The organism is Pedobacter mendelii (genome assembly GCF_014635725.1).
GTDB classification, from domain to species: Bacteria; Bacteroidota; Bacteroidia; order Sphingobacteriales; family Sphingobacteriaceae; genus Pedobacter; species Pedobacter mendelii.
The window spans coordinates 57,672-173,014 of the sequence record NZ_BMDJ01000010.1 but is presented as its reverse complement, the minus strand read 5'-3'; the positions used below and the strand labels follow the sequence as shown (position 1 = coordinate 173,014).

The window sequence follows — 115,343 nt, the reverse complement described above, 5'->3', positions numbered from 1 at the left end:
CTGATCAAGCCGTGCAATTTTGTGCGATAAATCATTTACAATTCTAAGTCTGTCATTTGGTGCAGAAATTTCTTCAACTGTATTCAGCATTCGCGTAAAGGCAAACTTACTTATACCCCAGGCTAAAAGCAGCGCAAAACAGGCAAATAAAAATCCTATTATCACTTTACTTTTTATCGCCCTGAAGAAACGTTTCTGAATTACGGCCGCCATTAATTGTAGATTTTGTCTGCTTATTTAACGAACTTTTCGCTAAAAAGACATAATATGGCTAATAGAACAAATAACATACCAAGCATAGTATTTAATTATAACCACACAAACCCTTTCAATTATTATTCCAATGCCCCACTGTGCAAAACTCTAAATTGAAAACCAATGAAAATTCTATAATTTTAACAAAACCAACAAACATGAATCGCATCGATCGCCTTTTCGGGATTTTGACCTTGCTGCAATCAAGAAAATACATCACGGCAGATAAAATTTCTGATCGATTTAACATCAGCGTGCGTACGGTTTATCGCGATATTAAAGCTTTGCAAGAACAAGGAATTCCTGTTAGCTTCGATCAACCAAAAGGTTACTTTCTGGTTCAGGGATATTTTTTGCCTCCCATTTCATTTAATATGGATGAAGCAAATGCATTACTTTTGGTAGAGAGTTTGGTTAACGGTTTTGCTGATAATTCAATCCGAACCCATTACACTGCTGCCCTTACAAAAGTAAAGGCAGTTTTAAAAACCAGCCAGAAAGAAAAGCTGGAAAATATGAACCAGCACATTAGATTACAGATTCCTGAACGCTTAAGATTCAATTACGAGTATCTTTCGCTTATTCAAAATGCCATAACAGAGAAGAATATAATAGAACTGGAATATAAAAATGCCAAGGAGGAAACCAGTAAAAGAGAGGTTGAACCAATTGGATTAATATTCTATGCCTTCAGCTGGCATTTGATTGCTTGGTGCCATTATCGAAATCAATACCGCGATTTTAACTTAACAAGAATTGTTTGTCTAAAGAACCACCAAAAGCCCTTTTTAAAAACCGAACATATGCCTCTTAGCAATTACATGAGCATGTTACCCGTAAATTTTTAAATTGTAGTATCAATCAAGGTTGAAATTCTATATCGATACCAAAATTTAAATAATTGCTGCTTCTATTTTCACACTGCCATAGGGTTGTCAGTCTGCTGTATTTTCTTTGTTGAAACAAAATCCAAAACCATGATTATAACCGACCTACTATTAATGGAAATCAATACAATGGAAAAATCTAAACAACAAAACATGGACATTATCAAAGCATTATTAAAAGAATTCGAAGCAGAATTTAACACTACAAAAAAATTTATCGCACTTGTTCCTGCCGATAAGTTTGATTGGGCGCCTCATGAAAAAAGCATGAAAATGAAATCATTGGCAAGCCACATTGCAGAGTTACCAGAGTGGGTAAGTATGGCTTTCACAGCCGATGGCTTGGATTTCGCAACTGCTCCTTATGAAGAGAAACACATTGAAAACAGTGATGATTTAATCAGGCTTCTGGAAACCAGTTATCAAAGTGGAAAAGCTGAACTGGAAAAAGCGCAACCCAACACCTTTGATGAACAATGGATTTTAAGAAATGGAGATCAGATTTTAGGTGATTTAACCCGATACGAAATGATGCGAATAGCTTTTAGCCAGACTATTCACCATAGAGCACAGTTAGGCGTTTATTTGAGGCTATTGAACATCCCAATTCCAGGCAGCTATGGGCCAAGTGCAGACGACCAAAGTTTTTAATTATTTTTACCTACAAAGAAAACTTAGAATATAGGTTTCTAAATTTGCCACAGAAACACAGAGGTTTCAGAAGAAAAAAGAATAAATTTCTGTGTTCATCTGTGCTTCCGTGGCAATATATTTTAAATCCATTTAACCACACGTCTTTGGTTAATTAAGCAATTATTTCCGTAAAATTGCAGCATGAATAATAACTCTGCAACTCGTTTAAATAAATTTATCAGCGAAAGCGGATTATGCTCCCGTCGCGAGGCAGATAGATTTATCGAGAAAGGTACAGTTTTTATAAACGGTAAGCGAGCCAAAATTGGCGATCAGGTTTTTCCAAAAGATAAAGTGATGGTTAACGGCCACAACATCGAACCAAAGGAAGAATCGAATTTCATTCTATTGGCTTTTAATAAACCTGTTGGCATAACCAGTACCACAGAATCAAATATTAAAGATAACATTGTTGATTATGTAAACCATAGCGAACGTATTTTTCCTATCGGGCGTTTGGATAAAGATTCTTCTGGCTTGATATTCTTAACCAACAATGGCGATATTGTAAACAAAATTTTAAGAGCAGGTAACAAACACGAAAAAGAATATTTGGTTACCGTTAACAAACCAATTACCGAAGATTTTATTTTCGAAATGAGTAACGGCGTACCCATTTTAGGTGTAAATACACGCAAATGTAAGGTTCGGCAAATTGGCCCATTTGTATTCAATATTATTTTAATTCAAGGTTTAAATAGGCAAATCCGTAGAATGTGTGAACATTTTGGCTATGAAGTGACCAAGCTGGAACGTACCCGGATTATGAATATCAATCTGAAAGGCATCCCGACTGGAGAATTTAGGGAACTTACAGAAGAAGAAATGAATGGCATTATGAAAAGTGTCGAAAAATCATCTTCTGAAGCTGCTTCAAAACCAAAAAACACTAAGAAAAAAACAAACTCATGGGAAGAAATTCCGGAAACAAAGAATGAACACCCAAAAAAGCCGTTTAAACCAGCTCAAAAATCAGCAGGAAAAAAAACGACTGGTCATTCTTCTACCAAGCCAGCCAGTAAAAGTGGTTCATCAGGTAGAAATACACGACCTCCAAAAGGTAAATCAGTAGCAAAATCTAGTAGCAGGCAAAGAGGAAGATAAACCAATAAATTGTAAATTTCTGAATTTCAATCGGTTGCTTTAAGCTAATATCTTTCAGCTTAAAAGCTTTTTAGTACCTTTGTATAAATTGTTTGGCAGCGAATAACGATAAATATGGAAGCATTAATTATATACCCCGAAACTAAAGAGCAAATGGCTGCTTTAAAAGCCGTTGCTAAAGCTTTGAAGGTAGCTTTTAAAAAACAACCTAAAGCTGAATTAACCGAGCGTGAGAAAACCATCAATCTTTACGGAATTGAAATGGTTGAGATGATTGAAAAAGCCGAAGAATCTATAAAAAAAGGCAATGTTAAAACTTTGGATCCATCAAAATCCTTATGGGAGAATATTCAATAGTTTTAGAAAAAATAGCCGAAAAACAGATTAAACTCCATTTCAAATCGGGAGACAAAGCATCTATAAAAAGAATAAATCAAATATTTGAAGAACTTAAATCAAATCCATATTCTGGAATTGGAAACCCTGAAACTTTAAAATATGGCCTATCGAATTTTGGTCTAGAAGAATAAACCAAAAAGACAGATTGATTTATAGAGTTGATGAAGACATTGTTACAGTTTTCATTATTGCAGCTATGGGTCATTATAGTGATAAATAAAATGTTAGAGAAAACAGCAAAAAAAACCGATATCCGCTCATTAGATTTGCAACAGTTGCAACAGCAATTGACTGCAATGAAGCAACCTGCTTTCAGAAGCAAGCAAATCTATCAATGGTTATGGGAAAAATCGGCAACCAGTTTTGATGAAATGAGCAATCTTTCTAAAGATTTACGCAAATCATTAGATGAAAATTTTGCCATTAATGCTGTTCAGGTAAATAATTCTCAATTTAGTAACGATCATACCATTAAAAACACTTTCCGCCTTGCAGATGGAAATATTGTTGAAGGTGTTTTAATTCCTTTGGAAGACCGAATGACGGCCTGCGTAAGTTCGCAAGTTGGCTGTAGTTTAACATGCAAATTTTGCGCAACAGGTTATATGGATCGTAAGCGCAACTTAAATGCCGATGAAATTTATGATCAGGTTGTTTTAATTGATAAACAAGCGAAACAGAATTATAATAACCCATTAACCAATATCGTGTATATGGGCATGGGTGAGCCGCTTCTAAACTATGCAAATGTTATGAAATCTATCGAGCGCATCACTGCTCCAGATGGTTTAAACATGAGTTATAAACGAATTACAGTTTCTACTGCAGGTATTGCAAAAATGATTAAAAAATTGGGTGATGATGGTGCCAAATTCAATCTTGCACTATCGCTTCACGCAGCAGATGATAAAAAGCGTAATGAAATTATGCCCATTAACGAAGCAAATACTTTAAAAGCTTTGGCTGATGCGCTTAAATACTATTTTGCCAAAACCAAAAACCCGGTTACTTACGAATACATTGTTTTCAATCATTTCAATGATGAAATTTCTGATGCAATGGATTTAGCAAAATTCTGCAAACACATTCCTTGTAAGGTTAATCTTATTGAATACAACCCAATTTCTTTTGCAGATTTTACCAATGCAGAAGGCGATAAAATCGATGCGTTCTCCAACTATCTTAAATCTCAGGGTATAAACACAAACATTCGCCGTAGCCGCGGTAAAGATATTGATGCCGCTTGTGGACAATTAGCCGTTAAAGAAAAAGCTAAAGCCTAGTTTTTAATCTGCCTGGCAAATACAAAATCTTCATCCCAAAAAGCTTAAATTTTGAAAATCCTGATAAAGACACTATATTTATTTAGATAAATTTTCAGCATGGCCATTAATTCAAAACCTCTGGCCGAAAGTTATTATTCGATATATTTAATACTTTATCATCATGGAAATCCTCAAATCCAAAAAATCCTGGCTACAGCAATGGGCTTCTGATTTAATCGGATTATTATTTCCAAACCTTTGCAATGCATGCGGAACGCCCATATTTCAAAACGAAAATTTAATCTGTACAAAATGCCAGTATGATTTACCTTTTACTGATTATCATGTTCATGATGAAAATCGGGTTGCAAAACAGTTTTGGGGCCGATTGCCTTTAAATGCTGCAATGGCAATGTTGTATTTCAGAAAAGGAGCCAAAGTTCAAAATCTGATACACAGTTTAAAGTATAATAACAAAACAGATGTTGGTGTAATGCTTGGACACATGCTTGGCGAAAGATTAAAAAATAGTCCACTTTACCAAAATATAGATTTAATTATGCCAGTTCCTTTGCACCAAAAAAAACTACGCTTAAGAGGTTATAATCAAAGTACATTTATAGTTGAAGGTGTTTCTAAAAAAATGGAAATAGATTTTTATGATAATATTTTAATCAGACCTGTTCCTACAGAAAGCCAAACAAAAAAGAGCAGGTACAATCGTTATGAAAACATGAAATCAGTTTTCAAAATACAGAATCCAGAAAAAATTGCAGGTAAGCATATTTTGCTCATAGACGATGTAATTACAACAGGTGCCACACTCGAAGCTTGTGCAAATGTTTTACTCGAAAACGGAGCATCAAAAGTTAGCATTGCAGCTTTGGCTTTCGCAGAATAATTTTCTCATATTTGATTTATGCGCCACTTATTAATCTTTCAGATTATTCTATTTGCTTTTTTCTGCTCAGCTTGCCGAAAAGATGAGCGCATTACAACTGATGCCAATACAAAACTTAGCTTCTCAAAAGACAGTATTTTATTTGATACCATTTTTACCTCTGTTGGTTCTGCAACAAGGAAGATTAAGGTTTTAAATAACAATAATGTTGCATTGAATATATCTGAAATTAAACTTTCAGGAGGAGATTCGTCTCCATTTGGCATTAACATTAACGGGCAAAATTTATCTGTTAAAAACAATCTGGTTTTAAATGGTCAGGATTCTTTAAATATTTTTATTAAAGTAACCATCAATCCTGATGCTAAAAACACTCCTTTTTTAGTCCAAGATTCTATAATTATTACATCAAATGGAAATAGAAAAGCGATTCTGCTTTCAGCTTATGGCCAGAATGCTATTTTCATAAATAATCAGAACATAGCTTCAAACACAACATGGACAAAGAATTTTCCATACATTATTAACGGATTCGTTAACATAAAAAATAGCGCTACACTGTCTATTCAGCCGGGTACAAAAGTTTATTTTCATAAAGATGCAGTTATGAATGTGGAAGGAATTTTAAATGCTTACGGCACACTTACAGCACCTATCCAATTTTGCAGCGACAGACTGGAAACTATTTACAGCGATGAACCTGGCCAGTGGAAGGGGATTTATATAAAAAAAACAGGCAATGGAATTATAAAAAACGCCATTATTAAAAATGCTTCCGTTGCAATAACTTCTGATTCTTTGTCTGTTAATGCAAATCCAAAGCTTATTCTTAGCAATACTGTAATTAAAAACATGCAGGTTGCGGCCTATATTGGCTATCACTCTGAATTGATAGCCTTTAATAACTTGATGTATAATTGTGGTAATTACATCATTTATGCAATTGGAGGTGGCAACTACAACCTAAAACAGAATACTTTTGCCGGCTTCAATCCAAACTTGCCTCGTAAAACTGCAGCATTAACTTTTTCCGATTATTTAGCCGCAAACGTTTATAACAAACTTCAACTCGATTTAACAAACAACATAATCTGGGGGAGCTTGATGAATGAAATAGATATCCAAAAGAAAACTAACGCAGTGGTTCAGCTTAACTTTTTTAGCAATTTAATCAAAACAACAAGTACAGCTTATAACACCAACGGAAACATCATTAATTCCGATCCGATATTTGCTTCTCCCAATTCGGGTAACTTTTTTATACTAAGTACAAGTCCTGCGCTTAAAAAAGGGATTAACTTAACTACAGACGCATATTTTAGTGTTTATTTAAATGAAGACATAACAGGCAAAACAAGAATTTTTCCCTCATCCTTAGGTTGTTATGAAAATTATTAACTTTTTTTTATTTCCGTAAAACATTTCTTAAATGATTGCGTTTATATAATCGAGAGCGTTAATTTAGATGGTAAGGGTCGGTATTTCTTCAAAAGAATATCGGCCCTTTACTTTTTGAACAGGATTTTTAGGATTTAGGGATTTTAAGATGATAGTTTAAGAAAGCGCAAAGATGCTGGAAGTAAAAATCCTAATGCAATAAGCTATAAAACAAAAAGCGCCTTACAAATAATTGCAAGGCGCTCTGTAATTGTTAAAAATTAGAATTATTTGTATAACGGAAATGCACTTACCAGATTAATAACTTCTGCTTTAACAGCATTTAAATTTGCTTCATCTTCTGGGTTAGTTAAAACCTTATCAATTAAATCAACAATTTTAGCCATTTCAGCTTCTTTTAAGCCGCGTGTTGTAATTGCAGCGGTACCAACCCTAATTCCTGAAGTTACAAATGGAGATTTATCATCAAACGGAACCATATTTTTGTTCACTGTAATTTCTGCTTTCTCTAATGCATTTTCGGCAACCTTACCAGTAATGTTTTTATTGCGCAAATCAATCAGCATTAAGTGATTATCTGTTCCGCCTGAAATAATGCCATAACCTTTGGCCATAAAAGCTTTTGCCATTGCTTGTGCATTTGCGGCAACTTGTTTAATGTAAACACCATACTCATCACTTAACGCCTCACCAAAGGCGATTGCTTTAGCTGCAATAATATGTTCAAGTGGGCCGCCCTGAGTACCAGGAAAAACTGCCATGTCCAACAAGTTGCTCATCATCCTAGGTTCTCCTTTTGGGGTTTTTAATCCCCACGGATTTTCAAAATCTTTCCCCATCATAATCATACCACCACGCGGACCACGTAAAGTTTTATGTGTTGTGGTAGTTACAATATGACAATGCGGAAGCGGGTTTGCCAATAATCCTTTTGCAATCAAACCTGCCGGGTGAGAAATATCAGCCAAAACCAATGCACCAATTTTATTAGCTACTGAACGGATAAACGCATAATCCCATTCACGCGAGTAAGCAGATGCACCGCAAATAATTAATTTTGGTTTCTCTGCAAGTGCAACTTCTTCTAGTTTTTTATAATCAATTAAACCTGTCTCTCTATCAACACCGTAAAAGAATGGCTGATACAATTTACCTGAAAAGTTTACTGGAGAACCATGCGTTAAATGCCCGCCATGAGATAGGTCGAAACCTAAAATTTTATCGCCAGGCTGGATAACAGCAAGCATAACTGCAGCATTTGCTTGTGCACCTGAGTGAGGTTGTACATTTACCCATGCTGCACCAAATAATTGTTTAGCCCTATCAATCGCAATTTGCTCCACTACATCTACCACCTGGCAGCCACCGTAATAGCGTTTACCAGGCAAGCCTTCAGCATATTTATTGGTTAATACCGAGCCTGCAGCTTCCATAACCTGCTTGCTTACAAAGTTTTCTGATGCAATAAGCTCTAAACCATGCTCTTGGCGGTCTAATTCCTTATCAATAAGTTCAAAAATTTGGTTATCGCGTTTCATCCTTATATAGGTTTGTTATTTTTTGTGGCAAAAGTAAGAAAATTGAAGCTAATTAAGGCCCTATTAAGCCATTGCTTTTACATTAAAGTTATTAAAGCCGCTTCCAATGGTTATCTCCACAATTTGTTGTTGAAGCATTTCTAAAATCGCCAAAAAATTGTAAACGAAATGGACTTTATTTTCGGAGTTTTTCATCACCAAACCAAAATCAATCTGCTCATTAATGTTTAACAAATTGGCAATAAAATGCTTCTGCTGTTCGATGGTGTAAGGATATTGAATAACCGTATGCTTTACTTCCTGAGTACGGATTTCGTATTTCTGTATGGTTTTTTGATAAACCATCAATAGCTTATATAAATCCAGCGATAACAATTCATCCTGATGGGTAGAAGATTCTGCGGCTAAAGATAAATCATATTCAATATTCCCTCTTCGCTCTTGCTGCATTCTCAACTCTTCAAAAAACTTAAGTTCTTCGGCAACAGATTTAAATTGTTTGTAGGCAAGCAATCGGGCAATTAAATCTTGTTCAGGATTTACTTCATTCCCTGCCTCATCCACCTCTATCCTTGGCAAAAGCATTTTCGATTTAATGCGCATTAAGGTAGCTGCAACCAAAATAAACTCGCTTGCAACCTCTACATTTAAGGCCAATAGCTGATGTATGTACGCCAGAAAATCATTTGTAATCTTGGAGATTTCAATGTCCTGAATATTCAATTCATCACGCTCAATAAAAAATAGCAACAAATCGAACGGACCTTCAAAAACCGGGAGTTTGATTTCAAAATTTTCTTCTTGCATCGCTACAGCAAACATAATAAAAAATGAATATCTGTTTTTGCAAATATGATTAAAAGCTTAAAATCATTTAGAAAATTAACGTTTTTAGCTTTTGGCGGTCTGTAGCCCTGCTTTACGTTTCAAGTCCGCACTCGTACCTCGCTTGCGGGCTTTACACTGTAATCAGGTTTACTAACATAGGCTTTTGCATCATGCAAACCATTAAAATGGAACACATCTTTTGCAATATAGCCCCGGTTGAAGCGAACACGTAGCAACAGCCATTTCGGCTGTTAGCGATTAAAGCGTAAAACGGGAGCAAATTTAGTTTCTTGCACCATCCTTGCGCTTCTGAATAAAATATCACCATCGTTTAAGATGACTAGCGATTTGAAAATGCTATTTGAAGGTTGTTGTTATTACAGGTTTACTAACAAAGGTTTTGTGCACCATGCAAACCATTAAAATGGAACACATCTTTTGCAATATAGCCCCGGTTGAAGCGAACACGTAGCAACAGCCATTTCGGCTGTTAGCGATTAAAGCGTAAAACGAAAACAAATTTAGTTTCCTGCACTAACCTTGCGCTTCTGAATAAAAATATAACATTCAGTTAAGATAACCGACGATTTCAAAATGCTATTTAGAGATTGTTGTTATTCAATGTTTTTTTCTTAAATATTAGCACAAAATTACCTTTCTTTGTATCTTGTTTCTTTTCCAAAATACCGAATGCAAGTAAAAGCTGGCCCCCTATTATCAAAAATAAACTATCCTGCTGATTTAAAGCAATATAGTGAAGCTGACCTAGAGCAAATAAGCCAGGAATTGCGTCAATACATTATCGATGTTGTGAGTGTTAATGGTGGTCACTTCGGCGCCAGCTTAGGCGTTGTTGAATTAACTGTGGCTTTACATTATGCCCTTAACACACCTTACGATAAATTGGTTTGGGATGTTGGTCATCAAGCTTACGGTCATAAAATTTTAACTGGCCGCCGCGAACTTTTCCATACAAACCGTATTTATAAAGGTATAAGTGGCTTCCCAAAGATTAGCGAGAGTGAATATGATACCTTCGGTGTTGGCCATTCATCTACATCTATTTCGGCAGCATTAGGAATGGCGGTAGCTTCTCAGATTAAAGGCGAAACAGACAGACAACATGTTGCTGTAATTGGCGATGGCGCAATGACTGCGGGTTTAGCTTTTGAAGGCTTAAATCATGCGGGAATCGAAAACAGTAATGTTCTAGTTATTTTGAACGATAACTGCATGTCTATCGACCCAAATGTTGGTGCTTTAAAAGAGTATTTAACAAACATTACAACTTCAAAATCTTATAATCGCTTTCGCGATGATATTTCTAATGTACTTGCCGGTCTTTCAAAACTTGGTCCTAACGCACACAAGTATGTTAAAAAGATTGAGAAAAGTATAAAGGGAACATTGCTTAAACAGAGTAATCTGTTCGAATCTTTAAATTTCAGGTATTTCGGTCCTGTTGATGGTCATGATGTGAAGCGTTTGGCAGCAATAATTAAAGATTTAAAAGATATTCCCGGTCCAAAATTATTGCATTGTGTTACCGTAAAAGGTAAAGGCTTTGCGCTGGCCGAAAAAGACCAAACCAAATGGCATGCACCAGGTTTGTTTGATAAAATAACCGGAGAAATTAAAAAAAGTGTTCAGGATAAACCGCAGGCACCAAAATACCAGGATGTTTTTGGACACACTATGGTTGAACTTGCTGAGGCCAATGATAAAATTGTAGGTATAACACCAGCAATGCCATCAGGTTCATCATTAAATATTATGATGAAAGCAATGCCAACCCGTGCTTTTGATGTGGGCATTGCAGAGCAACATGCTGTAACGTTTTCTGCCGGATTAGCCGCACAAGGTTTAGTGCCATTTTGCAACATCTACTCTAGCTTTATGCAAAGGGCTTATGATCAGGTGATTCATGATGTTGCCATCCAAAAATTAAACGTTGTTTTTTGTTTAGATAGGGCAGGTTTAGCTGGTGCTGATGGCGCAACGCATCACGGTGCTTATGATATTGCTTTTATGCGGTGCATTCCGAATTTAGTGGTTTCATCACCAATGAATGAAGAAGAACTCCGAAACCTCATGTTTACGGCTCAACAAGAAAACGTAGGACCTTTTGTTATTCGTTACCCTCGTGGAAACGGTGTTATGCCCGATTGGAAAAGACCATTTAAAGCTTTAGAAATAGGAAAAGGCCGCAAAATTTGCGATGGCGAGGAGGTTGCGCTATTAACCATTGGTCATGTTGGTAATTTCGCTGTAGAAGCCAGAGCCGAATTAAATAGCGAAGGCATTTACCCAGCGCATTACGATTTACGTTTTGTTAAACCTTTGGATGAGCAAATGCTTCACGAGGTTTGCTCAAAGTATAAGCACATTGTTACCGTTGAAGATGGTACTTTACAAGGTGGTGTGGGCTCGGCAATTTTAGAATTTATGGCCGATAATGGCTACCATGCAAACGTAATTCGCCTGGGCATTCCCGATCAGTTTATTGATCATGGAGAACAAGCAGAGCTTTGGGCAGAATGCGGTTATGATAAAGCTTCGATAATTGAAGCCGTAAGAAAAGTAGCGGTAAAGCGTACGACCAATACAATGGTGGGCTAAGAAAAATATTTTTGCTTCCGGAAATGTAGGCTTTCAGTCTGAACCTGTCGAAAGCTCCCTATAATAATAACCAACTCAATAAATGTTGCTCCGACTCAGAAACTTAATTCCCCTCTTTTAGAGGGGTGCCCGCAGGGCGGGGTGTTACTTTTCTTTTCCTGTAAGCGTAATTATTCAACAATAAAAATGGGTAAGTGTTGTTTAACATTTACCCATTTTTATTAATATGTTATGTTTTAATGCTTATCTATTTACCCTTACCAGCTACCATAACCTTAACTGTATCAAAAATAACAGAAACGTCGGTTCTGAGCTTTAACTTACCTAAATAAACCAAATCGTGTGACATGCGCTCAACCATTTGATCAACATTTTCAGCATAACCATATTTAACTTGTCCTATTGAGGTGATTCCTGGTTTAATAGAGAGTAAATTACTATACTGAGGCGCACGTTCTATTATCTGTTCAATAAAGTGCTGACGTTCAGGTCTCGGGCCAACAACAGACATATCGCCTCTAAATACGTTATAAAATTGAGGCAATTCGTCTAATCTGGTTTTGCGCATAATCCTACCCCATTTCGTTATCCTCGGATCATTATCTTTAGAAAGCTGTGGCCCCATTTTTTCAGCATCTATATACATGCTTCTGAATTTGTAAATATAAAAAGGCTTCCCGTTTCTACCTATCCTTTGTTGTTTATAAAAGATAGGCCCTTTCGATGTGCATTTAGTAATCGCTACAATAAGCATAAAAACAGGCATACCGCAAAACATTACTGAACTTGCAAAACCTAAATCGAAACCCCTTTTTAATAATCTAATCTTTAAGCTTTGAACCGCATGGGGCAGTAACCTGAAAACAGGCAACTCATTATAATTCAAATATTCAGCTTTTTGAACATCAAACTGCATATCAGAAACAACTTTGATTATAGTCTTATTTTGAAGAAAAAAATCCATTATACCATTTGTATCTGATGACAAATCCAAATTACATACATAAAGCTCATCTACCCGTCTGTTAACCACTGCAGTATTTAATTGTGCTGCCGTAAAATTCTTTAAACTTTCATCAGATATGTAGCCAACAATATCATAACCATATTCCGGATGGCGCTTAAATGACTGTTTTAATCGGATTGCAATATTTTTTTTACCGATAATCAAAACACGGCGATGGTTGTATCCTTTTTTTCTGATATAGTCCAGTAAAAAGAACATTGATGATCGCTGAATGATAATAAGAGCAAAGAAAATTACTAAGTGTGAAAGGAGAACAAACTTAGATATGTCAAAAATTTCGGATATATATAGTAAACAAAAAACTAATGCTATATGATAAACAAGTGTTAAAGTAAAGTTATTTATGTTATTGGATAGAACCAAAGGCCTGTGAACTACAAAGTTTTTACGAAAAAAAGAAAGAAATCCCCAGCTTATATTTGATACCAATAAAAGAAAAACAGACTCTTTATTTGACCAAAATGAATCACCTAGATAAAAATGGCTAACTAAAACTATCGATAAATTCAATACAATTAAATCCGTTAGGTAGACAATTAGAGAAAGATGTTTAGAGTAGCGGTGTGACATAGGCGTTTGTTTACCAGAGAGAGATAAAATATTTTATTACAATTAAGCAAAAGTAATGCCTAATGGTTAAGTTGCAATTATTTTCTTGTAAAACTATGAAAAAAAATATGGAAATCAGAAAGTATAATTAAGCTAAATAAAAATGGAATACAAAATCGCTATAAATAAAAAGAATTTCTGAATCTTAAATATTAAACTACGGAATTCTAGTCACTTTACATAATTCTAAATTAACTATTTCTATTTGTTCACAAATTTGACTTCTATAATAACTACACCTTAGGTAAAAAAAGAAATCTACTTACCCGAAAAATCAGCTTTAGTGTTTAGTTGGTTAATAAGCCAAATTCCGTAAACAGTTAGAATAGAATTTATTATCATTAGTCACAATCATTGCCTTTCCAATTACCTTGGCTGTAAGGTATAGACTGCAAGGCATAATTTTTCACATAATTCTAAATACAAAATTTCATACTGTTGTGATAAGCTGTCCTGAGCATTCAAATCTGATTTAGTTTAGCTTTGCTTTAAGCGTAACAAGGGGTAGAAAATATCTATTCCAGAGCATCATTACTGGAACTAGGGTCAATATTGTCACGCCAGCAACGAAAATATTAAAGTATAAGTTCGTTTCATAGATTGACATTGGATATTTAAGTATATAGTAGGTAAAAGCCTTAATAAAAGTAAATCCAAAAGCATGAAATGCAAGTATTATAATAGTATTCTTGGCAAGATATTCTATAACAAAGAGTTTCCCAAACGCTTCGCTTAATAAATACGATACTAATAAAAAAAGTATCACACCCACTAGTGCATTCAATATAAATAACGAATAATTATTGTATGCCAATGCCAACATATCCACTCTACCATTTATAGTCGACATGTATATAAATATTGAAAAAAGAATTAGTGTTAAGATAGCCAAGCTAAGTTTTGGCATATTTAGTAAGTTAATAATATTTGTTTTAAATAAATTAGCTAATCCGTAAAAAAAAATTCCAGTTAGAGCAGTATCTATACCCCATGGCAAATTAATTCTTATCAGCTTATAATCCAGAAAGCCTGCAAATAGGAAACAACAAAGCATTAATACAGATAGGGTTTTTGTCTTATTTCTGAAGAGAATAAAATAAAGAATCTCTACTATAAAAAGGCAAGGTAAAAACCATAATACAGTATCGTGAATTAAAAATTTGTTATTACCATTACCGTAAAAAATACCTATTATAGGCTTATAAAGTTTTATGTCTTCCGCAGAATCAACACCAAACTTTCGACCTACAAATAGCCAAAATATGTAGGTGATGACATTGAATATCAGGTAAGGAACGATAAGTTGCTTACATCTTTTGGTGATAAACTCCTTTGCTGATATATCTTTTTTAAAGGAAAACAAGTAACCAGATATTGCAAAAAAGAGGGGCATATGGAACGAATATATAGAATTTTTAATTTCTGCCGGCAATTCTAAATGTCCATATACCATTAGAAAGATCCCAATAAATTTCGCATAATCTAAAAAATATACTCTTTGTCTACTCATGGTGGAAACCATTATATTTGATGTTATTACTTAAAAATGTTTATGCCACCACTAAGATTCGTAAAAACTGCAAGCCATCACATACATTTAGGTGAACGGTTATTTGAGTGCAAAAATTGGCCAGTGTAATCAATATAAATTGTTTACCTTTTATCAAAGTCCATTACTTAAATGAATAGGGCTCAACCTCGATCACTAATTTATATAACAGGTCAACAAATATAATAATTTGGAAACTGTCAATTTAAATTTATAAGCCAGTATTATTCAATTCATAAATTAAATAATTTTCTCCTACCCCTGCTTTTTTTCCTGCTTCTATATCGGTATTACTATCTCCAATTAAAACAGAGTTTGGAAGAGCCAAGTCAAACTCAGCCTGTGCACTCAAAATCATACCAGGCATTGGCTTTCGACAACTACAATCTCCATCAAAATCAGGATGGTGAGGACAATGATAAACTTTCGTAATTTCAATACCTTGATCAAGAAATTTTTTTATCATCCATTGAGTCAATTGGTTAAAATCAGATTCTGTATAATAGCCTCGTGCAATACCAGACTGGTTAGTAACCACAATGATCAAAAAACCCTGATCATGGTAATGTTTTGCAATTTTAAATATCTTTTCTGTGAAAAAAAAGTCTTCAATTTTATATACATAGCCATGATCAATGTTTATAACTCCATCTCTATCTAAAAAAAGTGCCTTATTCATTCTTTGCATTTATTCTTGCAATCAATTTCGTTGAGCTATAGCCATCAACAAATTCGATTGTCTGCACCTTACCACCATCTGCAAGAACTTCATTACTGCCAACAATCGCAGCAATTGAGTAATCTGCCCCCTTAACGAGAATATTAGGCTTAACTCGTTTTATAAGTTCTAAAGGTGTTTCCTCGCTAAAGACTACTACACCACTAACATAAAACAAGGAAGCTAACATTAGTAATCGACTATATTCTGCATTGACAGGTCTGCTTTCTCCTTTAAGTTTCTTAACTGAAGCATCAGAGTTAACACCAATAATTAATTTGGTGCCTAACGAAGCTGCTTTCATTAAATAACTTAGATGGCCAATATGCAATAAATCAAAAACACCATTGGTAAATACAATTTTTTGCCCTTCAGATTTCCAGACCTTTGCTTTTGTCCCAATTTCATCAAATGAAAATACCTTCTCTTTTGCTAATAACTCCAGTGTATCTATCATTAGTTAATCAAAATTATTATCAACAGCAGTGCAAATCATATGGCCAATTAAAATGTGAACTTCCTGAACTCTTGCCGTTACATCAGAGGGAACTACAATATTTAAATCTGAAAGATCATTCATTGCACCGCCGTCTCTGCCTGATAAACCAATAATATGACATCCTTTTTTTCTGCCTGTTTCGAATGCTTTTAAAACGTTAACGCTATTTCCGCTAGTGGATATACCAATTAGCACATCACCATCACTCGCTAAGCCCTCTACTTGACGCTCGAAAACCCGATCATAACCATAGTCATTCCCTATAGCTGTAAGTGCCGAAGTATCCGTTGTTAGAGCTATTGCTGGTAATGACTGTCGTTCTTTTAAAAACCTACCTGTAAATTCTGCCGCAATATGTTGGGCATCACCTGCACTTCCACCATTACCAAAAAGCAGTATCTTGTTACCTTTCTTAATTTGATTAATTATTAGTTCACTCGCTTGTTGTATTTTTTCCGTCAATTCTGCCGCAGAACGGTCAATAACATCCTTGTGTTCTGCAAATATTGATTTAATAATCTCTTCCATTAGTAATAAATATCATTAATTAAATAATTTTTAACGTAATCGTAAACGCCACTTTCGAGGGTATAAAAATCCTCGTTATAGCCTGCAGAATGTAGCTTGTTCATATTAGCTTCAGTAAAATATTGATATTTATCTCGTATATCAATTGGCATATCGATAAATTCAATTTTCGGTTCAATCTCAAGCCCTTTAAATGTAGCTTTAACCAAATCTTCAAATGATCTGGCTTTACCAGTTCCTAAGTTATAAAGTCCGTTATTGTCAATAGACCAATTTTCAGCTAACATTTCGTTGGTCATCCATAGAATAACTTTGAGCAAATCTTTAACATAAACGAAATCTCTTAATTGCTCTCCATCTGCATATCCTTCTTTATGACTTTTGAATAGTTTAACGAGTCCGGAATCATTTATCTGATTAAAAGAATGCCAGATAACACTTGCCATTCTCCCTTTATGATACTCATTAGGCCCATATATATTAAAAAACTTTAAACCTGTCCAAAAAGTGGGGCTCGAAGGCTGCTTTAGTGCCCACTTATCAAATTCATTCTTACTAATTCCATATGGATTAAGCGGTTTTAACTCTTCTACCACTTCATGATCATCATTATATCCAAGTTCACCATCGCCGTATGTGGCTGCTGAAGATGCGTAAATCAAAGGAATTTGTTTTTCAGCGCAAAAATTCCAAATAAACTTCGAGTAATCTACATTTAATTCCTGATGAATACTGTAGTCAAACTCCGTAGTGTCCGTTCTTGCACCTAAATGGATAATTAAGTCTACACTCAATGTTGCTTGTGCTAGAAAATCTTTGAGTTCTTTACGATCAATGCAGGCTACCCTTTCTTTATTTTCCCAATTCTTACGCTTACTTTCATGCCCAAAATCATCTACCAAAATAAGATTTTTATATCCATTGTCATTCAGATGTTGTGCCATACAAGAGCCAATGAAACCAGCTGCTCCTGTAAGTATAATTGTATTGTCTTCCTTCATTTTTATGATTTTAAGGTAGTTTCTTTATTCATAATTTCTTCCAAAGTGGCCGTTGCGCTACCAACTTTATTGACAACAACAGCCGCTGCATGATTTGCGAATACACAAGCGTCGTGCAACGAATTATTGTTTGCTAATGCAATACCTAAAGATGCTAATACTGTATCACCGGCTCCTGTAACATCTACAACATCAATAGCAACAGTTGGGATTATATTGAGAATATCATGTGAAAAATAAGCAATTCCTTCCTCTGAAAGCGTAATAATCACATGATCACAGTCGGTAATTTCTTGTAACTTTTGACATGCAAGTTTTAAGCTTTCTTGATCTTTTATATTGATGCCGGTAGCCATGATCGCCTCTTTCTTATTCGGCTTTATGATGCTTACCCCTCTATATTTAGAAAAATCTAATCCTTTCGGATCTAATATAGTAACCTTACCATGTTTTTTGCACTTTTCAAAAATCTGACTTAACAAGTCTTTTGTCAACAATCCTTTATTGTAATCGGATATTAAGACGATATCAAAAAGCGGAATTTTACTATCCAAAAGTGGAAGAAATTTTTCAACTTCGGCAGATGATATCAGTTCAGTGTTTTCTTTATCTAACCTAATTAACTGATGCTTAGCAGCTAGGACTCTCGATTTTATTGTCGTACATCTTGCCTTACTCCTTACTAGGCCATTTCCCAATAAACCATTATTAACCAGTTCACTTTGAATAAAATCAGCTTCCTGATCATCGCCAACGATCGAAACTATATCTGCGTAACAGCCCATAGCCTGCAAATTCTGTAATACGTTTCCCGCACCCCCTAACGTCTGCTCTTCCCTTTGCACTTCAACCACTGGTACTGGTGCTTCAGGAGAGATTCTATTGCAATCTCCGTAGATATAATGGTCGATCATTAAATCACCAATCACTAAAACTTTTTTATTATTAATTTCCATGTTTTTATTCAAAGAACTCATTTACCCAATTATTAACGTAATATTTTTCAAAAGCTGCAGATTTACCTCTTATTGATTCAACATCTTGTACCGCTTTTTCTGAAATTCCAGTAATAGATTTTTCATCTGTTAAATCTTGTAGAATAAGAATGTTATCAGCATTGTAGAAGTCGGCTTGTTCAATACAAGGGTTAGTTGTTATCAAAACAGCACCTGACGCGAGCACTTCGAAAGTACGCATCGTTAGTCCGGTTTGACCAAAACGTTGTATATCCAAAACACTTCTTGAGGCTTTAAAAATCGTTGCCACCTCAGCCCTGCTAATCTTATTGAAACTTACATCTGATATTGATATAGGCTTAAATTCCTTCTTAGTAAGTTTTTCTAAATAGAAAAACCACCTAGCCGGCATATAATAAAATACGAAAGTTTTTTTGAAATAACTGAAAAGCTTTTTCATTACAGAAAACCTGTTTGAATGCAAGGTACCCACAAATGAGACATCATATTTCTTTTGTGGGATTTCGCCTTCGATCAAAAATTCATCGGTAAAAAAAAGGTGCTTCTGCTTCAGAATAGGAAACTTCTTCACATCTTCAAAATCAAAACTAAAGCACTTATCGAAATGTTGGAGTATAAAAATCGAATTTTTGTTATTATTATTAATAGAGTCGTAGGTATAATAAATTAGTTTCGCATTTGGGTTTTTCTCCTTAAAATTTTCGATAAAACTAATAGGCACAACTTCGCCCTTTATGATGAAAAGATAGTCATACTTTTTGTGAGCTAACTTCTCTTCCACCGATTTATAATAACTACTGATCTGCTTATTTAAAAGATCTTTCTTTATTCGAAAAATAGCTTTCGAAAATGAATTATTAGATGGTCGTTCATCGATATAATCCACCGAATAGCCATTAAACTCTAAAGCTTTAGTAATTGCAATTTCATATCCAAAAAACGCTGGACAAATAAATAAAACAGAACCTTTAAACATATTATTTGAATAGCCCTTTTTCTTTCATCTCTGTAATTGAGTTCTCATATTTATCAGCATTTACTTCCTGTGTGTTTACCCACATTGCAAAGTTCTTTATGCCATCCTTAAAAGATACCTTCGGCTCAAAACCCAAAGTATTTTTTATCTTAGTTAAATCTGCAAAATTATGTCGTATATCACCGAGACGATAATTTCCAGAAATTTTAACTGATACTTCTTTTCCGTAGTTTGCTAATAACTCAGAGACAACAGTATTCACTTCTGTTGGAACACCAGTCCCAACATTAAAAACATGGCCATTTGCAGCATCATTTTCTATTCCTAGAATAGTCGCATCAACTACGTCATCGATATATACAAAATCACGGGTTTCTTTACCATCCTCAAAAACATTTATCGCCTTATTATTTTTTATCAGCGTAGAAAATATAGATAAAATACCGGTATATGGATTAGATAAGGACTGGCCAGGACCGTACACATTTTGATATCTAAACGCCACAGGTGCGATGCCTATTGTTGGACACACGGTCATAATCATCTGTTCTTGATTTTGTTTGGTAATACCGTAAACAGATGATGGATGTATTTTCGAATCTTCATCCGTAGCAACGAGTTTCAAAGGCTGCGAAACACCTGGGTATCTAACTTCGAAATCGCCGCTCTTCATATCCGAATCTTCACGGTGTTTAGGATAAACATCTCCAAATTCTTCCGAATAATATTTTCCTTCGCCATATATTGATCTCGATGAAGCGATTACAATCTTTTTAACGTTATTGTCTTTGTTTGCAAGTAAATCTAACAATATCGCGGTACCCCCAATATTTACGTTAGCGTATTGTTCAATCTGATACATAGACTGGCCTGTTCCTGTTTCGGCAGCATAATGAACAATAACATCTTGGCCGATAATTGCCGCTTCGACATCTGCCCTAGAGGTAACTGTTCCTTCGATAAATTTAACCTTTCCAATTATGCTTTGATATAGCGGACTGGTATGAATTGGATCCTCGCCATGTATCTGTTTAGATAAGTTATCCAAAATAGTTATATTATAACCTTTATCAATTAATTTAAGTGCTAAGTTAGAGCCTATAAAGCCAGCACCACCTGTTATTAAAATATTTTTCATTTTATATTTTTTGATTTTATTCTTTATAATTTAAAAATTGTCCGTCACTATCTGTTCTTTGCCATAATTTAGAATCGTGATTATATCTTTTTACTATTCTTGCAGGTGAACCTACTATAACGCAATAATCTGGAAAAACTCCTCTAACAACAGCATTAGAGCCAACAATGCAATGTTTACCTAAAATAGTACCTGCCTGTATTACAACCCCGTAACCCAAAAATGAATTTTCACCTATTTTAGTGGTTTTAACTAAATACTTCTGTTTAAGTATATGTATATTTAATTCTGAATACTCATGATCCACATTTGTAACGAATACATTAGCGGAAAAAGTTGTGTTCTTTCCAATTACGAGCTTTTCATGTGAACTAACAATGTGAAGATTTTGTCCAATTGAAATATTGTCTTCAAAAATTATTTCACCTTTAAAATGAGTTTCCAATCTTGCTTGAGGAAAAATTCTTACTCTATTTCCAATAAAAATTCTTTTTGCGCCAAATAAAAATACAGGGTCACTAAAATAGCTAAGTATCCCTATCTTTCCGACAATCAATCGCCAAAACATAGTCTTAATAAACCATATTATTTTAAATCCCATACCTTATAATTTCCACCCGATTAAATCCATTGAAGTATTATAAACTTCATCTACCTGTATTTTTTTTATGCAGTCTCGATGTCCATATTTACAAAAACTTTGAAAGCAAGGTTTACATATTAATTTATGTGAAATTACTCTTATATGTAATGCCTCTTTTGAAATGATATATTTAGGATCAACATTCCCAAATATAACTACAGTTGGAACTCCAAATGCCCCAGCAATATGAGCCGCTCCACTATCATTACAAACAACCAAATTACATAAACTCAAAATATCTATATATTCAATGAGATTTTTCTTTACAATAAGAAAATCTACATTTTTATCCTTTAGATCGGCAATAACCTTTCCTACAGTTTCATTTTCATCTGGTCCTTCGAATATAAAAAATTTTATATTGTTTGTTTTTGCTAATCTTAAAACAAGCTCAGCATATTTACATTCCTCCCACTTTTTCACTTCTTGACTCGATCCCGGATGTATGCCAACAACAAATTTCCCTTCTGAATTAAATTCTGAGCTTATACTTTGTAAATATGTTGATGATTTTGAAGAGAGTTGAAGCTTGGGAACACGATCATTAATCTCAACATTCATCCCAAGCTGTTCTAGTAGGTATAATGATTCTTCAGTAAAGTTATCTATTCCATCAATAGGTTTGACTACGTCGGTAAGCATATACTCTCCGCCGGTAAAATTAAAACTTGCTTTTCGTTTTGAATTAATAAAATTTAGATAAAAGATATTCCGCCAATCTCCTCTAAAATCTATTGCAAGATCATATTCAACGCCATTAATTATATGTAATGTGGATTTAAATTTTAAAAGATTTTGAAGAGAATAGTTTGTCTTAACAATCCAAGGGCAATCGATAATTACAAAATTATCTACTAATTTTTGATCTTTTAATATAATTTCCGTTACTTTTTCACAAACAATTGTAATTCCTGCATTTGGAAAATTTTTTCGGATTGTTTTAAAAGCAGGAATATACATAATCGTATCTCCAATCAAAAGAAATGCTAATACAACAATTTCTTTTACCTCTATATCCGATAACAAAGGATATATTTTATTATTCTTTGGCTTAAGGTAAATCTTTCTAAAAACAGAATCAATTTTACTAAGTTTATCTGTTTTCTCTTTGTTAAAAGTAGGCATATTAATTTCCTTTGCATTTAATTTTTAAAAATAATGTTTTTCATCTAGTTAAAGGAAGTCTTTTAGGGTTAGTCTTTTTTATAAAGTAATTAACCATAGCATAAAAAACAAATCCTGGGAGAAAATATATACTTAGCGTATAAAATGATGTAAAGACAATCCCAATATTTAAATATAAAAATACAAGCCAATAAAATATTAAATAACCATTTGCGTCTGCTGGTAACTTATTAACAATAGATTTTATTTTTTTTGTAATATAGCCTATTAAAAAAGCTGAAAAGAAAGGAACCACAATTACACCAAGCCAACCAAAACTAACATACCCCCACAAAGAAACTGGAAGTCTTAAACCTCCAGATGCAATTTCAGAAATATCATCGGTATCGTTTACGACCAAAAGGGTCCAAACAGAAGGATTCCATTTAAAGTTAAACGGAATTAGGCCGCCAACAAAGGTTAGTCCATAAGTAAAATCAATATGATTTGAATTAAATGCCTCAAGAAAACTAAGTTGGTCTGGGATATCAGGAGCGCCCGAAGCTATGGCATAGCCAATACTTAAGTTATCAATTTCATGGACATAACCTGCTTTAGGAAAATAAACTGATGCAATAATCCAAAAACTACTCCCTAATGAATATACAAAAATTAAAGATAATAGATAATATATAAATACCTTTTTGCTCTTCTTTAATGCAATTATTATTGAAAAAATTAGAATTAAGCCAGTAACCGCTTCAGACCGGCTTAGTGAAACAGCAATTAATATTACCCCAATAACAATTAATAATAAGATATTCTTGCTTTTTTTATCAAAAAAGCTTATTATTAAGAAAGGCATTAACAATTGAATGAGTTGCTTTGATGTTCGATAAAAGAATGCAACATCGTGGTATCGAATATTGTAAATCCCTTTAAACTGCTTTGCAGAATAAGGGTCTGCAGCAAACATTGGCAAAAATCCCATATATAAAAAACATAGCGCCATAATGACCAGGCAAATCGTATAAATCACCTTCGAAGCTTTTACGACCCTTATCCCAAACTTTGGATTTACAATACCATCTGTTGCAGTAGAAAACTTCATAACGGTATCTACTAAAATCAGGCTTTTCCACCGAACTCCAATTAAAAGCCCCACAATAAAAGTTAGCGCTCCAAGAATATTTATTATGGCGTATTGATTTATAGTGTTGTCTGTTGCAAAATCTTTTAAATCAAAAACGAAGAGCGGTATTATGTAGGCTACAAAACACAAACCTATGCCTAAATGATTTAATACATTTTTTCTATCAAACCATATAAAATACGTGCCTATCGTAAAAACGCACATTGAAAAACAAATTAAAATCTTGGTAAAAAGCATATCAATAATTATATATTTTTCATATTAAAGCCGTCTTTAATTGCTTTAACCAATTGATTGCGCTCTGGCAATTTATATTTTAGTAGTCGTATAGCTCTTGTAGCTAATGTATAAAATAATGAAATTTGCCTAGCTGGGAATTTAAGATTTTTTAAAATGAAGAAAATACGGTTTCTATTCAGGTAGTAAATGGAAAATAATGTTTCCCCACCTCCAGTACTGCTACTAACTTTGTGGAAAACTTCTAGCTTAGGTAAGTAGTATACTTTATATCCTTTCTTGTGTGCACGAAATAGGAAGTCTGTGTCATCATAATAAACAAAATAATCCTCATCCATTAACCCTACAGCATCAAATATAGTGCGGTTAATTAGCATAAAACAGGTTGGCGCATAGTTAAAATACAAACTTTGATCATACTGACCTATATCGATCTCATCAACACCGACGTGACTGCTTATAGCTTTAAATTCTGATATGGAGCCACCAGCCATCCATATGGTTCGGCTATCGTAGTAGAATATTTTAGGTATTATAATGTCCTGATCCTCTAAAACTGCACATGAATACATATCTCCGAAGAGGTTTTCTTGTGGGAATTCAATATCATTATTTAACAACAAGATATAATCACAACCATCTTCAAGTGCCAATTTAATTCCTTGATTATTGCCTTTAGCAACTCCATTATTATTTTCATTCCTAATATGAGAAACCCCACATATTGGAAATTTAGAGATCAACTCTACCAGCAAACTGTCAGTAGTTTCTGACGATGAGTTATCTATTATATATAAATGATAATCAGAGAATATCTGTTTCGAAAGACTTTCAAAAAAACCATAAAGAACCTCATCACTTTTATACAACACGGTTACTAAGCCAAGTTTTGCCATCTAATTGTTTTTGTTAACTTTTTCCCAAATTCCCATTTCGGTATTAAATCTCTTGATCACTTTTGCTGGGCTTCCCACCGCTACGCAAAAGTCTGGAATATCTTTAGTTACAACTGAATTTGCTCCAATTACGCAATTTTTTCCAACGTTTGCACCGATTATACAAACGTTTTCGCCAATCCATGAGCCATCCCCAATTAGAACATTTTTTAATTGTTTAACCGACTGATCCAATATGGCTATGTTGACATCTTCATATCTATGTAAATTATCACTGATATAAACCTTATCAGCTATTAAAACATTTTCGCCAATTGTTATTTTTCCTACACAATATATATGTGCAAAATTACCGATATAAGTTCTATTACCAATTATTAAGTTACAATCCGTTTGACCAGTCAAAGGGTTAGCTGCCAACCAGCTATTAACTCCAATATTAACATCATCGCCTATAAATATATGCTCAGGACATTCCAATCGGAGAAGTTTTTGAATTCTTGTATTCTTTCCAATCTTTGCAAATACTAAAATATAGTACCAATGCAAACTTAAATAGTACCATAAAACCTTAAACTTACTAATATATTTATGCATAGCCTTACTTAATAACCTTTTTTTTAATTGGCAATATCCATTTGCCTGCTTTTTTTAAGTAGCTAAAAATTAAATAAGTGTAATATAAAGTAAAAAACCGAAATAATAACAGATACCGCGGGTTGTAAAATTTTATTATGCGAGAAAATGGTGAGTTGCTTTTAAATCGGTATTTATCAGGATCAACTGCCGCCATTACCAAATATTTGCGCAGAAAAATCAACAATAACTTTGAGGTCAATTTTTTGTAGGTAGTAGTTGAAATTTGATTTTTCTCCACATACTCATTTAAAATAAAGCTATGATTATCTAGAAAAATGGTGATTAAATCATAGCCCCCTTTATGTTTAATTTTTGAATCTTGAGATAGAAAAATCATTTCATTATTTACATAAATTCTTCCTTTATTAGAAATTAACCTATATAATACGTCCGTTTGTGTTAGTAATAGCTTTGCATATCTGCTAAACTCTTTCATCTTATCAAAATCTTCTTTCCAGATGCCGAATGAGCCAATCCAACCCCCAAAGTACGCTGCCTTGTTTATAAACTCATCTAAATTATTGCACAATATCGATTTAGATTTATCTAAGCCCTGATTTAAATAAAATAGTTCATTTCTTGACTCAATATTTGCATATACGTCTTGCAAAATACAATTTAGCGTATTGGATGTGTGAGTTAATGTGTCGTTATTCAACTTTAAATACAAACCTCTACCTCTTGAAAGCACGAGTTCAAAGTTTTTATCAGCCAGATTCTCCTCATTCTTAAAATAAACTATCTTATTGCCAAAATCCTTTATATATTTCCTCGCAATCTCTTCAGTGTGATCTGAAGAACAGTTGTCTGAGATAACTATTTCTATGTCGTTTGATTTAGTAAATACTGATTGACAGGTAATGGTTTCAAGTGTTAAATCTAAATATTCTGCCCTATTGTATGTGGGAATACAAATTGATAATTTAATATTTTCCATTTTTTAAATTGCCTTTTTGAACCTTATCATCAACGGGAGATGTATTAATGAAGTCTTTAAGTATTTCAATGCGATGCAAATTGTTTTTCTTGTCAATAGTTTCGTCAGTTATTTGATGCTGACTTTCGTAAATTTTGATATTTTTTACAATATCATAAAATATAGTTAACTCAGCTAAGGACAATGCTGCAAATCCTGTTTTATAGCCTTTCTCAAAGAAATAATTTTTTACTAAGTTTTTAATTATTAAATAGAAAAAATAGAAAATTGAGGTTTTTGATTTTAAGTTACTATGTACTAGTTGTTCACTATCTGTATATCTATTTATTTTCGAAAGATGAGAGTCAAGCGTGCAATCAATGAAATGATGAATAAAGTATTGAGGTGGTAGATTATAAATTCTATCATCACTAACAGTTTGCTTTCCCATCCCATGGATATAGTTATCTGTGAAATCGTAAGCCCAAGTCTTAAACAGTCGGTTATTTGAAGATTTGTATGAATCATTACAAAAATCACCGTAGAAATAGTTTTTACGATAAATTTTAATTGCATCAAATTTGTTATTTATAACAACATCTATAAGTTTTTCTAATGTTACTTTATTCATGTGTTCATCCGCATAGCCGAGAAACACCCACTCAGTTGTAAGTATTTTATATAAAGCATCCATCACAGTCCCATTTTCTACGAAGGCATGGCTTGTTTCGGGCCTGATAAAAACTTCACAATCATTATTTCTAGCAATTTCGTGAGTTTTATCAGTACTACCGCCATCAGCCAATAAAACTTTACCATATTGCTGATAATTACGAATTACATTTTCAATTCTTCTTTCCTCATTGTATGTGAAAATCACAAAAGTTATCATAAAATAAGTTTTTTATTTTCTGTATAAATAATATAAGCTAAATACCCTGTGATTACTAATTGAGTCAAAATTATAGGAATACCTATTGTGAAAACATTAACATTACCAGTAGCATAAAGTGCTGCAAAAGATATTAAAAAAACAAATAGACCAGTTAAAGTAGATTTCATTGTTGCATAAGTTAAGTTTTTAATTGTGAGATATACTGTTAAACCACCGATCAAAAAATTGCCAGCTTCGGATACAACTCCAAACAAAATAATTGCTGAATACTTAACAAATTTTTGACTTGTGAGTATTGAAACAATCAAATCTGACAAAAAATAGCTTACCACTAATACTCCAAAAATTGAAAGCAGAGCATATAAAATATATGTTTTAAGGTATTTTCCTTGAGTTTTGTATAAATTAGGTATAAATAATTGTGAATATATGGTTGAAAAAGCATTCATTCCATTAGTGCCCACATTAGAAACAGTACCATATATACCAACAACTTCCACTAGCCCAAAAGGAACTAAAATCATTCTATAACCTTGTAACTGAATCCAGTTTACCACAGCACTTAATGAAATTGGATAAGAGAACTTTAAAATCTCAGATCTACTAAAACTTTGAACCTTCCTATTTTTAAAATCTTCCAATCGTGATATTAGATAATAAAGTAATGCAAACGAAATTAATGAAGATGATAGTATTGAACAAAGAATAACTTTTGAAGATGATTTAAAAAAATACATATAAAGATAATAGAAGCCAACTTTTAGTATACTTTCAAAAAGTAACGAATAAATTGCTACCCTTCTATTTTCAAGGTTATTGATAAGACCACGTGTTAAATTTACCAAATACGTACTTGTGGCTAATAAAACGATTACAATTAATGTGGTAATATACTCAATATTTAACAGCAATAATATAACAACACCAATGCAGAGTATTAAAAATATTAGCTTTAAGACCCAAATATTTACACCAATAAAAGATCTTAAAGAGTTACCATTTTCCTTGAGTGTATATATTTTCGATTGTTGAAAATAATCAAGAGGTACTAATACAAAAGCATTTAATGAATACGAAAGAGTAAACAAAAAGTAATATACTCCAAGTTCATATAAGGTGGTATTATTACTATATGCTTTTAAAAAGAACAATTGTAATATTACCACCAAAATTCGAACAATCCCAACTTCAAATATTATGGATTTTTTCAATTATAAATGTCGTTAAAGGACTATATATTATGAATTTATATATTCTCTAATTACATCAGCGATATAATCATAATGGCTCTCATTCAACCCTGGCCAAACGCCTAACCAAAAAGATTGATTCATGATGATATCTGTATTCGTTAAATCACCAACTACACGATGTTCAACATTGGCATAAGCAGGCTGTCTTAATAAATTACCCGCAAATAATAACCTTGTTCCAATTTTTTTCTCTTCTAAATGCTGTACCAACATGTGTCGATCACTAGAATCTCCATCTCTCAGGGTCATTAAAAAACCAAACCAAGACGGATCTGACTCTGGAGTAGCTTCCGGCAAAATGAAAATTTCTTCAAATTCTTTCATTCTAGCATACAGCGAGGCAAAGTTTTCGCGACGACGTTGTATAAAATGATCTAACTTTTTCAATTGCCCAATACCAAATGCTGCTTGCATATCAGTAACTTTCAAATTAAAACCAATATGAGAATAAGTATATTTATGATCATAACCATAAGGTAATGAACCTAATTGCTGGCCAAAGCGGCAACCACAAGTATCATCTTTTCCTGGTAAACAATAACAATCTCTTCCCCAATCCCTGAAACTCTCCGCCGATTTTGCTAATTCAGGATTGTTAATGAGCACCGCGCCCCCTTCACCCATAGTAATATGGTGTGCGGGATAAAATGAAAAGGTAGAAATATCTCCAAATGTACCCGTCTTTTTGCCCTTATAGGTTGCGCCCAATGAGTCGCAGTCATCTTCCACTACCCAAAGGTTATATTTTTTTGCAACTCTCATTACTTCATCCAAATCAAATGGATTACCTAAAGAATGGGCAATCATGATGGCTTTGGTTTTAGGTGAAACGGCCGCTTCAATCATTTCCGCTTTCACATTATGAGTGGCAACATCTACATCAATGAATACAGGTATCGCACCAAACTGCACAATAGGGTTTACTGTGGTCGGGAAGCCAGCAGCAACTGTAATCACTTCATCCCCAGGCTTAATAGCCCTATCACCCAGCTTCGGAGAAGTTAAGGAATAGAAAGCTACTAGATTGGCAGATGATCCTGAATTGACCAACAATGCTTTTGTTGCTCCAAAATATTGTGCAAATTCATGTTCAAACTGACTTGCAAATCTACCGGCAGTTAACCAGCCATCTAAGGTGGCATCAACACCTAACATGATATCATCCTCATCTAAAACTTTTCCAGTAACAGGAATGTAGTTTTGACCTGGAATGATGGTCTGAGTTGTTTTCTGCTTTGCGATTACACGTAATGCAGCTTCTAAATTTGAGTCTGTAATATTTTTTAACATAATGTTCTGATAAAATCTTAATTATCTATTTCTAAGTTCCTTCCATTTCTATAGGTTTTGAAAATGGTTCCATTTCGGTAATGGGTTTTCCAAAAGCTATTTTTGGGTAAGTATTTGTATGTGGATCAACCATTACTTGAAGTAACTGTGGTTTATCTTTATTTTCGTCGTTCCATAGCCAAGATACTCCATCTTGCAGGTCTGCTGGATCTTCAATAGTTATGGCATCAATTCCATAGGCTATGGCTACTTTAGTAAAATCAGGTGCACTATAACCCCAATAGGTTGATTGATACCTAGATTCAAAATAGCTATCTTGAAATTGTCTAATCATTCCTAAAGTTCTATTATTCATGACAATAATTTTAACCTTGAGTTTATTTCTAACAATAGTCTGTAATTCTTGAATATTGATTTGCATACATCCGTCGCCTATTAACACCACAACTGGCTGATTGTTTAACGCAATGCAAGCGCCGATACCTGCGGGAAGTGAAAAACCCATTGCTCCCATTCCTCCGGAAGTAAGGAAGTGTTGCCCTTTATGGATTTCCAATGATTGTGCCGACCACATTTGATGACTTCCTACATCAGCCAGGTATACTTTTGCATCTGTACTACCTTGCGAAAGCGCATGCATAAATTTATTCGGATTGATACCTATTGGATCAAGTTCATTTGTATCAGGCCATAAGCTTTTTAACTCATTTACATGTAAAAGCCAATCCGTTGGAGTGATAAATTGCTCATCAATTGTTTGTTGCTCGAATTGCAAGAAAAAATCTTTTAGATCTGCAACAATAGGTATACATCCCATTACTCGATTATTGATTTCCCCATTTTCACAATCGATATGGTAAATGGTACGATTTTCGATAAACTTGGTATCTGCACCTGTCTGACGAATATCAAGCCTACTTCCCAGTACGATCAATAAGTCGCATTCTCCAAAGGCTATATTTGCCCAACGGTTACCGTAACTGCCAATGAACCCAACTCTCAACTCATCATCGAAAGCAATGGTATCAAGGCCTAACAAGGTAGTTATCACTGGCACTTGGGTATGCGCAACAAATTGATCAAATTGTACTTGTGCATTGGCGGCTTTAATTCCTCGTCCAGCCAAAATCAATGGACGTTTAGCTTTTTGAATATCTACTTTTAAAGCAGCTAATTTATCAGATGAAATTTGTGCGGGCTGAGGTGTAAAGCTAAAATCTTCACTAATTTCAATTTGAGCACGCTGAACATTCATTGGAATATCAATAAGCACTGGTCCTGGCCTGCCTTCGCATGCTAGGGCGAAAGCTTGTTCAAAAACAGATTCAAGCTCATTTGGATCATTTACTAAAAAGCAGGCCTTTGTAATTGGCTTTGCCATGGCTACAATATCCGTTTCTTGAAAACCTAATTGTCTGATGTCTCTTTTGCCTTTTTGCTCGTGTGTATTCACCTGTCCGGTGATAAATATAGCTGGGGTCGAATCAAAATAACAACTTCCTATCCCTGTTAAGAGATTGGTTGCTCCTGGCCCGCTGGTTGCCATTGCAACCCCAGGTAATCCAGTAACTCTACCATAGCCTTCGGCCGCAAATGCAGCGGCCTGCTCGTGGTGCATGGTAATAATTTTAATGTCGGTAGTTTGATTTAGAGAATCAAGAATATGAGTGATCATTCCACCCGAAAGCTCAAAAACACTTTCAATACCTTTTTTACTCAAAAATTGGGCAATAAAATCTGATGCTTTCATTTGATATTAATTAGAGGTGTAATATTTTAATGTATTAGACAAAGCTACATTAAAATCAGTAAATTTAATCGGGCCAATTTCATTAATAAGTTTGCTGATATCGCCTTCCATGTGCATAGATTGATTATTCCGATAAGGAATTGCTCCAAAATTTAGCTTGAAATTAGGATTAACTTTATTTCTAATGGTTTCAATCAACCACTTCAAATCTTTTACTTCATTTGATGAGATATTGTATATGCCTGGATTCATTTTTTTCTGCAGGAGTGTGACGAGGATTTGAGCGAAATCCTTTGTGTATAAGTAAGCATATTTTTGTTTTCCTTCAGTAAAATCCATTTCTGTTTTTTGTTGCATAGATTTAATCATAGAAGGAATTAGCCATGATTCGTTTTCTCTTTCGCCAAATACGGAGAAAATTCGCAACCAAAGCCACTCGATGTGATGTTGGGTGGCATAGGTTCTTAAAATTTCAAAGCAAGCGAGTTTGATACTTGCATAAGCATTGGTGGGATGAACTTCAGAAAGCTCATTTATTTTACCTTCGAAAGCTCCATACTCGGCTTGCGAACCTAAAAAAACAAACTTTTCGATGGATAGGGAATTACTCAAGTCGAGCAGATCGATCAATAATTGAATATTTTTAGCTTGTTCTGTCCAATTGTCTCTGTCTTTAGCTTCTACTCCGATCCACGCAGTGTGAATTATACAGGTAGGGGCTTTTTGAACCAGCTCTTTTTTCCAGTCGTTTACACCATCAATATCTAGCCACTCAATTTTATTTTCAAAATCCTTACACCTCCAAGTATCTGAAGTTGCTCTTTTAAGTCCAATTACGGATATGCCTTGTAGGCAGAGCGCTTCAGCAATATGTGAGCCCAAGAACCCAGTTATCCCTGTGATTAAAACTTTATGCATCCAAATAACTTAATATTTGCGCTTGTGTAAAAGAATCTATTGAAGATTCATCCTGCGCAAAAGATTTGTACCAGTCTATTGTCATTTGTACAGCAATCTGTGCGTTAAATTTTGGATGCCAACCGAGTTCTTTAATGGCCTTACTTATATCTAACTTTAAAAGCCCTGCTTCATGAGGTTGGTCTGAAATTTTCTCGATTCGATAGGTTCCACCACCCCAACTTTTAAGCGCTAAATTGAGCATTTCCACAACTGGAAGTGCGTCTGTCGCATATGGACCAAAATTGTAAGCTTGATTGTATTTTAAGGGGTCTTTTTTTAGGTAAGTTCCTAATAACAAATACGCTACAACAGGTTCAAGTACATGTTGCCAAGGTCTAACAGATCCTGGATTTCTGATAATGATTTCTTCATCTTTAGAAAGCGCTTTCGCAATATCTGGTATTAATCTATCTTTAGACCAATCTCCACCTCCAATTACATTTCCGGCTCTACCTACTGCAATTCCCTTTTTATGTTTTTCGAAAGCTTTAGTATTAAAAAAAGAATTTCGGTAAGAATCGATTACCAACTCGGTACAGGCTTTGCTTGCACTGTAAGGATCATATCCTCCTAATTTATCGTTTTCTCTGTACGGATATTCCCATTCATTGTTGTGATATACCTTATCTGTTGTGATTAATACAACTGAACAAGGTTTCTCTAGTAATCTAACTCCATCAAGCAAATTAGCCGTACCGATGGCATTTACTTCGAAAGTTTCTGAAGGAATTTCATAAGATAACCTGACTAAAGGTTGTGCTGCTAAATGAAAGATAAAATCTGGTTGAAAATCTATAACAGCTTTTTTCAAGGCCTCCCGATCCCTTAAATCTGCAATTACTGAATCACAAATCTGATCTCCATTAATTAAGTAATAAAGATCGCTTTCGGTCTGAGGAGCTAATGCATAGCCTTTTACCTCTGCGCCTAAAAGCTGAAGTGTTTTGAGCATCCATGATCCTTTGAAACCTGTATGTCCAGTTAAGAAAACTTTCCTACCTGCGTATGTCCTTTCTAGTGCCTCTAACATATTACCAGATTTTCCATTTTGCCTGACCTGTTGACCAAAGCTGCTCTAATTCAATACGATCGCGGAGAGCGTCCATCGGCTTCCAGAACCCTGAATGCTTAAATGCTGCCAATTGCCCATCATTAGCAATCTCTTTCAATGGTACATTTTCCCATTGAACATCATCCATTTCGCCTTCAAGATACTTAAATATCCCTGGTTCAAGCACAAAGAAACCGCCGTTTATCCACATGCCGTCTCCTTGCGGTTTTTCCACAAAATGATTAACGGTTCCATCTTCTTCCATCTCTATGTTACCAAAACGACCAGGTGTCTGAATACTTGTCAGAGTAGCGAGTTTTCCACTGCTTTTATGAAAAGCGACAAGATCAGTAATATTTATATCCGCTACACCATCGCCATAGGTTAACATAAAAGTTTCATCTTTAACATACTTTTGAATTTTTTTGATTCGTCCAGCAGTATTTGTCGTCAAACCAGTGTCTACTAAGGTCACTTTGAATGATTCGGAATTAGAAAAATGAACATCTACCTTATTCTTCTCAATATCTATAGAGACATCAGAATTATAAAGATAATAGTTTAAAAAATACTCTTTGATGCTTTGGGCTTTATAGCCTAAGCATAGTACAAAATCATTATAGCCATATACCTCATAAATTTTCATTATGTGCCAAAGTATTGGCTTACCTCCGATTTCAACCATCGGTTTTGGTCTTGCTTCAGTTTCCTCCATTAACCTCGTCCCTAGACCACCTGCTAATATTACTACTTTCATGCTTTAAACTATAATTCTATGTAAACGTTTTCTGTTAGTGGATGTGAACAGCACAGTAAAAATTCTCCTTCGCTTAAGTCATTGCGTTCTTTACTTAAACCAATCATTTTTACTTCGCCAGCCAAAACTTTTGCTTTGCAAGTACTACAATTACCTGTTTGGCAAGAATAGGGCAGCTCAATGTTACTTTCCAACGCAGCTTCTAAAATACTTCTACCCTTAGCAACCTCTAAGTCAAAATGCATGCCATTAAAACTTATAGCTAAATTTTGTGTTTTAATATCTTTAAAATCTTCAGGATTTTTCACCAATTCGAAATCTTCAGAATAAAAATTTTCTAGCTCAACTCCTTTTGCGATTAGAGCATTCTTAACAGACTCCTTTAAGCCTGCAGGCCCGCAAACATAATGAGCGGAATTCTGAATATCTTCATCTTCAGATAGAATACGTGATGCTTTTTGAAAATCTATTCTTCCTTGGATAACAGAAGGATTTGTCCTGTCAATTACAAATTTGGTATGAAAATGTCGAACTGTTAATTTAGTAGGGTAATTAATTTGAAAATCAGAAATCAAATCAGCAAATATTGTACTTTCATGGCTTCTGTTCCCATAAATTAAATTAACAACTATACTGTTACTAGTTGTTAAAATAAATTTCATGATGGATATTAATGGGGTTATACCACTACCAACACCCCATAAATATATATTCTTTGAATCACCTGATTCATAAATAAAATCTCCCATTGGTGGCAAAACCTCAATACTATCCCCTTCTTTAACAGCATCGTTAATATGATTTGAAACGACACCATTTAACATGCGTTTGACTGTTATCTCTAAAAATTCATCAACTCCTGGACAAGAAGAGAAAGAGTAAGGCCTAATATACCGCCTACCATTTATTCGGAATATAAGGGTTAGATATTGTCCGGGAAGATACTTTATTTTTTTTAAACCTGGTTGCTTGAAACACAGCGTAATCGTGTCGCTGGTTTCCTTCTTTACTTTGACAACTTTTAATGTGTAATTCATAACCAATCTAACCGCGCATATTCTTTATAATTCTTTTCCACAGATTATTTGGAGCTTCTTCACCATAGTTTCCATACCCATACCCATAACCATAATGTTTGCTAACGATATCATTAACGACAATACCCAAATTTTTGATTTTACCTGTTCGATACAAATCATTTACAATGGATAATTGCGCTCTTTCAGTTACACCCTGTCTCACCAAATATAAGGTAACATCTGCATATTCAACCAAAACTTGAGCATCGGCAATTATACCAACAGGAGGTGAATCCATAATAATATAATCAAATTGAGTTCTTAACTCATTTATCAAGCCAGGCATATGTTCAGACATTAAAGTTTCAGCTGGGTTTGGGGGAAGTGGCCCAGAAGAAATAATAAACATGTTTTTATTTATAGGTAATTCCTTGATGATATCTGCTGCTTTTATTTTAGGACTTATAGTGTAATTGCTAAAGCCAATTTTATTATCGATTCCTAATTTTAAAGACAAACCTGGTTTTCGTAAATCCAATTCCATTAAAAGAACTTTTTTACCTGATAAGGCTAAAATATTTGCAAGGTTGATAGCAGTGAATGATTTTCCTTCGCCTGACATACTGGAGGTCAGCAGGATAATTTTATCTTTTTCTGTTTTTAAGTAAAAAGAAAGATTTGTTCTTAATGCCCTGAATTGTTCTGATATCGCAGAACGTCCTTGATTAGCAACAATAAGATTGTCTACAGTAAGGTTATGACTAATTTCACCAATAACAGGAACAACAGTATTAGTTGTGATATCCTCTTTAGTTAATATTGTTGTATTGAAAAAATTAGAAGCTAAGATATACACAAGAGGTAAAAGTAGTCCAATCAACAACCCTATAATATAAATAACATTTCTTTTAGGACTTATTGGTGCAACTTGTGATTTCGGTGGATCTATTACTTTTGCTACAGAGATATTTGAGGTTTTAGAAATAGCCGTTTCTTCAGCTTTCTGCATAAGAAATATATATAATTCTTGCTTAATATCCTTGTTTCTCGCAAGCTTAAGATAATTTTTTTCAATTTCAGGAACATCTTTTATTTGTCCTTCAGCTTGACCTAACTGACTTCTAAGTTTATTTCTGGTTATAACATATGAATTTTTGCTATTCTGAATACTGGAAAGAATACCTCTCCTTAAACCGGCAATTTGCTCATCAATATTTTTAACAAATGGACTTTCTTCGGTAAGACTCAGCAATTGCTGATCTCTCTCAATCAACAAAGCATTATATTGAGTCATTAATCCGGAAAATACCATATCTTGCGGTAGTAAGGATGAAGGAAAAACCCGTTTATTTTTACTCTCATCTTTTAAGTAATTCTCCAAATCTGTCAGTATCGAAACTTGAGTTTCGACTTTTGCCAGTTCCATAGAAAATTCACCTGTATTTTGTACTAACAACTTACCTTGCTCACTCATATCAGTCAATTTATTTTGCTGCTTGTAGCTAGTTGCTTTATCCTCTACCTGACCTAATTCATCGGAAATTACAGCCAGGCGTTCTCTTATAAATTTACCAGTGCTGTCTGCAATTGCATTTTTATCACTTAAATTTCCTTCTATATACTTTTTAATTAATACGTTCAGAATATCCTCTCCCTTTTTCGGAATAGCATAAGACAAAGACAAATCAACAACTGTAACCTGCTTATTGGCTGCTCCAACTATAAGTTGACTCATAAGATTTGCAACCCTTTCATCTATTGAAGTTACGGAAATAAAATAGTCGTGACTCGAGATCAAATTACCTGCTCCAGGAACAAGCTGTAGTATTCCCAAGCCCTTTATCTCGAAACGTTGATTCCAACTTACATCTTTTTCAAAATCTTTGGAACTTACTCTTAGTTTATCACTTGCAAGCTTTTTTACTTGAATAAGAGTTGGACTGATTGTATCAACAGAAGATAAGATATTCAATTTAAATGGTGCTTCATATAGTTCTCTGTTTACAAGATTTGCTTTATGATAATAAACAATATTAAGCTGCATTTGCCGTACAACTTGCTCCATCAGAAACCTAGTCCTCAGAATCTCTATTTCATTTTCAACTGAATTCTGACCTCCCATTATTCCACCTAAATCCATTAAGGCGCCCGCTTGTTTATTCAGCCCCCCTCCCTTTTGATCATCATTAACCAAGACTTTAGCGGCGATACGGTAAACTGGCGGGGTGTATCTGGAATAAAGGAAAGCAATAATCAAACAAACTACAGCACTTATCAAAAACCAATGCCACTTAAGCAGTAAATTTCCAAATATTTTTTTAATATCAATCCCTTCTTCTTCTTCACTAAGAGATTGCACGTTTAACTCAGGCATGTATATATAAGATAAATTATTTGAAACTTGAAATTGCGAGAACTATAACCGATATTACTGATGCGATAACGCCAATAGTTTGAATTTGAGCGGAGTTAGATGCAGAAACCTTTCTTTTATTGGGTTCTACGTATACTACATCATTTTGTTTTAAGTAATAAAACGGACTGTTGAAAATGTCTGAGGAATTTAGATTCAACCTTGCAAATTCTTTTTTACCATTATTATCCCTAACAACCAAAACATTTTCTCTTTTACCATAAATTGTTAAATCACCGGCTAAACTTAATGCGTCTAGAATGGAAACCTTTTCATTGGGTAAGGTGTAAGCGCTTGGTGCATTTACTTCTCCTAAAACACTTACCTTAAAGTTTACGAAGCGTAACTGAACATTAGGAACTTTGTAAACATCACTTGCCTTTTCCCTTATGAGCTCTCTGGCCTCAAAAGTGGTAAGTCCGGCAACTTTAACTTTACCGATGAGCGAAAGTTCAACTTCTCCGTTCCTATCTACCAAAAAACCTGTAACTTGTTGTGCCGCAACAGCAGTGGTAGCGCCTCCTCCTAATACCGTATTGGATGCTGCTTGATTGATTATCGCTCCACTTTCTCGATTTAGTGTAAAAATATTAATGCTTAAAATATCATCCGGCTGTATAACAGGCTCAGTAAAGGTTGCTGCGTTTTCAAGTTTTGCTTGATTTACAGTTTGAATGTCCTGGAAATAAGCAATATTCTTATTACTTACACAAGAGGAGAAACCCAATACAAACAACAGTAAAGTAATACCATTGATGCTCGTAAATTTAATTTTATTCATAGATATATAAACTATATCGCAGTTACTAAAGGAAATTTTAATTCTCAAAATTTTCGTAATGATAAAAAATAGAAAATCATTAACACCTTATTAAGCAAATGTCGATAAGAACGCAAACTTAATCATTTAATCGCAATTTAAAAAAATGAAATAAGTGTATTGATTAACAGAAAAAACTCAGACAAATAATTTAATTATTATTTGAAATTATATAAAACACCTACTTTTGCGTGGAGATTATTCACGTCTATCTTGTTCCAATTCCAATAATCACCAGGAGGGGTACTATCCTGCCATTGATATTGGTAATTGAGTGATCGAATATAAGTAAGCTGGGCATTTAATGAAAATTGCTTATAAGTCCATGAAAAATTTTCCCCAAACGCTAAATCTACCCAGTGCCTGTTAATGTATTGTCGTCGGTCTGCAGAAGCGTATGCAAAATTATAAAACAGATCATTATTGTTTACGGTACGTTCAAATTGAAAACCGATTCGCTTTAATCCCTTTACCCAGCTCACATTTAAAGATTGCATATTGCTTCCCGGCCCGATGCCAGCACCCAATACCTGGCCTTTATTGGTGTAGCCATCTAAAACCTGACCATGAACATACCAGGTTGGATAATCTCTGGTTTCTGCTGTTGTACTTCTCTGCAGTTGCGTAAACTCAACACCCAATTGAATAAATTCATCTGGTTTTGTGAGTTGTATCAACTTTCTGAACCCAACAATGTAGGCCCTGGTATGCTCAGGCTCCACCAATGCATCTCTTAAATCATATGAATGGTCATTTCTTCCATACTCAAAATAAATTTCTGCTTTACTTTCTGGTAAAACGTACCTGGTGAAAAATGCGATATACTGGTCTCGTTCTGCAGCATCTTCACTATATATTCCCTCAGAAGTAACATAGCCCACTTTTTCTACTTTTGAGAAAATCGGAAAATAATCGCCAAAACTATTACCCATCTTTGAGCGGTTTACGATAAAAGTCCTGTCAAAACCCAAGTATAAATCGGGCACCCATTTAGGCTGATAAGTCAATACCATCCCTGAAATATAACGCCACTCATAAGGCTTCTGAACAAGTTCATTTCTTATGGCTAAAGGAACGGTTAAATCTTCGTTTAAATTGACGCCCGATTGCTCTAAACGCCCGCCAATAATTTGCGTTTCAAATGAACCGATATAGGTTTTAATTGGTCTGGTGGTGTTTAATGTTAAATGGCGAAAACCAGAAGCATTATTACTCATCAACAAAGAATTTCGCACGCCGGGACCCCACCATAAATTTTCATTGGAAAAGCCCGCAGACACAGGGCCAAAATTCAATCGAACACTGCTCTGGCCTAAACTTAATTTACTATATGATGTATTGCCAATTCTATCAGGAAGATCAATTCGGTTAATAAAACTACCTGTAACCGGGCTATTCCAGTAAACCCCATTTGGTGCATCAACTAGTCTTTGAAAACCTTTGTTTTCTGCATATACATATTCCGGTCTCAATTGAATACTTAGAGGGCCTATTTTAGCATAGATCCCAGCAGAAATTTGTGTCTGATAACCTTTGGCCTGTACCATCGAACCATCATTCATTCCATAAGGGTGATGCGAATTAAACTGTTGTTGCCAAACAACCGGCAAAGCATAGATTTCGGTTTTTAACTTAGGGTTTGAATACAGCAATTTCCTAAAACTGTTTACTGAAAAAGCAGAATCCAACTGTAAATTATTCTTGTCCGACATAAACATTGGCCGAATCATGTAAGAACTATTCGAACTATCTTTACCCAAGAGCTGTTGCCTTCTATAGGCATCTTCCACATTTTCCAGCAAACCTACAGGCAGGGTTTGCGCAAAAGAACTTTTACTGAAAACCAGAAGGATTAAAAAAATATAAAGATTCCTCATAGAATAGATTAATGTTTGATGATTAACGTTAAAATGTGTGCAAAGGTATATAAAGTTTTTAAAGGGATGAAGCTTTTCCTGATTATAGGAAACAGATTTATGCCTAATATACGTTAATCCATAGAAACCAGGGTTTTTATGAGCAAGTTATTCAAACAAATTTGGTTTAACAGTTCAATAAAAAATAAGAAAATAGTATTGGTTATTTTCCTTGATAAAAAAACATCCGAATTCGAGGTTTTAAACGATATATTATGTTTATTTGGCATTTAATAGATAAAGGTTAGATTGACTCCGAAGAAATTGAATATTCCAATTGTAATGTTACACCATGTAGCTAATCAGCCTCATCCGAGTTTGAAAAAATGGTGCATTAGTCATAATAAATTTCTTGAACTTTTAGATGGCATCGAACAAAATGGCTTAGCAACCACAACTTTTCAGGAGATTTGGGAATCGAATTTTAATGAAATACAATTAAAAAATAAAGTGATCATTACTTTCGATGATTGTGCGGCAGCTTTGTTTGACTTTGCCATTCCCGAATTGTTGCGAAGAAAAATGAAGGCAGTATTTTACATGCCTTCCGAGCATATTGATGGTTTAAACATTTGGGACATTGAAGAACACTCCATGATTAGCGTGAAATTGATGAATGCAGTTCAATTGCAGCATTTGGTTTCACTGGGTATGGAGATTGGAAGCCACGGCGAGAAACACATTAAGTTGGATACCGTAAGCAAAAACCTGGCCTATACTGACATGCTAAATTCAAAGAAAACTTTAGAGGGATTGTTGAACACTAAAGTATACTCTTTCGCTTTTCCTTATGGTAAAATTCCTGTTCAGCATCAACAAATGTTAATTAAGGCTGGTTATAAGTTTGGTTTATCCATTTATAGCCCTTATGAAAAAAATTATGCCTTGCGCCGATTTGCCATTAACGAAACGGATGATAAACAAACCATAAACATGAAGCTGAATAGCAGATATCGTTTGATGCGTATCTTTTATGACCCGATACTTTTATTAAAAAACAAGCTTTTTAAGGCTTAAATATACATATTCTCCATTTTTGGCCTTTTTCATTGGTCACTTCCTCCCAATCTAAAAAATTATATTTTTCTGAAAATCTTTTCCAAAGCTGGGCATGCTCTGCATAATAAAACATGGAAATAATTACATAGCCATCAGTTTTCAACGTTTTATCCAGGTAAGCACTAAGTTGCTCAACAGGCTTTTTGAAATAATACACACACTCGTTGAAAATAACAAAATCGAATTTTTCATTCGGTGTATCAGCATTGAAATCCATTTGCTCAAACCGATATGGCGGAAAAGTTTGTCTTGCCTGTTCTACAGCATTTTCTGAAATATCAAAACCCAGGTAATCAGCAGGACTGTTAATATCCGCTTTTAGGTAATGGAATAATACCCCTTGTCCGCAGCCCGCATCCAACACGCTACCACCTCCATATTGTTTGTAAAACTTTACGATACTTTTGTAATGTAAAGATTCCGTTTCTGAATAAAGATAATCCCAGGCTCCATTTTTAAATTGCTCTTCCCATACATTTTTACCAACCGGGCTTCCAATTCCAAATCGATACAAAAACTTTCTGATGAACTTTTGTCTGATATAGTAATAAATTTTTTCTGCGGTAACCATATTTGTTTAAATAATTGATTGGATTAAAAACGGTTTAAAATAGACGCTGATTTAAAAATCCTGATATAAATTCCTGAAAGTACTACGGATACCAATGGTAACCAACGCTGTATTTTGGATGGCAGCAGCAGAAGATTCTCTTCTGTAAACACCGCCCAACTCGGCACGCAAATTATATTTTGGATTAATTAGATAAGAAACTTTTGCTTCAGTAAAGAATAAGTTCGTCTTTATGCCCTGACCAATGAAGTTTCCGTAATCCTGAACCCTCGTTTCATAACTAAGGAAAATATTTTTACCATAATTCAATCCGGCTGGGTCTGCGCCATAATTGGCATAAATCATTTGTCCCTGTAAATCGAAGCGCTTGTAACTATAATTAAGCAAGCCCACAAATTCTCTAAAATTAGCCCCAAAAGGATGAGCCAGCGGTTGGTTCATTGCACCATAATTAGAAACCCGGTCGAAATGTGCATAAGTATAAGGTTTTGCCGTATTAAATTCGGCAAGGTAATTCAGGTTTTGAACCTTGAATAAATCCGAACCCCTGAATCCAATTTGCATAGCAAACTTATTAGCCCAGTAACCCCTGTTTGAAAAAACCTCTTTGGCCGTAAATTCATCAAACATGAACTGTCCGTAAAGCGTGGTTTTATCTAAAACTTCGTATTTTAAGTTAAACCCTAACCGCATTTTATCAGGAGAAGTGGTATTTGCACCTTCAACAGAGCGTAGAAAAATGAAAGGATGTACATAATTAAAATCAAAGCCTCTCTTGCCCTCAACTTCTGCATCAGCCCAGGTAACGGCCTGGAAAAAACCGGCAGAGAACCGTTTGGTAATATTCCAATCCAGATAGTGTGCAGCCATCCATTTACCCCTGTCACCTAAACGCCTGTCGGTGGTTAATTTTTCAGCCCCCGGATCAAGCATATAAGCAAAAATAGTTTGGTATTGAACATTACCTAGTGTCGCCCTCATGCGTAAAAAAGAATAGTTGGCAGCTACATCTGATAACAGCATCGATCGGTAACCATCACCGATAAAATTTTTATCGTATCCTAAGGCAAGATTTAAATGTTTATTTGGAGTGAAAGATAGCAAAGCTGTTGCATACGACCAATCTTTAGTAACCTCCCCCAATTTACCAGTCATTTCACTGGGTACAACCTGGTTGGTATTTATAAAATTTGTTAGGTAATTTGCAAAAACGCCTTGATTCTCATAAGCATTTGCATAAAAAGAGAACTTTTCACCCACATTGCCACCAACCTGAAAACCTCTGGTGTTTTTCCAGGTGGTTTTACTTTCATCAAATTCACGGCCTATCTGAAAATCGGGCAAAAAGTCGGCATAAACCACAAAATCATCTCCGGTAAAGTTAATTAAATGTTCATCGGTTAGCTTACGTCTAACCCAGCTTCTTTTATTTAAGGTATCAACACCGAGCTGCATTAAGCTTTTGAACTGGTTGTTTAACGTACTATCATCACCATAATAGCCTTTTATAGAGCTATGAAAGCGTGAATTCACATCATAAACAGACTTGTTTAGCTTTTGGTAAAATTGAAAGGAGTACGGAATATTTTGATTTGGAGTTTGTGCCTGCGTTAAATGCGAGCTTAAAATAACAAAAAGGGCCAGGGAGAAAACAAATTTAACGGCAGGTTTAATTTGTTTCATCGGCATGGTCGAGTTCTTCATAAATAGAATTATTGCTTTTATATTCCTGTACCAGTTCTTTCATCATCACCACAACTTGTCGGTTTTCATTTAACCTGGCACAATCAATTAATTTGTATATGTGTTTTTCAACATCGTTAAATACATATTCACGCACTTTACCAATCATAATTTTATGGTGATGCGTTGGCATAGTATTTTCATTATCATTAAGCAGTTCCTCAAACAGTTTTTCACCAGGCCTCAATCCGGTATATTGTATTTTGATATCCTGGTTAGGAATTAATCCGGCTAACCGAATCATTTTTTTGGCTAATTCTACAATTTTTACAGATTTACCCATATCAAAAATAAAAATCTCACCACCGGCACCCATGTTTCCGGCTTCCAGTACCAGGCGGCAGGCTTCGGGTATGGTCATAAAATACCGTGTAATTTCAGGATGGGTAACCGTAAGCGGACCACCTTTCTCAATTTGCTGTTTAAACCTGGGTATCACGGAGCCGCTGGAGCCCAGAACATTTCCAAAACGTGTGGTAATAAATTTGGTAATTGGCTTTACTTCAAGCCCATTAATATAGCTTAAACCATTACTAAAAATATGACTATGATTGCTAAGAGTATTATTTAGGGATTGAACATAGATTTCAGCGATGCGCTTGGAGGCACCCATAATATTAGTTGGATTAACTGCTTTATCCGTAGAAATCATTACAAATTTGCGAACACCATACTTGATTGATAGGTCAGCTACAATCTTAGTACCCGATACATTTGTTTTTATGGCCTCACATGGATTATCTTCCATTAATGGGACATGTTTGTAGGCCGCAGCATGGTATACATATTGTGGCTTGAAAGTTTTAAAAAGATGCTCCATCCGTTTCGTATCCCTTACATCGCCTACAAAAGCATGAAAGTTATAATTATGGTTATACTCTTCCAACTCCAGGTAAAGTTCGTGTAAAGCAGTTTCCGATTGATCGTTCAGGATAATCAAACTAGGCTCAAATTTGAGTAATTGGCGCACAATTTCACTACCGATGGAACCTGCAGCGCCGGTAATCAAAACCCGCTTATTCTTTAATTGACTTTTTATACCTTCAACGTCGATTTCAATGCTTTTACGGTTTAAAAGATCTTCAATATTAATATTTTGTATCTGAGAGGTCTGTAATTTACCATCAATCCAAACATTAGAAGGCGGAATATTAAGAACGGTTACATCATTTTCCAAACAAGCATCTACAATTTCATTTTTACGATCAACCGGAATGCTGTACGAAGCAAAAATTACTTCATCAACTTCATGCTCTGCAATTAGTTTTTCGAGGTTTTTAGCTTCCAAAATTCGAATTCCATCTATAGTTTTACCCACTTTCCGCTCATCATCATCAACAAAAGCAACAATATTTTTATTTACGCGATTATCATGATCAAAGGTACGTTTGGTAGCAACCCCGGCCTCTCCTGCGCCATATATAATAACCCTTAGCTTATCCAGATGGAGATTTTTGATGTAAATAAAAAAGTATTTGGCTAAAATTCGATAAGTGATGAGCAATACAAAACTAACAAGCCCATTCACCACAATAATAATATTGGAAATAAGTGGCTGTGGCAAAAAAGCATTCATCAGCAAATTAGCCCCAAAAAGGACAAAATTACTTATCAATACTGCAAAAAGAATTCGAAAGGTATCCTGCGCACTCGTATAACGTATTATGCCGGAGTAAGATTTAACATTAAGAAATACACCGATATTAATAATAACGGTAATTAAAACATTCCTGCCAAAAGCGGCTAATTCAAGTCCTGATAAATCGAAATTATATTTAATAAAGTAAGCTATTCCTAATGAAATCAGACATATTACCAAATCGATGATAAATATGAGCCAGCGGGGTACGATATTGATTTTGCTAAACAAAATATTCCTTTAATTGTTATTCGACATCAGCATTTTTGATTAACCTTTGGAAACCTTCAAAAACAAACCGCAATATAACAATAAACATGCCCATTATAAACAAAATAACTAGGAGACTTGTTAAAGAGCTGATCGGGAACGCTATTAAACAAAAATTTACTGCAATTTGAGCAAGACCGTAGACGGCCGCGACCATTAAATGAGGCATTTTTTTCTCATTAGCTAAAAATTGGTAAAAATGCGTTCGGTGTGCCTCAAAAATATTTTCCTTCCTGATTAACCTGAAGAATATCGTACTTACTACATCTAAGCCGTATACCAGCAGCAAAAGAATATAGTTTATATTCTGAGTTTTAATTAATAGCTGAAGCAGAAAAAAAACCAAAATAAAAGCTAAACTAACGCTGCCAACATCGCCTGCAAAGCATTTGGCCTTTGTCCTGAAATTAAAAAAATTGAATATAAGTAGTCCAATGATTACAGTCAGGATTATATTAGAATCGATAAAGTTTACGGTAGAATTTATGTACAACAATGAAATCAAGGTTATTAATCCGTAACTTCCGGTTATACCATTAATACCATCCATAAAATTTATGGCGTTGATGGTTCCTATTACAAAGAAAAAGGCTAATGCGATTAAATACCATGGAGATTCAAATAACTGAAGCTGGTAAAATAGCATGGCGACAGCTAGCAAATGAATAAATAATCTAATGCTATTGCTCACAGGCTTTACATCATCAATAAAACTAATTAAACTTATCAGCAATAAACCTGCAACAAACCAAGAATAATTAAATCCAAATACCGGAAATTGCAACAGAATAGTGATTGGAAAAATGATACCACCCCCACGAATAATAGGAGCTGTATGAGAACTTCTTAAATTTGGCTTATCAATAATATTAAACTGTGCTGCTAACCTGAGGTAAATTAACATCAGAAAAAATAATACTGCAAGAAAAATTAAAGCAATAAGGTAATTCATATTTTAAAACAGGTAATAACAGATGTTGGGTTCCAGCCTAAAATTTTTCTTGCCCGTTCATCTGAGAAGGTAAGATCTTTGGTAATCTTAATCAGCTTTTTACTATTTATTGGTGCTTTCGAACCAATTAAGTCACCTGCAAATGCAATTAATTTTGCTAGCCAAAATGGAATATTTAAAGGCTTCGATTTGTTTAGCTGATTTGCTATGGAACCTGATAACTGCGCAAAAGATGGGTGATAGCCATCGGTAAGGTTATAAATCCCTCCTTGCTCTGCCGATTTTAACAGCACTGCAGCCACATCTTCACGCATAACCATACTCTTTTTTGCTTTGCCGCCCGAAACATTAAAATAGTAGCCTTTTTTGATACCCTTTATCATTGCACCAAGATTTCCTGGCGGATTTGAGCCTGCCAATAAAGGTAAACGTAAAACAGCACAATTAATATGATGCGCCCTGCACCAGTCAATTATTAATTGCTCAGCCTCAATTTTACTTTTCCCATAAGCATCTTTTGCAGATAGGGCTGTATTTTCGTCAATCAAAAGCCCTTCTTCTGCACCATAAACAGCAACGGAACTTATAAAAACAAAAGCTTTTGGCAATTCTGCAGATTGCTCCAAGGCCTTAAGTAAATTTTTAGTTCCCTGAACATTAACCGTAAAAAATTCTTCTTCCTCAAATTTATTTTTAGGTACAACATGTGCCTTACCCGCCGCGTGGATAACTAAATCAGCTAGGGGCAATGCAGGTATAGCCTTTTCGAGGTGAGCAATGATGTTACAATAATTTCGGCCAATGGTAATTAACTGTTCTTTAGCAAATTGCTTACGAATTGCTGTACCCAAAAAGCCCGTACCGCCGGTTAAAATAATCCTCATTTAATAAACTGCGTTAACCGTTTATAAATTCTTTTTGGCATAAGCAAAAGTGGTGCTTTTAACTTATTGATTTGCCAGGCGCTAAGAATTTCTCTATTGCCATTTATTATATTTTTTAAACTGCCGTTTGTTGCACCACCAAGTCTCATCTTAACAAATAACCTGTTTATATATTTACTTTTGAAAGTATGCAATTTAAACAGGCGAAGCATAAATTCATAATCTGCCGCTAACCGCATGGTCTGATTAAACCTTCCAACCTGATCATAAACCTTTTTCCTGATAAATAAAGATGGATGTGGCGGCACATGTCCATCCTCAAAAAAATTATCATAATAATTTTCTGATTTCCAGACGCGAACAATTTGATTTAAGTCGTTGTTTTTTACATATACTAAATCTCCGTAAACCATATCGACAGATTGTTCATGAAATTCTTTCATAACATCACTCAGAACATTTTCATCAGCATAAACATCATCAGAATTTAATATCCCAATCACTTCTCCCGTTGCCAATTCAATGCCCTTGTTCATGGCATCATAAATACCAGCATCAGGTTCTGAAATAATTTTAGCTATGAATGATGAATATTTAGTGATGATTTGCAGCGTTCCATCAGTTGACTTCCCATCAATAACAATATACTCAATGTCCTTGTAAGTTTGGCTTAATACCGAATCGATAGCCGTAGATATAGTGGCTTCATTATTAAACACAACTGTTACAATCGATATCTTCATTACCCTAAACTTTGATAAACAGCTTTTGTTTCAAGATAACATTTTTCCCAGGAAAATTTTTCTGCCTGCAAAAAGCCTTTTTTTATCAATTCTGTTCTGTTTCGTTCCACCTCATTAATAGCATACGAAAACTGATGAATATCCAGCTCATCCACTAAAACCCCGGCATTACCTGCAACTTCTGGAATAGATGACTTATTTAAAGCAATAAATGGAACACCAGCCTTCATTGCTTCAAGTAAAGGTATTCCAAATCCTTCATAAGATGATGGATACAACAAAGAGAAGGCATTGTTGTAAAGCTCATTAAGCTTTATGTTATCTATCCCTGAAAACAACTTCCATTGACCAGGCAATTTTTTGTTTAATTCTATTATTTCCTTTTTTGTTAATGTACTACCAACAATATACAAGTCGAATTCTTTATGTTTCCGAACTACATCAATGGCAAGATTAAAGTTTTTATAATATGCTCGCGAACCAATAAATAGTAAATATGGCTTCTCTATTTCATTTTTGGCAAGCGGATAAAAATCACTTGATACGCCATTATAAATTACGGACACATCGTTTTCAGATAAATAGGGATGATAATTTAAAAGATCTTTTTTTGTGTTTTCTGATACCGTTATAATTCTTGAGGAAGCTTTTATTGATTTATTCTTTTGATGCAGGTGTAAATACCTTCGAATTCCACTATAAAATTTTTCATGCACAAAATCATGAATAGTTATAACCTGTTTAGCAAATGGATTATTGGTAACGCGATTATAACTGGAGTGAAAAATAAATGGTGCTTTAAAAGGTAAAGAAAGGCGTTCAAAACGACTGATTACAGTTTGCTTGTTTTTAGGATGAGAAATACTGACATCAAGAATAGGAAGCGTAACTCTGGCTAAATTTTGATTTACAGATTCCGTAAATGTAATATCCTCATTATCTCTTAGCAACCTCCAGGTTAATTCAGACCAATATGTAGAAATTCCTCCTGCATGCTGCAAGCTATAAATTAGGTTATCGTAATGTATCTTCATTTTCCTGAAGAATTATAAATAGCATCGGCAACTTTTTTGCGATAAAGATATAAGGTATAAATGTAGAATACATTTTTTCCGAAACCAATTTTAAATATCCCAAATTTAATAAGGATTTTTAGCAATTTGAAGAAACCGGCTTTGTATCCGGTTAAAAAACTGAATACCAATTGCTTATTTTTATCTACTAGTTTATCAGAATAACGTTCATAGAATGATTTAACAAGTGCATAATTTTGAGTTAGTGGTTTCAACATAACCGATGAATTTGCAAAATAGCGTTTAAACCTGCTGGAAAAACTCATATTATCTACATTCCCGCTAACATTATTTTGGTGTTGGCGATATAGAACCAAATCTTGATTGATCAAGGATATTTTACCAAAAGCACTCACTACTAATGCAATATAATAATCGTGATTCACAGATTCTGGCGGAATATTTTTTATCAGGTTTATAGCAGTATGATTCAAAATCATAGTACATCCCCATGCGTAATTTTCAGTCAATAAAACTTGCAAAGTTAATTTCGAGGGCAACTTTAGTCGTTTATCAATAACCTTACCAGCTTCATCTATAAATTTAAAATTACTGTATTTAGCTAAAGGTATATCGAATCCATAATGTTTTTCTTCCTTTTCAATTTCTATTATAGACTGCTCAATTTTATTTGGCAACCAGACATCATCCTGATCTGCAAAAAGAACATATTGTTTCTGCTCCTGATAGGCCCAATCGAATAATTGTGAAAAGTTACGGCATGCCGTGCCATGTAAATCACCAAATTGTAATTGCTGTATTCGCTTATCTTTACTTAAATATTCGGTAATAATTTTTTGAGTAGTATCTGTAGAATTATCATCTCTTATTATCAATTCCCAATTTTGATAGCTTTGAGCCAAAATACTTTCCAATTGAGCAATAAGATATTTATCACCATTATATGTTGCCATTAAAATTGTTAACAATGGTGGCTCATTCATATTATTTTATTGCAATACGATTTACGATGAAGAAAAAAGCCACAAAGAACATGTGAAAGAAATTGGTAAAGGCACACATAAAAATACAGAAAATAAACAGCGACCATTCCACAATATAATATTCACCGTTTTTCGACAGATAATTCTTAAAAGAGTTCATGGAGAATAACCCATAAAGAAAGTTTAACCCAATTACGCCAAACCACCTGAAATCCAAATAAGGATCAATCATATAGGTTCCTATTTTTGTATAAGAACTATACAACAGCGGGTAAACTGCGTTTTTGTCTACCGGCAAAAATGTTATTACAGGCCTTGCAGCGTAGGCACCATAGCTTACATAATCATCACGAATTGCATCATGAACAATAGCATCTCCAGCCGAAAAATTAACGCCGCCATATAGCGAAAGGTAGGTTTCGAGTATATTAGTTGGCTTTGTAATGTCTCCATAATCTCTGAGAAAATCATTAACTGATATTGAATTAGCATTTTCATCAGAACTACTTCTAAGTTGCCCTAAAACGATAAATAACACCACACAAACCGCACCAATTGAAAACAATTTTAAAATTGGAATTCGCTTATAATAACTGTATGCCATTAATAATGAGAAGAAGAATAGAACAATGATTTGTCTGCTGAAAAAATTCAGAATTATAAATCCGCAAACGAATGTTAGCAACAGAAACTGCCAGAAACGTATGGTTCCCTTTTTATAAGTTATATAGAACATTGCCGGCAATACCGAGTTCAAAACGATGAAATTGTGTAATGGTGTAACTTCATTCTCATTAATATCTTCATAAACTGCTGCATTTGCAAGGTTAAATACCGGCAAATAACCCAATTGGCCAACCTCTAAAATAAACACACCAATTCCGGCGACAAATAAGAACAACAAAAAGAATAAGCTAATCCTTTGACTTAACGGCGGTAATATGCTTTCAAAATTGAATGCAAAAACCTTCATAGCAACCAAACTTCCGATAATAAAAGAAGCGATGCTGAGCGTAATGATTAAGATGAAATTTAAATCGTAGCCAACCTGCCTGTCAGATATCACAAGGAATGAAAAGCCAGCTATGTAAATAAAGAAACTGTATATAGTAAAAGGATTAATAAACTGCTTAAACTTAACTACAGAGAAAACGGCCAAAAATTCAGCAAGTAATAAGAAAAAAGCATACGGTATGAGTTCTTCCAGTGTACAACCCCATGATGCATACCTGCTTATAAGTAAAACATCGACCGCTAAAAGAATGCCGATTATAAGGATTAATACACCAGGCTTATTTCCCATTAAGATATTACACTTTTATAAACTCTTACACCTAATTTAAATAGTGCCTTTGTAAATAATTTGAATTCACCAGAAGGATTTTTCACAAAACTACTTAAAATATATTTCATGCCTGCTGAAACATTTGAAGAACGAATCTGGTGCAGGGCAAGCAGATCTAAATTAAGCTTCGCTAATGCTATTTTGTCTTTCGCTAAATTATTTTCTTCAAGTATTTGGTTTATGATATTTCGCACAATTACTTCGCCCTGAAACATTTTAGCTTTATTATTAACTGCGCTAACATCATGGAGCCTAATGTATGTAACAGAATGTTCATTATGGTCAAAAACAAATTTCTCAAGTTTTAAAGCCGCGTTGAACCAAAAAAGCCAATCTTCATTGTTTCTTAAGGATACTACAAAATGATTTTGTTTGATAAACTCGGCCGATACTAAGGGAGAACTAATTGTCAGGATATTATTAGTGATAATTTTTTTCATGAGTTGATAGCCTTCTATGCTTTCTTCAATCAAGAACCCTTTTGGCCATTTTTGAAATGGCAACCTTAAACTATCATTTGAATTAAAATAAACACTTTTACTAAAAACCAAAGAACAATTTATATCCAATAATAATTTAACTTGTATCGCTAATTTTTCAGGACTGATCAAATCATCTGCATCTAAAAATTGAATGTATTTCCCGGCAGCTAATGATATTCCTGTATTTTTTGCAACCGATGTTCCTTCATTAACCTTTTTGATGTAGATGAAAGAGTAAGTTGAATGATGTTTAATAAAATCCTCAATTACCTCTTCTGTATTATCTGTCGACCCGTCATCAATAACTATACATTCCCAATTATCATAAGTTTGATTTAAAACGCTTTCAAGGGTTTCGGTTATTAGATGGGCGTAATTGTATGTTGGAATGATAATACTAACCAATGGTTTAATCATAAAACCTCCTCAATTTTCAATTTCATGATTTCCCATCTGTTTTGCCATTGGTGATTGGCTAAAACTTGTTCATAATTTTTTTCGATAAGTGGTAAATAACCTTCATAATTTTCTAAAATATCCAGAAGTTGTTGACTTTGGTTTTCCATATCAATTTCAACAATTGGATTATACCCAAATATTTCTTCCATATCTGACGGCAATAAACCCACAACTAAACACTTCGAAGCCATTGCCTGCAAATACCTTAAAGTCATAGATGAAATAAATTCAGAACGCTCGGGGTTGGTTATATTTGATGGTACGCAAATCACTATTTTTGATGACGCCAATGCCATGGTAAAAGCTTGCTTATCTGCAAAAAGAAAATATTTATCAGGTGTTCTAAACACATGTTTTTTTTTATGCAAAGCTAAAGGTTCTTTTATCAATTCATGATATTCATCATACATTCTACCGAACTCCAAAACATCAATATTCCTATCATGATAATCTTTATAACTGTAATCTCCCGAGGTAAGCGCCTCCGGAATCCATTGTGCTTTACATTTTATATGAATGTATTTCTGATTATATATTTCTAAAACCTGTTTAGAAGAAAAAAATACATATTTGACTCCGAAAAAATCAAGTAGCGGAAATATCCAGGCATGAAATCTTGGCCAAACATCATACATGTAAATAAAATTCATTGATGATGAAAATGCATACGGTATTAGTAATCTAAAATCGCCACTAATCATGGATGCAAAATTTACAACTCTTTGGTTTTTTATTTGTGGACGAAACTTAAATAATACGGGAAAAAGAATAAGTTTTCGAATCAGGAAAGATTTAAAGCGGGAATGCTTGATAAGAATACGCTCGCTATCGAATTCAGTTTTATCGTCCTCTATCGTACGATAAAGCTCATCAATACAATCAAGAAAATATTCATCATCGTTAGATTGCAACAAGCGCATTTTTATTCCCATAGATTACAAATGTGCAATTTTTATAAACTTTAATCAACCTTTATATTATACCCAAACTTATTTATGTATGGAATCCAAAATGCAAGGTTATATTTCCACCAGGCATGGCATCCAAATGGAAGTTCATGATGATTCATTTCAAACAAAACATCCGGATTAACCTCAAAACTAAACTTCATGGCATCTTTAACTGTTGGTACCTTAAAATCATGGAAATTAGACGGAATAACTTCTGCCCAGAATAAATCTTCATTAATAATAGGTTGAAACGGATAACCGGAATAGATATAAATAAGCTGATGCTTAATGTAGCGATAAAAGTTAATATGAAAAGGCCGATTGGAATCTTCAAATGTTCTTTTGAACTTTAACTTTTTAAACTGCTTTACTATATCATAGCAATGGCGAACATTTCTTAAACAAAAGCCCCCGTTACCTTGCCCAACTATCGGACTATTTGATTTCGCATCAATAAGCCCTTCAAATAATGGAGCACCAATGGTATCATTGCCTTTATCACACCAATAATGGAGTTCATCCTTAAATACAAATGCATCGAGTTGATGAATAAGCATAAATCCATAATCAAGAAAAGCCTTATAAAAACCTGTAAATTTTAACAGGCGGTTATATGCCATAATATCAACAAAAAAATCATCATCAAATGTTTTATAATTGGCCTTGCCTTCTCTTATATATTCATGAGATTTAATGGAAGTTTCTAGCCTTTTAGGAATAACAAAGTATATTGGATAGTTACCTAATACTTTGAAACACTGATGCATCGATATCTGTTCAAATTCGCTGATGTCGAGTCGATATATAGGAATAACTATGCACACCTTATAATCATCAATCATATCTGCTGAAGAAATTTTAACGGGCCAAAACCTGATAGCATATCCAATACATTTTTATTTCTCCAGATAAATAACTGTGCAGATAGGTAAAAAATTGCAGACAGTACAACGGTAAATACAATAACCAGGATTGGTACTATTGTCAACTTTAAAATTAAAAACTTTATTAAAAAAAATACTGCACAGGTAAATATTGATTGAATAGCCTGTAACAGTGGGAATTTAAATTTAAAAAGTTTAAATGCATAAATAAACAAAACTATAGTTACACAGAACTCGGTTGCAAGCGAACTTATTGCTGCACCATCTTGTTTTAATAAAGGGATCAAAGTAAAATTTAAGGTTAAACTTACTACAACACCGAACAAAGAAGCATAGAGTATTTTCTTTTCCTGATGTAGAGGAAGCAATATTTGGTGACTGAATATTTGAGCTATACCTACAAAAATTACAATGAAGCATAATATTTGTAAGGAACTTATTGCAGGAAGGTAATTGCTACCGGCAAAAAGCACAATGATCTCTTCTGATAAACAATATGTTCCTAGCGCTATAGGTACACTCAGGAATATTACAAAATTCATGGATTTACTAAGCAATGATTTAGCTTCTGCTAAATCATTGTTCTGGAATGCAATTGTTAAACGGGGTAATAAAACTGCAGAAAGAACACCAATTATCGCTAACGAAAGCTTACTGATTCGCATGGAAGCAGAATAATAACCAACATTTTCATCTTTGGTTAAAAATCCTAAAATTATTGTGTCAAAAACTAGATAAATAGTAGTAACGATACTGTTAGAAAATATGATAAAAAGTGGTTTAAGGTGCTTTTTTAAGGCGAGGTTTATAAAGGAAATTTTAACCATCTTACTTACTGCATACATATTCATAATTGCTGCCAAAATTGTAGCGAGAAGATTTAATGCGTAATAGGTATTTCTGTCTTCAACGGAGTGAACCAGTATAAATAACAATACAACGGTTATCATTCGAATAGCAACAGTTCTCAAAGCGATGTATTTAAACTTTTCAATTCCTTGAAAAAACCACTCAGCTATAAAAACATTCCCTAAAAGAACAGCCATACCAATTTGATATAATTCAAAATTAGTTCTTAGCTTATTTGTAAAATAACTAATTATAAATAAGATTACAATTGCTACAATAGAAGTGAGTAGGTGAATGAAGATCAGTTCAGAAAATACTTTTCCTAAAATAGCTCTGTCATTTTTTACTTTCGCAATTTCTCGGATTCCATACAGTGGAATACCTAAAGCTGAAAAAATTAAGAAGTAGGTTGTGAAATTATCAGCAAAGCTAACAGCCCCTATTGCTGTTGGTCCTAAAATCCTTGATGCGTAAGGAAATGTAATTAAAGGAAAAAGAATTTGGGAAATCGATAATAAAGTGTTAAACGCGATATTCCTTTTTAAAATCGACATAGCTTTTAGCTAATTATAGACTTTAAACCTCTTCTGGTAATTAAAAATCCTGCCATTAAAAAAATAAAAATAAACCCGCCAATAACCATACCTTTTATTTTTGTAGTTACCACTTTTTGCAATGGAAGTATGGGTGCATCAATCATTTGTATCAAAGGCATTTCTTTACGCTGTGAAACTTTAGACATTTCGAGATTTTTTACCAACTCCGTTAAAATGGCTGTATTTGCCTGTGCATCAACCTGCCTCTTTTGCGATGGAACACGTAATACGAGCCGCGATGGGTTTGGATTCGGATTTACATCCGTTAATGCTGCAACGCTGGATAGAGCGCCATTCAATGCCCTCTTTACAGAATCGGTTTGATGCTGTAAAATGGAAACATTCTGAACTGATTTTTTTGTTTTGGTACTTACATAAAATTCATTCACATTTTTAACAATTTGATCGTTAAAAGCTTTGGAAAATAACTCATCCTTAGACGTTACCTGTACTTTAAGTATACTAAGTTTTTTATCAGGCTTAGTTACAACTAAATTGTTTTTACCAACCTCTTTTACAACCTCACCTAAAATACTATCCTGTGCTCTTGAAAGTTTAGGATCATTTGTGGGTTCAAAATTTAGATTTTTTAAAATTGGGTTGTTAGACCATTGTGCTTTCAGATTATTAAATTCTACGTATCTGTTAATCAACGATTGTTTTTTTCCATTGAATATATTTTCAGCAAGCAAAGCTTCCTGAATCATTTTTCTCGATTTATAAAGTTCGATTAAGTTATCACCCTGAAAAACACCTCCATTTCCACCTCCACCAAGCTCTACCCCAATCATTGAGGCAAGGCCTGCATACTGACCTAGCGCACCACCCCCATTAGAATCTTCTAATGCAAATGTACTTACCGCTACATAAGTAGGTTTTTTATATGCAGAATAAAAATACCCTAGAACAACACCAACAATGCCTGCGAGTATCAAAAGCAACCATTTAGATCTTAAATATACGAACCATTCGTGCACTTTAAGCACCAACTCTCTTACGGTTATTTCTTTGCTATTATTTTCAGTCATGGTGTTAGCGTAATAAAGAAACAATGATTGCTGCAATTGAAGCTACAGCCGTAGAAATACCGACTAAGCCAGCAATACCAATTTTTTCTCGCTCTGCTCTTTTAGGTACAAAAATTTCCGAACCAGGCTTAACCTGCGGAAAATTATTAAAGAATAAAAACTTCCTGTTAGCTGCAACCGAACCATTCGAATACACAATAAATGCTCCTTTTTTATAAGCATTATAACTGAAGCCCCCAGAACCGCTGATGTAGCCCTGAAAGCTTTTCCCTTGCGTATAAACAATACTATTTGGCTTTAAAACTTCACCGGTAACCCTAACTGTTTGCAATTCTTTAGGCACCCTAATAACATCTCCATCTTCAACAATTAAATCATATCTTGATGATGGTTTAAACATAATCTTTTTTAAATCAATACCTACCAAATCACTCCTTAAAATTTGCAGATCTTTATCTAAACTTGTTGTATCTCGTGCACCCGATTGTTTTAAACGCTGTAAATTTAAAAGTTTTTCTCTCTCTTCTCTTTGAATTTCAACCGCATCCATCGATTTAGAATCAGTTCCACCTTTTCTCCTTAAAGATGCACCTTCTACATAAGCAAGCGGACTTAATCCTCCGGCTCGCTTAATAATATCAGACACCCTTTCATCCTTTTTTGTAATCGTGTAAACACCTGGATAAAGAACCTCACCTTCTATTTTTATCTGGCGCTGTATATGATAGCTTTCCGAGCTACGAATAGAAACAATATCGAAAGGTTTTAGCGTAAAACCCTGATCTTGTATTTTCAAATCAGGATCTACATTAACCGTAAAAACCTCAGCAGTTTGTGCTGATGCCGAAGTTGCATCACTATTTTTTATTCTTCTTGAGATTTCGATTCTGTTTGGAGTGCCTCCTTCTTTAAATCCTCCAGACATCTGTATTAGTGATTCTAAACTCATATTATCAGCATAAACAAATGTTCCTGGGTCTCTAACTTCGCCTTGAATAGTTACCTTATATTCTTCGCGTAAATCAAAAATTGAATTAATAGTTACCCTATCTTCCCTTTGTAGTTTGATATCAGAACTAGAACCATCCAAAAGTTTTGCTACATCGAAGGATAAAAGACTTTGACTGTTATCAGCATTTAACCTCGAAATATAAGCCCGGTTTAAAAACGCATCTTCTTTAACACCATCTGCTTTTTTAATCAAAGATTTTAAAGTTAAACCATTTTCAAGCTCGTACTGCCCCGGACGAAAAACAGCTCCGTTAATTTCAACACGATTCTCAAAACGATCTAAAATTTTTTCAACAACATAAGTATCACCATTTTTAGGCTTGTAGGTTGAAAATGATAATTCTGCTACATCAATAATTTTCCTTTCCTTGCTTGTATTTTGTAAAACCTTAATTTGCGCGGTATATGCCTTGTTAGAAAAGCCGCCAGCAAAACGAATTGCATCAGCAAGTGTTTCGTTAGGCATCATCTCATATAATGCAGGTCTTTTAATTTCACCAGACATTTCTACCCTTGTATTATATACTGGGATATTAATCACATCCTGATCCTGAAGACGCACATTTCCTTTTTGAGTGCCATTAATCAACAAATCATAAACATCAATCGTTGAAATAACTTTGTTATTTCTGATAACTTGAATATTACGAAATGAGCCATTAATGTTTGGACCGCCAGATTGATATAATACATTAAAAACAGGTGATAATGAAGAAATTGTATAAGTGCCAGACTTTACCACTTCACCGGTAACGGTTACCTGTATACTGCGGATATTACCTAAATTAACAGCAACACTTGTTCTACCGCTTTTAATTCCTGGATAAGTACCTCCTAACTTTGTACGGATTTTGGAAATAGCTTGTTCAATTGAAAGCCCACCAACTGCAACTAAGCCTGCGTATTGAATCCTAATTGTACCATCAGGGCTTACTTTTAGTTTATAATTTGCTTCATTATCTCCGGTTATATCAATTAGCAATTCATCATCAGGTCCAATAATATAATTTTTCGGCGTTGCAATTCTCAAATTTGGTTCAAATGTTTGGTTTACATTGAAAAATAAATCTGACCCGAAAATTTTAGTACTCTCGCCTCCAAAAGACTCTTTAAGCTTTTGCCTTTCCTGCTGTAACAACGAATTACCATCTTGATTGGAAACTTTCTTTAGGCTATCAAGTAAAGTTTTTTGAGTAGAAGTGCGACTTCTATTCATATCTGATGCAGTTTTTGAATTACCATCCGTACCGTTCGTCGTACTACTTACACCATCTGCTTTTCTTATCTTTTCAACTCTTGTTCTTAATTTCTCAATCTCAGTAGACGGCATACCTTGTGCTGCTGCAAGCTGTTCTAACTGCGCATCACTGTAACCTATGGATTCTGCTCGCTGCATTAATTCCCTAATCTTCGCATCAGATAACTCATCTACTTTTACATCTGCATAATTAGTTTGAGAAAATGCACTTTGAGAAATGATTATAGCACAAAAAAACAGTAATGCTGTGAGTATTTTTTTAAACTTCATGTGTAGGTTGGTTATGAATTATACGGCTCAAAATAAAAAAAATTATCGAACCAGAATGCTTCATTTCATTTTATGCTCAAAATTATTGTCCGCAAAAGTACAAAATTATTTCATTTGATATTATAGGACATGGCAAGAGACATTAGAAATTAAACCTAATAACATTCAAACCAAGAGGTACCAGAAATTACATCGCAATATTAAAACTTTGACTGAAAAGCTCTTTATTCTTAAATTCGTAATGGCCAAGAATATCATACAGCTTTCCTGATTGAACGGCATCGGTTAAAATACTAAGGTGTTTGTCATGATGAAGATCTGTACCTGCTAAATCATATAACTTTTCAGCAAGCAACATTTCAGCCAGATGTTTAACATCTTTACCATAATATCCTAATACAGATAATAAGTTCAATTGAAGTAAACAGCCTTTTTCTTTAAATCTTTTTAACCGGCTTTTATCTTTAAAATAAAAGGTATACCGTTCTGGATGTGCAAGTATTGGCTGAAAGCCTTTAATTTCTAAATCAAATATAGTTTGACTAATATTAGGGCTTTCAGAAAGGTATGACATTTCTATCAATAAGTGTTTTTCATTTAGAGAGCAAAGCGGTTGTGAAATATTAAAATCTTGATTGACCATATATTCTGCGCCAGCATCAAGCCTTATAGAAATATTATTTGTTTTCATTTCTGCCAATAATAATTTTTTGGCGTTTGAAATAGTTTCTATATCGTTAGGATATAGTTCCTTATATATATGTGGTGTACAAATAATATGCTCATAACCCAAATTTTGAAATGCCTTAACAAATCGTAATGAGGTTTCAACATCAGGAGAACCATCATCTATACCTGGCAAGATATGAGAGTGCATATCTACCCCTAACCAGGATATATCAGTAACTTTCTTTTTTTTATTAAAAAAACTCAACATAAGATTTAGAATTACCGAGGGACGAGTTAGATTAACAATTAAACTATTGCAAAAACAATGAATATTCCTTATTCAATTATTTTCGTTTCTTTAAAGTGCAAAAATTCTATTCGAGATGCGTTTTTTTTGCTTAAAATAATTATGTAGCAATAATATTTAACTAATATACCAGATTACATGTGTTTTTAAAAAAAAACGCAAAAAAAAACTTATTTTTTTTTAGAAAACATACTCTAAAGCAAACAAATAAAATTATTTGCTAATTATTCAAAATAATTTAATGTTTTAAAACCGCCTTGTTTTAGGTATTCGTCTTTCTTCATTAGGTTTAGGTCGGAAATTATCATTTCTTTAACCAAACCAGGCAAATCATATTTAGGCTGCCAACCCAATTGCGTTTTCGATTTTGTTGGGTCACCCAATAACAAATCTACTTCTGTTGGGCGGAAATACCTTGGATCTACCCTAACAATGGTTTGACCAGGTTTTAATTTATCCAGATTCAAACCCAATGCACGAGCGGTGTCTTCATCCACATTTATAATAACGCCCTTTTCATTTTCATCTCGGCCAGAGAATTCTACCTCAATACCCATCTCCGCAAAACTCATTCTAACAAAATCCCGAACGGTAGTGGTAACACCTGTTGCAATAACGTAATCTTCGGCTTTTTCTTGTTGAAGAATTAACCACATCGCTTCAATATAATCTTTGGCATGGCCCCAATCGCGTTGGGCAGAAAGATTACCAAGGTATAGGCAATTTTGAAGGCCTAAGGCAATTTTGGTTGCTGCTCTGGTAATTTTACGGGTTACAAAGGTTTCTCCTCTAAGCGGGCTTTCGTGATTAAATAAAATACCATTACAGGCAAACATACCATAAGCTTCGCGATAGTTTACGGTAATCCAATAACCATAGATTTTAGCTACAGCGTATGGAGACCGTGGATAAAATGGAGTCGTTTCACTCTGTGGCACAGCCTGAACCAAACCATAAAGTTCTGAGGTTGAAGCCTGATAAATTTTTGTTTTTTTTGTTAAGCCTAAAATTCTTACAGCTTCTAAAAGCCTCAAAGTTCCAATGCCATCAGCATTTGCAGTGTACTCAGGCATCTCAAAACTTACCTGAACATGGCTCATTGCAGCCAGATTATAAATTTCATCAGGTTGTGTTTCCTGAATGATGCGGATTAAATTTGTAGAATCAGTTAAATCACCATAGTGCAGTTTGAAATGAACATCTTTCTCGTGCTGATCTTGATACAGGTGATCAATTCTATCTGTATTAAAAAGGGAACTTCTTCTCTTTATACCGTGAACAAAATAACCTTTCTTTAAAAGAAATTCTGCTAAATAAGCACCATCTTGGCCTGTAACACCAGTGATAAGAGCAACCTTCATAAATTTTTCATAGTTTTTAAGCCTGTAAACATACACATAAATTTTTGCGTAGGGAAAATTTGAAATGCTTGCGACTAAAAAAAATACTGTAAAAACAAGAGGTGCACATTGTCAGTTTGAGCGTAGTCGATGTGCACATCTAATGTTCCTACACAATCTGCAATACCGCTAACATGCGCAAAACCCACCGTTTTTATTGTCATGCTGAGCCTGTCGAAGCAATTCATCTCCTCCCCAAACCCGTCACAGAGAAGATGATTCTTCATCAGACTGGGCAATCTTTTTCAATCCTTCATCCTGAGCGTAGTCGATGTGCACATCTAATGTTCCTACACCATCTGCAATACCGCTAATATGCGCAAAATCTATCGTTTCTATTGTCATGCTGAGCCTGTCGAAGCAATTCATCTCCTCCCAAAACCCGTCACTGTGAGGATGATTCTTCATCAAAGGTGGCAATCTTTTTTCAATCCTTCATCCTGAGCGTAGTCAATGTGCACATCTAATGTTCCTACACCATCTGCAATACCGCTAACATGCGCAAAACTCACCGTTTCTATTGTCATGCTAAGCCTGTCGAAGCAATTCATCTCCTCCCCAAACCCGTCACAGCGAGGATGATTCTTCATCAAAGGTGGCAATCTTTTTTCAATCTGCCCTTTAGATTTGTCTCGGTCTATTATCAAGATTTTTAACTATAGGATGTATAATCTGCTACCGTTTTTTCCCTTTGTTACCAGATAACAACTAAGGCATAACCCATTATTAAGGACTTGGGTCGATGAGGTAAAGTTAGGTAATGGTAAAAACATAAAAAATAATAAGATGATGGTCACAAGAATTGTGTTGGCTATCCAATTGCAAGGAGTAACTGCTAAACCGAAAACTGAATGTAAATTACTAACAAGTTGGTATTGTAATTAAAAATTCGTTATCGTATCTTGAAAAGATTAACAGATCTATTTTTATGCCTTCAAGCACAGATAAAACCAAAACAATATCAATTTGGAAAGCAGAAAACCTTCCATTTTTTTTAACAGTATTTATTGGTTTAATGGGCTTTCAATTAAATCAGCTATCTGAGAATTTTTTAAAATCACCGGCTATATCTTACAGTTTCAAAGTAATTGATGAAGAAAAGACAGGTATTCAGGTTAAACGGGATCTCACTTGTTCAATTAAAAATATTTCCTCCGAAACTTCTTTCAAAGATTTGAAAATCAATTTTTGGTTTCAAAAACACGAAATTCTAATTTCTAAACCCAGTATAACCTTAGGTACATTAGCCTCAAGACACGACATTATTGAAAACGAACTGGAAAATAGGCTGATTGAGTTTAACATTGGCCATTTTCAGCCTGAGTTTGAATACCACCTCAATTTTCAAACTATTTCTAATATCAATGATGAGCAGTTCCCCTCCTTGTCTTTTACGTCAGATCAAACTGTAAGATTTGTTCCAAGCTCTCCAATGACCTGGTTAGCCGAGCATTATTTCTTATTTAATATCATTTGTATTATTACCTGCTTCTTGATTATAATTTTTTATATGATTAACCTAAACAAAAAAACAAAATGAAAATCTGTTTTACGATGCTGTTATCAATTTGGATTAGCAATAGTTTTAGTCAGAACAAAATTCAAATTCGCACAGATGATAATTTTAATGTCTCTTATTACATGAAGTTTGGAAAGGATACCCTTTGGTCATCTGAACAAGGAATAATTAACATTAGCAAAGCGCAGAAAGATAAATATCAGAACTCTTTATTTAAGATATACTTTATTCAAAATATGCTATTTAAAATTTATAAAAAACCACTGATATTGAATCAGGAGCAACAATTATCTCTTCTGCTGGAAAAAAGTCCTTACATACTAAAGCGATACTAGAAACTCAAAACCCTCCTTACTCTAAATAATGTTAAATCGGCATTGGCTCGAACAGATTTTTTTGCAAAAACTGCATAAATTTATACAGGCACGTTTTTTAATTACAAAATATATCGGTTTCCGAATAAATCGTTGCTTAACCTATAAAAATTAACGATGTGTAATGTGGAAAATTTAACCGTATTGGCTTAACTATGTCCTGTACCGCTAAAATTCCCAGTTGATTGGCCAGAAGGATTTTCAATTATTTTTGGTGTAGTTTCATTATAAGATACGGAAACTACTTCGAGATATTCTTTCAATTTAACAATTTTTGCATTTACAACTGCCTGTTCAGCGGTGTTATGTTCTGGTGCGCCATCCATAGATTTAATCGCATCAAGTGCGAAATCCATAAAATCTTTTACATTTTCTGATAAAAGTGGTTTTGCTGTAATCATAATAAATTCTTTTGCTGTAATTATTTAAATCGTTGAATGTGCAACAATAAAAGCGAATGAAAGTTTGAAAAAGCGTATTAGAAATTTAACATTTGAGCATCACCAAATTTTTTTATCGGAATCTTATTGACTTTGATTTGAAATCACTATGATTTTTTTATATACCTCAGCCCATTGCCGAAATAATAAATCTAAACAAAATTGCTAAGCAGGCTGTAAAGTTTTAATAAAAGCCTGTTTAAATTTATATTGTGAAAATGTTTATCGTTTATTTTTTGGAGCGAAACAAGGCAAATGTTGCAGATATAGCCAGCCTACCTCGAAATATTTAACAATGTTGCAACCGAAAAGAAGCATCAACAAATTATTAGATAAATTTTGAACAGGCTCTAAGAACAAATGAAAATTAGGATAGATTTATTTTTATCTTCCTGCGTTTCGTAATGCTGCAATCTTATCAATATAGGCTTGCCTGATATTACTTCCTGTTGTTGGCGTTAAAACATCGTCTATATCTTCCAAAAAACCGACATCTACACCATCTATCATAACCCTGTAGCGCGTAGGACTTGATTTTATTACACCAATAAAAATGATAATGGTCCCTTCCAAATCAATAATCCTGGTGTCCGTATGTGCGAAGATGTGCATAATCAGCTTATTTTGCAGAAATGGACTTCAACAAAAATACAATATGTAAGGCAAACTATATAGGATAACGATTAAATCATTTGGAGTTCTTCGCACTTGGAATTCTTTTGTAACCCTCTATAAAGGTATTCATCAGTTCTTTGAATGATTTTTTTGAAAGCGTCGGCTCGGATTTTACATCCTGGTAATGCCTTAGCCTGTCGAGGAGCTTTTTTTCCGAATTCAGACCTTTATTTTTGAAAAACAGATTGCCCATGGTAATATTCATATCTTAATGTAACGTTACAAGTTGTAAATAGTTTTAAAGAAGCCTTCTTTTTAACAGAAAATTTAAAAGCAATTTACTCTGTATGAGTTATTTAATTATCACACATCAGATTAAAGCCGCATTCTAAGAAAAATCACAGCCTTGCATCAGCCAAATCTCTTCTGATGAAAGATTTAGTATCAAAAATAATTGTACCTGAATTTTTAAAAGATGTATAATCTAAATCCAGAAACTGTTGATGTGCAACAGCCAATATAATTGCATCATAATGCAAGGATGGCTTTTCTACTAACGCCAGCCCATACTCTTTTGCAACTTCTTCAGCATTAGCCCATGGATCATAAACATCTACATCAACAAAGAAGGATTCAAGCTCTTTATAAATATCAATTACCCTGGTATTTCTTACATCAGGACAATTCTCTTTGAAGGCAAAACCTAAAATAAGCACCTTTGAATTTTTGAGGGCTTTATCTTTTGCAACCATCATTTTTAATACTTTATTGGCCACAAACATCCCCATATTATCGTTAACCCGGCGACCAGATAAAATAACTTCGGGCTTATAACCTAACGCTTCTGATTTATGCGCCAGATAATAAGGATCAACACCTATACAATGCCCACCCACCAAACCTGGTTTATAATTTAAAAAGTTCCATTTTGTAGAAGCCGCTTCTAAAACATCGGATGTATCAATATCCATTTTATCGAAAATTAATGCAAGCTCATTAACAAATGAAATATTTACATCACGCTGGGCATTTTCTATCGCTTTGGATGCTTCAGCAACTTTAATACTTGGAGCCAAGTGTGTACCTGCAGTGATGATACTGGAGTAAAGTTCATTAATCTGAATGGCTATTTCGGGTGTAGACCCTGAAGTAACCTTTTTAATTTTTATAAGGGTGTTTACCTTATCGCCCGGATTAATGCGCTCAGGAGAATATCCGCAGAAAAAATCTACATTATATTTTAATCCCGAGATTTTTTCAAGCACAGGAACGCAATCTTCTTCAGTGCAACCGGGATAAACGGTCGATTCATAAATAACCACATCACCTTCTTTTAAAACAATGCCAAGCATTTTTGATGCTGCAAGTAAAGGTTCTAAATCAGGCCGTTTTAAATGGTCTATCGGCGTAGGAACGGTAACGATGTAGGTATTACACAGGCTTATATCAGCCAGATTCGAAGTCAGTTTTAAGCCCGCCGAGCCACCATCCTGCAACACTAATTTAAGGGCATCAACCGCTGCTTCTCTGGTGAGATCAACCCCGGAAATAAGGTCGCGCACCCGTTGCTCATTTGTATCAAAACCAATAACCGGATATTTCCTGGCGAATTCAATTGCAAGCGGCAAGCCGACATAACCCAATCCTATAACTGCAATCCGATTATTATATTCCATTTAAAAATTTATCCGGTAAAGATAAAAAAATAGACGGCAAGGATTGCATTGGAAATGGATGTTGATACAGATCATTACATGAAACACTTAAAGCATGCCTATTCGTAAGTGATGCAGCCAATATAGCTACTCATCAAAATGCTCATGCATTCGTCGGCAATGAACGAGATCCAGCTGTGGTAATCGTTGCCCTTCGTCAGCCTTGTAACAGGAATCGTTTCTTTTCCTATGCTTCTGCGTGAACCACTAAAGAGGCAATCTGGGATGCTGTTTTTTGCGTCATACACCAGAATCATCACCTGATCGCTCTGCCGTTCGTACGGTGATAAGTGCTGCTCCAACCATGTAAAATGCAGACCGGCTTCATCAATAAAATGTTGTGGATGCGCTGCTCCTGGGAGCGAGCCATAGGTTAATACAATTTTCGAATAGTCGATTGTATTATCAGCATTCAGTGTATGGCGCATGTTGTACGATTGGGCAGCGTTGTGGCTGGTCATCATTCTCGCCTTACTTTCTAAATTGAAACCGGTTTTGACGTACTCCGGAATGGTAGAGAGGAAGTTTTGCATCACGGTAAACCGCTGCCGGCAGGCATTCTACTGCTCACTTCCAATTTGTTTTTTTTTTTGCTGGCCTTCGGTAATCCTTTGATTACCCATTTGCCATTAAGCTGATAGCCGATAACGCTCCCAACTTTATCAGTGAAACCACCGTTGATTCCATTGTTTAATATTGCCATAATTGTTTAAGATTATGGGATGTTATTCTAAGATAACAAAAACTCATCAAATTGCATAAATTAAACCTGCTCATTCATCTGGTGTTGAATGGGGCTTGGCTCGGCAGGAATTGTCACACGTCCGAACCAACCCCGACGCAAAGGCATCTTAAATCCATTTTAATATACAGGACCGGGTAAGCATTTACGTTCCCGATTGTTGATAAATGGAGTCTTTTGTACACAAGGAGAAAACAAAAGGTTAATTTTTATTCTTCTGGTTGGGGTAGCCCTTCGACAGGCTTTAATTGGATGTTTTAAACCATTAAGGATTTTAAGATAATTAAGTTCGCTCGCCATGGTCTGTGTCCTCACGGACCAGAACCATTTATTTAGTTTCCTTACTTTTAGTTTTGCTCCTCTGCTTGGTATCGCGCTTCGACATACTCAGCATGACAAACTTTAATTGGATGTTTTACCACCTAAGTCACCTGAGAAAACCTAAGCTTAATAGCCTTAATTTCTTAATGGTTAATTTACATTCTCCTTCAAGGAACATTTGCGGGCTGAGGCTTTATAGATTGCTTCGGCCCGCTCAACCCAGCCTCGCAATGACGGAATCTCGATGGACTGGGTGGTATTACAATGACCGGAGTTTCTACACGCCAACAGACACCTCTCCTTTGGAACGGTTGAGGGATTAGGCACTGGGTTTTCCGGCCTAGGAGATGATGGAAGGGAAAAATGTTAAAGCTTTATCAAAAAAGGTCAACCTTACTACTCTCCAAGGCAACGCGTTCTGCCCGATTTTTCATCGGGTACTTGTGTTGCCGCTCTAAAAGCTTTAACGATTTTACCCAACAGCAGATCCAAGCCTTGGGTTTTTGGTCCTTTTGGGCCAAGCCAAAAGGACTAGGCCACCGCCAATGAGGTAAAAGAAAACGAATTGGGACCTGACGAATGACCAGAGTTTCTACACGCCAACAGCCCCCTCTGTTTTGGAGCGGTTGAGGGGTGAGGCACTGGGTTTTCCGGCCTAGGAGATGATGGAAGGGAAAAATGTTAAAGCCTTATCAAAAAAGGTCGACCTACTCCTGTCCAAGGCAACGCGTTCTGCCCGATTTTTCATCGGGTACTTGTGTTGCCGCTCTAAAAGCTTTAACGATTTTACCCAACAGCAGATCCAAGCCTTGATTTATTCATGCGTTGTATATAGTTTTTAAGGCATTCATGAGCTCGCAGAAAAAGCTCGGTTTTACTCCACTTTTTATCAAGAAAAAGTGGAAAGCCATTCGGCGGCCAGCCGAGGAAAGCCTGATGCTTGGGCTACTGAAAAGATTGCTTCGGCCCACTCAACCCAGCCTCCCACTGACGGAAATCTCGATGGGCTGTAGCAAGGAACGCTGGGTTTTCAGGCCTAGGAGATTTTGGAAGCAGAAAGCGGGGGTGGGAACCCCTACTTTATCTGCTTCAACAAATAACTACCATACCCACTCTTCACCAACGGCGTAGCAATAGCTTTAAGCTGTTCTGAATCGATAAATCCCATACGGTAAGCAATCTCTTCAATACACCCGATTTTTAATCCCTGGCGCTCTTCTATAATTTGAACAAACTGTCCGGCTTGCATTAAGGAAGTAAAAGTTCCGGTGTCTAACCAGGCTGTTCCCCTACTTAAAACACCAACTTTTAATGTTCCTCTTTCTAAATAAACCTTGTTAATATCGGTAATTTCATATTCGCCACGTGGAGATGGCTTAATATTTTTAGCGATTTCAACAACTTCATTATCATAGAAATACAAACCTGGCACAGCATAATCAGACTTTGGTTGTTCAGGCTTTTCTTCAATTGAAATCGCTTTCTTGTTGGCATCAAATTCTACCACACCATAACGCTCAGGGTCTGAAACTTGGTAAGCAAAAACAACACCACCTTCAGGATTTGAACTGGCTTGTAATAATTTTGCCATACCATCTCCATGGAAGATATTATCACCCAAAACCAAAGCTACTTTATCTTTTCCAATGAACTCTTCACCGATTACGAAAGCCTGGGCTAATCCATTTGGTTCTGCCTGCACAGCATAACTAAATTTACAACCCAACGAAGCACCATCACCCAATAATTTTTCAAAATTTGGTAAATCATGCGGTGTAGAAATGATTAAAATTTCTTTAATACCCGCAAGCATTAAGGTAGATAACGGATAATAAATCATCGGTTTATCATAAACCGGCATCATTTGCTTACTGCAAGCTAAGGTTAATGGATGTAAACGGGTTCCGCTGCCACCAGCTAAAATTATACCTTTCATATATAATTATTGGTTATTAGTTATTGTTAATTTTCGAGATGCACTCAACCAAACTATCTCTCCAATAAGGAATATTTAGATCGAATTCATTTTTAATTTTTGATTTATCCATTACAGAAAATGCTGGTCTTTTAGCTTTTGTTGGATAAGCAGACCCAGGAATTGGATTTACCTTCACCGCTGTTTCGCTAATATCAAATATAGCTTTAGCGAAATCAAACCACGATGTTACCCCTTCATTACTGTAGTGGTAAACACCATAACTTTTTTTGCCTGATACAATAATATCAAAAATCGCATTTGCTAAATCTATTGCATAAGTTGGCGTTCCAACCTGATCGGCTATAATCCCCAATTCGTCTCTTTCCGCACCTAGTTTTAACATGGTTTTAACAAAGTTATTTGCATACTCAGAATACAACCAGCTTGTACGTAAGATAAAATATGCATCTAAAATAGATGTAACGGCTTGCTCACCATTTAATTTGGTAACGCCGTAAACATTTATCGGATTTGCAACATCATCTTCTTTCAAAAGCTTTACTTCATTTCCTTCGAAAACGAAATCTGTAGAAACATGAACTAAGGTTGATTGATTCGATTTACAAGCTGTTGCCAAATAGGCCGCTCCGGTTTCATTAATGGCTTTTGATAACTCGACTTCATCTTCTGCCTTATCAACAGCGGTGTAGGCCGCACAATTAATTACAAAAGCAGGTTTTTCTTTTTCAAGTAGGGCATTCAACAAATCTGCATCTAAGATGTTTCCCTCCTTTTCTGTTGGAAAAACGATATCTGAAATACCCCTTCGCTCTGCCACAGTTTTAAGGCATTGCCCTAACTGACCGCCGGCACCAATCACTAATATTTTGCCCATGTTATGTTAAAGAAGAAAAGGAATTTAGAATTAAATCTTTATCAGATACAGCGGCTTTATCTGCCGGAATCATCCAGTCAATAACTAAATCTGCATCATTATATATTACCCCAACTTCCGAAGCTTTGTTGTAAAAATTATCGCATTTATAAAAGAATTCTGCCGTTTCACTTAGAACTGAAAACCCATGCAAAAAGCCTCTTGGTACATATAGCTGTAATCTATTCTCTGCACTTAATTTAACTGAAATGTGCTTGCCATAGGTTGGAGAACCTGGACGGATGTCAACAGCAACATCTAATACTTCGCCTTTTAATACACGTACCAATTTAGCCTGGGCAAATGCTCCTGATTGAGCATGTAAACCTCTGATTACGCCATAAGATGAAAAGGATTGGTTATCCTGAACAAAATTACCAGACAAACCAGTTTTCTCTTCAAAGGTATTTTTATTAAAGCTTTCAAAAAAATATCCTCTGGGGTCTTCGAAAACTCTGGGTTTAATAATAACGCAATCCTTTAGGCCTGTTTCCTGAATGTCCATTATTTATTGTTGTATTGTTGATTGTAATAAGATTGATAATTGCCTGAAGTGACATTGTTTAACCAGTCCTCATTTTGAAGATACCAGTCAACCGTTTTAGCCAAACCTTCTTCAAATTGTAAGCTCGGTACCCAATCCAATTGATTCTGCAACTTGCTCGAATCAATTGCATAACGCAAATCATGTCCTGCTCTATCGGTAACGTAAGTTATGAGTTTAGCAGATTCCCCGGCTTCGCGACCTAATTTTTGATCCATGATGGTACAAAGAAGATTTATCAAATCGATATTTTTCCACTCATTATGTCCACCAATATTATAGGTATCGCCGGTTTTAGAATTGTGAAAAATTACATCTATCGCACGGGCATGGTCTTCAACCCATAACCAATCGCGAACATTTTCACCTTTTCCATAAACAGGAACAGGTTTATTGTTTTTTATATTATTTATAGCAAGCGGAATCAATTTCTCCGGAAAGTGATGCGAACCATAATTATTTGAGCAATTTGAAATTACACAATCCATTCCGTATGTATCATGATAAGCCCGAACAAAGTGATCAGAGCTGGCCTTTGAAGCAGAATACGGACTGTGTGGATCATAAGCCGTAGTTTCCGTAAACATGCCTTCTTCGCCTAAAGCTCCATAAACTTCATCGGTACTTACATGGTAGAAACGTTTTTTATCATAATCGCCTTTCCAGAATTCACGGGCAGCATTTAATAAATTTACCGTACCAATTACGTTCGTAATGACAAATGCTGTTGGATCGGTTATAGACCTATCTACATGGCTTTCTGCTGCTAAATGAATTACGGCATCAAAGTTTTCTGCTTTGAACAATTCAAACATCGCGGTAGCATCTGTAATATCCTCCTTAACAAATCTGTAATTCGGTTTATTTTCGATATCCGTTAAATTCGCAAGGTTGCCTGCATAAGTTAACTTATCAAGATTTACAATTTCATATTGAGGATAGTTTGTTACAAAACGGCGTACTACATGAGAGCCAATGAAACCGGCACCACCGGTGATTAGGATTTTTTTCACTTTATAGATTTATAATCAAAGATAAATGATTTTCAATCCGCTAAAATAAGATAGTTATTACAAAGAAACAATTTAAGTCTATGCTTATTAATTATTTAAATTTTGAAGTGGATCAAATTACCCAATTCCTATGGATAGATGAAGCGTAGATCAAGCGCAGATGAAGCGCAGATGCGTCGCTGTTAAGGGCTTGTAAAGACTTGTCGAAAATTTTAGATTAGAACTACATTGCAGCAACTGATTCTTCAAGTTCTTTATACCAGGCCTCACCGTATTTTCGAATAAGCGGACCTTTTAAAAAACTATAAACGGGAACTTTTAGTTCACGCCCAAAAGTACAGGCATCATGGCAAATGTGCCACCTATCGTAATTTAAAACTTCAAACTCCGGATATTTGGTAATTCTGATTGGATATAAATGACATGAAATTGGTTTCTGCCAATCTACTATTCCTTGTTCGTAAGCTTTTTCTATTGCGCATTTGGTAATGCCACCTTCAAAAAGAACATAAGCACATTCCTTATTTTTATCTACACATGGTGTGGTTAAATCGCCGTCTTCATCTACAACATAAACGCCTTGTTCTTCTATAGCTTTAATACCCTTTTCATTTAAAAGGTGCTTTATTTTAGGATAAATTTCTTCGAGAACAGCTTTTTCATCATTATCCAATGGTGCGCCTGAATCGCCTTCAACACAACAAATTCCCTTGCATTTACTTAAGTTACATACAAAGTTTTCTTTCAAAACATCTTCGTGCACCAGCACCTGTTCCACTTCTATCATCATTAGTCTTTTGCTAAAGCATATTTTAAACCTACTGCCGATGTCAGTTCCATAGTTACTGCACCAACTAATATTTCTACCTGTGCCTTCACCGGAACACGGTTACCATCATCAGTAACCCAAAGATACAACCTGCTATCCTTTTTAAAAATTCGGCCTGGTTTTATAGAAGGGCTAAATTTAAGGCACCGTATATTTCCTAATTTGTTTTTTACAGTTTCTTTACCTGTATACTCAATTTCCAATGCCGAAATCTCATCGCCTAAAAAATAGTTTAGCTTAAATTTATCTCCAATTTTGAGTTTTGAGACATCCAGGCTCCTGGCAAAATAGTAAGCAGAAACTAAATCAAAAGTTTGTGTGGTTGGTGTGGTAAATGTTCCCCTGTTTGAAACTACTTTTTTAGCATCCTGGCTAAAGCGGGCTTTATCTTGCCGCTTATAACTTGCCTCCCGAATGTTCTCCTGGTAAAAATAAGGCAACAAGTCTGTTTTATCGATATATGAATCGTAATGATCCCTGATTTTATAAAACACATCAAATGTACCTGAGGTCTGGGCATCTACAGTTAACTTATAAGTTGGTCTGTTATCAAATTTTAAGTCAGAATTTTGAACCTTAATGGTAGCTTCAGCAGCTGTGATAAATCCATATCGGAGTTTGTAGCTAAGCACCTCTCCTTCCTGAAAAACCGCCTCTTTCTTTAACGGCAATTCCTGCGCAGAAATAAATTGCGCATAAAATATACTTGAGATGATTAAAAATAACCTTTTCATTTGCTTGTGTGTGTTTCAATGGTGTGAATATCTGCATTATAAACGATTTATTTGCAAGCTATCCTAACATGATGTGCAAAAAGCAAACCAAAAATTAATCTTTTCTTTTAAATACCGGAACAGTTGAACAGGGTTCGCCAAACATGATGCTTTTAACAACTGGCGTTAGCAGGTTGGTAATTTCTACATAAGCAGAAACAGGAATATCAATATCTCCGCAGCCTTTTACAACTACACGTTCATTTGCGAATGATTGAGGATTTATTTTTGATAATGCTTTCGCAAACATAACAGCCTCTAAAGTATCTAACCCACCAAAAACAACTTCATTTGCATAAGGCTTTAGTTTGTTCGCCAAAAGCATGTATGCCCAAGTTGGAACAATTGCATCTGCCGAGCAAATTATGGCAACATTCTTATTTTGATATTGATTCCATTCATGGTTCTTAATAAACTCACGGAAATCCTTTTCTCTGAGCATTAAACCGTGGAAAAGATTCTCCTTGATGTCATATATAACCCGCTCTCCCGGATGATAATAATCTTCTAAATTGAGCGTAACTAAACCGCTATTGGCTACTTTATTAACGAAGTTTTCCTGAATTTCCATGATATGTGAATAAAAAAACCGTCACGACTTAACATCATGACGGTTGTAAAATTACGCAATTTCTAATTAATAGAATTTCACGCGATTGTCTTTTATCTTCGCATTATCCTGTAAAGCCTGGAAAGCTGCGCCTAAAGAACGCTGACCTAAACTCAACAACATAGTTTCTTTTTGTTTAAACATGTTGGCGATTGGAGCAGGATTTGAAAATCCATCTACAGAGAATACATATACGCCACGTTCCCCATCTACAGGTACTGAAATTTTACCTGGTTGAGAACCGAAAACAGAACCTATCAGTTTATTTTCCTGCGCCACTCCAGGAATAATTGGGTTAGCAAAAACAATATTTTGAACCGGAAGAACTGAACGGCCAACTTTAGCTGCAATTTGAGCTAAACCAGCTTTACCTGCACCATCAAACTTTGATTTTAATAACTTTGCTTTAGCTGCATTAAGCACCATTGGCTGAATTTCTTTTTTAACAGCATCTAAAGATAAAGCACCTTTAGGCTTAACATCCGTTAGATGTGCGACAACATAACCATCACCCATGGTATAAATCTCAGGTAGAACGTCACCTTTATCAGCTGCATAAGCATCCTGAATTAATTTACGAGGATTGTCTAAACCCGGTGCAAAACCTTGAGTTGCCGTGATTTTATCTGCAACAGCAGTTTTTAAGTTTTTAGTTTGAGCAAATTTGGCGAAATCATTTCCCTTAACATCGTTTAAGAAATTGCTTGCTGCTTTATATGCAGATGCCTGAGTTTTGCTGCTCGCTGCCAATGATTTTTCTACATAAGCGAGTTTTGCCACTTTGGATGAACCGATTTGCTTTTCGATTTTCATAATGTGAATACCGAACTGAGATTTAACTGTTTTCAAATCACCTACACTTCCATCAAATGCTGCATTTTCAAATTCTGGTACCATAGCACCACGAGCAAAGGCGGGCATAGAACCTCCCTGGTCTTTTGAACCATCAACACTGTAAGTTTTTGCCAATTCGGCAAAATTACCTCCTTTTGAAATGATTCCTTTTAATGAATCGGCTAATTTAACGGCTTTATCTTCACCACCAACTTTAGCAGGGTCAATTAAAATGTGACTTACCTTTACAGAATCAGGAGAAGTACGCGTTGAAATAACTTTAACAATTTTATAAGAGTTACCTGTTAATGCCGGTCCATAATAGCTGCCGGCAGGCAATGAAAATACTGCCGAATCTACAGCAGGATCTAATTTACCCTTAGTAATATACGTGAAAGGTACTTTAACGTCCGAATTAATTGCGGCGAAAAGTGAATCGTTTTTAGCTACTTTAAAATCTGCTGCGATTTTTTCTACTTGTGCTTTTACAGCAACAGAATCAGCTTTAGTAGGTTTAATACTAAAAATAACATATTCAAAAGAGCGTGTTTCTTGTGGGTTATTGAAACGGGCTTTATTTGCATCGTAATATTCCGAGTAATCAGCATCAGTTAATTTCACTGAAGCATCAGGAATAGAAGTATAATCAAGGCTTACGTATTTAAAGTTGGCCAGTTTATTACGGTTCGTATATTCATCCGTAGCTTCTAAAGAAGTTACATAAACCGAGTTACGGATTAAATTAGAATATTTCTGCTGTAAAGTTTGATTCTTAACCTCTGTTTGTAATAATGCAGATTGGCTTTGTGCCTGAGGCTCTTTAGACTTTAAAAAGCTGTTTAATTGCATCCGGTCTAACTGTCCGGTTTGAGGGTTTGTAAAATACTGTTTAATTAAAGGACTTGGATTTTGACCAACCAATAAATCGACCAGTTCATCTTCTGAAACCGTTAAACCTAATCTATCATATTCTTTATTCAACAAAACACTTGCTAATTCTGCATTCCAAGCCTGATCTACGGCCATTGATTGCATTTGTGCATTTGCACTACCGCCGTATTGCTGTTTAAACTGATTTAAATTTTGCTCTACCTTTGGCCCGAAATCATCGATACTGATATCGTTTCCATCAACCGAACCAACTGTTTTTTGGTTTGCGGCCCAAAAAGGCTTACCCACGTTAATTGCATCACCTACTAAAAATGCAACAATTGCAAAACCAATTGCAAAGACCAGTATATAGCCTGCACGGTTACGCAAAAATGTCATTAATCCCATATTGTACTTTATATTATTTAGTTTTTTTTAAGAGGGCGCAAGATACAAATTTGCCTCAAAAAAGAAAACACAAAATTTTATTTATCAACTGTTTAATTTTTAAGCAAATAGAGAAGGGAAATTTTGGTTTTTCTATGGTGCAATTGCATCTTTTAATACAGCCTGCCCACTTGCTGTATTAATCTTATACGTGCTAAAATCCTGAGGTGCTTCAAAATCTATGCCCTCAATAACATTACCATCCGTTGTTTGTATCGTAACTCTTTGTGTAGAATAAAAAAGCTTTTTTGCTTCATCCCAAATTAATTCTTCAGATGAAAAGGTATCGCCTTTGGCATTTTTAACAACTACATTTTTTCTGAAAAATGTTTTTTGCTCCTGATCTCTCCTAATCGAATAGTCACAAATTAATGTGCCATCAATTACTCCTGGCTGGTTTACATTAAAAAAATCAATTTTTACACCCTTAATCATTTCCTGGTAAGTACTGCCATTATCAGCCGTAACTTTATCCATAATTGGTGCATTTCCTTTTGCTTTCACCCTTGCAGAATCACTGTAAATAATTTCGACACCAAGTGTTCTATCTCGGTTAAGAATTATTTTTTGATTACTAACCGGGTTGGCTTTTTTTAGGTCGTCATCTCCACAGGAAACCATAAACAATGGCAACCCAAGAATTACAACATACAAAAATGCCTTGCGCATAATTAGTCTACTCTATACTTGCGGAACCAGGTATCGTTCAATGTAAAACCTAAATGGAAGTTGATGAATTTCTCCTTTACCAGATTATTGGTTAATGTACCACGCTGACCAATTTCTGTTGTAAAGTTTATTTTATAAAAAGATAAGCCATTTGCTGATGGAAGCGGGAAACCAAATCCTAAAGAAGCACCCATTTGTTTAATATCCTGATTACCGATTTGAATGTATGTTTTGTCGTAGTTAAAACCTAAACGATAATCAACTCTTTTGAAATAGTTGTTATAAGATGTAATATCAGGTGTAAATTGTCCGCCTAATGATGCACCATAACTGTTTTGTAAACCTTGATTAATATTATTGATACTTACGTTAGACCACTTGCTCATTCTAACATCCGCACCAATTAACCATTTATCAGTTTGTTGTATTGCAATACCAAAGTTATGCGTTAAAGGCAATGTTAAATTCGATTTTGCACTTACTACAGAACTTAAAGTATCTAAAGCAGTATTTTCATTTCCATTAGCATCTCTGTTGTAAACGGTAGCAAAATACGATTGACTCGAATTAATTTTACCCGAACTGCTACCCGAATAACCTAAGGTAACTACTGTTTTTGGGGCAATGTTAAAGTTATATTGAATACCATAAGAATAGTTTATGCCACCAACACTATTTTTATTTTGTAATTTTGAGTTCAATGCACCAACATCCGAATACTCTGTTGCACGGGTGGTTAGTAAATTACCAAATATATATTCAACATTAGCGCCGATGCTTAAATGATCTCCAAAACGGTAACCATAACCTAAATATGCTTTAGATAAGCCACCCTCGCCTTCGTAAAGCTGATCAACAGACATGGTGTCTACTTTAGTTGTGTTTTTGTAACTGTATCCCAAATCAGAATATGGCAATATACCAAAACTAAATGCCGAGCGACGAGTAACTGGAATAGCAAATGCAAGATGGCTAAAAGTAGAATTAAAAGTTGTTTCGCTTAAATCATTCCTTGATAAATTGTTCAAACTTGCGCTCATACCAATATCAATAGTTGTTAAAGTTACACCAGAATAAGATGCAGGGTTTTGCATATTGATGTAGTTAAACCCATTTACTTTATTTACGGCCGTAGAAATACCGCCCATCGCCCTCAATTGAGGAAGCAAAGAACCTTTAATATTTCCAAGCCCATATCTTGAATATGGCGATGAAGTGGTAACCTGTGCCTGAACACCCAAACCACAAACTAAAACGAGTATGGCTGCAATATAATTTATTCTTTTGTACATTCTAATCTGCAATAGCTTCATTTAATCCTTTTAATACCAAGTAAGGATCTTTTATTATTTGAGGCGCAAAGATGCTGTTTTGTAATTGCTTAAACAAAAAATCAGCATCACCACCTGTAATAATAACCTTTAAGGCACTTTCTTTTATATTATTAAGGGCTATAAACCCTTCAATTTCATTTTTTACACCCTGTAAAACACCATTTTTTATCGCCGAAACTGTATCAATTCCATTAGGTATATTATTTTCAGCATCCCAATTCACTAAAGGCAGCCTACCCGTAAACTCGTGTACAGCTTTAAACCGCATGGTTATTCCGGGGCTTATGCTGCCGCCGAAATATTCGCTCTTTGCGTTAAGCAAATCGTAGGTTATACAGGTTCCGGCATCAATAACTAAACATGCCTTTGTCCTAAATATTGCGTTTGCACCCAATATGCCAGCCCATCTGTCTAACCCTAAAGTTGATGGAGTTTTATATTTATTTTGTACACCGTTTGAAAGCAAAGCTGAAAAACGTACATAAGTTGTTTTGCTTTTTAATAAGTTTTCCAGAGATATTATTTCCTCATCAACTGTACTAATTATCGATTTTTTGATGCTAAATTTTTCTATCAGATCGATTAAATCATTATCCGTTATTTTGCTAAGGCGTTGATAATGTACAATTTCCTTTCCTTCAAAAATGGCAACCTTCGTTGATGTATTTCCAATATCAATACTTAAATTATGCATTTATCTAAATAAGAATCAATTACCTCATCATCACAACCTGTATTGAAAAGTTTAAAACTTAACAATTGTGCCACAAAGCTATTAATCTTTAACAAGTTTCGAGGCATCATTTTGTTAAAAAAGGTTAAACAAAGAGAAAGTACTGTACCGAGATAATGAAGAGCAGAAATAAGGTTTCGTAAAACCATCGCTTTTTAGCATTGCTGAAATAATAGGCCAATAATACAGAGCCTGGTGTCACAACAAGCAAAAAATGCCAGGTTCTAAAATCAGGTTTAAGATAAAAACTTGCAGCTGATACCAGAAACATAAAAAACAGCATTTGAAAACCTTTTCTGGTACTAATAAAACTTCTGAAAAAGTTTTCACGAAGCTGTAATGATGCTAAAATGATTATAACGGCAACAGGAATTAAAACCAGGTAATCATTATAATTTATTTTAAAAACTGATGGGAATTTATTCCCCAAAGGCTTCCAGATTTGATAAAACGAACTCAGATTATCTTTCCAAAAATAAAATACAGCCAGGAAAAAAAATACAGTTAAAAAACCAACTAACCCTGCAACCCATTCTCGCCAGTTAAATGAACGAAAAAGCATGAGGGATAGAAAAATCATGACCAACATGGCCATAAACGGAAAGTAAATCAATGTTCCTATTGCTATAATCATCCCGATGTCAAAAACTGTAGTTATAGAATTCAGGCTTTTATTTAGCTTCAGAAATTTATCAATTAACCATATTAATAAGAAGTTACACAGTAATGCCGGACTTAAAACCATGAATGGTAAAAACAAGCTGGCTCCTGTTATATACATTAAAGCTGGTAAAAAGCTTGGTTTGGCTAAAAGGTTATGGTTGTTAATTATCCTGTTAAAAATTAAAGCCTGTGTAAATACTAAAATACCCGCAAAAAATATATTGGCCGAAGAAGAGAATACATTCTCCAAATTAACATTAATAAGTAATCTGGCAAAGGGTTCAAGAAAATCGAAATTTAGCTGAGCTGGCATCTCATAAAACATAAAAATACGCATGAAAAATGTATACGCCAGCAATAAAATAAGGTTAATGGGATTTAATTTTTTGAACTGATTAATCATACCATGCTAAAGAATGGGCAAAGTAAACAAATTATTTTAAGAGAAAAGCAAAAAAAGGTAGAGGGTAAGACGGTGGAAGGTTTATGTGTAAAGCATGATGCAGAAACAACTTCTGAGCCCTAAATGGCTTACTGGCTAAACTCTTGCGTACTTTTTAACCATATCATCAATAATTTTCGCAGTTTCATCAGGAAAATTGAATTGATGCCGTTGAGGTTTTGCAACCCAATCTTTAATTATTGGCAGCCAGTTTTTTACACTTCCCCAAATTACAGGTAATCCAAACTGCTTTAAAGCATAGGCATTACATTGTTGTTCAAACTGAAAACGCATTGGTGCAACCAAAAGTTTTTTACCCAAAAATAAAGCTTCTGCAGGTCCTTCAAAGCCACCTCCGGTAAATAAACCTTCACAAGTTGCCAGGCTTTTATTAAATTTTTCGTTATTAACAGGCGCAACATAAACATTTTGCTCCTGATAAGCCTCTTTATTATGTTTCGAAAAAACCTGCCAGATAACATTTGGTATTTGAACGAGTAACTTCACTATCCGCTTATCATCAACTGCCGGTAAATAGACCGTATAATGACCAAGGTTTTTACTTTCCAATGCCCTGATTTCTGAACGAATAACGGGTGTATAAATAAAATCGTCGTACCTATCAAAGTGAAATCCTATATGATATTTCGTTGGCGCATAATGGCTAAGAATAACTTTCCCCCAATCGATAGTTCTTGGTCTTGGAACCTTTTTAGATTTAAAAGCAGCCTGATGACTTAATGAGACACATTCTATGCCCTGTAACTTACAAGCCCATGCGCTAACGGGTTCAAAATCATTAACAATAAGGTTGTAATCTTTTAGCTGAAGCTGGCTCATATCCTTTCTGAAACGGAAAAGATTCATACTTAGCCAGGTTCTGAAATGATCTACGCCCCCCTTTTTTCCAAAAATGAAACTGAAACCATGTAATTGATATTTAACAGGCTGGCTTAATTTTACGTCGGCTTGGGTACCACTAACTAAAATATCCAGCTCACCATATTTTTGAAGCAAGGGAATAATTTCTCTTGCCCTGCTAATGTGTCCATTTCCGGTGCCTTGTATTGCGTAAAGTATTTTCATTTGTTAAAAACCGAATATCTAAAATTATCGGGCAATTTCATACTTTATATTTTGCAAAAGTAAATTAATATCCAATTTGCTCTTTAAATCTTCTGCGTCAGAAAGGATTCCTTCATCAATTTCATCCTTAACAAAATCTTTATATTCGTATTTAAAAATGCTCCAGCTTTGGTCATTATATTCTAAGGCAGTTAAACTTTCAACCCAATCGCCACTATTTAGATACGTCACTTTCCCACTGTCTGTAACAATTTCTCTCTTTTCAGCCTGATGAATATGACCGCAAACCACATATTCGTACCCCTTTTCTATCGCTAGTTCTGCAGCCACCTGCTCAAAACTATTGATAAACTTTACCGCATCCTTAAACCTGGCTTTTATCTTTTTAGAAAAGCTCATTTTTTCCCGGCCAAATGCATTGAGTATCCAGTTTACAAAACTGTTTATCAAAATTAGGGTATCGTAGCCTACTGCCCCCATCTTTGCCAACCACTTAGAATGTTGCATGGTTACATCAAAAACATCTCCATGAAAAAACCAGGCCTTCTTACCGTCGATTTCCATGATGAGTTTATTTCCTAAATGAAATGAACCCATTTCCATACCATCAAATTTTCTTAACATTTCATCGTGGTTTCCGGTTAAATAATGAACTTCTACGCCTTCAGAAACAAACTTCATTAACTTACGGATTACCTTCATGTGAGATTCTGGCCAATAGCTTTTGCTAAATTGCCAGATATCAATAATATCACCATTTAAAATAAGTGTTTTAGGCTTAATGGTTTTTAAGTATTTCAAAAGTTCTTTTGCGTGGCAACCATAGGTGCCCAAATGTACATCGGATATTACGACTACATCGACATTTCTTTTATCCATAAATGAGAATTTTAGGGGGAGGAAATTTTAATACCGCTTTAAAAAAGCAGTTTGAATATATAGAAGCTATTTTACCATTCCTCTTCCTCATCGAGTTTTACCTCAAAAGGGCTAAAGAAATAAAGTACAACGACTAAAAGACAAATCGCAAAGAATGATTCTAACATTACATCTGATTTTATATACAAATGTAAGACACTGTATATCAAACAAATGTTATGATATTGTTAAATTTAATCATTTGATTAATAATTATATTGAAATGACATCAGACAAAAATACCCATAAGCAAATATGCCCATGGGTATTTTATAAAATTTATTCGTTTAAAAGCTTGTTTTTACGCTTTAACTGGTTTCTTTTTCTTGTTTTCTGAATAGAAGCCAAATCCTAAACCAATTACCAACAAAATAGAACCTGCTAATGAAATCTTCTCGCCTGTATAATATGATGTAGGGTGAAAGATGAATTCAAGTTTATGGTTCCCAGCTTCTAATTGAGCAGCACGTAATACATAATCAGCTCTAAAATAAGGTTTTTCAACACCATCGATATACATTTTCCAGCCTTTGTTGTAGTAAATTTCAGAGAAAACTGCAACTACATCTTTAGCTGTAGAGTATTCGTAGGTTAAATGATCGGGGTTGTAGTTTGTCAATTTGATGAAGCCTTCTTCTCCTGTGCCTAAAATTTTGCTGTTCATTAAGCCTTTGTAACTTTCATCAACAATAGCTTCTTTTTTTGCATCGAAACTGCTGATGGCTTTCATCTCCTCATCAGAATTTTTTACATATTGAACACTACCAACAAACCAGGCATTGCCCGCAGCAGTTGGGTTACGCTGCATTTTATATGAGCCTGTTTTTTGATCCTGACTGATGATGTATTTAGTATTCAACATATCTAAAACATCTTGATTGATGCTTTTTGTGAATTGATTTTGAATGAGCTCATCATAACGTTTCAATTTAGCCGCATGGTAACCACCAACTGTTTTATGGAAAGCAGAAGTACTTGCATCCTGAAATGTTGAAATTGACATATCAAAAACCCTGAAATCAGGATCTTTATCTGCAGCAATAAAGTTATCTACATCACGAGGTTGAAAGTAATTTTCTAAAGTAGATTTCGTTTCAAAGTTTTTATTATTTAAATATCTTCTATCAACCTGCCACATATCTATTAAAATTGCAAGGCTTAATAAGCCAAACGCAAACTGCATATTCATTTTCTTAGTGATAAATGCCCAAACAATTCCGAAGCCAATGACCACAAAAAGGAAAGAACGAAACGCATCAGCACGAGCAATAGAAATTCTATCCTCCACTAACCCATTCGCAATTTTTTGTGCAATGGCTGCATTATTTTGCAAACTTTGAGTTAGTGCTTGCACAATCTCAGCATGATTGGAAGTTTTAAAGCCAAAGAACAACGTTGGAATTAAAGCTACAATAAGGGCAAAACCGCCAACTATTCCCGCAGACCACATTAATTTTTTCACTAAAACTTTTTGATCGATACTTCCCTCTTGTGCTTCTTTTATGGCCAGGAATGCTAATACAGGAACTAATAAACCAACAACAGCCAAAATAGATTCTACTGCTCTAAACTTGTTGTACAATGGAAAATAATCGAAAAACAGATCGCTTACAAGCGGGAAGTTCTTACCAAGAGAAAGTAAAATAAATAATATTGTTGTCGATAATATCCACCACTTTAACCGGCTGCGAACAATAAATAATCCAAACACAAAAAGGAAACAAATTATAGCTCCAAAGTAATAACCGCCTGAGGTACTTGGTTTCTCACCCCAGTACTCTTGCATGTTTAATTGTTGACCTAATGATTGAATTGCTTGTATAGTTTGTCCCTGATCTCCACCCGTAACTTCGGCAACAGCCTTATACATATTACTTTCTGGTTTCACCAGTTCATCAATACTGGTTTTACCTCCATATAAATTTGGAATAAGAAAACTAAAGGTTTCTCCAACACCCTGGCTCCAACCGTAAGCATATTCTTTAGACATACCTGCTCCCTTTTCTGCATTTGCTGAAGTTAAGTTAGATTTGCCCCGATTAGTTTCTTTAGCATATTCTGAAGTTGTCCATAATAAACTTGCATTTACCATAACTGAAATTAAAACTGCAACGCTCAGAAATCCGAGAGCTTTTCCTAAAGCAGGAAGCATTTTAGCTTTATATGATTGATATACCTCAATTCCAACAAAAATTAATATTGCAAGGAAAAGATAATATGTCATTTGCACGTGATTGGATCTGATTTCCAATGCTAAAAACAATGCAGTTAAACTTGCGCCGTACCAGTATCTCCCTCTAAAGGTTAATATAATTCCTGCTAAAATTGGAGCAAAGAAACCAATTGCTAAAGCTTTATTGCTGTGGCCTGTAGCAATGAGCACAAAATTATATGAGGTAAATGCAAAGGCGATTGCACCCGCAGCAGCCAACCAGGGATTTATCCTTAACACAATAAATAGAAAATAAGCACCAAGCAGAAATAGCATTACAGTTCCAACCGGATTTGGCAATGCTTTCGTAATTAAAGCAATACCATAGGTTGCACCGTTATACGCATATTGTACCCATATTTGATAAGCAGGCATTCCACCAAACATCTGGTTAGTCCAAAGTGGGCCATTACCATCCTTAGTCCTGAAATCCATAATTTCCTTTTGCATGGCTTTGGATTGGATAACATCGCTTTGTGCAGGCGCTTTCCCCTGCAAAACAGGACTGAAGTAGGCAAAACAAATGACTACAAAAATTGCAATAATGGCTAGGTGGGTGCCATTGTTTTTAAACCAGTTATTCATTAAGGATTGTTTATGTTTAAACGAACGTCAAAAATAAAAATTTGAACGGTATATTAAAGGAATAAATTGAAAGCCTTCACATTAAAAATTTAGATTTGTTTAAACATCAACTCTCATCAGAAATAATTATCATGAAAACTATAGCAATTACTCTACTTTTTTCACTTTCGATAAGCGTCTCTTTTGCACAATTAGTGAGTTTAAATGCTACAGAAATTACTGCACTAAAACAGCAAATTAAAAAAGATGGACGTGCTAAAAAACTTTACGCTAACTTTAAAATATTGGCTGATGCCTATCTGGACGAAGTGCCAAATCCTGTCGATACGATTCGTACAGAAGGTTTATTGAAAGGTAATCCTAAAAAAGAGAGAACGGCCCTTGCGCTTAAAGATATGAATAAGATGTTCATTTTAGCATTAGAATTTAAAATAACTGGTGAAAGAAAGTATCTTAATAAGTCTAATGAATTTCTTATTGCATGGGCAAAATTAAATCAGCCAAATGGAGACCCAATTGATGATACTAATTTGGATAATGCCATAGAAGCTTATGATTTAATTAAAGAAAATATTCCTGCAAGCGATAAAATTATTATTACCGATTGGCTAAAAAGAACTGCTCTCGCAGAGATTAATAGTAAGCGGATGAACAGAAACCGAGGTACAGGCATTAACAATTGGAATGCTCATCGCTTAAAAATAGTTGGTGAGATAGGTTACGCTCTAAACAATAAAGAATTTATCGACTGGACAATTGACAGATTTAAAAAACACATCGAAGTTAATTTAAATGAAGATGGCACCAGCTTAGATTTTAAAGACCGTGATGCCATGCACTATCACATTTACGATTTAGAACCAATGCTTAAACTTGCATTGTTGATAAAAAGAGCGGGGGGTGAAGATTTCTACAACTATCAATCGCCAAAGCTTTCATCAATTAAAAAATCTGTTGAGTGGTTAATACCGTACATAAAAGGAGAAAAACAGCATGAGGAATACGTAAATACAACCGTAAAGTTCGATAGAGACAGGGCAAAAAATAATGAACCAGGCTTCGCTCCTGGCACAATGTTTAAACCTTCATTAGCTTTGCCAGTTTTAAAACTATCAGTTTATTTCGATTTAAATCAAACTAATTTGCTTTCTTCTTTAAACGAAAAAGGTAAAGATTGGCAAATGCTGATGGACGAGATTAGGTATAAAGTAAAATCAAACAATTAAAGTTTCAATAATTTTTGAAACTTTAATAAAAATAATTATATTTGTTCATGGAATTAGCAGCAGGAAAATTAAAATTTATCGAGGCCTGGGGTAAATTAGGCTCCGAATGGGGAATAAACCGTACCATGGCGCAGGTACATGCTTTACTATTAATTTCTCCTGAAGCAATTACCACCGAAGATATTATGGAACAGTTGAGCATATCTAGGGGAAATACGAACATGACCGTTCGCGATTTAATTGGTTGGGGACTGGTTGAAAAGCAGCACAAAGCAGGAGAGCGCAAAGAATATTTTTTTGCAGATAAAGATGTTTGGAATATTGCCCGCCAGGTTGCTAAAGAACGCAAGAAACGTGAATTAGAACCAGTTTTAAAAATTCTGAGTGAATTGTCTTCCGTAACCGGCGAGGAGAAAGATCCTGAGTTTAAAACTTTTCAAAAGTCTGTATCAGATATTAACAAATTAGCGAAGAGTGTAGATAAAACTATGGAAGCCATGCTCAAAGCAGACCAAAACTGGTTTTTAAATTCTATATTAAAAGTCTTCAAACCTTAGTATTAAGGTAAAATTTAGCTTGAATATGCTAATGACAACCCAAAGCCATATTGGCTTTATTTTTTAATTATAACTTTCATTATTTACTGAAAATTTAAAAACATAAATATTATGAAAACACTAGCAAACCATGTAATCCTTTTCGATGAAGAGTGCCCTATGTGCCACGCTTACACCAAAGCATTTACAAAATTAAATATGCTTCCTAAAAACGGACGGGAAGCTTATCAAAATACACCAGACTACATTTGCCCGCTTATTGATAAGAAAAGAGCAGCTAATGAAATCGCCCTAGTTGATACAGAGAATGGTGAAGTAACGTATGGAATAAAAAGTTTGTTTAAAATTATTGGAAATGCAATGCCTTTATTTAAACCATTATTTGCCTTCAATCCCTTTATCTGGTTAATGCAGAAAATTTACGCCTTTATATCTTACAACAGAAAAGTTATCATTCCTGCAGAAATAAAACCAAATATAGTTCAACCTGATTTTAAAATTCAATACCGAATTGCCTATCTATTGTTTACCTGGTTTGTTACCGCTTATCTTTTAACAGATTATGCTCATTTACTAACTGATTTTGTTCCTTTAGGAGTTATGTATAGGGAATATTTAATCTGCGGCGGACAACTATTTTTTCAAGGAATAATCATTTTTATCTACAGAAAAGAAAAGCTGTGGGAGTATTTGGGTAACATGATGACAATTTCTTTCGCCGGGGCTTTGCTACTTATTATCCCTTTACAAGTGGTAAAATGGATTGACATTCCCCAACTGTTTTTCATAGCTTATTTTTTGATGATTGCAGGCTTGATGCTTTTTGAGCATATACGTCGAAGTAAAATATTAAAGCTAAGTTTATTGATGAGCTTTAGCTGGGTAATATATCGTTTAATTGTTTTAGGTTTAATCTTCATCATATAATTATGAAATACAATAAAATCATATTAGCAGGTGGTAGTGGATATTTAGGTGGTGTTTTAGCGAAACACTTTAGTATCATGGCCAATGAAATTATAATCTTAGCCAGAAAACCAAAAACTGAGAATAGAAATATAAAAACATTGGTTTGGGATAGAAAAACTGAAAGCAGCTGGACTAAAGAACTTAATGATGCAGATTTATTAATTAACCTATGTGGAAAAAATGTGAACTGCAGGTACACAGATAAAAATCGGGAAGAAATAATAAATTCAAGAATTTTCCCAACGCAATTGCTAAACCAGGTTTTAAACAAATTATCAAATCCACCAAAACTCTGGATTAATGTAACCTCTGCGACAATTTATCGCCACGCAGAAGATAAGCCTCAGGATGATTTAACCGGCGAAATCGGTTATGGATTTTCTATTGATGTCTGCAGAACCTGGGAGGAAATATTTTTCGAGCCAACAAATCCAAAAACACGAAAAATTGCACTTAGAATGGGAATTGTAATGGGCAGAAAAGATGGTGCATTTCCAAGACTTTTAAATTTAGTTAAAGTTGGAATGGGTGGCAAGCAAGGTGCTGGCGAACAATATGTTAGTTGGATTCATGAGCAAGATGTGGCACGAAGTGTAGAGTGGTTAATTGAACATGTAGAAATTGAGGGAGCTGTAAATTGTACTGCACCAAATGCAGTTAAAAATACAGAAATGATGAAAACCTTAAGAATGGCTTATGGAATGCCTTTCGGTTTGCCGGCACCCGCTTGGTTATTGGAAATCGGCGCAAAATTTATAGGCACAGAAACCGAGTTGATTTTAAAAAGCAGATGGGTTAACCCAGCAATTCTTATAAATTCAGGATTTAAGTTTCAATATGGAGATATTAATGATGCCTTTAATGATATTTTGAGTTTAAGGGTTTAGGAAGGTAAAAGCTAAATTAAAATGAAAACGATAATAAACGCACCTATTGACAAATGTTTTGATTTATCGAGAAACATTGATCTCCACCTTCAATCGATGTCGAACTCAAAGGAAAAAGCAATAGCAGGAAAAACCAATGGATTAATCGATTTGGGTGAATCAGTAACTTGGGAAGCCGAGCATTTTGGTCTTAAACTTAGGCTAGCAACGAAAATTACAAAAATGGAAAAACCATTAAACTTTACCGATGAAATGAAAAGAGGACCATTTAAGTTTATGAAACACCTGCATCGTTTTGATAAAATTGGCGATAAAACTGAAATGATAGATGTATTCGAATTTGGAATGCCTTTTGGTTTTATGGGTTGGCTGGTGGAAGAACTTTTATTAAAAATTTATATGAAAAAACTATTAACTAAAAGAAATATGGTAATTAAGCAATTTGCAGAAAACAAAAAAACCTGAATTAAACAGGACTTAAATTTTATTTAACTTCTTCATAATCTACAAAATCACCAAGTTTATCCGTTTTCCCCTGATCGGGTTTTGGCGGCATATAATCGATTGAAATGGATCCTTCAGGTTTTTTTTTAGGTTGCTGTTGTTGCCCAGTGGCTTGTTGTTGCATTTTGCTTGCAAGATTACCAAAAAGCATTGGTAGAAGAAGACGAATCAATATTCTGATTATCCAAAGTATTAATACGGTTATAAAAAGGAATTTAATTAATGGCATTCTTTTAAACTATTTGTACAAATATAGACGTAGCAACGCTTGTTTTGTTACTTTTTGATGGATTAATTGCAATTGAATTACAAATTATCAATCCTCAACGATTTCACAAACCCTTCCAACTTGTCCGTCATCAAGTCTTACCTTTATACCTCTGGAATGGAATAAAGATGAAGTTAATAAATCTTTAACAATCCCGTAGGTAACATTTCCACTGCGTTGGTCTTTTTTAAGAATTATTCCAACTTCCAAACCCGGGTAAATATCTTTTCTATTTTGTCCGTCCATATTATTTTAAGGCACAATTTTTTCTATTTCCCAAACTTCTCATTAAACATTTTTTCCAAAGCAAACATTTCATCCCGCAGTTTTGCAGCTTGTAAAAAATCCATATCTTTTGCAGCCTTTTGCATTTCTTTTTTGGTATTATCAATTGCTTTCTGCAATTCACTTTTCCCCATATATTGAACAATTGGGTCTGCAGCGATGCTAATTTCTGCATTTTCTATATAGGCTCTTGCTTTATTATCGCTTGCTTTTTGTGAGAAATCTAAAACAGAAGTTTGCTCTAAAATTGCTTCGCGAGATTTCCCAACAGTCATTGGTGTTATTCCATGCTCCAAATTATAAGCTATTTGGATATCCCGACGGCGATTGGTTTCAGAGATTGTTTTCTCCATACTATCTGTTATGCCATCAGCATACATAATTACACGGCCTTTATCGTTTCTTGCCGCACGGCCTATGGTTTGAATTAATGATTTTTCTGAACGAAGAAACCCTTCTTTGTCGGCATCCAAAATGGCAACCAAAGTTACTTCAGGTAAATCCAAACCTTCACGCAACAAGTTAATTCCAATAAGCACATCAAATTCACCTAAACGCAATCCACGAAGAATCTCAACCCGCTCTAGAGTTTTGATTTCGGAGTGAATATACCGCGTTTTAATGTTTAACCTATCCATGTATTTGGTTAACTCTTCAGCCATTCTTTTGGTTAATGTTGTTACTAAAATACGTCCGCCTTGTTTTATAGTAATGTCTATTTCATCCAACAAATCATCAACCTGATTAATTGCCGGCCTTATTTCAATTACAGGATCTAACAATCCGGTAGGGCGAATAACCTGTTCTACAACTACACCATCCGATTTTTCCAATTCATAATCGGCAGGTGTTGCACTTACGTAAATGGTTTGAGGAGCCAAAGCTTCAAATTCTGTAAAATTTAAAGGGCGATTATCCAAAGCAGCAGGCAAACGGAAACCATACTCTACTAACGACAGCTTCCGAGATCTGTCGCCACCATACATTGCCCTGATTTGAGGCACTGTAACATGACTTTCATCGATAACCATTAAGTAATCATCAGGAAAATAATCCAGTAAACAGAAAGGACGCATACCTGGCGAACGTCCATCAAAAAAACGTGAATAGTTTTCGATACCAGAACAGTAACCCAATTCTTTCATCATTTCGATATCGAAATTAGTTCTTTCTTCCAAACGCTTCGCTTCTAATAAATGCCTGTCGGCAATAAGCTGATTTTTACGGATTTCTAATTCTTCTTGAATTCCCCATATAGATTGGTTGAATCTATCTTTAGGCGTTACGAAGAGGTTAGCAGGATAAATCGCCATATCTTCTAGCTTTTCTATGGTTTTACCAGAAACCGGGTCGATTGCAGAAAGCTCTTCAATATCATCGCCAAAGAAAGAAACCCGATAAGCATGATCTAAATATGCAGGGTAAATATCAACTGTATCACCTTTAACCCTAAAAGTTCCGCGTTTGAATTCGGTCGTTGTTCTGGCGTACATAATTTCTACAAGACTATGCAAAAAAGAATTTCTTGAAATCCGCAACCCAACTCCAAAACGGAAAACCATTCTTGAAAAATCTTCAGGATTCCCCATACCATAAATACAGGAGATGGAAGAAACTACAATAACATCTCTCCTACCGCTCATTAAAGCAGAAGTTGTACGTAGGCGAAGTTTCTCTATTTCTTCGTTGATGCTTAAATCTTTTTCTATATAAGTATTGCTTGATGCAATGAAAGCTTCAGGCTGATAATAATCGTAATACGAAACAAAATAATTTACCGAATTATCGGGGAAAAAATTTTTAAACTCTCCATAAAGCTGAGCGGCTAAAGTTTTGTTATGACTTAAAATAAGTGTTGGCTTTTGAGTCTGCTCTATAACGTTGGCCACTGTAAAAGTTTTTCCAGAGCCGGTAACACCCAATAAAGTCTGATAGTTTTCGTTCGAATTTACACCATCTACAAGTTGTTTTATGGCTCCGGGTTGATCTCCGGTTGGTTGATATGCGGATGTGATTTTAAATTTCATAGACTGTATCAAATATACGATTTAGAGCGTAAAGACTAAACAGCCGAAAGTCAGGAAAGTTCATTACTATTTAGGTTTTAATTGAGGAGAACAATACATTAGTGAACGAAATTAATTATACAAATTCAAAACAAAAGCTATGTAAATTCAAAATAAAACACCAAAAAGCAAAGCCCCGCTGATTTTCAACGAGGCTTTGTCATATAGATAAACAATAAAATCTGTTATTTACCCGCAGCCTTTTGCATTGGGTTTACCCCAACAGATTGGCCGCGAACTGAAGATGCCGCTTTAGCTTTGAAAACCTTAAACTTACTTTCTTTTGCCTTACCGCCCCAAGTATTGTTAGAGGTATCGATATCAGCTGTTTCTCTTAATGGGTCAATTAAAATAGATTCTACTTCTTTATCCTTTACATAAAATTTTGAAGTTTTTAATTCATCATGTCTCCATACTTGTGCAGGGATTCTATCGATGTCTTTTGAACCATCTTTATAGGTAAATTCAACAATAATCGGCATAACTAAACCACCTTTATTGCTGAAATCCAATTCGTAGAAGAATTTATTTTCATATTTCTGCTGTTCAGCTGTCGGAACGGCTTCAAAAGGCATTGAGCCTTGGGTTTTAATCGCGATTGCAGTATCTACAGAAACTAAGCCCCTATCGTATTTGTAATAAAAATCTTGTGCTGCAGGGGTTTTATCGGCATAGAAACTAATCTTTTTATCGTCACGGTTTCTGATTTTTGAAATATCCTGAAATGCATTTACCGCAGGTTTATCAACTTTTATCATTCTTGCTCTTGCTTCAGGAATTGTAGTTGGGAAATCTGCTTTTGCAAACTTTACCGTGTCCAGTGCGATGTCGCATGGCTCAGTTCCGTAAAACCAGCCTCTCCAAAACCAATCTAAATCTTCACCACTTGCATCTTCCATGGTTCGAAAAAGGTCTGCAGGTTGAGGATGTTTAAAAGCCCATCTTCTCGAATATTCTTTAAAAGCATAATCAAAAAGTTCTCTGCCCATAATGGTTTCACGAAGAATATTTAAACCAGTTGCTGGTTTTGAATATGCATTCGGACCAAAGCGAGCGATGTTTTCAGAGTTAGTCATAATTGGCTCCAACTCATCTTTAGGTAGTTTCATGTAATCAACAATTGTATAAGCCGGTCCTTTTTTACTTGGAAAAGTATTATCCCAAAGCTCTTCAGTTAAATATTCAACGAAAGAGTTTAAGCCTTCATCCATCCAGGTCCACTGGCGCTCATCACTATTTACAATCATTGGGAAAAAATTGTGTCCAACCTCGTGTATAATTACGCCTAACATACCGTTTTTAGTGCTTTCGCTATAAGTTCCGTCAGCATCTGTACGTCCATAATTAAAACAAATCATTGGGTATTCCATACCATTTGCGGCTTCGATACTTTGTGCTACCGGATAAGGGTAAGGGATTGTAAAATCAGAATAGGTTTTTATGGTATGTGCTACGGCACGTGTAGAAAATTTGCTGTATAAATTATAGGCTTCCTTTCCATAAAAACTCATACACATTACGGTATTATTATTGGCAGCAATTTTTTGAGGCATTGCATCCCAAATAAATTTTCGTGAGGCAGTCCAGGCGAAATCGCGAACATTATTTGCCAGGAAAACCCAGGTTTTAGTTCCGCTTGCCTTTTTACCTTCAGCAGTTTTAGCTTCGGCAAGTGTTTGAATTTCTACCGGGGCAGTTGCCGTTTTAGCAGCATTATATCTGCTTAACTGAGCAGAATTTAAAACAGCACTATAGTTAATACATTCGCCTGTTGAACCAACTAAATGATCTGCAGGAACAGTCATTTGTACTTTGAAATCGCCAAAAGTTAAGGCAAATTCTCCTCTACCAGTAAACTGGTGATTTTGCCAGCCCTGGAAATCACTATAAACACATAAACGAGGATACCACTGTGTCATCGTAAACAAATAGTTCCCATCTGCAGGGAAAAATTCGTAACCACCACGACCACCAACAGACATTCTATCGGTAATTTTGTAATTCCAATCGATATTAAAAATATATTTCTGCCCTGTTTTTAAAGCCACAGGCAAATCAATTCTCATCATCGTTTTATTAACGGTATAGATTAATTTTTTTCCGGTTGCATCCGTTAATTTTAAAACATTAATACCAAAACCATTATTAGCTGTTGAGCTTAATTTTTCGATGCTTTGCGTTGTACCCACCATAGGTAATTTTGTTGCATCCTGATAATTTGAACTCTTATCGGTACTATGCTCGTTTTCATCTAGCTGCAACCAAATATAAGTTAATGGATCGGGCGAATTATTGGTGTAGGTTACGGTTTCGCTTCCGGTTAACAACAGATTTTTTTCATCAAGCGAACATTTAATATTGTAATCTGCTCGCTGCTGCCAGTATTTTACACCCGGTGCACCACTAGCGGTACGCTGTTCATTCGGTGTAGGCAAAATGGTTCCCAACTGTTCAAATTTGTTTCCATGGTTACTACCGGGATTGTTTTGAATGTTTTGAGCCATTGCCAAGCTACCAGCAAAAGCCATTAAACCTGTTAATGTAAATAGTTTATTCATCTTTATATTCTATTAAAATGGGATTCTTTCTAAAGCCATTTTTAAAGCCAGGCTGAATACGGCTGCTGATACAAACAAGACCCAACTCGGACGCCTTATTTTACTATAATTAAAAATTAAAAAATTAACTGCTAAGATAATAATAACCATAAAAATTTGTCCGGCTTCTAAACCAACATTAAAGCCGAAAAGCCCCCAGCCAATTTTTTGATCTTTCGCCAACATAATTCTTATCGAATTTGCGAAGCCCATACCGTGTATCAATCCAAAAACTAAAGCCAGGTAATAATTTATTTTTACAGATTTTAAAGAGAAATCTTTCCTGCGTAAATTACTAACCGCGGTAAAAACAATTGTACACGGAATTAAAAACTCTACCCACTTGCTTTCAAAACGGATAACATCGGTAACACTTAAAAATAAAGTTAACGAATGCCCAATTGTAAAAGCAGTTACCAAAATTAAAACTTGCTTTAAATTATGGTAGCTATAAATGGCTACTAAAGCCAAAATAAACAACTGATGATCTAAAGCATCGGCACTTATGATGTGTTCCCATCCTAATTTAAAATAAAAGATAAAATCTTGTAACGGCATTATAATAAATTAGCTTTGTGAGCGAAGCTTTAGTATTTTTGATTGCATAAAATTAAAGTTTTAATTATAAAAAAGGCAAAATCAGTATAAATGCATTTCTTAAATACCAAATTTGTTACCTTATTTTTAGTTTTTGCACTTATTAGCAATACAAAAGGATTGAAGCATCCGCTACATGTAAGTACAACAGAAGTAAATGTTAATGGCAAAGATAAAACCCTAGAAATTAGTACCCGGGTGTTTAGTGATGATTTTGAATCCGTTTTGGCAAAACTATACAAGCAAAAAACGGATCTTTCCAAACCTGAGCTTAAAACGCAAATGGATAATTTAATTAAGAAATACTTGTTATCGCATCTACAGATTAAGACCAACGGCAAAGTTGTAGCGCTAAATTATATTGGCTTTGAGCAAGATCATGAAGCCACAAATATTTATTTAGAAGTAGAAAAAATTAATGCTCCTAAATCTATCGATGTAAGCAGTACGATTTTATACGACATGTTTGATGATCAAATGAGCATTGTTCATGTAGTAAACGGTGGCGTAAGAAAAAGCACAAAAATTTTATATCCCGATAAAACTTTTACAGCAAGTTTTTAATTACTTATTGTTGGATTAAAAAATTAGCACTAGCCAATAAAAATTTCTGTACGATGGTTAAATATGCAGACTAAATAATTATGATAACATTCGATTTAAGCAAGACTAAATCTATCGCCAATACTTTTATTGCCGAATTGCGTGATGAAACTATCCAAAAAGATTCTATGCGTTTTCGCAAAAACATGGAGCGACTGGGTGAGTTTTTTGCTTTTGAAATCAGTAAATCCCTCAAATTTATCCCCAAAGAAGTAACAACTCCATTAGGAATTTCACAATGTGATATTTTGGAAACACAACCCGTATTGGCTACAATTTTACGTGCTGGTTTACCGCTGCAGCAAGGCTTGCTAAATATTTTTGATAAGGCTGAGTGCTGCTTTATTTCTGCATATAGAAAAGTAAAAAAGAATGGCGATTTTATTATTCAAATGGATTACATCTCAACACCTGATTTAGATGGAAGAGTGCTGATAATGGCCGACCCAATGCTTGCTACAGGGCAAAGTATGGTAATGTGCTGTAAAGAATTAATGAATCGATATAAAGTTGCAGAATTACATATTGTAGCAGCCATTGCCAGCGTAGAAGGTATTGCTCATGTTAAAGCAAACCTGCCAAAAGCTAAACTATGGCTTGGTGCAATTGATGAGGAAATGACTAGCAAAGCTTACATTGTACCGGGTTTAGGTGATGCAGGTGATTTAGCTTACGGTGAAAAAATTTAACGAAGATTATTTAACAGGATTTGCGGAGTTTTAGCAAGACCAGGATTTATTCATCATAATTTAATATCCAACCCAAACATTTCAACGTTTTAACAGTTCAATGTTTTAACAATTCGACAATTTTGAAAAACAAAAAACACATTTTCTTCGATTTAGACCATACCATTTGGGATTTTGACCGTAATGCAGAAGAAACTTTAAATGAACTGTATCAGATTTATAATCTTCACGAATTGGGATTAAAATCTTGTGAAGAATTTATAAGCACCTATACCGAAAATAACCACCAGCTTTGGGCAGATTATCACTTAGGAAAAATTACCAAAGATTTTTTAAGAGCAGAAAGGTTCAATAAAACTTTTCTTCAGTTGGGCGTACGGCCAGATGCCGTTCCTAATCAGTTTGAAGATGATTATGTAAGCATTTCGCCAACTAAAACAAATTTGTTTGATGGAGCAGAAAACGTATTGACTTACTTAAAAGAGAAATATACACTTCACATCATATCCAATGGGTTTAAAGAAACTACATTAACCAAAATGAATCTTTCTGGATTAAACCCTTATTTCAAAAATGTTATCATATCAGAAGATGTTGGTGCTAACAAACCTAACCCGGTTATCTTCGAACATGCTTTAAATAAAGCCAAAGCGGTTAAGGAAGAAAGTATAATGATTGGTGATAGTTTAGAAGCTGACGTTTATGGTGCACTGAACTTTGGCATGGAAGCCATTTTTTTTAATCCAACCAAAAAAGAAAAACCTGCAGATGTTAACAAAGAAATTATTCATTTAAAGGAGTTACTATCTTTATTCTAAGCTTATCTGCTACCTTTATGTATGAATTCGAGCAAAGTTAAAATTTCACTTCACCATATTATTGATGCGTACAAGGCCAAACTTTCTTCGTACTCTGATGATGTTTTTCAAATAACGCCACCTATAAACGGCTGGAGTTACAGCGAAGTTTATGCTCATATCTTCGATGCGAGTTTACTTTCGCTTTTAGCGCTAGAAAATGCTGCACAAGGAAAAGGAGAAAATCAACCAACACATTTTGCCGTAAAACTGATTCTGTTTTTTGGTTCTTTCCCTCCAGCAAAGAAATACAAAGTACCAAAAAGATTGGCCGAAAGGGTAAAGAAAATAAGCAAAGCTGAAGCACTAGATTTTATTTTAGAATTCGAAAAAGCATTGGATTTAACCTATCCATTAATTGCTACAGCAAATTTGCATTCGAAGACAAAGCACCCAAGGTTAGGGTATTTAAATGCAAAACAGTGGTTTCGATTTACTGAAATCCATTTAAAACATCATCTAAAGCAATTGATTCGCATAGAAAAAAGCTTCGGTTTGTAATTTTCAAGAATAAAACTAATATTTCACATTTGGAAAATCTGTTCTGGCTTTATTAAATTGATTTTCCATATCAGTGGTCCAGCCAAAAGCAATTGTTGCCTGTGCTTTTAAATTTACACCCGCCGCACCACTCCAAAAATGCACAAATTCGCCAAAATTCATATCTCTTGAATAGTCTGTTCCATTGGAAGGAAAGTTTTCTGATAACAAAACAAAGAATTTATTTAGCGCAGCTGTACCTCCATTTTTTGAATATATTGGATAAAACCAGTTTTTAAACCACTGTGTATTTGCTTTAGGGAAGTTATCAACAGTAGCCATGCACTTGTTATACCAACGCTCTGCATCACTCGTCATACCCAGATTTTTATACACATCGTACTGATAAATTTCCATCCACTTACTATCGCCCCAAATTTTAAAGGCTGGCGAGTTGTGTTTTCCTTTGGAAGCAAATTCTACAATGTGGCCAACTTCGTGAGTTACAATGTCTTTTTCATTTGCTGTAAATCCCTCCCACGCTTTGGGATCTACTAGCCCAACATCAATCACATTTCTATTATCATGGCTGGCTTCAAAATAATTTGAAGGATGCCCTCCACCATATTTGCCAGTATGAAAAATTGCATATAGTTTTTTATTTGAACCAAAACCACCGTAAACAGTTTTGGTATATTGCCAAACTTTTGTTAAATATTCGTTGGGCCAGGTAACGGATTTATTTACATCCTTATCGTAGAAAACGATTAAATCATCATTAGAAAAAACGCTATTGAGTAATTGATTGTGTTCAAACCAATGTTCCTGCCAGGTTTCGGAAATTTCAGGTTCTTTAACAGCATCACTATCTTTTTTACACGCTGTAAAAATTAATAGAAAGGAGAAAACGCAGGAGATAATTCTGAATTGTTTCATAACCTATTATATTAGTTTAATTATTAACGCTTTAATTGCTATAAATGTTTTCTTTACAATTATATATAGGTTATAAAGCGACAAACAATTTTTTACATCTTTGCGTTAATGAAATTACCCGCCATAAAAGGTTTTGATGAGGAAGCATTTAACAAGTATCTAAAAAATACGGGTTGGTTGATGTTTGGAAAGATTATCAGCCTGATGGTAAATCTTGCTATAACGACGTACTTAGGGCCAATTTTATTTGGAGATTTAAGTTTCGGATTATCTTTGGTGGCCATATTAGCAGCCGTTGGCGGTTTAGGACTTGATACATTTATCGTCCGTGAAGTTATTCAGGAGCCTGACAAAAGAGATGAAATATTAGGCACTTCTTTGTGGTTAAGAATAATTACGAATGGTTTGCTAATTCCCGTTGCCATCGGAATTTATTTAATTAGTCATTCCTTATCGTCAAACCCCGGAGAATCACTTGTATTGTTAATCGCATTACTTTCATTTGCATCTTTTTTCAAGTCGTTTAATGTTATTGATTCTTATTTTCAATCTCAGGTTCAATCCAAATATGTTGTTCAGGTGCAGAACGTTAGTTTAGTAGTTACCTCCATTTTCAAGATTTTAATAATAGCTTTCAGTTTGCCGTTAATTTATATCGTTGTGGCATATATATTGGATGCTGTTGTTTTAGCAATTGGATTAATTACCGCCTATCAAAAACGAGGCTTAAACATATTTAATTGGAGTTTTAATAAAACAAGAGCAAAATTATTATTAAAAAAATCCTCGCCGCTTATACTTTCTGCGGTGATGGTTACGATTTATATGAAGATTGATGTGGTAATGTTGAAGAGCGTTGGAAGCAAAGCAGTAGGAATTTACAGCAGTGCGCAAAACTTAAGTGAGGCCTGGTATTTTATACCAACCGCAATAATAACATCTGTTTTTCCAGCTTTACTTAATGCCCGTAAAACTGATTTAGTAAGGTATCAAAAACGCTTGGGGAATCTTTACGATTTATTAGTGTATATCAATATTCCTATAGCCTTGTTTATTAGTTTTTTTGCCGCTGATATTATTCACATAGCTTACAGTGGAAAATACGACGGTGCCGGAATAATGCTTTCAATCCATATCTGGTCGGGTATTTTTGTCTTTTTAGGAATGGCAAGTTCTCAATATCTTATTGCTGAAGGATATACTAAAATTTCTTTTTATAGAACAGCAGCAGGCGCTATTGTAAACATCCTTTTAAACCTTTGGCTTATTCCCAAATATGCCGGAGTAGGAGCTTCATTAGCTACCCTAATTGCATGTTTTGTTTCCACTTTCTACCTTTTATTAATCCCGAAAACCCGTCAACAAGGTATAATGATGTTAAAATCATTATTTTTGGTCACAGCATTTCAAAAAATATTTAAACATTGAGTACTATAAAAGCATTAACAACATTAATTGCAAAGCCTAACAGGCTTAAAGCATTATTATCATACGGACACAAAGGCTACTTAAACAGCATTGGCTGGTTTACCGCATTTGATAAAAAGCAGGCGGTTGATGGAAAAGGCAATGCGCTTCCGTGGGTAACCTATTCGTTTATCGATTTTATCAACTTTCGAATAGAAAAAACCCATCATATTTTCGAATATGGTTCAGGCAATTCTACATTATTTTATGCAGAACGGGCCGGTACAGTAACCGCTGTAGAGCATGATAAAGGTTGGTTTGATAAAGTTAAAAATAGCAGTCCGGCAAATGCAGAAATGATTTTTTGCCATTTGGAGCGAGATGGTGAATATGCTAAAAAGGCAACTTTACTGAATAAGAAATTCGACATTATTATTGTTGATGGTCGCGATAGAGTAAACTGTTGTAAATATAGTATAGATGCTTTATCAGCAAATGGAGTACTAGTTTTGGATGATAGTGAACGCCGAACATACCACCAAGCAAGAATTTTCCTGCAAGAGAAAGGCTTTAAAGAAATCAGTTTCAGCGGAATTTCGCCAGGCTTGTTTTATGAAAAAGCAACATCGGTTTTTTACAAAGCAGACAACTGTTTAGGCATTTAAACTTCATATTTTGATTTATGATTAGCGAAGAAGTAAAAACTGCCTACGATAATTTTTACACCAATAGCGATGTAGCCTGGCGAATGCTTGGCGCAAAATACAAAGCACAAAACATTGTTGATGTTTGCAAAGCGATTAAGCCAAAAAAGGTTTTAGAAGTTGGTGCTGGTGATGGAAGTATCCTTCATTTCCTAAACGAGTGGAAGTTTGCACCCGAATTATATGCTTTGGAAATTGCACAAAGCGGCGTTGATATTATTAAAGACAGAAAATTATCATTACTAAAGGAAGCGCAAACATTTGATGGATATAAGATTCCTTATGAAGATGATATCTTTGATTTAGTAATTCTTGCACATGTTTTAGAACACGTGGAGCATGAAAGAATTTTACTTCGTGAGCTAAAAAGGGTTGCAAAATACCTGGTTGTAGAAGTGCCGAAAGATTATCGTTTTGGTGTAGATTCTAGAATGAAACATTTTTTAGATTATGGTCATATTAACATGTACACCCCAACTTCACTTCGATTTTTACTGCAGAGCGAAGGCCTGGAAATTTTACAGGATAAGGTTTCAATGACAACCCCAGAAACTGTTAAATTTAATGAGTTTGTTAACAGAAAGGCACCAAAAACTTTTAGCAAAAATTTAAAAATTGAGTTAGAGTATCGTATTAAAAAGGCTTTAGGAAATTTTTTAGGGAGAAAAAAGCAGGAACAATTTGCTAATGCATATACAGTTTTAACGCAAAAATCGGATTCTAATCTGCATATATTTTAAATTCAACATACCATATAAGAAATGTAAGAAAATATAAGCTCATATTTCATTAAGTCTCTATTCATAAAAACATCCATTTTAAGTTTTTTTTTCTAAATAGAATAATATGATATTGACCAGAGACTATTTAAAAAATTTAGTTTACAAAGTAAACGGAGCAGCTATTGAAGTTCATAAGGCCTTGGGTCCAGGTTTGCTAGAGTGTACGTATCATAAATGCATGATTCATGAACTAAAATCGAGAAATGTTAGTTTTAAATCTGAGATGACTATACCCATAAATTATAAAGGATTAGAGCTAGATGCAGAATTACGTTGTGATTTGTTGATTGAAGATACCCTGATTGTCGAGTTCAAGTCTGTGGAGCGAGTTCAGCCTATTCATGTTGCTCAATTATTAACTTACATGAAACTATTGAAACAGCCAATGGGATTAATGATAAATTTTAATTGCTTACACATTTTTAATGAGGGGCAAAAAACTTATGTAAACGAGATCTACGAATCCATTTATTAATATTTTTGCATCCAACTTATATGAATCTTATATTCCTTAAATGGTAAAGATTTAAATTGCAATACCTTACTCATTAGAAAAAAAATATATTAAACTAGAAATTAGCAATTTCTTAAATGGCAAAAAACTAACATGCAAAACCTCGCTCCTATAGCACTATTTGTTTACAATCGTCCAAAACATACCGAACGAACCATTAAGTTTCTGCAGCAGAATAATCTTGCAACAGAAAGTAAATTGTTTATATTTTCTGATGGAGCCAAAACCAAGCAGGATGAGGAGAAAGTTGCAGAAGTTAGGGCTATTATTAATAAAATTGATGGCTTTAAATCGGTAAAAGTTATAGAACGTAAAACAAACTCCGGTTTAGCAAACTCGGTTATTGCTGGCGTTACCCAATTAATAAATGATTATGGAAAAGTAATTGTTTTTGAAGATGACTTAGTTACCTCTCCGCATACCTTAACCTATTTTAACGAAGGTTTAACTCGGTACGCAAATGAAGATAAAGTGATGCATATCGGTGCATATATGTATCCGTTAAAACACGACGAACTTCCAGAAACATTTTTTTATAGAGCAGCAACAAGTTGGGGTTGGGCAACCTGGGCAAGGGCCTGGAAAAATTTTGAACCGGATATTGATAGCTTGATAAAACAATTTGATGGGAAGAAAAAATCAGCCTTTGCTATTGATAATACCATGAATTTTTGGAAACAGATGCAGGAATTCAAAAGTGGCAAAAATAATAGCTGGGCAATTCGTTGGTACGCTTCAATCTTTTTAAAGGGTGGTTTAACGTTAAATCCGTCCCAATCATTAGTTAATAACATTGGACACGACGGAACAGGCGTTCATTCAGGCATTAACGATATTTATAATGTTATCATCAACCCTAAACCAATAACCGAATTTCCTGCTGTAATTGGAGAAAATCCTGCAGCTTATCAAACCATAAAAAACTTCTTGTCAAACCGTAAAGGAAATCTTTGGGAAAGAATAAAGCGATTTGTTAAGGAAAAGATGAATAAAAGTTAAGCGAAGAACGGATCTTGTTTCATACTCAAGTTTATTTAAATAATCCAAAATTCCATTAGCGATAATTGATATTCTTTGTACTTTAGTTGCAAATCCCATCAATATGAAATGGCTAACCATCCTACTTCTTTCATTTACTACACTAACAAATGCTCAAACTGCACCAAAACCTTATGGAGCTTTACCATCAAAAAGGCAGCTTGCATGGCATGATATTGAAGTTTATGGATTGATACATTTCACGCCAACCACTTTCGAAAATAAAGAATGGGGATTCGGTGATGCTGACCCAAAAACATTTAACCCTACAGATTTTAATGCAGAACAAATAATAAAAGCCGCTAAAGCAGGTGGGCTGAAAGGCATTATTTTAGTTGCTAAACATCACGATGGTTTCGCACTTTGGCCAACTAAAACAACTGAATATAATATTTCTAAAAGCCCGTTCAGGAATGGAAAAGGAGATTTGGTTAAAGAAATTGAACAAGCTACCAGGAAAAACGGATTAAGCTTTGGCGTTTATTGCTCTCCTTGGGATAGGAATAATGCAAAATATGGAACCTCAGAATACCTGGCCATTTATCAGGCACAGCTTAAAGAGCTTTATAGTAATTACGGAGATCTTTTTATGAGTTGGCATGATGGCGCAAATGGTGGAGATGGATATTACGGCGGAGCAAAAGAAAAACGCTCGATTGATAATACGACCTACTACGATTGGAATAATACATGGGGCATCACCAGAAAAATGCAGCCTATGGCAAATATTTTCAGTGATATTGGGTTGGATATTCGTTGGGTTGGTAGTGAAGATGGAACCGCTGCAGAGACTAGTTGGGCAACTTTTACACCCCTTCCTCCTGAAGGAAAAAATGTGGCTGTTCCAGGACAAGCAAATTACCCGCAAAGCCCAATGGGTATAAGAAACGGTAAATATTGGATGCCTGCGGAATGCGATGTACCGCTAAGAAAAGGCTGGTTTTACCATCCTTCGGAAAAACCAAAAACACCTGAAACCTTGTTTGATTTATACTTGCAAAGCGTTGGCCATGGCGCTGGTTTAGATTTAGGCTTGGCGCCCGATACTCGTGGACAATTGCATGAAGACGATGTAGCATCTTTAAAAGTATTCGGTGATATGGTTAAACATACCTTTGCAAATAATTTAGCTGTAAAAGCAATTGTAAAAGCTAATAATATTCGAGGTAGCGCTTTTGGCGTTGCTAAACTTTTAGATAACAACAAGCAGACTTACTGGGCAACAGCAGATAATATCCACACGGCAAAACTAGAGTTTGACTTAAGGACTGATAAAACTTTCGACATTATCAGCCTGCAGGAATACATTCCTTTAGGACAAAGAATAGAGGAATTTAATATCGAGGTTTTCGAAAATAATGAGTGGAAGAAAATATACGATGGAACAAGTATTGGCGCTAAGCGATTAATCAAATTGGATAAGCCAGTTACAACTTCAAAAATTAGATTAAACATTACAAAATCGCCGGTTTGTATTACGCTAAGCGAATTCGGGATTTATAAAAAGACACCGTAATTTACTTTCTTGCTTCTAAAATAATATATGGCGACAAGCTTTTGCTTTCAAAAGGAATAATTTTTGTAAAAACTTTTCCGCTAAGCCATATAAGTTTTTTGAATAAGCGAACACCTGTTGATTTTTGAGATTCGTTTTCTAACCAAATGCTAAACTTACCAAAATAACCAGCCTTCACTTCTTTTAAGCCAGCTTTTTCGCAAATTGACTTCAACAGCTCCGGGTTCATGCTATCAATATTGTGTTTGTCGTAATTTTCTTTATCGAAGTTTTTTTGAAACCATCCGTTAACAGCTTTGAAATTTGGCAAGGTAATGAACAAAGTTCCGCCTGGTTTTACGAAAGCAATGTGGCGATTAATTATATCTGCTGTATCATTAAAGTGTTCAATTAAACCACAACTCAACACCAAATCATATTGTTGTTCTGGCACATAATTAAACAAATCCGTTTCGACGATGTGAATGTCTTTTTCGGTTAAACCATTTTTATCAAGCAGCTCATTTACAACTGGCGGATGAACAAAATAATCTAAAAGCGTTACATCAATTTTGAAGTATTTTTTTAAAAAAACAGCATAATATCCAGGGAAACCACCCAATTCAATCGCGTTTTTCACTTTGTTTTTATTGATAATATCTGCCAGCTGGCGATGAAAAACGTAATCGGATGGTAATTCAACAGCAAGTCCTTTTTTACTTTCCCAATAATTTACCCAAAAAGCTCTGTCTGTTAATAAATTTGCCATGTGCTAAAATAATTCAACCCCAAAGAAACGGAAAAGAATAGGAAAATCGAAAGTTAAGATTGATGAATTGTTTTATTGCTGAATTGTTGCCGCTAAATTTGCACAGCATAACAATCCAGCAATTTATCAATACAATTATTTCAAATCCTTCAAAATCTCTGCAACAGCCTTTTCTAATTGAGGGTCTTTATCTGCAAGCCGGTCTTCAAAAGTGTTTTTTACAAAGATATCTGGCTTAACACCTTCCTTTTCGATGTTTTTCCCATCCATTGTATAACAGCCCCACGATGGTAAACGGTAAGAAGAACCATCTACCAAACCTTTTGCAGAAGTGAAAATTATCCAGCGATAGGTTTCTGTCCCAATGATTTTACCCAGTTTTAGTTGCTTAAATCCGGCTGCAGTCATTTCTGCATCACTTAGAGACTGCTCGTTAACCAACAAAACAATAGGTTTTACCGCCGGGCCGAAATTACTTTGGGGTGCCATTTTACCTCCGCGATATTTCCACTTTAAATATGGTTTTTGGGAAAGGAATTTCAGTACGGCATCATGTACATTTCCACCTGTATTGTAGCGTAAATCTAAAATAATAGCATCTTTATTTTCTTCCTGTTCAACCATATCCAATAAGAAACGCTCCAATTCGCCTGAGCCCATATTTTTCATGTAAGAATAGGCAATGCGGTTGTTTCCCCATTTATCTACATTGGTTTTATTTTTAGCAATCCACTCATCATAAAGATTGTTTTTTAAAGTGCCAGAATTTTGAGGGTGGATGTTTACGAAGGTTTCCTTCCCCGCACGAGAGAAGGTTAAAGTCATTTCCTTATCTAAGGATGGCTTACTGAAGTAGAAATCTCTATCCATTTTATCATCTACTTGCGTTCCATTAACAGCAGTTAATACATCTCCAGGCTTAACATTCACTCCACTGTACGATGCATTACTTTTCGCAACTAACCTTTCAACTTTATAAGGATTTTCATTTTCAAACATAATTCCTGTTTGATTGGTAATGTAAGTTAGATTCTTGCGCTCTTCGGCACCAGAACTATTAAAGCCCATATGCGATGAATTTAATTCGCCCAGCATATCATTCAACAAAATCCTTAAGTCGCTTCTGTTATTTACATAAGGCAGATAAGCGGCGTAACGGTTTTTCATTTTTTCCCAATCTACTCCGTGAAAATTTTCATCATAAAAATTTTCATCCAAGCCAACCCAGGTTTCGTAGAACATTTGATTAAACTCTGCATTTAAGTTTCTAACAAATTTGTAGGCATGATCAATTTTATCCTGTTTGTTCCCTTCAATGTTATACTTGTTGATTACACCTCCTGCAAGTGTGAAAAACTTATCGCCCGCCTGAACAATACTGTAATCTTCTCCTTCGCCAACTTTTTCAGTTTTATTCGCTTCGAAAGGCTCTATAGTTGTTCGATAAATTGCATTTTTGCCACCTTCGTGATTTGAAGAATAAAATACATAGGTTTTATCACCCTTAGCAAAAACATCGGTTCCAAACTGACTACCAAATGCAGGACTAACCAATTCTACTCTATCCAAAATATTTTGAGTATTTATAGTAATAATGGCCGCAGGTTTTGGCGTTGGTTTAACATCTGTTTTCTTTTTAGCAGTATCCGTAGTTTTTGCGGTTTTTTTATCTACAACAGCAGGCTTTACATCTTTAGGCTCAGGAGCAGTTTCTTTAAACAAATCATCGAATTTATCTGAACGATAAGGCGCATCGTAATTATTTAGCGCCATGCGATAGACATGAACATTTTCACTCCCTGAAGGGTAAGCCGGCTCAGTTCTCGCACTCGTAAAATAAATATATTTTCCATCAGGCGACCAGGCAGCGTCGGTTTCAGTAACACCTGTATTGGTCAAATTGATTGTTTTATTGCCCTTGATGTTATGAACCAAAATATCCTGCTCGAAATTTCTGTAGGCTGTAAAAAGTACATATTCATCATTCGGCGAAAAGCTTGGTGTAGAACTCTGAATCGCCCAAAACTCATCTGTTACTAGTGTTTTGCTTTCGAAAGTTTTCAAATCCAACAGCTTTAATTCGTTTCTTCCGCTTAAATAAACACCCATCGTTTTGGTTTTATTTAGCGTAATATCTCTATTGTTGGCTTTGTCTTTAGTAATCTGTTTAGGCGTTCCTTTTCCATCGCCTGTTATCGTAAACCAGTTTTGGTAACCATTCCAGGTTTGGCAAAACAAAATGGTTTTGTTATCGGCAAGCCATTTACATTGCATTGCCCGTTCGCCGCCATTGGTAATTTTACGGATAAATTTTCCATCAGCATCACTTACAAAAAGTTCTCCACGAGAAACAAAAGCCATTTTTTTACCATCAGAGGCCACATCAAAAGCTGAAATATTTCCTTTTACATCATATTCCTGTGCCTTCGTTAAAACCTGATTGCGGGAAGTGCTGATGTTTACTTTCTCCGTTTTTTTCGTTGCCACATCGTAGGTATACAGTTGATAATCTTTTTCGAAAACAATGGTTGTTCCATTTGCCGAAACAAAAGGACGTTTTATAGAAGTATCGAAATTAGTAAGAGCCGTTTTTTTTCCGCTCAAAAAAGTATAAAGATTGTATTCTTCATTTCCCTCATCCGAAACAAAAAATACATTTCCTTTCGAATCTACACTCGTCCAGAAATCTTTACCGTTGTAATTCGTATATTGTTTATAAGCTTTTGTTTTAGGATTGTAAGATTGAATATCCGGATTATAAGCACCTTTGTAGTGCTTTCTATTTGCAAAACGGTAGCTTTCCCAGGTATCGCTGAAGAATAATTCCCCGCCCGGAGCTTCTGCAATATGGTGTGTGGTATTAAAATAGTTTTCGAACAATCGAACCGCTGTTCCGCCGCTTATACCAACCTTATAACTCGAAAATGAATTAAATCTTCCAGAAGTAAAATAGATAGTTTTTGAATCCCAACTCCAGTTATCCACTTCATCCGATGCATCGTTAAAAGTTAATTGCTTAATATCACCACCTGCCAACGGCATTAGGTACACATCATAATTTCCATATTGATTAGAAGAAAAAGCCATCCACTTACCATCTGGAGAAATTTTTGGATTAATTTCTTCACCTTGCATGGCCGTAATTCTCGATGCTAAGCCACCTTGAAGAGCAACTTTCCATATATCTCCATCGTAGCTGAATACTATTGTTTGTGCATCGGGCGTTAAAGCATGGTACGCAGAAAAATAGGTTTGACCTTGAGAAAATGCATTAAAAGGCAACAAAAACACCATTGCAGCAAGCGATTTTAGTAGGGTTTTAATCATGATTTTGTTTGTTTGGCTTTGGGAAGTTAAACCCGACTTGATTAAAATAATCATTAATTTTTCTAAATAATTATTTTAATCATCAAAGGCTCCATCCTTCAATTAAAATGCAATAAAATATTAGGATGAAAATACACAACAGTTTTTATATTCGTAAACAATAAAATGTATTTTTGAATTGATTTGAAAATAATACACCTAAATACGTACGATGGAAATGGAGGTGCGGGACGTGCCTGCTTACGCCTAAGCGATGCCCTGAAAGCAAGTGGAATTGATTCGAAAGTTTTGGTGTATTATAAGTTTGGTGAAAATCTAAAGGTTGATACTTTCAGCAAATCACCCATTCAAAAAGCCATAGCCGTTTACAATATTTTATCCGAACGATATTATTCAAAATGGTTAAGCAAATCGGTAAAAACACCTTTTAGCCTACAATGGTTTGGGCGTTCGATAAAAAATCATCCTGAGGTAAAAAGTGCCGATGTAATTCATTTACATTGGGTTAACCATGGTTTTTTAACACCTAAATTTTTAGCAGAACTAGATGAATTGGAAAAGCCCATCGTTTGGACTTTTCACGATAGTAATGCTTTTACAGGCGGTTGCCATGTGCGTTATGGTTGCGAAAATTTTCATCATCAATGCGGCAATTGCCCCATTTTAAAAATTAGTGGCGATAACGATATTTCGCATAAAACCTGGTTACGGAAACAGAAGGCTTATACCAAATTAAACTTTCACATTGTTGCGCCAAGTAAGTGGATGGCAAGTTCGGTAAAATTTAGCAGTTTGCTTGGAACCCGTAAAGCAACTGTAATTCCGAATACCATCGAAACAAATATTTTTAAGCCTTATGTAAAAAGTGAGGCGAAGAAAATCCTAAAAATAAATCCTGATAAGTTTGTTTTAATGAGTGGTTTTATGCCCTCAAAAAACGATAAACATAAAGGAACACCATATTTAATTGAAGCACTAGAAATTTTATCTAAACGAAAAGGAATTGACAAAGAGAAAATAGAACTGGTAATTTTCGGGAACAAAGAAAACGCAGAAATGCCCGAATTTCCCTTCAAAACTACCTTTTTGGGTACTATAAATAAAGATGAACACTTGGCAAAATGTTACTCGGCTGCCGATGCGTTTATAACGCCATCTCTCGAAGATAATTTACCAAACACGGTTATGGAAAGTCTTGCTTGTGCTACACCTGTAATTGCTTTTACTACTGGCGGCATTCCAGATATGGTTAAACATCAAAAAAATGGTTATTTGGCTGAATACCAGAATGCTGCCGATTTAGCAAATGGAATAGAGTGGCTTTATCATCGCCCAAATAAGGAAGAAGTACAAAAAGCAGCAAGGTTAGGGATTTTAACCGATTTTTCGGAAGAAGTTATTGCTGCAGAGCATATTCATTTGTATGAAACACTAATTGATTTGCAACCGAAGTAAAATGGAATTATCCAAAAACTATATCGAAAATATCAAAGCATTAAAATCGGCAATTTTACAAAGTCGCTACAGGGCTGCAACTCTTGTTAACAAAGAACTTTTAACGCTTTACTTTGCAATAGGCAAATTTATCTCCCATAAAATCGAGGAAGAAAAGTGGGGAGCAAAAGTTATCGAAATTCTCTCTGCCGATTTGCAAGTTGAATTACCCGGTTTAAGAGGTTTTTCAGCAACTTACATCAAGCGAATGCGTCTCTTTTTTGAAGCTTGGGAAGAACAAACTCAAATTAGACCAACATTGTCGAACCAATTACAAACAATTGATTTAGAAGAGATTACATTTAGACCAACAGTGTCGGCCAAATTGGAAAAATCATTTTTTGGATTAAGTTTTTCGCATCATTTAGAAATTATACAGGAAACTCAGAAAATAGAGGAAAAGATATTTTATATTCAAAAAACAGCATCAGAATTTTGGAGTTTAAGCACGGCGGATTATCTAATGTTGAAACACTTAAAAAGTTAATGGAATTAATATGCCAAAGCTGTCGGTAATTACAATCGTATATAATAACGTTCGCGACATTGAACGAACGATAAATTCTGTAATCAATCAAACCTTTAAGGATATCGAATACTTGGTTATCGACGGTGCATCTAACGATGGAACTTTAGAGGTTGTTCAAAAATATAAAAATCAGATTTCGAAAATAGTTTCGGAGCCTGATAAAGGAATATACGATGCCATGAACAAAGGGTTGGCTTTAGCCAAAGGCGATTATATTTTGTTTATGAATTCTGGCGATGAAATTTATGACGAACATACTGTTGAAGAGATTTTTGATTCATCACCTGGTGCAGATATTTATTATGGCGAAACAGAAATGTACAACGATAAGTGGGAGAGTTTAGGCAGAAGACGACATGAAGCACCAGAATCTTTCGATTGGAAAAGTTTTAGGTATGGAATGAATGTCAGTCATCAGGCAATTTATATCAAACGAAGCATTATTGTACCTTACGATATAAAATATAAATACAGTTCGGATATCGATTGGATAATCAAAGCAGCTAAAAAATCATCAAATATTGTTAACGTTCATAGGTATGTTGCCAAATATTTAGTTGGCGGAATGAGCAAAAAGAAACATCACGAAAGCCTGAAAGAACGCTTTCAAATTTTTACAAAATATTATGGCTTAGTTCCAAATATTCTGAATCATATCGTAATTGCAGGGAATTTAGCTTTCTATTTTTTGAGGAATAGAAGAACAAATGATTGAAGCTAAAACATTGATTTTAGGCTTTAAGAAGGATTTTTTAGTTCGACATAAATACGATAGCTTTTAACTATCAAGTCTAAACTTCCAAAAACAATAATACCTTAATAATGTATTTAAATATATCACCTATTTAAAAATTAAGAATTATGGGACAATTAAGTAATCGCAACATAGCTGTACTTTCAGAAGATGGATTTGAAGAAATAGAATTAACTGAGCCAGTAAAAAGATTAAAAGAAGAAGGTGCAACAGTACACATCATTTCTTCAAAAAGTGGAAAAATTAAAGCTTGGGATCAAGACCATTGGTCAATCGAGGTTGATGTCGATAAAACCATTGCTGAAGCAAATGCTGATGAATATGATGGTTTATTGCTTCCTGGCGGAGTTATCAATCCTGATAAATTACGTGTTGATGAAGACGCGATCGCATTTGTAAAAGCATTTTTTGAAGCTGGTAAACCGGTAGCGGCAATTTGCCACGGACCACAAACTTTAATAAGTGCTGGTGTTGTTGATGGAAGAAAATTAACATCTGTAAAAAACATTGCACAGGATTTAATTAATGCTGGTGCGAATTGGACGGATGAAGAAGTTGTTGTAGATCAGGGTTTGGTTACCAGTCGTACACCAAAAGATTTACCTGCTTTTAATGATAAAATTGTAGAAGAGTTTGCCGAAGGTGTGCATGATGGTCAGCATGCATAAATGTTTTGAGCGCTCTCCTAAATTACTCAAAGGCGGCTGGTTTATAAATAACCGGCCGTTTTTTTAAAGCTTAACCTGCCTAATAATATTTTTAATATTAAGTTCTATAATATCAGTCATGGTTTTACACCTCAAGTAATTCTGATCGTTAAAATAATCAGACATGGATTGCTTAAGCAAAGCGATATTTTCAGGTGTAGTTAAAGCCTCTTGGTTTGATACATCACGCAAATCAGTTAAACGATGGCGCTCGCTTCTAACCCTATGAACAATTGATGAGCGTTCCTCCTGCTGATATTGCAAAACCGTTTTTTCGGTCAATTGCTCCATACTCATTTTCACATAGGGTAAATTTTCTTTAAAAAATTGAGGTAGATAAACTTTAAGATTTCCTTCATAAAACTGCTGATCGAAATCTATGGCTCGGATGCGAAATTGAATATCATCAAAATCTGGCGTAATCTGAACTACAAAATTGTATGCCCTCATATCGCCCAACAGCATAATTAAACATCGCTCATTAAATTTTACAAATTCTTTTGCAATACGTGTTGGGTTAAATTCTGGCGAGTAAAGTTGTCCTTTGGTAAAAACATCACCTGGAATGCCTGCAATATGCTCTTCAACCAATGTTTCACCATCCACCAAGTAATTTACCTGATTGGGAGATAAAATCTCTTCCATCTCCAAACCGTAAATTCTGGATGCATCAGCTTTTTTAATATAGAAATAATCGTAAACATCATTCAAGCGATTAACAATCCTTATCCTAAAAGGATGAGTGTTTCCGAAAGTACAATATTCAATTTTATCAATATATTTGTGTTCGACGATGCGAAGATTTCCAGAAGCCTTTAAATTGGCGTAAATTTCCTTCAAGCCGTTATGCAAGGTGTTTATCAAATCCTGCGCATATATTGGACCCTCCCAAAGTGAATCTTTACCAAATTTATCCATTAATGGAAAAGCTTCGTTAAACTGCATCAAATCATAGTACGAAATTGGTAATTTTGCTTCGCGTTGATAAAGGCGCAGGTATTTTTGCAAAGCAGGCGTAACCGGAAAAATCGGTTTTTTCTTAAGGATTTTTACATCTTCGTTTTCCATTGATGAACAATGTAGCATTTTAATAATTTAACCGCAAAGATTTTTAAGGGAAGCGCAAAGTTCGCAAAGCCGGATGCAACATTATATTTACTTTGTATTCTTTGCAGTTAAAACTTTTTAATTCCGGATATTTTAAATATTTCTACAGTACAGCTATAACCGGAAAAATCGTTTTTTTGCTTTTGGATTTTTATGTCAAGATAGTATTTTATTCCTTTTACCACAAAGTTTGCTGAGAAACCTAAAAGCGAAATAATATTAAACCCTGCTTAGTTGTTCTTAGATGTCTTAGGTGGTAAAAACAAAAAAGCCCCGATTTACATCGAGGCTTTAGTAATATTATAAAGTCCCCTTCAGGGGATTTAGGTATTAAGCAAATTGCTTTCCTTTAACTTTACGTTCTTGTTCTGTTAAGAAGATTTTACGTAAACGCATGCTTGCAGGTGTAACCTCGATGTATTCATCAGCCTGGATGTACTCCATAGCTTCTTCTAACGAGAATTTAATTGCTGGTGCGATACGAGCATTATCATCAGTACCAGATGCACGCATGTTCGTTAATGCTTTTCCTTTAACAATATTTACGACCAAATCATTATCACGGATGTGCTCACCCATAATCTGACCTTCATAAACATCAACTCCTGGATCAACAAAGAAACGACCTCTATCTTGTAACTTATCAATTGAATAAGCAGTAGTTTGACCTTTTTCCATTGAAACCAATACACCGTTAGAACGACCAGGAATTGTACCTTTCCAAGGCTCGTAAGCTTTGAAACGGTGCGCCATAATCGCCTCACCGGCGGTAGCAGTTAAAACGTTGTTACGTAAACCAATAATACCACGAGATGGGATTTCAAATTCTAAGTGTTGTAAATCGCCTTTTGGCTCCATAATTAACAACTCACCTTTACGTTGAGTTACCAATTCGATTACTTTACCAGAAACTTCACCTGGTACATCAACAATTAAAGTCTCAATTGGCTCACATTTTTTACCGTCAATTTCTTTAACAATAACCTGTGGCTGACCAACCTGAATTTCATAACCTTCGCGACGCATGGTTTCGATTAGTACAGATAAGTGGAGAATACCACGACCATAAACCAACCAAGAATCAGGAGATGCGGTTTCAATAACTTTTAACGCCAGGTTTTTTTCAGTTTCTTTAATTAAACGTTCTTTAATACGTTGCGATGTAACCAATTTACCTTCTTTACCAAAAAATGGAGAGTTGTTAATAGTAAACAACATATTCATCGTTGGCTCATCGATACTGATAACAGGCAATTGCTCTGGTGCGTCAAAATCAGAAATGGTATCGCCAATATCAAAACCATCAATACCTACAACAGCACAAATATCGCCTGAACTAACTTCTGTAGTACGGATTTTTCCTAAACCTTCGAAAGTATAAAGTTCTTTTACTCTTGATTTTACAATTCTACCATCGCGTTTAATTAAAGTAACCGGCTGATTTTCTTTAATTGTACCACGATGAACACGACCAATTGCAATACGACCTACGAAAGACGAATAATCTAACGAAGTAATTTGCATTTGTAAAGTACCATCATTAATTGGTGCAGGTGGAATGTTTGCTACTACGGCATCCAATAAAGCGAAAATATCAGTAGTTGGCACTTTCCAATCTGTACTCATCCATCCTTGTTTCGATGAACCGTAAATAACAGGGAAATCCAATTGCTCTTCAGTTGCTTCAAGGTTAAAGAACAATTCGAAAATTTGTTCGTAAACCTCTTCCGGGCGACAGTTTTCTTTATCTACTTTGTTTACAACCACAATCGGTTTTAAACCAAGTGCCAAAGCTTTTTGCGTTACGAAACGCGTTTGAGGCATTGCACCTTCAAAAGCATCGCAAAGTAAAAGTACACCATCTGCCATTTTCAAAACACGCTCTACTTCACCGCCAAAATCCGCGTGACCAGGAGTGTCAATAATATTAATCTTTACATCTTTATACTGTACCGATACGTTTTTAGATACGATTGTGATACCACGTTCTCGTTCTAAATCGTTATTATCCAATATCAAATCTCCTGTTTGTTCGTTATCACGAAAAA

The 115,343-nt window shown here is 34.9% G+C and carries 108 protein-coding genes and 1 pseudogene (2 of these 109 cut by a window edge); 31 read left to right on the top strand and 78 right to left on the bottom strand.

The genetic code is table 11. The features are described from left to right. Window positions 1-213: the 5' end (the start) of a hybrid sensor histidine kinase/response regulator gene (locus IEV50_RS16275; RefSeq protein WP_188416352.1), read on the bottom strand. It extends 2,253 nt beyond the left edge of the window; the window shows 213 of its 2,466 coding nt (coding positions 1-213); its start codon is at window positions 211-213; its stop codon lies beyond the left edge, outside the window. A 200-nt stretch (window positions 214-413) separates the two neighbouring features. Between IEV50_RS16275 and IEV50_RS16270 the strand changes: the two genes are divergently transcribed. From IEV50_RS16270 to IEV50_RS16235, 8 genes and pseudogenes are all read left to right on the top strand, one after another. Further along, the gene (locus tag IEV50_RS16270; RefSeq protein WP_188416350.1) at window positions 414-1,103 is read left to right on the top strand and encodes a helix-turn-helix transcriptional regulator; all 690 of its coding nucleotides are present in this window, start codon (window positions 414-416) and stop codon (window positions 1,101-1,103) included. Between the two features lie 129 nt (window positions 1,104-1,232). Continuing rightward, a complete protein-coding gene (locus IEV50_RS16265; RefSeq protein WP_229746768.1) occupies window positions 1,233-1,793 on the top strand; it encodes a DinB family protein in 561 nt (186 codons plus the stop codon). Window positions 1,794-1,976: 183 nt separating this feature from the next. Continuing rightward, window positions 1,977-2,939, top strand: a complete 963-nt coding sequence (gene rluF / locus IEV50_RS16260) for a 23S rRNA pseudouridine(2604) synthase RluF (protein WP_188416348.1) — start codon at window positions 1,977-1,979, stop codon at window positions 2,937-2,939. Window positions 2,940-3,053: 114 nt separating this feature from the next. Next, window positions 3,054-3,296 carry a DUF2683 family protein gene (locus IEV50_RS16255; protein WP_188416346.1) on the top strand — a complete coding sequence of 81 codons (243 nt, stop codon included), beginning with the start codon at window positions 3,054-3,056 and terminating at the stop codon, window positions 3,294-3,296. Further along, window positions 3,278-3,558 (top strand): annotated as a pseudogene (locus IEV50_RS16250) (Txe/YoeB family addiction module toxin). The gene IEV50_RS16255 and the pseudogene IEV50_RS16250 overlap by 19 nt, the downstream one beginning before the upstream one ends. A 1-nt stretch (window position 3,559) precedes the next feature. After that, complete coding sequence (rlmN, locus tag IEV50_RS16245) at window positions 3,560-4,621, top strand: dual-specificity RNA methyltransferase RlmN (RefSeq protein WP_188416344.1); 1,062 nt, start codon at window positions 3,560-3,562, stop codon at window positions 4,619-4,621. 163 nt (window positions 4,622-4,784) lie between these two features. After that, window positions 4,785-5,504 (top strand): ComF family protein, encoded by a 720-nt coding sequence (locus tag IEV50_RS16240; RefSeq protein WP_188416342.1) that lies wholly within the window; start codon window positions 4,785-4,787, stop codon window positions 5,502-5,504. An 18-nt stretch (window positions 5,505-5,522) separates the two neighbouring features. Beyond that, window positions 5,523-6,902 (top strand): hypothetical protein, encoded by a 1,380-nt coding sequence (locus tag IEV50_RS16235; protein ID WP_188416340.1) that lies wholly within the window; start codon window positions 5,523-5,525, stop codon window positions 6,900-6,902. Between the two features lie 266 nt (window positions 6,903-7,168). Here IEV50_RS16235 and glyA read toward each other — a convergent pair whose 3' ends face one another. Continuing rightward, window positions 7,169-8,440, bottom strand: a complete 1,272-nt coding sequence (gene glyA, locus IEV50_RS16230; RefSeq protein ID WP_188416338.1) for a serine hydroxymethyltransferase — start codon at window positions 8,438-8,440, stop codon at window positions 7,169-7,171. A gap of 63 nt (window positions 8,441-8,503) precedes the next feature. Next, window positions 8,504-9,262 carry a segregation and condensation protein A gene (locus IEV50_RS16225; protein WP_371870275.1) on the bottom strand — a complete coding sequence of 253 codons (759 nt, stop codon included), beginning with the start codon at window positions 9,260-9,262 and terminating at the stop codon, window positions 8,504-8,506. Window positions 9,263-9,958: 696 nt separating this feature from the next. Here IEV50_RS16225 and dxs point away from each other — a divergent pair. Further along, complete coding sequence (gene dxs / locus IEV50_RS16220; protein WP_188416336.1) at window positions 9,959-11,887, top strand: 1-deoxy-D-xylulose-5-phosphate synthase; 1,929 nt, start codon at window positions 9,959-9,961, stop codon at window positions 11,885-11,887. Between the two features lie 247 nt (window positions 11,888-12,134). Here dxs and IEV50_RS16215 read toward each other — a convergent pair whose 3' ends face one another. The 26 genes from IEV50_RS16215 to IEV50_RS16090 form a co-directional block, all read right to left on the bottom strand. After that, window positions 12,135-13,484: a sugar transferase gene (locus tag IEV50_RS16215; RefSeq protein WP_188416334.1), complete on the bottom strand. Its 1,350-nt coding sequence runs from the start codon at window positions 13,482-13,484 to the stop codon at window positions 12,135-12,137. Window positions 13,485-13,995: 511 nt separating this feature from the next. Next, on the bottom strand, window positions 13,996-15,033 hold the full coding sequence (locus IEV50_RS16210) for an acyltransferase family protein (protein WP_188416332.1): 1,038 nt from the start codon (window positions 15,031-15,033) through the stop codon (window positions 13,996-13,998). A 250-nt stretch (window positions 15,034-15,283) separates the two neighbouring features. Further along, window positions 15,284-15,751, bottom strand: a complete 468-nt coding sequence (locus IEV50_RS16205) for a D-glycero-alpha-D-manno-heptose-1,7-bisphosphate 7-phosphatase (protein WP_188416329.1) — start codon at window positions 15,749-15,751, stop codon at window positions 15,284-15,286. Continuing rightward, window positions 15,744-16,247, bottom strand: a complete 504-nt coding sequence (gene rfaE2 / locus IEV50_RS16200) for a D-glycero-beta-D-manno-heptose 1-phosphate adenylyltransferase (RefSeq protein ID WP_188416327.1) — start codon at window positions 16,245-16,247, stop codon at window positions 15,744-15,746. The genes IEV50_RS16205 and rfaE2 overlap by 8 nt, the downstream gene beginning before the upstream one ends. A gap of 3 nt (window positions 16,248-16,250) precedes the next feature. Continuing rightward, complete coding sequence (gmhA, locus tag IEV50_RS16195) at window positions 16,251-16,817, bottom strand: D-sedoheptulose 7-phosphate isomerase (RefSeq protein WP_188416325.1); 567 nt, start codon at window positions 16,815-16,817, stop codon at window positions 16,251-16,253. After that, window positions 16,817-17,818: an ADP-glyceromanno-heptose 6-epimerase gene (gene rfaD, locus IEV50_RS16190; RefSeq protein ID WP_188416323.1), complete on the bottom strand. Its 1,002-nt coding sequence runs from the start codon at window positions 17,816-17,818 to the stop codon at window positions 16,817-16,819. Before rfaD ends, gmhA begins: the two co-directional genes overlap by 1 nt. Before the next feature lie 2 nt (window positions 17,819-17,820). After that, a complete protein-coding gene (gene rfaE1 / locus IEV50_RS16185; protein ID WP_188416321.1) occupies window positions 17,821-18,774 on the bottom strand; it encodes a D-glycero-beta-D-manno-heptose-7-phosphate kinase in 954 nt (317 codons plus the stop codon). Between the two features lie 4 nt (window positions 18,775-18,778). Then, complete coding sequence (locus IEV50_RS16180; RefSeq protein WP_188416319.1) at window positions 18,779-19,771, bottom strand: WaaS/CpsH family glycosyltransferase; 993 nt, start codon at window positions 19,769-19,771, stop codon at window positions 18,779-18,781. Between the two features lies 1 nt (window position 19,772). Next, on the bottom strand, window positions 19,773-20,909 hold the full coding sequence (locus tag IEV50_RS16175; RefSeq protein WP_188416317.1) for an NAD-dependent epimerase/dehydratase family protein: 1,137 nt from the start codon (window positions 20,907-20,909) through the stop codon (window positions 19,773-19,775). A 16-nt stretch (window positions 20,910-20,925) separates the two neighbouring features. After that, the gene (locus IEV50_RS16170) at window positions 20,926-21,510 is read right to left on the bottom strand and encodes an acyltransferase (protein ID WP_188416315.1); all 585 of its coding nucleotides are present in this window, start codon (window positions 21,508-21,510) and stop codon (window positions 20,926-20,928) included. 3 nt (window positions 21,511-21,513) lie between these two features. Then, entirely contained in the window at window positions 21,514-22,677 is a 1,164-nt protein-coding gene (locus IEV50_RS16165) for a glycosyltransferase family 9 protein (protein ID WP_188416312.1), read from the bottom strand. Between the two features lie 40 nt (window positions 22,678-22,717). Further along, on the bottom strand, window positions 22,718-23,632 hold the full coding sequence (locus tag IEV50_RS16160; RefSeq protein ID WP_188416310.1) for an O-antigen polymerase: 915 nt from the start codon (window positions 23,630-23,632) through the stop codon (window positions 22,718-22,720). Window positions 23,633-24,054: 422 nt separating this feature from the next. Then, window positions 24,055-24,942 (bottom strand): glycosyltransferase family 2 protein, encoded by an 888-nt coding sequence (locus IEV50_RS16155; RefSeq protein WP_188416308.1) that lies wholly within the window; start codon window positions 24,940-24,942, stop codon window positions 24,055-24,057. Beyond that, entirely contained in the window at window positions 24,943-25,539 is a 597-nt protein-coding gene (locus IEV50_RS19780; protein ID WP_188416306.1) for an acyltransferase, read from the bottom strand. It lies immediately after the preceding gene. A gap of 4 nt (window positions 25,540-25,543) precedes the next feature. Then, window positions 25,544-26,518 (bottom strand): glycosyltransferase family 2 protein, encoded by a 975-nt coding sequence (locus tag IEV50_RS16145; protein ID WP_188416304.1) that lies wholly within the window; start codon window positions 26,516-26,518, stop codon window positions 25,544-25,546. Continuing rightward, complete coding sequence (locus IEV50_RS16140; protein WP_188416302.1) at window positions 26,505-27,389, bottom strand: glycosyltransferase; 885 nt, start codon at window positions 27,387-27,389, stop codon at window positions 26,505-26,507. The genes IEV50_RS16145 and IEV50_RS16140 overlap by 14 nt, the downstream gene beginning before the upstream one ends. Beyond that, the gene (locus IEV50_RS16135; RefSeq protein WP_188416300.1) at window positions 27,386-28,603 is read right to left on the bottom strand and encodes a polysaccharide biosynthesis protein; all 1,218 of its coding nucleotides are present in this window, start codon (window positions 28,601-28,603) and stop codon (window positions 27,386-27,388) included. Before IEV50_RS16135 ends, IEV50_RS16140 begins: the two co-directional genes overlap by 4 nt. Window positions 28,604-28,630: 27 nt before the next feature. Beyond that, entirely contained in the window at window positions 28,631-29,935 is a 1,305-nt protein-coding gene (gene rfbH / locus IEV50_RS16130) for a lipopolysaccharide biosynthesis protein RfbH (RefSeq protein ID WP_188416298.1), read from the bottom strand. Between the two features lie 31 nt (window positions 29,936-29,966). Continuing rightward, the gene (locus IEV50_RS16125) at window positions 29,967-31,685 is read right to left on the bottom strand and encodes a thiamine pyrophosphate-binding protein (RefSeq protein WP_188416296.1); all 1,719 of its coding nucleotides are present in this window, start codon (window positions 31,683-31,685) and stop codon (window positions 29,967-29,969) included. Window positions 31,686-31,691: 6 nt separating this feature from the next. Further along, the gene (locus IEV50_RS16120; protein ID WP_188416294.1) at window positions 31,692-32,603 is read right to left on the bottom strand and encodes an NAD-dependent epimerase/dehydratase family protein; all 912 of its coding nucleotides are present in this window, start codon (window positions 32,601-32,603) and stop codon (window positions 31,692-31,694) included. Continuing rightward, window positions 32,596-33,675, bottom strand: a complete 1,080-nt coding sequence (gene rfbG / locus IEV50_RS16115; RefSeq protein ID WP_188416292.1) for a CDP-glucose 4,6-dehydratase — start codon at window positions 33,673-33,675, stop codon at window positions 32,596-32,598. Before rfbG ends, IEV50_RS16120 begins: the two co-directional genes overlap by 8 nt. Window position 33,676: 1 nt before the next feature. Further along, window positions 33,677-34,453: a glucose-1-phosphate cytidylyltransferase gene (rfbF, locus tag IEV50_RS16110; RefSeq protein ID WP_188416290.1), complete on the bottom strand. Its 777-nt coding sequence runs from the start codon at window positions 34,451-34,453 to the stop codon at window positions 33,677-33,679. Window positions 34,454-34,461: 8 nt separating this feature from the next. After that, window positions 34,462-35,490 (bottom strand): ferredoxin--NADP reductase, encoded by a 1,029-nt coding sequence (locus tag IEV50_RS16105; protein ID WP_188416288.1) that lies wholly within the window; start codon window positions 35,488-35,490, stop codon window positions 34,462-34,464. 7 nt (window positions 35,491-35,497) lie between these two features. Next, the gene (locus IEV50_RS16100) at window positions 35,498-37,846 is read right to left on the bottom strand and encodes a GumC family protein (protein ID WP_188416286.1); all 2,349 of its coding nucleotides are present in this window, start codon (window positions 37,844-37,846) and stop codon (window positions 35,498-35,500) included. A gap of 16 nt (window positions 37,847-37,862) precedes the next feature. Continuing rightward, window positions 37,863-38,666, bottom strand: a complete 804-nt coding sequence (locus IEV50_RS16095; RefSeq protein WP_188416284.1) for a polysaccharide biosynthesis/export family protein — start codon at window positions 38,664-38,666, stop codon at window positions 37,863-37,865. A gap of 197 nt (window positions 38,667-38,863) precedes the next feature. Continuing rightward, complete coding sequence (locus tag IEV50_RS16090) at window positions 38,864-40,582, bottom strand: capsule assembly Wzi family protein (RefSeq protein WP_188416282.1); 1,719 nt, start codon at window positions 40,580-40,582, stop codon at window positions 38,864-38,866. A 288-nt stretch (window positions 40,583-40,870) separates the two neighbouring features. Here IEV50_RS16090 and IEV50_RS16085 point away from each other — a divergent pair, with 288 nt between their 5' ends. Beyond that, window positions 40,871-41,638, top strand: a complete 768-nt coding sequence (locus IEV50_RS16085; protein WP_188416280.1) for a polysaccharide deacetylase family protein — start codon at window positions 40,871-40,873, stop codon at window positions 41,636-41,638. Here IEV50_RS16085 and IEV50_RS16080 read toward each other — a convergent pair. The 19 genes from IEV50_RS16080 to IEV50_RS15995 form a co-directional block, all read right to left on the bottom strand. Continuing rightward, a complete protein-coding gene (locus IEV50_RS16080; protein WP_188416278.1) occupies window positions 41,628-42,251 on the bottom strand; it encodes a class I SAM-dependent methyltransferase in 624 nt (207 codons plus the stop codon). The genes IEV50_RS16085 and IEV50_RS16080 overlap by 11 nt on opposite strands. A 51-nt stretch (window positions 42,252-42,302) precedes the next feature. Next, window positions 42,303-43,934, bottom strand: coding sequence for a gliding motility protein RemB (locus IEV50_RS16075; RefSeq protein ID WP_188416276.1), 1,632 nt, complete (start codon window positions 43,932-43,934; stop codon window positions 42,303-42,305). Next, on the bottom strand, window positions 43,921-45,864 hold the full coding sequence (locus tag IEV50_RS16070) for a polysaccharide biosynthesis protein (protein ID WP_188416274.1): 1,944 nt from the start codon (window positions 45,862-45,864) through the stop codon (window positions 43,921-43,923). Before IEV50_RS16070 ends, IEV50_RS16075 begins: the two co-directional genes overlap by 14 nt. A 16-nt stretch (window positions 45,865-45,880) precedes the next feature. Next, window positions 45,881-46,855, bottom strand: a complete 975-nt coding sequence (locus tag IEV50_RS16065; protein WP_188416272.1) for an MraY family glycosyltransferase — start codon at window positions 46,853-46,855, stop codon at window positions 45,881-45,883. Then, entirely contained in the window at window positions 46,852-47,739 is an 888-nt protein-coding gene (locus IEV50_RS16060) for an NAD-dependent epimerase/dehydratase family protein (RefSeq protein WP_188416269.1), read from the bottom strand. Before IEV50_RS16060 ends, IEV50_RS16065 begins: the two co-directional genes overlap by 4 nt. Next, window positions 47,736-48,482, bottom strand: a complete 747-nt coding sequence (locus tag IEV50_RS16055) for a glycosyltransferase family 2 protein (RefSeq protein WP_188416267.1) — start codon at window positions 48,480-48,482, stop codon at window positions 47,736-47,738. Before IEV50_RS16055 ends, IEV50_RS16060 begins: the two co-directional genes overlap by 4 nt. Then, window positions 48,482-49,516, bottom strand: a complete 1,035-nt coding sequence (locus IEV50_RS16050; protein ID WP_188416265.1) for a glycosyltransferase family 4 protein — start codon at window positions 49,514-49,516, stop codon at window positions 48,482-48,484. The genes IEV50_RS16055 and IEV50_RS16050 overlap by 1 nt, the downstream gene beginning before the upstream one ends. Continuing rightward, the gene (locus tag IEV50_RS16045) at window positions 49,513-50,499 is read right to left on the bottom strand and encodes a glycosyltransferase family 2 protein (protein WP_188416263.1); all 987 of its coding nucleotides are present in this window, start codon (window positions 50,497-50,499) and stop codon (window positions 49,513-49,515) included. Before IEV50_RS16045 ends, IEV50_RS16050 begins: the two co-directional genes overlap by 4 nt. 1 nt (window position 50,500) lies before the next feature. Then, complete coding sequence (locus IEV50_RS16040; RefSeq protein WP_188416262.1) at window positions 50,501-51,802, bottom strand: O-antigen polymerase; 1,302 nt, start codon at window positions 51,800-51,802, stop codon at window positions 50,501-50,503. After that, entirely contained in the window at window positions 51,802-52,743 is a 942-nt protein-coding gene (locus tag IEV50_RS16035) for a glycosyltransferase family 2 protein (RefSeq protein ID WP_188416260.1), read from the bottom strand. The genes IEV50_RS16040 and IEV50_RS16035 overlap by 1 nt, the downstream gene beginning before the upstream one ends. Beyond that, window positions 52,740-53,717 carry a glycosyltransferase gene (locus tag IEV50_RS16030; RefSeq protein WP_188416258.1) on the bottom strand — a complete coding sequence of 326 codons (978 nt, stop codon included), beginning with the start codon at window positions 53,715-53,717 and terminating at the stop codon, window positions 52,740-52,742. Before IEV50_RS16030 ends, IEV50_RS16035 begins: the two co-directional genes overlap by 4 nt. 29 nt (window positions 53,718-53,746) lie before the next feature. Next, complete coding sequence (locus IEV50_RS16025) at window positions 53,747-54,502, bottom strand: DUF5672 family protein (protein ID WP_188416256.1); 756 nt, start codon at window positions 54,500-54,502, stop codon at window positions 53,747-53,749. Between the two features lie 71 nt (window positions 54,503-54,573). Further along, window positions 54,574-56,022, bottom strand: a complete 1,449-nt coding sequence (locus tag IEV50_RS16020) for a flippase (protein WP_188416254.1) — start codon at window positions 56,020-56,022, stop codon at window positions 54,574-54,576. A gap of 5 nt (window positions 56,023-56,027) precedes the next feature. Beyond that, window positions 56,028-57,092 carry a GumC domain-containing protein gene (locus tag IEV50_RS16015; RefSeq protein WP_188416252.1) on the bottom strand — a complete coding sequence of 355 codons (1,065 nt, stop codon included), beginning with the start codon at window positions 57,090-57,092 and terminating at the stop codon, window positions 56,028-56,030. Between the two features lie 4 nt (window positions 57,093-57,096). Next, window positions 57,097-59,631, bottom strand: coding sequence for a polysaccharide biosynthesis/export family protein (locus IEV50_RS16010; protein WP_188416250.1), 2,535 nt, complete (start codon window positions 59,629-59,631; stop codon window positions 57,097-57,099). Window positions 59,632-59,818: 187 nt separating this feature from the next. Beyond that, on the bottom strand, window positions 59,819-60,568 hold the full coding sequence (locus IEV50_RS16005) for a tyrosine-protein phosphatase (RefSeq protein WP_188416248.1): 750 nt from the start codon (window positions 60,566-60,568) through the stop codon (window positions 59,819-59,821). A 263-nt stretch (window positions 60,569-60,831) separates the two neighbouring features. After that, a complete protein-coding gene (gmd, locus tag IEV50_RS16000) occupies window positions 60,832-61,968 on the bottom strand; it encodes a GDP-mannose 4,6-dehydratase (protein ID WP_188416246.1) in 1,137 nt (378 codons plus the stop codon). Between the two features lie 74 nt (window positions 61,969-62,042). Then, window positions 62,043-62,171 carry a hypothetical protein gene (locus tag IEV50_RS19775; RefSeq protein WP_262890414.1) on the bottom strand — a complete coding sequence of 43 codons (129 nt, stop codon included), beginning with the start codon at window positions 62,169-62,171 and terminating at the stop codon, window positions 62,043-62,045. Window positions 62,172-62,211: 40 nt separating this feature from the next. After that, a complete protein-coding gene (locus tag IEV50_RS15995) occupies window positions 62,212-62,352 on the bottom strand; it encodes a hypothetical protein (RefSeq protein WP_188416239.1) in 141 nt (46 codons plus the stop codon). Between the two features lie 583 nt (window positions 62,353-62,935). Here IEV50_RS15995 and IEV50_RS15990 point away from each other — a divergent pair. Further along, a complete protein-coding gene (locus IEV50_RS15990; RefSeq protein ID WP_188416237.1) occupies window positions 62,936-63,547 on the top strand; it encodes a hypothetical protein in 612 nt (203 codons plus the stop codon). After that, window positions 63,544-63,861, top strand: a complete 318-nt coding sequence (locus tag IEV50_RS15985; protein WP_188416235.1) for a hypothetical protein — start codon at window positions 63,544-63,546, stop codon at window positions 63,859-63,861. Before IEV50_RS15990 ends, IEV50_RS15985 begins: the two co-directional genes overlap by 4 nt. 188 nt (window positions 63,862-64,049) lie before the next feature. Here the strand turns inward: IEV50_RS15985 and IEV50_RS15980 are convergent, their stop codons facing one another. From IEV50_RS15980 to IEV50_RS15885, 20 genes are all read right to left on the bottom strand, one after another. Next, entirely contained in the window at window positions 64,050-64,301 is a 252-nt protein-coding gene (locus IEV50_RS15980; RefSeq protein ID WP_188416233.1) for a hypothetical protein, read from the bottom strand. A 423-nt stretch (window positions 64,302-64,724) separates the two neighbouring features. Beyond that, on the bottom strand, window positions 64,725-64,952 hold the full coding sequence (locus IEV50_RS15975; RefSeq protein WP_188416230.1) for a hypothetical protein: 228 nt from the start codon (window positions 64,950-64,952) through the stop codon (window positions 64,725-64,727). Between the two features lie 401 nt (window positions 64,953-65,353). Further along, window positions 65,354-66,631 (bottom strand): nucleotide sugar dehydrogenase, encoded by a 1,278-nt coding sequence (locus IEV50_RS15970; RefSeq protein WP_188416228.1) that lies wholly within the window; start codon window positions 66,629-66,631, stop codon window positions 65,354-65,356. Between the two features lie 98 nt (window positions 66,632-66,729). Then, entirely contained in the window at window positions 66,730-67,203 is a 474-nt protein-coding gene (locus IEV50_RS15965; RefSeq protein ID WP_188416217.1) for a DUF6266 family protein, read from the bottom strand. Beyond that, a complete protein-coding gene (locus tag IEV50_RS15960; RefSeq protein WP_188416216.1) occupies window positions 67,203-67,373 on the bottom strand; it encodes a hypothetical protein in 171 nt (56 codons plus the stop codon). Before IEV50_RS15960 ends, IEV50_RS15965 begins: the two co-directional genes overlap by 1 nt. Window positions 67,374-68,808: 1,435 nt before the next feature. Continuing rightward, window positions 68,809-69,669: a glucose-1-phosphate thymidylyltransferase RfbA gene (rfbA, locus tag IEV50_RS15955; RefSeq protein ID WP_188416214.1), complete on the bottom strand. Its 861-nt coding sequence runs from the start codon at window positions 69,667-69,669 to the stop codon at window positions 68,809-68,811. A 16-nt stretch (window positions 69,670-69,685) separates the two neighbouring features. Beyond that, complete coding sequence (gene rfbD, locus IEV50_RS15950; protein WP_188416212.1) at window positions 69,686-70,546, bottom strand: dTDP-4-dehydrorhamnose reductase; 861 nt, start codon at window positions 70,544-70,546, stop codon at window positions 69,686-69,688. A gap of 1 nt (window position 70,547) precedes the next feature. After that, window positions 70,548-71,090 carry a dTDP-4-dehydrorhamnose 3,5-epimerase gene (rfbC, locus tag IEV50_RS15945; protein WP_188416210.1) on the bottom strand — a complete coding sequence of 181 codons (543 nt, stop codon included), beginning with the start codon at window positions 71,088-71,090 and terminating at the stop codon, window positions 70,548-70,550. Next, window positions 71,090-72,142: a dTDP-glucose 4,6-dehydratase gene (gene rfbB, locus IEV50_RS15940; protein ID WP_188416208.1), complete on the bottom strand. Its 1,053-nt coding sequence runs from the start codon at window positions 72,140-72,142 to the stop codon at window positions 71,090-71,092. Before rfbB ends, rfbC begins: the two co-directional genes overlap by 1 nt. A 223-nt stretch (window positions 72,143-72,365) precedes the next feature. Next, a complete protein-coding gene (locus IEV50_RS15935) occupies window positions 72,366-72,929 on the bottom strand; it encodes a DUF3109 family protein (RefSeq protein ID WP_188416423.1) in 564 nt (187 codons plus the stop codon). Between the two features lie 2 nt (window positions 72,930-72,931). Next, the gene (locus IEV50_RS15930) at window positions 72,932-73,705 is read right to left on the bottom strand and encodes a DUF3108 domain-containing protein (protein WP_188416206.1); all 774 of its coding nucleotides are present in this window, start codon (window positions 73,703-73,705) and stop codon (window positions 72,932-72,934) included. A 94-nt stretch (window positions 73,706-73,799) separates the two neighbouring features. After that, window positions 73,800-74,315 (bottom strand): DUF2480 family protein, encoded by a 516-nt coding sequence (locus tag IEV50_RS15925; protein WP_188416204.1) that lies wholly within the window; start codon window positions 74,313-74,315, stop codon window positions 73,800-73,802. Window positions 74,316-74,381: 66 nt separating this feature from the next. Next, on the bottom strand, window positions 74,382-76,466 hold the full coding sequence (locus IEV50_RS15920) for a peptidylprolyl isomerase (protein WP_188416202.1): 2,085 nt from the start codon (window positions 76,464-76,466) through the stop codon (window positions 74,382-74,384). A gap of 132 nt (window positions 76,467-76,598) precedes the next feature. Next, a complete protein-coding gene (locus IEV50_RS15915) occupies window positions 76,599-77,174 on the bottom strand; it encodes a hypothetical protein (protein ID WP_229746766.1) in 576 nt (191 codons plus the stop codon). A 2-nt stretch (window positions 77,175-77,176) separates the two neighbouring features. Next, window positions 77,177-78,466 (bottom strand): BamG family beta-barrel-assembly machinery protein, encoded by a 1,290-nt coding sequence (gene bamG / locus IEV50_RS15910; protein WP_229746765.1) that lies wholly within the window; start codon window positions 78,464-78,466, stop codon window positions 77,177-77,179. Between the two features lies 1 nt (window position 78,467). After that, the gene (locus IEV50_RS15905; RefSeq protein ID WP_188416198.1) at window positions 78,468-79,202 is read right to left on the bottom strand and encodes a type III pantothenate kinase; all 735 of its coding nucleotides are present in this window, start codon (window positions 79,200-79,202) and stop codon (window positions 78,468-78,470) included. Between the two features lie 124 nt (window positions 79,203-79,326). Further along, on the bottom strand, window positions 79,327-80,307 hold the full coding sequence (locus tag IEV50_RS15900) for a DUF6427 family protein (RefSeq protein ID WP_188416196.1): 981 nt from the start codon (window positions 80,305-80,307) through the stop codon (window positions 79,327-79,329). 135 nt (window positions 80,308-80,442) lie between these two features. Next, on the bottom strand, window positions 80,443-81,432 hold the full coding sequence (locus IEV50_RS15895) for a glycosyltransferase family protein (protein ID WP_188416194.1): 990 nt from the start codon (window positions 81,430-81,432) through the stop codon (window positions 80,443-80,445). A 24-nt stretch (window positions 81,433-81,456) separates the two neighbouring features. Beyond that, on the bottom strand, window positions 81,457-82,311 hold the full coding sequence (locus tag IEV50_RS15890) for a UDP-2,3-diacylglucosamine diphosphatase (RefSeq protein ID WP_188416192.1): 855 nt from the start codon (window positions 82,309-82,311) through the stop codon (window positions 81,457-81,459). Between the two features lie 340 nt (window positions 82,312-82,651). Beyond that, window positions 82,652-85,147 carry a YfhO family protein gene (locus IEV50_RS15885; protein WP_188416190.1) on the bottom strand — a complete coding sequence of 832 codons (2,496 nt, stop codon included), beginning with the start codon at window positions 85,145-85,147 and terminating at the stop codon, window positions 82,652-82,654. Window positions 85,148-85,278: 131 nt separating this feature from the next. Here IEV50_RS15885 and IEV50_RS15880 point away from each other — a divergent pair, with 131 nt between their 5' ends. The 5 genes from IEV50_RS15880 (at window position 85,279) to IEV50_RS15860 (ending at window position 89,251) form a co-directional block, all read left to right on the top strand. After that, window positions 85,279-86,373 (top strand): alginate lyase family protein, encoded by a 1,095-nt coding sequence (locus tag IEV50_RS15880; RefSeq protein WP_188416189.1) that lies wholly within the window; start codon window positions 85,279-85,281, stop codon window positions 86,371-86,373. Between the two features lie 47 nt (window positions 86,374-86,420). Next, window positions 86,421-86,930, top strand: a complete 510-nt coding sequence (locus IEV50_RS15875; protein WP_188416187.1) for a GbsR/MarR family transcriptional regulator — start codon at window positions 86,421-86,423, stop codon at window positions 86,928-86,930. 111 nt (window positions 86,931-87,041) lie between these two features. Further along, window positions 87,042-87,857, top strand: a complete 816-nt coding sequence (locus tag IEV50_RS15870; protein ID WP_188416185.1) for a DCC1-like thiol-disulfide oxidoreductase family protein — start codon at window positions 87,042-87,044, stop codon at window positions 87,855-87,857. A 2-nt stretch (window positions 87,858-87,859) separates the two neighbouring features. Then, window positions 87,860-88,786 (top strand): TIGR01777 family oxidoreductase, encoded by a 927-nt coding sequence (locus IEV50_RS15865; RefSeq protein WP_188416183.1) that lies wholly within the window; start codon window positions 87,860-87,862, stop codon window positions 88,784-88,786. Window positions 88,787-88,807: 21 nt separating this feature from the next. Then, window positions 88,808-89,251: an SRPBCC family protein gene (locus tag IEV50_RS15860; RefSeq protein WP_188416181.1), complete on the top strand. Its 444-nt coding sequence runs from the start codon at window positions 88,808-88,810 to the stop codon at window positions 89,249-89,251. Between the two features lie 19 nt (window positions 89,252-89,270). Here IEV50_RS15860 and IEV50_RS15855 read toward each other — a convergent pair whose 3' ends face one another. The 5 genes from IEV50_RS15855 to IEV50_RS15835 all read right to left on the bottom strand — a co-directional run bounded on the left by IEV50_RS15855 (window position 89,271) and on the right by IEV50_RS15835 (window position 95,064). Next, complete coding sequence (locus tag IEV50_RS15855) at window positions 89,271-89,519, bottom strand: DUF4834 family protein (RefSeq protein ID WP_188416179.1); 249 nt, start codon at window positions 89,517-89,519, stop codon at window positions 89,271-89,273. Between the two features lie 87 nt (window positions 89,520-89,606). Next, entirely contained in the window at window positions 89,607-89,804 is a 198-nt protein-coding gene (locus IEV50_RS15850; protein ID WP_188416177.1) for a YwbE family protein, read from the bottom strand. 23 nt (window positions 89,805-89,827) lie between these two features. Continuing rightward, entirely contained in the window at window positions 89,828-91,870 is a 2,043-nt protein-coding gene (uvrB, locus tag IEV50_RS15845) for an excinuclease ABC subunit UvrB (RefSeq protein WP_188416175.1), read from the bottom strand. A 224-nt stretch (window positions 91,871-92,094) separates the two neighbouring features. Then, window positions 92,095-94,467, bottom strand: a complete 2,373-nt coding sequence (locus IEV50_RS15840) for a M1 family metallopeptidase (RefSeq protein ID WP_188416173.1) — start codon at window positions 94,465-94,467, stop codon at window positions 92,095-92,097. Between the two features lie 12 nt (window positions 94,468-94,479). Beyond that, window positions 94,480-95,064: a HupE/UreJ family protein gene (locus tag IEV50_RS15835; protein ID WP_188416172.1), complete on the bottom strand. Its 585-nt coding sequence runs from the start codon at window positions 95,062-95,064 to the stop codon at window positions 94,480-94,482. A 90-nt stretch (window positions 95,065-95,154) separates the two neighbouring features. Here IEV50_RS15835 and IEV50_RS15830 point away from each other — a divergent pair, with 90 nt between their 5' ends. The 4 genes from IEV50_RS15830 to IEV50_RS15815 all read left to right on the top strand — a co-directional run bounded on the left by IEV50_RS15830 (window position 95,155) and on the right by IEV50_RS15815 (window position 97,753). Next, window positions 95,155-95,667: a DUF6702 family protein gene (locus IEV50_RS15830; RefSeq protein WP_188416170.1), complete on the top strand. Its 513-nt coding sequence runs from the start codon at window positions 95,155-95,157 to the stop codon at window positions 95,665-95,667. Between the two features lie 80 nt (window positions 95,668-95,747). After that, a complete protein-coding gene (upp, locus tag IEV50_RS15825; RefSeq protein ID WP_188416168.1) occupies window positions 95,748-96,395 on the top strand; it encodes a uracil phosphoribosyltransferase in 648 nt (215 codons plus the stop codon). A gap of 119 nt (window positions 96,396-96,514) precedes the next feature. Further along, window positions 96,515-97,213: a YjjG family noncanonical pyrimidine nucleotidase gene (locus IEV50_RS15820; RefSeq protein WP_188416419.1), complete on the top strand. Its 699-nt coding sequence runs from the start codon at window positions 96,515-96,517 to the stop codon at window positions 97,211-97,213. Window positions 97,214-97,234: 21 nt separating this feature from the next. After that, window positions 97,235-97,753 (top strand): DinB family protein, encoded by a 519-nt coding sequence (locus tag IEV50_RS15815; RefSeq protein ID WP_188416166.1) that lies wholly within the window; start codon window positions 97,235-97,237, stop codon window positions 97,751-97,753. A gap of 15 nt (window positions 97,754-97,768) precedes the next feature. Here IEV50_RS15815 and IEV50_RS15810 read toward each other — a convergent pair whose 3' ends face one another. After that, window positions 97,769-98,668: a hypothetical protein gene (locus IEV50_RS15810; RefSeq protein WP_188416164.1), complete on the bottom strand. Its 900-nt coding sequence runs from the start codon at window positions 98,666-98,668 to the stop codon at window positions 97,769-97,771. A 108-nt stretch (window positions 98,669-98,776) separates the two neighbouring features. On the opposite strand from IEV50_RS15810, the gene IEV50_RS15805 reads away from it, so the two are divergent. The 6 genes from IEV50_RS15805 (at window position 98,777) to IEV50_RS15780 (ending at window position 104,629) form a co-directional block, all read left to right on the top strand. Then, window positions 98,777-100,096: a flippase gene (locus IEV50_RS15805; RefSeq protein WP_188416162.1), complete on the top strand. Its 1,320-nt coding sequence runs from the start codon at window positions 98,777-98,779 to the stop codon at window positions 100,094-100,096. Further along, window positions 100,093-100,740, top strand: a complete 648-nt coding sequence (locus IEV50_RS15800) for a class I SAM-dependent methyltransferase (RefSeq protein ID WP_188416160.1) — start codon at window positions 100,093-100,095, stop codon at window positions 100,738-100,740. Before IEV50_RS15805 ends, IEV50_RS15800 begins: the two co-directional genes overlap by 4 nt. 17 nt (window positions 100,741-100,757) lie before the next feature. Then, a complete protein-coding gene (locus IEV50_RS15795) occupies window positions 100,758-101,519 on the top strand; it encodes a class I SAM-dependent methyltransferase (protein ID WP_188416158.1) in 762 nt (253 codons plus the stop codon). Window positions 101,520-101,625: 106 nt separating this feature from the next. Further along, window positions 101,626-102,036 (top strand): GxxExxY protein, encoded by a 411-nt coding sequence (locus tag IEV50_RS15790; protein WP_188416155.1) that lies wholly within the window; start codon window positions 101,626-101,628, stop codon window positions 102,034-102,036. A gap of 132 nt (window positions 102,037-102,168) precedes the next feature. Then, window positions 102,169-103,074 (top strand): glycosyltransferase, encoded by a 906-nt coding sequence (locus IEV50_RS15785; protein ID WP_188416154.1) that lies wholly within the window; start codon window positions 102,169-102,171, stop codon window positions 103,072-103,074. A gap of 103 nt (window positions 103,075-103,177) precedes the next feature. After that, the gene (locus IEV50_RS15780; protein WP_188416151.1) at window positions 103,178-104,629 is read left to right on the top strand and encodes an alpha-L-fucosidase; all 1,452 of its coding nucleotides are present in this window, start codon (window positions 103,178-103,180) and stop codon (window positions 104,627-104,629) included. A 1-nt stretch (window position 104,630) separates the two neighbouring features. Here IEV50_RS15780 and IEV50_RS15775 read toward each other — a convergent pair whose 3' ends face one another. Beyond that, a complete protein-coding gene (locus tag IEV50_RS15775; RefSeq protein WP_188416149.1) occupies window positions 104,631-105,377 on the bottom strand; it encodes a class I SAM-dependent methyltransferase in 747 nt (248 codons plus the stop codon). A 135-nt stretch (window positions 105,378-105,512) separates the two neighbouring features. Beyond that, a complete protein-coding gene (locus IEV50_RS15770; protein WP_188416147.1) occupies window positions 105,513-108,704 on the bottom strand; it encodes a S41 family peptidase in 3,192 nt (1,063 codons plus the stop codon). Between the two features lie 183 nt (window positions 108,705-108,887). Here IEV50_RS15770 and IEV50_RS15765 point away from each other — a divergent pair, with 183 nt between their 5' ends. From IEV50_RS15765 to IEV50_RS15750, 4 genes are all read left to right on the top strand, one after another. Then, window positions 108,888-110,159, top strand: a complete 1,272-nt coding sequence (locus tag IEV50_RS15765; protein ID WP_188416145.1) for a glycosyltransferase family 4 protein — start codon at window positions 108,888-108,890, stop codon at window positions 110,157-110,159. 1 nt (window position 110,160) lies between these two features. After that, entirely contained in the window at window positions 110,161-110,685 is a 525-nt protein-coding gene (locus IEV50_RS15760) for a DUF1016 N-terminal domain-containing protein (RefSeq protein ID WP_188416143.1), read from the top strand. A 10-nt stretch (window positions 110,686-110,695) separates the two neighbouring features. Continuing rightward, window positions 110,696-111,442 (top strand): glycosyltransferase family 2 protein, encoded by a 747-nt coding sequence (locus IEV50_RS15755; protein WP_188416141.1) that lies wholly within the window; start codon window positions 110,696-110,698, stop codon window positions 111,440-111,442. Between the two features lie 146 nt (window positions 111,443-111,588). Then, a complete protein-coding gene (locus IEV50_RS15750; RefSeq protein ID WP_188416140.1) occupies window positions 111,589-112,149 on the top strand; it encodes a type 1 glutamine amidotransferase domain-containing protein in 561 nt (186 codons plus the stop codon). Window positions 112,150-112,212: 63 nt separating this feature from the next. On the opposite strand, the gene IEV50_RS15745 is transcribed toward IEV50_RS15750, so the two are convergent. After that, window positions 112,213-113,256: a hypothetical protein gene (locus IEV50_RS15745; RefSeq protein ID WP_188416138.1), complete on the bottom strand. Its 1,044-nt coding sequence runs from the start codon at window positions 113,254-113,256 to the stop codon at window positions 112,213-112,215. Window positions 113,257-113,625: 369 nt separating this feature from the next. After that, a protein-coding gene (typA, locus tag IEV50_RS15740; RefSeq protein WP_188416136.1) for a translational GTPase TypA crosses the window boundary here: on the bottom strand, window positions 113,626-115,343 show its 3' portion. It continues 88 nt past the right edge of the window; 1,718 of the gene's 1,806 nt are visible here — the last part of the coding sequence; its start codon lies off the right edge, out of view — the gene reads right to left on this strand; it ends in the stop codon at window positions 113,626-113,628.

Coding starts and splice junctions, on each gene's coding strand:
- IEV50_RS15830 (WP_188416170.1), top strand. CDS start 95,155: ATGCATTTCTTAAATACCAAATTTGTTACCTTATTTTTAGTTTTTGCA.
- upp (WP_188416168.1), top strand. CDS start 95,748: ATGATAACATTCGATTTAAGCAAGACTAAATCTATCGCCAATACTTTT.
- IEV50_RS15985 (WP_188416235.1), top strand. CDS start 63,544: ATGAAAATCTGTTTTACGATGCTGTTATCAATTTGGATTAGCAATAGT.
- IEV50_RS15755 (WP_188416141.1), top strand. CDS start 110,696: ATGCCAAAGCTGTCGGTAATTACAATCGTATATAATAACGTTCGCGAC.
- IEV50_RS16095 (WP_188416284.1), bottom strand. CDS start 38,666: ATGAATAAAATTAAATTTACGAGCATCAATGGTATTACTTTACTGTTG.
- IEV50_RS16160 (WP_188416310.1), bottom strand. CDS start 23,632: ATGTTTGCTGCAGACCCTTATTCTGCAAAGCAGTTTAAAGGGATTTAC.
- IEV50_RS16155 (WP_188416308.1), bottom strand. CDS start 24,942: ATGGCAAAACTTGGCTTAGTAACCGTGTTGTATAAAAGTGATGAGGTT.
- IEV50_RS15775 (WP_188416149.1), bottom strand. CDS start 105,377: ATGGCAAATTTATTAACAGACAGAGCTTTTTGGGTAAATTATTGGGAA.
- IEV50_RS16075 (WP_188416276.1), bottom strand. CDS start 43,934: ATGAAACAAATTAAACCTGCCGTTAAATTTGTTTTCTCCCTGGCCCTT.
- IEV50_RS15920 (WP_188416202.1), bottom strand. CDS start 76,466: ATGGGATTAATGACATTTTTGCGTAACCGTGCAGGCTATATACTGGTC.
- IEV50_RS15750 (WP_188416140.1), top strand. CDS start 111,589: ATGGGACAATTAAGTAATCGCAACATAGCTGTACTTTCAGAAGATGGA.
- bamG (WP_229746765.1), bottom strand. CDS start 78,466: ATGTACAAAAGAATAAATTATATTGCAGCCATACTCGTTTTAGTTTGT.
- IEV50_RS15890 (WP_188416192.1), bottom strand. CDS start 82,311: ATGGATAAAAGAAATGTCGATGTAGTCGTAATATCCGATGTACATTTG.
- IEV50_RS16210 (WP_188416332.1), bottom strand. CDS start 15,033: ATGAGTAGACAAAGAGTATATTTTTTAGATTATGCGAAATTTATTGGG.
- IEV50_RS16035 (WP_188416260.1), bottom strand. CDS start 52,743: ATGATTAAACCATTGGTTAGTATTATCATTCCAACATACAATTACGCC.
- IEV50_RS16175 (WP_188416317.1), bottom strand. CDS start 20,909: ATGAAAAATATTTTAATAACAGGTGGTGCTGGCTTTATAGGCTCTAAC.
- IEV50_RS15935 (WP_188416423.1), bottom strand. CDS start 72,929: ATGATAGAAGTGGAACAGGTGCTGGTGCACGAAGATGTTTTGAAAGAA.
- IEV50_RS15745 (WP_188416138.1), bottom strand. CDS start 113,256: ATGGAAAACGAAGATGTAAAAATCCTTAAGAAAAAACCGATTTTTCCG.
- rluF (WP_188416348.1), top strand. CDS start 1,977: ATGAATAATAACTCTGCAACTCGTTTAAATAAATTTATCAGCGAAAGC.
- uvrB (WP_188416175.1), bottom strand. CDS start 91,870: ATGAAATTTAAAATCACATCCGCATATCAACCAACCGGAGATCAACCC.
- IEV50_RS15965 (WP_188416217.1), bottom strand. CDS start 67,203: ATGCAAAACTTCCTCTCTACCATTCCGGAGTACGTCAAAACCGGTTTC.
- IEV50_RS16005 (WP_188416248.1), bottom strand. CDS start 60,568: ATGTTGAGTTTTTTTAATAAAAAAAAGAAAGTTACTGATATATCCTGG.
- IEV50_RS15805 (WP_188416162.1), top strand. CDS start 98,777: ATGAAATTACCCGCCATAAAAGGTTTTGATGAGGAAGCATTTAACAAG.
- IEV50_RS16045 (WP_188416263.1), bottom strand. CDS start 50,499: ATGAATGAGCCACCATTGTTAACAATTTTAATGGCAACATATAATGGT.
- rfbH (WP_188416298.1), bottom strand. CDS start 29,935: ATGTTAAAAAATATTACAGACTCAAATTTAGAAGCTGCATTACGTGTA.
- IEV50_RS15790 (WP_188416155.1), top strand. CDS start 101,626: ATGATATTGACCAGAGACTATTTAAAAAATTTAGTTTACAAAGTAAAC.
- IEV50_RS15840 (WP_188416173.1), bottom strand. CDS start 94,467: ATGAATAAACTATTTACATTAACAGGTTTAATGGCTTTTGCTGGTAGC.
- IEV50_RS15780 (WP_188416151.1), top strand. CDS start 103,178: ATGAAATGGCTAACCATCCTACTTCTTTCATTTACTACACTAACAAAT.
- IEV50_RS16125 (WP_188416296.1), bottom strand. CDS start 31,685: ATGAAAGCATCAGATTTTATTGCCCAATTTTTGAGTAAAAAAGGTATT.
- IEV50_RS15930 (WP_188416206.1), bottom strand. CDS start 73,705: ATGAAAAGGTTATTTTTAATCATCTCAAGTATATTTTATGCGCAATTT.
- IEV50_RS15810 (WP_188416164.1), bottom strand. CDS start 98,668: ATGAAACAATTCAGAATTATCTCCTGCGTTTTCTCCTTTCTATTAATT.
- IEV50_RS15850 (WP_188416177.1), bottom strand. CDS start 89,804: ATGGACGGACAAAATAGAAAAGATATTTACCCGGGTTTGGAAGTTGGA.
- IEV50_RS15925 (WP_188416204.1), bottom strand. CDS start 74,315: ATGGAAATTCAGGAAAACTTCGTTAATAAAGTAGCCAATAGCGGTTTA.
- IEV50_RS16030 (WP_188416258.1), bottom strand. CDS start 53,717: ATGGGAATAAAAATGCGCTTGTTGCAATCTAACGATGATGAATATTTT.
- rfbF (WP_188416290.1), bottom strand. CDS start 34,453: ATGAAAGTAGTAATATTAGCAGGTGGTCTAGGGACGAGGTTAATGGAG.
- IEV50_RS15895 (WP_188416194.1), bottom strand. CDS start 81,432: ATGAAAATACTTTACGCAATACAAGGCACCGGAAATGGACACATTAGC.
- IEV50_RS16025 (WP_188416256.1), bottom strand. CDS start 54,502: ATGCATCAGTGTTTCAAAGTATTAGGTAACTATCCAATATACTTTGTT.
- glyA (WP_188416338.1), bottom strand. CDS start 8,440: ATGAAACGCGATAACCAAATTTTTGAACTTATTGATAAGGAATTAGAC.
- gmd (WP_188416246.1), bottom strand. CDS start 61,968: ATGAAGGTTGCTCTTATCACTGGTGTTACAGGCCAAGATGGTGCTTAT.
- IEV50_RS16120 (WP_188416294.1), bottom strand. CDS start 32,603: ATGCATAAAGTTTTAATCACAGGGATAACTGGGTTCTTGGGCTCACAT.
- IEV50_RS16170 (WP_188416315.1), bottom strand. CDS start 21,510: ATGGGATTTAAAATAATATGGTTTATTAAGACTATGTTTTGGCGATTG.
- IEV50_RS15905 (WP_188416198.1), bottom strand. CDS start 79,202: ATGCATAATTTAAGTATTGATATTGGAAATACATCAACGAAGGTTGCC.
- rfbG (WP_188416292.1), bottom strand. CDS start 33,675: ATGTTAGAGGCACTAGAAAGGACATACGCAGGTAGGAAAGTTTTCTTA.
- IEV50_RS16105 (WP_188416288.1), bottom strand. CDS start 35,490: ATGAATTACACATTAAAAGTTGTCAAAGTAAAGAAGGAAACCAGCGAC.
- IEV50_RS16145 (WP_188416304.1), bottom strand. CDS start 26,518: ATGGAAAATATTAAATTATCAATTTGTATTCCCACATACAATAGGGCA.
- IEV50_RS16270 (WP_188416350.1), top strand. CDS start 414: ATGAATCGCATCGATCGCCTTTTCGGGATTTTGACCTTGCTGCAATCA.
- IEV50_RS15970 (WP_188416228.1), bottom strand. CDS start 66,631: ATGGAATATAATAATCGGATTGCAGTTATAGGATTGGGTTATGTCGGC.
- IEV50_RS16255 (WP_188416346.1), top strand. CDS start 3,054: ATGGAAGCATTAATTATATACCCCGAAACTAAAGAGCAAATGGCTGCT.
- IEV50_RS16065 (WP_188416272.1), bottom strand. CDS start 46,855: ATGAATTACCTTATTGCTTTAATTTTTCTTGCAGTATTATTTTTTCTG.
- IEV50_RS16055 (WP_188416267.1), bottom strand. CDS start 48,482: ATGAAGATATCGATTGTAACAGTTGTGTTTAATAATGAAGCCACTATA.
- IEV50_RS15960 (WP_188416216.1), bottom strand. CDS start 67,373: ATGGCAATATTAAACAATGGAATCAACGGTGGTTTCACTGATAAAGTT.
- IEV50_RS16010 (WP_188416250.1), bottom strand. CDS start 59,631: ATGAAGTTTAAAAAAATACTCACAGCATTACTGTTTTTTTGTGCTATA.
- IEV50_RS16215 (WP_188416334.1), bottom strand. CDS start 13,484: ATGTCACACCGCTACTCTAAACATCTTTCTCTAATTGTCTACCTAACG.
- IEV50_RS16100 (WP_188416286.1), bottom strand. CDS start 37,846: ATGCCTGAGTTAAACGTGCAATCTCTTAGTGAAGAAGAAGAAGGGATT.
- IEV50_RS15990 (WP_188416237.1), top strand. CDS start 62,936: ATGCCTTCAAGCACAGATAAAACCAAAACAATATCAATTTGGAAAGCA.
- dxs (WP_188416336.1), top strand. CDS start 9,959: ATGCAAGTAAAAGCTGGCCCCCTATTATCAAAAATAAACTATCCTGCT.
- IEV50_RS15870 (WP_188416185.1), top strand. CDS start 87,042: ATGAAAACACTAGCAAACCATGTAATCCTTTTCGATGAAGAGTGCCCT.
- IEV50_RS15795 (WP_188416158.1), top strand. CDS start 100,758: ATGATTAGCGAAGAAGTAAAAACTGCCTACGATAATTTTTACACCAAT.
- IEV50_RS16020 (WP_188416254.1), bottom strand. CDS start 56,022: ATGTCGATTTTAAAAAGGAATATCGCGTTTAACACTTTATTATCGATT.
- gmhA (WP_188416325.1), bottom strand. CDS start 16,817: ATGGAAGAGATTATTAAATCAATATTTGCAGAACACAAGGATGTTATT.
- IEV50_RS16240 (WP_188416342.1), top strand. CDS start 4,785: ATGGAAATCCTCAAATCCAAAAAATCCTGGCTACAGCAATGGGCTTCT.
- IEV50_RS15915 (WP_229746766.1), bottom strand. CDS start 77,174: ATGCGCAAGGCATTTTTGTATGTTGTAATTCTTGGGTTGCCATTGTTT.
- IEV50_RS15885 (WP_188416190.1), bottom strand. CDS start 85,147: ATGAATAACTGGTTTAAAAACAATGGCACCCACCTAGCCATTATTGCA.
- IEV50_RS16050 (WP_188416265.1), bottom strand. CDS start 49,516: ATGAAGATACATTACGATAACCTAATTTATAGCTTGCAGCATGCAGGA.
- IEV50_RS16180 (WP_188416319.1), bottom strand. CDS start 19,771: ATGTTTAAAGGTTCTGTTTTATTTATTTGTCCAGCGTTTTTTGGATAT.
- IEV50_RS16015 (WP_188416252.1), bottom strand. CDS start 57,092: ATGACTGAAAATAATAGCAAAGAAATAACCGTAAGAGAGTTGGTGCTT.
- rfaE1 (WP_188416321.1), bottom strand. CDS start 18,774: ATGGAAATTAATAATAAAAAAGTTTTAGTGATTGGTGATTTAATGATC.
- IEV50_RS16090 (WP_188416282.1), bottom strand. CDS start 40,582: ATGAGGAATCTTTATATTTTTTTAATCCTTCTGGTTTTCAGTAAAAGT.
- IEV50_RS16265 (WP_229746768.1), top strand. CDS start 1,233: ATGATTATAACCGACCTACTATTAATGGAAATCAATACAATGGAAAAA.
- IEV50_RS16205 (WP_188416329.1), bottom strand. CDS start 15,751: ATGAATAAGGCACTTTTTTTAGATAGAGATGGAGTTATAAACATTGAT.
- IEV50_RS16235 (WP_188416340.1), top strand. CDS start 5,523: ATGCGCCACTTATTAATCTTTCAGATTATTCTATTTGCTTTTTTCTGC.
- IEV50_RS15975 (WP_188416230.1), bottom strand. CDS start 64,952: ATGCACATCTTCGCACATACGGACACCAGGATTATTGATTTGGAAGGG.
- rfbA (WP_188416214.1), bottom strand. CDS start 69,669: ATGAAAGGTATAATTTTAGCTGGTGGCAGCGGAACCCGTTTACATCCA.
- IEV50_RS16060 (WP_188416269.1), bottom strand. CDS start 47,739: ATGAGGATTATTTTAACCGGCGGTACGGGCTTTTTGGGTACAGCAATT.
- IEV50_RS15855 (WP_188416179.1), bottom strand. CDS start 89,519: ATGCCATTAATTAAATTCCTTTTTATAACCGTATTAATACTTTGGATA.
- IEV50_RS15860 (WP_188416181.1), top strand. CDS start 88,808: ATGAAAACGATAATAAACGCACCTATTGACAAATGTTTTGATTTATCG.
- IEV50_RS15760 (WP_188416143.1), top strand. CDS start 110,161: ATGGAATTATCCAAAAACTATATCGAAAATATCAAAGCATTAAAATCG.
- rfbC (WP_188416210.1), bottom strand. CDS start 71,090: ATGGACATTCAGGAAACAGGCCTAAAGGATTGCGTTATTATTAAACCC.
- IEV50_RS15995 (WP_188416239.1), bottom strand. CDS start 62,352: ATGACAATAGAAACGATAGATTTTGCGCATATTAGCGGTATTGCAGAT.
- IEV50_RS16040 (WP_188416262.1), bottom strand. CDS start 51,802: ATGGGAAATAAGCCTGGTGTATTAATCCTTATAATCGGCATTCTTTTA.
- IEV50_RS15835 (WP_188416172.1), bottom strand. CDS start 95,064: ATGCCGTTACAAGATTTTATCTTTTATTTTAAATTAGGATGGGAACAC.
- IEV50_RS19775 (WP_262890414.1), bottom strand. CDS start 62,171: ATGACAATAAAAACGGTGGGTTTTGCGCATGTTAGCGGTATTGCAGAT.
- IEV50_RS15865 (WP_188416183.1), top strand. CDS start 87,860: ATGAAATACAATAAAATCATATTAGCAGGTGGTAGTGGATATTTAGGT.
- IEV50_RS15875 (WP_188416187.1), top strand. CDS start 86,421: ATGGAATTAGCAGCAGGAAAATTAAAATTTATCGAGGCCTGGGGTAAA.
- rfaE2 (WP_188416327.1), bottom strand. CDS start 16,247: ATGATAGATACACTGGAGTTATTAGCAAAAGAGAAGGTATTTTCATTT.
- IEV50_RS15785 (WP_188416154.1), top strand. CDS start 102,169: ATGCAAAACCTCGCTCCTATAGCACTATTTGTTTACAATCGTCCAAAA.
- IEV50_RS16225 (WP_371870275.1), bottom strand. CDS start 9,262: ATGTTTGCTGTAGCGATGCAAGAAGAAAATTTTGAAATCAAACTCCCG.
- rfbD (WP_188416212.1), bottom strand. CDS start 70,546: ATGGGCAAAATATTAGTGATTGGTGCCGGCGGTCAGTTAGGGCAATGC.
- IEV50_RS16140 (WP_188416302.1), bottom strand. CDS start 27,389: ATGATAACTTTTGTGATTTTCACATACAATGAGGAAAGAAGAATTGAA.
- IEV50_RS15900 (WP_188416196.1), bottom strand. CDS start 80,307: ATGATTAATCAGTTCAAAAAATTAAATCCCATTAACCTTATTTTATTG.
- IEV50_RS15880 (WP_188416189.1), top strand. CDS start 85,279: ATGAAAACTATAGCAATTACTCTACTTTTTTCACTTTCGATAAGCGTC.
- IEV50_RS16165 (WP_188416312.1), bottom strand. CDS start 22,677: ATGCCTACTTTTAACAAAGAGAAAACAGATAAACTTAGTAAAATTGAT.
- IEV50_RS19780 (WP_188416306.1), bottom strand. CDS start 25,539: ATGCATAAATATATTAGTAAGTTTAAGGTTTTATGGTACTATTTAAGT.
- IEV50_RS16080 (WP_188416278.1), bottom strand. CDS start 42,251: ATGGTTACCGCAGAAAAAATTTATTACTATATCAGACAAAAGTTCATC.
- IEV50_RS15980 (WP_188416233.1), bottom strand. CDS start 64,301: ATGATTACAGCAAAACCACTTTTATCAGAAAATGTAAAAGATTTTATG.
- rfaD (WP_188416323.1), bottom strand. CDS start 17,818: ATGAAGGAAGACAATACAATTATACTTACAGGAGCAGCTGGTTTCATT.
- IEV50_RS15770 (WP_188416147.1), bottom strand. CDS start 108,704: ATGATTAAAACCCTACTAAAATCGCTTGCTGCAATGGTGTTTTTGTTG.
- IEV50_RS15815 (WP_188416166.1), top strand. CDS start 97,235: ATGAATTCGAGCAAAGTTAAAATTTCACTTCACCATATTATTGATGCG.
- rlmN (WP_188416344.1), top strand. CDS start 3,560: ATGTTAGAGAAAACAGCAAAAAAAACCGATATCCGCTCATTAGATTTG.